This is a genomic window from Clostridium sp. AM25-23AC, assembly GCF_003435125.1.
GTDB classification, from domain to species: domain Bacteria; phylum Bacillota; class Clostridia; order Lachnospirales; family Lachnospiraceae; genus Pilosibacter; species Pilosibacter fragilis.
The window spans coordinates 160,827-276,169 of sequence record NZ_QWGI01000001.1; the positions used below are offsets into that span (position 1 = coordinate 160,827).

Consider the following 115,343-nt stretch of genomic DNA (forward strand, 5'->3'; position numbering starts at 1 on the left):
CGGTGCCATGTATACATCAGCATTCGGGAAGCGCTCTTCGACCTCTTTCTTAAACTCCAGCGCTGCTTCCTCGTTGTCGGTGTGGGCGATTGCCAGATGGCAGTTTCTGCACTCACTGTCGTGAAGCCTCCCGTCCAGCTCTTTCTGGATCGCGTTCATCATCATGGTCTTTGCCTGCTTCATGGTACGGGCTTTCGCGAAGGAATCAAGCTTTTCACCTAAAATGATCAGCACTGGCTTGATTTTTAAAAGTGTGCCGAGAGCCGCTGCAGCCGATGTGATCCGGCCGCCCTTTTTCAGGTATTTTAAGGTATCGACGGTGATGAAGATGACGGAATCAGCCGCAGTCTCCTCCAGACGCTTCTTGATCTGCGTTCCGTCCATCCCCATAGCTGCCAGCATCTGCGCGTCCTTTACAGACTGATACTGGGTCACAGAGATCCGTCGATTGTCAACGACGAACACTTTTCCCTCGTACTCATCCTCTCCCGCCAGCATCATCGCTGTAGAGCAGGATCCGGAAAGTCCGGAGGACATCGGGATATGGATGATCTGGTCATACTCTTTTAAGAGCTTGTCCCACATCTTCAGGATGGAATCTGGTGTGGGCTGGGAGGTAGCGATATCAGCATTGTCCTTTAATCTCTGGTAGAACTGCTCCTGTGTCAGTGTGATATCTTCGTAATATGTTTCTCCATCTATCATAAACGGCATTGGCAGAACCGCAACTCCCATCTCTTTTGCCTGAGCCTGGGTGATTCCGCTGTTGCTGTCTGTTACAACTGCAATTTTCATACAAAACTGCCCCTTTCTGTTTCTCTTTCGTCCGCCCTCTTTCTCTCCATTCCATACGGACAGGACTCGCTCCTATTTTAACCGATTTCCTACCTAAATGGAAGTGCAAAACTGCCCAAACTGTGGACGAAATAGAAAATTTATGATATGCTGAGCAGTAAGTGAGTGAAAAACATGCTCGCATGTTTGGCACGAGCGGCGAAGCGGATTACGGCAGCCGCAAAGCAGCGCTTAGTGTGAAAGCGCAGACCGTAATATGCAATGTATTTTTAATATGGGGGTACAGATTATGCCTTATTGTCCGAAATGCGATATGGAATTTGTCGAGGGAATCAAAGTCTGCAGCGATTGCGGCGGTCCCCTCGTGGAATCAAAAGAAGTGGCGGAAGCCATGAAAAAGAAGGAACAGGAAGAACAGCTTGCCGCCATGGCGCAGGAGATGGATCCGTTTTCCGGTGAAGGGACTGATACGGAGTTCTCCGGGGATAATCCACCCGAGAAGTCTTCCCCGGCCGCTGAGCCGGTCCACGCCTACGTGGATAAGGGCCAGCGCTACGATGACATGAGTTCCTCCGCATCCGCGTTCTTCTTAGTCGGCGGGGTACTTGCCATCGGCGCGGCACTCTGCCTTCTGGGAATTTTCCATCTCCCAATGGCAGGATTCCAGAAATATATGTTTGAGGGCGTTCTCGTTGTTCTCGCCATCGGCAGCTTTGTCGTTGCAGTCTCCTCAAGGAAGCGCGCTGCCGAGTTAAAGGTGGAAGCCGACGATGAAAAACGCCAGACCCAGGAGATCATCGATTGGTTCTTAAAGAATTACTCCGCAAAAGAGCTGGATGAGCAGCTTCTGATGGAAGACCCGGACCTCTCCGGCGAGGAACTGAGTCTCAAGCGCTTCGAGCTGATCCAGGATTTCCTCATCACCGACCGCGACATCCCTGACCAGTCCTATGCGGATTCGCTCTGTGAGACGCTGTATACGAAGCTGTACGATCAGGAATAATTTAAAAGACTGTCTGACCGATGAACCTGATTCATCAGCCGGGCAGTCTTTTTAATTTTCTTATTCAAATTTCACGATTTCCTTCTTCAGCCTCATCATGATCTTCTTCTCCAACCTCGAAATATATGACTGGGAGATCCCCATGAGATCCGCCACCTCTTTCTGCGTCATCTCCGCCCCATCCCGGCGCTTCAGACCATAGCGCAGCTCCACGATTTTTCTCTCCCTCGGGCTTAAGCGGCTCACCGCATTCTTAAGAAGATCTTTTTCCACCTCATCCTCCATGTCTTTATAGATCACATCCTCCTCCGTCCCGAGAATATCCGACAGCAGAAGCTCATTCCCGTCCCAGTCCACGTTTAACGGCTCATCGATGGAAACCTCAAGCTTCATCTTGCTGGTCCTACGAAGATACATCAGGATCTCATTCTCAATGCATCTGGACGCATAGGTCGCCAGCTTGATATTTTTCGTCGGGTTAAAGGTGTTGATGGCCTTGATGAGTCCAATGGTCCCGATGGAGATCAGGTCCTCTACGCCAACGCTGGTATTGTCAAATTTCTTTGCTATGTAGACAACCAGGCGGAGATTGTGCTCGATCAGCTCTGCCTTTGCCTCTTTCTCCTCTTCGGTTCCAAACTTATTTAACGCCTCAGTCTCCTCCTTCAGTGACAGCGGAGCCGGAAGAATATCCGCACCTCCAATATAATGGATCTCCCCCCGCTCCGGACGAATCATCGTGCGGAACCCCATCACTTTTTTGAGGCGGAACCGGTTTGGCATAGAAATTCTCATAATCATACTCATTCTCTCCTTTTTCTAACTGTTAGTCACCTTCACAGTTATTTTTTCATACATCGTCGTTCAGACTTCATGTCAATCCCCTATTGCCACAGGCACATTTTCCCCTGACACCAGACACTCCGGCAGTATCATCGTAAAATCCTTCCCGAAAAACAGAGGTTCCTTCGAAATCGCCACGATCGGACGCTCGATCCAGATACTCCCGCACTCTTCGGACATGACCTCCATCCGGTCAAAGAGAACTCCCGGCAGCATTCCATTTTCCGTTCCGACAGCCCGGTATGGGATCATAAGGACTCCCGCCTTCTCGCCTAAGAACTCTTTCGCATCCGCCGCCGCGATAATGCTCACCGGCTTTCCCGTCACAGGCTCCACGAGCCGATTCCCTGAATCCGCCATCGCCGTGAACTCCTTCGACTTTTCATTTAAGAAAAGACGGACCTGATACCGTGTTTTCCCGATCATCGGCCGCCTCACAAGAGCTACCGCCAAGAAACGAACTCCCATACAGAAAAATCCCATAAACATCAGACTTTTCCAGCCTGTAAGAAAACACCGCTCCCGCAGAATCGCCAGCCCACTCTGCAAAATCCCTGCGGATAAGACCAGGACTCCCAGTTCCTTCCCGCGCCACTTCAAAACTTTCATCCAGGAATCTCCTCTATCTGCAGAAGCATTCCTTTTCTCCTGGCGCATGGTCTGTTTTCCCGGAAAAGCGATCCAGATCATCAAAAATCCTGTCACCAGCAGTTTCCAAACTTCCCATATCCCAGCGAATACCGGCTGTCCGCCTGCAGGACATCTTCCCATAAGTTCCAGATAAACGCTTCCAGTACTGCAGAGTCCCCCGGCGATCCCGGCGCCCAGAAGTCTCAAGGCCTCTGCCCGCCTTCTCATAAGCACCGCCGCCAGCCATAAGATCAAAACATCCCGGTACACCTCCTCCAGAAAAAAGAGATCGGCGTACCAATCATACTCCACCGGACTTCCTCCTTTCCCTGGCATCCCTTTCTGATGTTTTCCCATAGTATACCTGTCTTTCTCTCCAGAATTTGTCAAAGCAGGGACGAGAAATTTGAAAACCCATCGGGTCGTTTTAACAGAATCTCTCCTGTTTTTTCATGAAGATCAGAGATTTCCGCAGACATTTGCGGAATACACGAAAAAAGAAGAACAAAAAGAGAGCAGATCTGGACGATTTTTGTCGCGATCTGCGGTGAAATTTCAGAAATATTTCGCGCGAGTGCGCATCATTGGCACGTTAGTGCCTTTTGTGTAATAGGGAATTCCTCGGAATTTCCTATTACACAAAAAGACCTGGAAAAGATTTCTCTCTTCCAGGTCTCAATATGTTCATAAATTAAATTCCAATACGGCTTGTCCGTCCTCAGAATCTTATCTGCGGTTCTTTAAGAAATCCGGGATATTGATCTGGGTCTCGCCGCGCTGTGCCGGACGGTAAACCGGGGCATTTCCAGTCGGGATGTTGTACTTCGGTGCGGAAGTCTCTGTTGTAGCTGCTGCCTCAGACGGAGTCTTTACGGACGGAGCAGTTCTCTGAACCGGAGCCTGCTGAGCCGGTACCTTTGTCTTGTAGTTTGTGAAATCCTTCATTGCGCGCTCAACCGGTGTGTTTGCACCGTGTGCGTCAAGGCCTGTAGCGATAACTGTGATCGTTACCTCGTCCTCCGCATTCTCATCGTACATAGCGCCGAAGATGATGTTAGCGTCATCGCCTGCAAGCTCCTGAACATAGCCAGCAGCCTCGTTTGCCTCGATCAGGCTGATGTCGCCGGAAATGTTGATGATAACGTGGGAAGCACCCTCGATGGTTGTCTCAAGAAGCGGGCTGGATACAGCCTGCTTAACAGCCTCAAGTGCCTTCTCGTCGCCCTTCGCCTTACCAATACCGATATGAGCGATGCCCTTATCTGTCATAACAGTCTGAACATCAGCGAAGTCAAGGTTGATAAGACCCGGAACATTGATCAGGTCTGTGATTCCCTGTACTGCCTGGAGAAGAACCTCATCGGCTTTCTTTAATGCATCCGGCATGGTTGTCCGTCTGTCAACGATCTCAAGGAGACGGTCGTTTGGGATCACGATCAGAGTATCCACTGCGTTCTTTAAGTTCTCGATTCCCTTTAACGCGTTGTTCATTCTCTGTCTGGCTTCAAAGCGGAACGGCTTTGTTACAACGCCGACTGTAAGAATTCCCATGTCTTTTGCGATCTGAGCGATCACCGGAGCTGCACCGGTACCGGTTCCGCCTCCCATACCACAGGTAACGAATACCATATCTGCGCCCTTAAGTGCCTGGGAGATCTCCTCCTGGCTCTCCTCAGCTGCCTTCTCGCCGATCTCCGGCTTTGCGCCTGCGCCGAGTCCCTTTGTGAGCTTCTCACCGATCTGCATGGCAGTCGGAGCTTTACAGAACTGAAGCGCCTGTTTATCTGTGTTGATACCGATAAACTCAACGCCCATAATATTTTCTTCTACCATGCGGTTTACCGCGTTATTTCCGGCACCGCCGACACCGATCACAAGAATTCTTGCGGCATTCTCTGCCTCGTTTATCTTAATCTCTAACAAGAATGTCTCCTCCTTTAATATCTATCAATCTATTACATCTGTATTAGCATGGTCATAAAAATCCCAAGTTAATCTAACATATATCATATTTGATTTTTTGAAAAATATCAACCTTAAATTTATGGTTTTTTTGAAAAAAACACTGATTTTCCGCTGTCCCCGGCCTAAGCTTTCTTACGGTCAGCGCAGCAAGTGCGCAGACCTAATGAATCGTTACTCTAATTCTTCTTCACAAAACGGTACGTCGGGCTGGAATTCGTCTCGTCATAGGTATCCAGATACAGCGTACCCGAAAGTCCTGTGAGCTCCGTCATGATATCGTGAAGCTCCGCGATCTTTCCGTCAAGGCTATCCGAATTTCCAAGCTCCACCGTGATGTCCCCCATCACAAGCTCCGCCTCATTGTAGCTGTTATAGTTGATCTTGTCCACCTGGATATCGCTGACATTCAGCACCTGGGTCAGGTTTAAGATCTCGCCGAAAATATCCTGATCCGCCACCGGAAGCGGCTGGTGCAGGACGATATGTCCGAACTCGAGACCAGTGATCACCGGAACGCCCGGAAGCTGCTCGGAAGAGCTCTCCACAATGATTCCATCCTTATCGAAGTACATGTAGCTGCTCATGTAGGAGACGCAGCCCACAACGCTCTTCTCAAACACAACGACCTCCACCTTTGTGGGGCTCTTGAAATTGATCTTATATTCCTCGATAAACGGAATGGACTTGTGCTCCTTAAACCGGTTCTGATAATAGCAGAACGCGGAATTTCTGGACCACTTGCCGTCAAATAAGAGCGACTCGATCTGTTCCTTCGTATACTGCTTATTTCCGCTCACTTCCACATCCTTGATCCGTATCGAAAAGACAAGAACGAGAAGAATGACGAGAATCGCCATGATCACTCCAATGATGATCCCCGTCTTTCTTCCTCCTCTCCTGTTGTACATTCCAAATCCGTTGCTGCTTCTTCTCCCGAAATGGAAATTGAAGCCGCGTCTTCCAAATCCAAGACCTCTTCTTCTAAATAACATTTTCTCTTCACCTGTTATCTGATCACTTGTTCTCACGTAACATCATTGGGACCCGCGCACCCGACACACTGATCACCGGAAGACTCTGGTCTGGAGCAAAAAATCCATTGCCACGATCATCACAGCTCATCTTCCTCTATGTCTGCCCCAAGCTTTCTCAAATCTCTTCCGATATCCTCGTACCCGCGCTTTAAATGTCCACTGTCCGAGATCACACTGAGTCCGTCCGCCGCCAGGGCCGCCACTAGAAGCGCCGCCCCGCCGCGAAGATCCGGCGTCTCCGCAATCCCCGGAACAAGAGGATATCTTCCTCTTATTATGGCTGTATCTTTATGGAGCGATACGTCGGCCCCAAAGGCTGCAAGCCGCATCGCCGCCTCAAACCGTGCCTCATACACGGTCTCTTTAAACCGGCTCTCCCCGCTTCCCGCTGCCTCCACGGCGAGAAAGACAGACTGAAGATCCGTCGGAAATCCCGGGTATGGCCCGGTGTCGATCTCGACCCCGGCCGGACGCCGTTCCATCACCATACCGATCCTGGCTTTCGGTCCGGTCGCCCCGGATATCCGGATCCCGGCTCCCATTTTTCGGAGTGCCTTTAACGGTTCTACCAGAACCACCGGATCCACACCGGTGATCTCGATCTCCCCGCCGGCTGCCGCTGCCGCCGCCAGGTATGTCCCCGCACAGATTCTGTCTCCTGCCGTCACATGATCCGTCGGAAAGAGCTTTTCCACCCCATCCACCGTGATAGTCCCGGTGCGCTCCCCGGATATCTTTGCTCCCATAGAACGCAGGAAGCTGCAGAGTTCCACGATCTCCGGCTCCCTGGCACAGTTTAGGAGCTTTGTCGTGCCGGATGCCAGAGCGGCAGCCATCAACGCGTTCTCCGTCGCCCCGACACTGGGATATGGAAAACGGAATGTTGTTCCACAAAGCTTTTTCGCTTTTGCAATCAGCATTCCGCCATCATCAAGTATCTCTGCTCCCATTGCCCGGAGCACATCCAGGTGAAAATCGATCGGACGTTTTCCGATCACACAGCCGCCCGGATACCAGGTCGTCACCTCCCCGGTCCTGGATAACAGCGGTCCCAAAAGCAGGCTGGAAGACCGCATCTTCCCCACCGTCTTCTCGGAGATCACCGTTCCAGAAAGCCCGGAGGCATCGATCTCCAGGACATCGTCCTGAAACATCACCTGACACCCAAGGTCCCTTAAGATCTCCGCCATGAGGAACACGTCCGAAATTCTCGGAACATTCCGTATCTCGGTTCTTCCCTCTGTCAAAAGACTCACCGCCATCATGGGCAGCACCGCGTTTTTTGCACCCTGGACTTTTATTTTTCCATGCAGAGGCTTAAGCCCCTGAACTTTAAACACCTGCAAACCGATTCCCCCGCATATGCCGCTATAAAACAGTATATGCAAGAGTATCAATTATGTTACTGCTGTTCCAGCCTGATCTGGTTGGACACACTTAGTACCATTCCCATCTCAATCATCAAAAACAGCACCGACGTACCCCCGTAACTGATAAACGGAAGCGTGATTCCCGTGTTAGGAATCACATTCGTAACAACGGCAATGTTCAAGACGACCTGGATCGCGATATGTGCCAGAACACCTGTCACCAGCATTGCACCAAATAGATCCGGCGCATTTCCGGCGATGACTAAAAATCTGTACAGCATGAACAGGAACATGAATATCACGGCTACCGCTCCGAAAAGTCCCAGCTCCTCACAGATCACCGCGAAGATCATATCGTTCTGCGGCTCCGGAAGGAAGCTTAACTTCTGGATACTCTGTCCCAGTCCCTTTCCGAGAAGGCCGCCGGAACCGATGGCGTACAGTCCCTGAAGGACCTGATATCCACCGGACTTCGGATACGCCTCCGGGTTTTTCCACACCAGGATTCGGCTCAGCTGGTAGGAATGGAGGATTCCCGCCTTCTCGAGGGCGATGGCCACAGGCGGCGCGAAGACGATGACAGTGATTCCAAGCGCCACCGTCGCAATAAATGGCCATTTTCTCTTGCACGCGATAAACATCATGACGAAAGCGATTCCGCAGATGATGATACCGGAGCTTAAGTTGTTCATGGTGACGAGAAGTGCCAGAGGTCCGATGAGGACCGCGATCATTCCCCACACCCGCCATTCATTGATCTGCTTTCCAAGTCTCGTGATGAGCACGGCCAGAAGCAGGATCACCACGATCTTTACAAGCTCTGCAGGCTGAAAACGCAGGGATCTTGTTCCCAGCCATCTTTTCTTGCCGTTAACCGCGATTCCCAGTGGTGTAAATGTTACAAGGATCTCGCAGATATAGGATACCACTACTGCCGGAACAGTAAACTTCGCCAAGAAGTGATAGTCGATCTTTGAAATGATCAGCATCAGGATGAATCCAGCCACGGCGATCTGTCCCTGACGCACCATGTAGTAGTTGGACGGCTGCCTGCTCACCTGGGCATTGTAGGCGCTGGAACTGTAGATCATGATCAGTCCGAATACCGTAAGGAAGATAATGACCACTAAGAGGTCATAGTCGTAAAAACGGCGTGCTTTCTTTTTCCGTTTTCCCTCTTCCTGTACAGGAGCCCCGTACATCTGCTGCTGCCGCAGCATTTCCTGTCTCTGCTGCATCTCACGGCGCTGCTGCATCAGAAGCTGCTCTCTTCGCTGTCCCTCCTGCTGGCGTTTCGCCCGCTCTCTTTCAATCTGCTGACGCTCCAACTGTTCTCCGGACATCTGCTGTCTCTGCATCTGCTGTCTCTGCATCTGCTGACGATGTACCTGCTGTCTCTGCGCCTGTGCCCTGCCGCCGGCTTTTCGAACTTTCTTTCGAGCCACGCTAAGCCTCCATTACAGCGCGTTGACGCATTCCTTAAAGATCCGTCCGCGCTCCTCAAAGTTCTTGAACATTCCCCAGCTTGCGCATGCCGGAGAGAGCAGCACATAATCGCCTGCATTCGCGTAAGAAGCGCATACCTGAACGGCCTCCTGCATGTCTTCCGCGTACATGATATCCGTGATACCATGTTTCTTTGCGCACTCGGCGATCTTGTCTCTTGTCTGGCCAATGAGGACGAGATAGCGGACTTTTCCGTCAAAATTCTCGATCCACTCGTCATACTCGGAATGCTTGTCATATCCGCCTGCGATTAAAAGTGTCGGTCCCGGCATCGCCTTGATGGCCTGGATCGCCGCATCCGGGTTTGTTCCCTTGGAGTCATTATAATAAGTAACGCCGAAACGCTCTCTTACATACTCGATCCTGTGCTCGACTGCCTTGAACTCCCTGCATGCCTCGCGGATCATATCCATCGGGACGCCTAAATGGATCGCGATGGCAACGGCTGTCATCACGTTCTCGTGGTTATGTCTTCCGATGATGTTTAACTCGTTGACATCGAGAACCTTCTCGTTCTTTCCATCATGACGGTAAACGATGAAATCTCCGTCCATGAAGATGCCCTCGTTGAGCTTCTCCTTGCTGCTGAAGTAGAGGACCTTGCACTTTAAGGTCTTTCCGAATTCTCTGAGGACCGGATCCTCGTAGTTTAATACGCAGGTATCTTCCTCTGTCTGGTTTCTTGTGATCCCCTCTTTGACCTGGATATAGCACTCCATGGTCTTATGGCGGTCCAGATGGTCCGGAGTGATGTTTGTGATCGCGGACACATTCGGATGGAAATCCATGATGGTCTCAAGCTGGAAGCTGGAAACCTCCGCGACGGTAACGGACTCGTCTGTGGTTTCAAGAGCGTGAGCGGTGTACGGATCACCGATGTTTCCTACTACGAATACGCTCTTATAGAACTTTCTCATGATCTCGCCTGTGAGGGCTGTCGTTGTTGTCTTTCCGTTTGTACCTGTGATAGCCGCAAGTTTTCCCTTTGAGCAGTGGTAAGCAAGCTCGATCTCACTCCAGATCGGGATCTTCGCCTCGTCGATCACCGCAACGAACGGTGCCTCAAGCGGAATACCAGGGCTGATGACGCATAACTCCACACCCATAAGGTCTGTCTTCTTCAGTTCACCGAGAACGATCGTCACCTTCGCACCCTCATCAAATTTTGCTTTCAGCTTCTCTTCGGAAAGCTTCTCATTTCCATCATAAAGAACCACTTCGCCGCCCTGGGCAAGCAGAAGCTTTGCGGCAGAAATACCGCTGATTCCCGTTCCTGCAACTAATACTTTCTGTGACATGGTTTCTCCTCCTATATACTCGTAATGAATGACCGCTCAGCCTGCTATTTTCCTGCGCATGTCTGAACATTTACCCTAATTATAATCCCATGTAGGCAACCAGGCAAAGGATCGCCGTAACGATCGAAAATACTGCGACAACTCTCGTCTCGGACCATCCGCAAAGCTCGAAATGGTGGTGGATCGGAGCCATCTTGAAGATTCTCTTCCCGCCAGTCTTTTTAAAGTATGTGACCTGAATGATGACGGAGAGGACCTCCACCAGGTAGATCAGGCCAACGACGGCGATAAAGATCGGCATCTGCATCATGAACGCGCTGGATGCCACGAAACCGCCGAGGGCCAGGGAACCCGTGTCTCCCATGAACACCTTCGCCGGATATACGTTGAACAGTAAAAAGCCTAACAGACTTCCCACAACGGCACCTGTGATCGGGCTGATCCCGCTGTTTTCTCCGATGGCAACCACGGTGAAGAATGTCGCCACAAGGATCGTAACACTTGTGCAGAGACCGTCAAGGCCGTCTGTAAAGTTTACACCGTTGTCGGTTCCGAGAACGATAAAGAATACCGCCGGAATAAACAGCCAGCCGAGATTCAGATAGTATCCATTTTCAAATCCGCCAGTGAAAGGGATCAGCATTCCTGTTCCCACTTCTCCGGAAGTCATCAGATAGTAGGTGAAAATCCCTGTGATGATGAACTGACCGATGAGCTTCTGGATCGGGTTTAAACCTTCCGAACGCTTCATGACGATCTTGATGTAGTCATCCAGAAAACCGATGATTCCGAATCCCACCGTCACGAAGAGGATCGGGATGATCCGCGGATAGCTCTTAATGTAAAATAAGGATGTGATCACGATCGCCGTGAGGATGATGAGTCCTCCCATCGTCGGTGTTCCCTGTTTCTTTAAATGGCTCTGCGGACCGTCATCGCGGACCTGCTGTCCGAATTTCAGCCGGTGAAGAAATGGAATGATCACCGGGCAGAGCGCTGCGCTGATTGCGAAGGCGATAATGATCGCCAGAATTGTCTCATTTACCATGCTGAACCTCATATTTTCCTGCTGCACCTCATACTTCCTATGTAAATTGACATGCCGTCTTCCGACAGCACCATGAAATTCAGCTGTTCCGCGCCTTCGGCGCTCCCACAGCTGCCGCCTGACAACATTTCATAGCGTAAATAGTATACGTCCTTTTTTCCCAATAATCAATCAGAACATTTGATACAAAGACCAAAAGACCTGAATTTCTCCCGCCATCTGTGCTCACATACTCACAAAGCGCAGAGCGGTTCAATATTAATCCGTCTCCGAAACCGACGTGATATCCAGATACGGCAGAATATTCGAAAAAATATCAGCCACCACCGGTGCCGCGATGGTTCCGCCGTAATAGATCCCCACCGGCTCGTCGATAGTGATCAGCGCGATGACCTGGGGATCATCGGCGGGCGCAAATCCTAAAAAAGAAGAAATATATTTCTTTAAGCTTCTCGGCAGCTTCTCCGATGTCGCCGTCTTTCCGCCGACCCGGTAACCTGGAAGCTTCGCCCGCTTTCCGCTTCCTTCCGCCACTACCTGCTCTAAAATATACCGCATGGTCTCGCTGGTAGCTTCCGACACGACTCCCATCCGCTCCGGATAGGAAAACTTCTGGTAATATGTCCCATCCGTGCTCTCCACATTCATCGCAAAGTGGGGCGTGATCCGCCTGCCCCCGTTTATGATGGAGGACGCCGTCGTGATGAGCTGGATCGGCGTGATCTGAAAGGACTGTCCAAAGGAGACGGTGGCTAGCTCCACAAGTCCCATATTTTCCTTCTTGTGCATGATCGTCGCTGCCTCGCCGGGGAGATCGATCCCGGTCTTTCCGAGAAGCCCAAACTGTTCGAAATAATGATAGAACGAATCCACGCCAAGTCTCGCGCCAACGTCGATAAACACCGGGTTACAGGAGTTCATGGCTCCCTGTAAAAATGTCTCTCCTCCATGTCCACCGATCTTATGGCAGCGGATCTTCCGGTCTTCCACGATCCGGAAGCCCGGGCAGGAGAACCTGTCATCCAGATGGACCACTCCCGCCTCCAGCCCTGCTGCGGCTGTGATGATCTTAAATGTGGAGCCGGGCTCGTAGGTATCGTTGATGCAGCGATTCCGCCACATCTTATTTCTCGCGTCCTGGAGCTCCGTCCCAGTGAGTCCGCCGCTTTCCACATTCAGCGTGAACGGGTCGTTCAGATCAAACTCCGGGACATTTACCATAGCGTAGATCTCCCCATTCCGGGGATTCATGACGATCACGGAGACCGCCTTCGCACCTTTTTTCTCCATGACCTGGTACGCCGCCTGCTCCGCGTACTTCTGGATGTTCACATCCAGGCTCACGGTCAGGGTATTTCCGGGCACCGGCTCCACCCGCTCCTCCGCGGCATTCTGGAGTTCCGTGCCCTTCGCGTCGGAGGTCGTCAGTATCAGACCATCCCTGCCCTTTAAGTACCTCTCGTACATGACCTCCAGGCCGATGATCCCCTGATTGTCCGCTCCGGTGAATCCCAGGACCTTTGATGCGAGACTTCCGTAAGGATAATATCTCTTATAATCCTCATCGACCTTCACACCGGAGAGTCCGAGATTCATGATCTGGTCCCCCACCGACTTCTCCACATTTGTCCGGATGATCTCCCTGGAAGACCACTTTTCTACCTTTTTCCGGACCTCCGGCTCCGGAAGCTCCAGGATCCGCACCAGCTCCCGGATCACCTTCTCCGGCTCCGTCACCTGATTGTGGATCACGGACACGGTGCAGACCGTCCGGTTCGCGGCGATCACAGTGCCATTCCGATCCACGATCTCGCCCCGGGCAGCCTTGATGGTCCGCTCCCTCTTGTGGAGCTCATCCGCCATCTTGCTGTAGTGGTCCGACCTCGCGATCATCAGGAATCCCAGCTGGGCGCACAGCCCCACCATCAGAAGCACCGAGATTAAAAAAACGATAAAAAGCTTCTTTCTGTGATGTGTCAGAAATTCCGCCATGTCAAAACCTTCATCTTAAAAGTCTTGGTAATTAATATACGGGACTTCCCGTTTCCTCATGCACGGATTTTATTACATTGCAAGAAATCCAGCCAGCGCCCTCTTCGCCCCGGCCATTCTCTCCTCAAACTGCGGATAGAATTCCTCTTCCTTATTATAAGGAATCAGATAAAACTGTTTCATAAGATAAAGACTCACGGTCTTCGCCGCCTGTCCGGAGGTGTCTTTTCCGATCACCCGCTCCAGATCCTTTAAAAAGTAATGCCAGGTACAGACAAACTCATCATACCGCTTCGGCTCCGGCATATCGATCCATTTTTTAACCTTTACCTTGGTCCTGGTCTCCTTCGCGCACTCGTAAACCTGCAAAAAATACTTAAAACCGCCGTCCCCATAAATTCTTCCAAGCGGAAACAGCCGGCAGATCCCTGGGCGGTACGCATGAATCCTGCAGCGTCCATTCTGGTCTAAAAAGGAACAGGCCTCCTCCTCCCCCGCCATCTTGAGGTTCGGGAGAATGATCCCATCCACCACATTAAGTTCCAGAGGTCCCGCGAGAAGCGCCTCAAAGGTCTTCCCTGTCCCCGCCGTCATGCGGTACGCGTCAAAAGGATCGAGAACCACGGAGGTTCCCATCCCGGTACAGCAGGCATGGCAGCCCTCACACCCTGCGCAGTCCGCCTTCACCATATCATCCAGGCCATAGAGTTTTCCGTCGGAAACCTCCGCCATATCCATCTCTCTGTTCATGATCTTCTCCTATTATTCCCCATATGTAATTGTTCAGTACTCACCGGCATCTTCTTCCAAATGTATGGCAACAGCCACCCTATATACTAATTTGTGCAGGAAAACGCTTATGCAAGCAAGCTTGCAGCACATTTTTCTGCACAAATATAAATCACTACATGGCTAAACTGTCAGCAGATCACTGCGCGGTCTGCGTTGTCTCCTCCGCTCCATTCTTCATGGTCTCAGTCTCCTGAACCGATTCCATACTCTGGGCTTCGCCCGCACTCTCCGCCGCGGATCCCGATCCGTCGGACGGCATATCATCCGGAAGTCCAAGACCGTCATCATACGGAATCACTTCTTCCTCCGGCGCAGGCTCTGTCTGAATCACATTTCCTTCCGCATCCGTCGGTGCCTCAGTCTCCGCCGCGGTCTCGCCGGTTCCAGGCTCCAGTCCACCCTCGTTGTTATTCGTGATCCCCTCATTCTGATCCGCAAGACTTGCGTCCTCCGTCGTCGTATCCGTATCCGGGAATACATTTAAGTATGGAAGTGCTTCCGCCATGATCTTCTGGAAAACCTCTGTGGCGAAAGTGCTGTGCGCCTGCTCTTTGCCCGGAAGATTCGGGGTATCGATGACCACGTACATAAGAAGCTGCGGGTCATCCGCCGGCGCAAATCCACAGAAGGATACGAGATAGTTGTGGGCGGAACGCGGAAGCTTCTCCGCCGTTCCCGTCTTTCCGCCGACCTTGTATCCGGCAACCCGTCCCGCCTTACCGGTTCCTTCCTCATCGTCAACGGTCATAAACAGCGCATGCCTGATAAAGTCGCTGGTGGACTGGGAAACCGTCTCCCGCACCAGATTCGGCTCTATTTTCTTCACAACAGAACCCTGATCATTTAAGATCTGCTTTACCACATGGGGCTCATAGTAGGAACCGCCGTTGATGACAGAGGCGAATGCCGCCGCCATCTGGATCATCGTGCTGTTATAGCTCTGTCCGAAGGAGTTTACCGCAAGGTCTGTCGGGCCCATATTGTCCGCATTGTAGATTAGTCCATATGCCTCTCCCGGAAGATCGATTCCGGTCTTCTGACCCATGCCGAATAATTTCTGATATTTTGCAAACCGCTGTACTCCGAGTTTCGCCGCGATCTGCATCATAGCATCGTTGCAGGATTTCATTAAGGACTGCTCCAACGTCAGGATTCCGTGTCCATAGATATTGGAACATTTGATCCTGTAGCCGCCAACATCCTGTCCGCCGTCGCAGAGAAATGTATCATTCTGACTGATGACGCCTTCCTCAAGCCCCGCCGCAACTGTCATCGGCTTCGCCGGGGAACCCGGCTCGTAAGTATCATTTACACAGAAATTTCTCCACATCTGGTTCCAGGCATCCATCCTGCCCTCATCCGTCATGGCCGTGATCTCTTCCTGAGAATAGGCATAGCTCAGATCTCTCGGATTATTCAGATCAAATCTGCGGTTGGAGGACATGGCAAGGATCTCACCGTTTCTCGGATCCATGGCGATAACAGCCGCCGTCTTGCTTCCGATCCCGCTCATCCATTCGTCGATATACTTTTCCACGATCCTCTGGATATTCACATCGATGGTGGAGACGATGGTATTTCCATTCTCAGCGGATTTAATGACCTTCTCCATGTTGGACTCGTCATCCAGGTATCCATACTCTCTTCCGTTTGTTCCGGTGAGCTGGTCATTGTAATACTGCTCAATTCCGCCACTTCCCTGCTTTCCGTTATCGTAGGAGAATCCCACCACGTTGCAGGCCAGGGTATTATACGGATAAAATCTCCGGTACTCATCCTCAAACCAGACGCCCTTGATCTTCTTTCCACTGTCTTCCTTTGACTTCGCGTAGGCATCGTTCAGCTCTTTCTTTTTTGTCTCAAATTCTTCCTTCTTGTCTGCGGAGATCTGTTTCTCATAAGGCACATAGTAGGAATTTTCATTGGCGGAGATCGTCGCCAGAATATCTGCCCTGTCGTATCCGAATACCTCACAGAGTGCGGACACCGTCGGTTCCAGGTAGTTCTCTTTATCCTGGTTGATCTGGTTCGGATCAAGGATCAGGTTGTAGACCTTCTCACTGGTAGCCAGATATGTTCCGTTCCTGTCCACGATATCGCCGCGGCGGTACGGGATCGTCCGGCTGTCGTAGGAGGAATGCTGGTTCAATACGATCTGGGTGTAGTCCTCGTTTTTATCCTTGATCATCCGGTATAAAACAACGACAAGACCAAACAAAGCCAGCGTCGTTACGAGAACCGTAACCGCCAGCTTTTCTTTCATACTCATGGTAAAAACTTTCTTATTATTACCGTTCCGGGATGTCTTCATACTGTCTTACATACTCGCTTTCCGTCTTATTGTATAAGCGGACCTGGTCCTTATTGGCATAAACCATTCCCAGTTCCTCAGTCGCTACCTTATACACATAATCCAGGTCCACCGACGTGTTGATCCTTGTGAGAAGAGCGTCGTTATCCCCTTTCAGTTTTTCAATACTCTCCTCCAGACTCTCAATATGATTGAGTCTCGCTGTGACGGAAGACTGAAGCTTTAAATAGCTCACACAGATATACAGTGTGCAGATCACCGCCACTGTCAGCAACAATACGGAAAAAAGATTCATCTGAAGCGCTTTTTCCTGATTTCTCCGAACTGTAACGGTATGGGATACATTCCGCTTCTGCTGATGTCCTCTTTCCTGCTCCTCGTACCGGGGAACACGCTCGACTTTACGGACAGTATTTCCCTCTACATATTCTTCGGTCTGCGGGGCTCTTTTCCGTCTCCTTGCTGCCATACCATCACTTCCTTTCTAATATATATGCAACAGTCCAGTGCCGTTCTGCTCATGTTCCCCTGTTGTCGATTTCAGGAACATGCAGATCTGCTGAACATTTACCATAAACTTTCTGCTTTTTCTGTACTTGGGGGCTCTCAGCTTCTCTCGAACACCCTCAGTTTCGAACTCTTTGATCTTCTGTTCTCTTCCAGTTCCTCATCTGATGGAACGATCGGTTTTCTCGTCACAACGCGGCCTTTGCTCTTTCTTCCGCATACGCATACCGGGAAATCCGGAGGGCAGATACACGGATTTTCATTTGTGCGGAATCTCGTCTTCACGATGCGGTCCTCCAGAGAGTGGAACGTAATGATCGATAAACGTCCACCCGGATTTAAGAGGTCGATCATTGTGTCGATGGAATCGTTTAACACATCCAGCTCGTGGTTTAATTCAATGCGGATCGCCTGAAATGTCCGTTTTGCCGGATGTCCGCCCTCAGCACGGATCTTTGCCGGGATCGCGCCGCGGATGATCTCTGCGAGCTGCAGTGTCGTCTCGATTGTGTGGATCTCCCTCTCTCTGACGATGTGCTTCGCGATATTCTTTGCGAAACGATCCTCGCCGTAATCGCGGATAATTCTATACAGCTCCATCTCGCTGTAGCCGTTTACGATATCCGCCGCGGTCTTGTCGTTTCTCTGATCCATTCTCATATCCAGCGGGGCATCCTCTCTGTAAGAGAATCCACGGTCCGCCGTATCCAGCTGGTATGAAGACACACCAAGATCCAGATAAATGCCATCCACCTTTTCAATTCCAAGGTTAAAGAGCACTTCCCGGATATTCTTGTAGTTGCTTCTCACGATCGTTACTTTATCTTTAAATGGGAGAAGACGTTCTGTCGCCGCCGCGATCGCGTCCGCGTCCTGATCGATTCCGATCAGGCGGCCCTTTTCGCCGAGTCGCCGGGATACTTCGTATGCATGTCCGCCTCCGCCTAAAGTCCCGTCCACGTAGATCCCATCCGGTTTTACATTCAGGCTGTCGACGGTTTCCATCAGCAGGACTGATTTATGTTCAAAAATCATATGCCAAGACCTTCCATATTTTCTGCAATTTCTTCCATGTCATCGTAGACATTCTTCTCGTTCCAGACCGCCTTGTTCCAGATCTCAATCCGGCTTCCGACGCCGACTAAGACGACGTCTTTTTCCAGCTTCGCGAATTCTCTTAAAACAGAAGGGATCAGGATCCTTCCCTGCCTGTCCACCTCACAGGCACAGGCACCAGCCAGGAAAAATCTCGAAAACTTTCTGGCATTAGCATTCGTAAGAGGAAGCGCGTGGAGCTTTTCCTCAAAAGATTTCCACTCAGAATTTTCGTACACGAAGAGACACCCATCCAATCCCTTTGTAACAACGAACTCATCGCCCAGCTGCTCACGGAATTTGGAAGGGACAATCAGACGGCCTTTTGCATCGATTGTATGACTGTACTCTCCAATGAACATTACTCACTCCTGTGATTATGTGGTCCATCGTAATCCACTGATCCACCATTTTAAACCACTTTTATCCACTTTCCACCACTTCTAATGTAATCTTAGTACATTTACTTTAAAATAGCAAGGAATTTTTCATTTTTTCATGTACAAAACAAGGGTCACTGTTCACGCCTTGCGCAAACAGTAACTGATTATGCCGATGCTTCGCATTCCGAATCGGCAAAATCCACTACCACCACTGTATTGTACGGAATTTTCAGTTCAGAAAATTCCTACCCGTGTACAGTAACAAACAAGGTGCCATTTTATGGAAATCTTCCTATAAAACGCGAAAAAGCCGCCTTTCAGGCAGCTTTTCCGCATTTTATCTGGAGTATATTCGATTTTTATGTACTGCGGCCCCCCTAGTATCCCGCGTCCATATACTGTTCGATCAGCCGGTCAAGTTCCACACTGTATCGGTAGATCAGATCGTAGGACTCCTTTCCATCAATACTTCCGTTCAATCTTTTTCTCGCCTCCTCGATCTGATTTACCAATTCTTCCCTGCTCTCCATATCAGTTTGCTTCCTTTCCCTGGACGAAAGCCTTTCTCCTGTTGTAAATAAGGATCACAAGAGAGACGGTCGCCAGCACAACAGACAATGCCTGGGATACCGCGATCTGGGTACCCGGTATCAGGAGAGAATCCGTTCTCAATCCTTCGATCCACGCTCTTCCGATTCCATACCCGGCCAGATAGATACAAAGCATTTCCCCTGTGAACGTTTTCCGCTTGCGGAACCAGAGCATGAACATTAGGAGACCGAAGTTCCAGAGGGACTCGTAGAGGAACGTCGGATGGACCTGAATGTACTCGATTCCATTGTCCAGGATCAGATGGTCAAGGAGATTTTGTGAGATCATGCTCTCATTCACAATGCTACGTCTGATCCGCATGGCAAACAGGCAGTCTGTGTAGCGGCCGAAGGCCTCGCAGTTGATAAAGTTACCCCATCGTCCGATCATTTGTCCGGTTATAAGTCCAAGGCATGCGCTGTCTGCCATGGACAAAAAGGAAAGGTGGCGTTTCTTTGTAAAGACAAGCAGCGTCAGGATTCCGGCGATCACTCCGCCGTAGATCGCAAGTCCGCCTTTCCTCAAGTTCACGATCTCCATCAGGTGGTCCTTGTAGTAGGCCCACTGGAAGAAAACATAGTAGATCCGCGCTCCGATGATGGAAAAGATAATTCCGTAAAGTGCGAAATCAAGGTAAATATCTGGATTCTGTCCCCTGCGCTTCGCATCGGACTGGGCAACACAGAGTCCTAAGATCATGCCGATCCCGATGATCAGTCCGTAGTACGCAAAGGATATTCCTCCGATTGAAAAGCTCTTCACCATGTGGGGAATCGAGATCCCCAGGTGAACGAAGCTTACATCTGCTCCTGACATTGATTCTGTTCTCCTTTTTTCTTTGGTGAATTTTATTTTACTCCGAAAAGCGGCAAAAAGCAAACAGATTCGCTTGACAGTCCTCGTGTTTATTCGACATGAACTGCCGTTCACGTCTTGCTCAAACAGGAACCGCCAGGAATCTGTCCTAAAACAAAAGAAAAGCCATGGAATGGTGTTTAACTGATACACTCCATGACTTTTATATTCCTTATTCTATCAGATCTTCCGGAGAAATTATACATTGAACCGGAAAAGAACAACATCTCCGTCCTTCATCACGTAGTCCTTACCTTCCATGCGGACAAGTCCTTTTTCCTTCGCTCCGTTGTAGGAACCGCAGTCTAAGAGATCCTTGTAGTTTACAACCTCTGCCTTGATAAATCCGCGCTCGAAATCGGTGTGGATCTTTCCTGCTGCCTGCGGTGCTTTTGTGCCGACCTTGATGGTCCATGCACGTGTCTCCTTCTCTCCTGCTGTCAGGTAGCTGATAAGACCGAGGAGACGGTAGCTTGCCGCGATCAGCTTGTCAAGTCCGGACTCCTTTAAACCAAGGTCATCTAAGAACATCTTTTTCTCATCGTCATCTAACTCGGAGATCTCCTCCTCGATCTGCGCGCACACAACAAACACTTCGCTGTCGTTCTCAGAAGCGAACTTGCGGACAGCCTGTACATGCGGATTGGAAGCGCCGTCATCGGCAAGATCATCCTCACCGACGTTCGCAGCGAAGATCACCGGTTTCCAGGTAAGGAGATCTAAGGAAGCAACAAATGCCTGCTCCTCATCATCCTCACACTCAAAGCTCTTTGCAAGCTTGCCGTTCTCGAGGTGTTCCTTCACAGCCTTTAAGATATTTAATTCCTTCGCAAGTGCCTTGTTGGAAGCTGCGCCCTTGCCCATCTTCGCGATCCGGCGGTCGATGACCTCGATATCGGAGAAGATCAGCTCTAAGTTGATAGTCTCGATGTCGCGGAGCGGATCAACGCTTCCGTCTACATGGATAACGTTCGGGTCCTCGAAGCAGCGGACAACGTGAACGATAGCATCTACCTCACGGATATTCGCGAGGAACTGGTTTCCAAGTCCCTCACCTTTGGATGCACCCTTTACGAGACCTGCGATATCTACGAACTCGATCACAGCCGGTGTGATCTTCTCGGAGTTGTAAAGATCCGATAAGAGCTTCAAGCGGAAATCCGGTACCGGAACAACGCCCACGTTCGGGTCGATGGTACAGAACGGATAGTTTGCGGATTCAGCGCCCGCCTTTGTCAAAGAGTTGAATAATGTACTTTTACCTACGTTCGGCAGGCCGACAATGCCAAGTTTCATGGTAATTTTCCTTTCTAAACCTTTATACGCAAAAATATGGTTTTTACATAATTTAATGTGATCCCATACGACCACAAGTGTATTTAGCATAGCACAAAACATGCGGAAAAGGAAGGGAATTTCCGCAAAAAAGGAGCCAAAAAGAGTTCATCCGGTCAATTTTTTGTGACCGGATATATCTTTTTGACTCCATCAATGCTTTTTATCTTTGTCTCCGAATCAGTTTTCCTGTCAGAAACATATCTCCATTTTCCGTTGCTCTGTTGATGAACCCAGCCTGGAAACACTATTTTGCTCCCGGCTTAGTCGTCTAAGTCTTCCTCGCTTACGATCTCATCGTACTCCGCTGTATCAAGGAACTCGTCGAAGGCGTCCGCAACGATCTCGTACTCCTCGTCGCTCTCGATATTCTGGATATCCGGGTTGCCATCTGCGTCCTCTGTATAGCGGTATAAGTAGACCTCTCCGTCCTCAGCCTCATTGCCGTCTAACGGGAGAAGCGCAATATATTCCTTATCAGCCGCCTCGAAGATCGTAAGAACCACGCACTCTAAATCTGTTCCATCATCCAGTGTCAGAGTGACAGTCATCTCCTCGTCGTTTGCTGCGTCCTGGTTCATGTTTTTTTCCTTTGCCATAACCTTAATTTCCCTCTCATTTCCGGCAGTGTGCCGTTAATTGACAGCCGTTTTTTCTGCGGCCGCTGTTTTTTATAGAATACCAGTAAACATCCATAAAATCAATAGAAAGAATTACCTAAATCCAGTTACAGTACACGGGCACTCCATGCCCACGCACAGTAACATCAGTATTCTACTCCGCGTCGTGCCATGATTCCCTTGTCAAACGGATGCTTTCTCTTACAGATCTCCGACACATAGTCCGCCGCCCCAAGTAACGACTCCGACGGGTTCCGCCCCGTAAGGACAATTTCCAGCCCATCCGGCTCGCCCTTTTTCGGCCGGTTTTCCAGAAAATCCAGGATGTCCTTTTCCGGTACCATCCCGTAGTTCACCGCCGCCATGATCTCGTCAAAGACCACGAGATCCGCAGTTTTCGCCAGCTCTGCCGCCTCCAAAAACAGATTTCTGTTATAATCCGCGCACTCTTTTTTCGTCTCCTCATCCATGGACCGGACAAAGCCAAAGTTCTTCCGGCACGGGATCAGTGTCACCTCCGGAAGTCTCTTTAAGATCTCCACTTCCCCGGAGTTATCTGTCTTTAAAAAACGCGCGATCACGACACGCCTACCGCTGCCCGCTGCCCGGACCGCAAGCCCTATCGCTGCGCTGGTCTTTCCTTTTCCGTCACCACAATAAATATGGACAAGTCCCATTTGTCTCCTCCATTCTTCAGGCATTCACAGCAGGAAAGAACTGTTCTCTGCTATGGTGCCTTTCCGGCGGCCTAAGCCGCAATGACTCTGGCTCCTCTCTGAATCCTCTACAAACCTGCTTCCCCGATAAACCGCGAAACATCCGTCTTCCTGTGATACCGCTCCCGCACCGCCGCCACATGGAGCCGGTCCTTTGCTCGGGTCAGGGCCACATAAAACAGCCGCCGCTCTTCCTCGATATCCGCCGGGAGTCCCGCCTTGTGATGCGGAACGATCCCCTCATTCACATCCACCACGAACACCACCGGATATTCCAGCCCCTTCGCGCTGTGCATCGTGGACAGTGTCACCCGGTCTCTCGCTTCCCTGGTCTCTTCGAGATTCTGCTTTTTCAACTCTTCCTCGTACCGCACCGCATGTTCCTTCCAGGCCTCGAAGGTCTCAAACTCCGCCGCACTCTCCGCCAGCTTGTCTGCTGTCTCGAAAAGTTCCTCCGGTTTCATTCTCCGGAACTCCGCGTATGACCTGAGATAATCGTCATATCCGATGACTTTGCGGATATAATTCACCGCTGCCACAGGCTTCAGTCTCGACATGGTCCTGAGATCCGCCTCCAGGTCGCATATCCGGTCCTCCATCCAGTCCCTGTCCTGATAAAAGGACTTTAACCGGTCGAAGGACACCGTCGGCGTATCAAAGGCGTCTCTGCTGAAATACCGGTTCGGACGGTTCATGATCCGGTAGAAATCCGACCGTTTCCTGCTGCCCGCCGCGATCTCCATGTAGGCAAAGAGGTCCTTCGCGATCCAGTGACTATAGAGGTTTGGGATCACATCCCGGAGCTGAAAGGGAATATTGTACCCCATAAGCCGCTCCGCCATCAGCCCGGAATTTGCCCCTGTGCGGAACAACACCGCAATCTCGTTCCAGGCATACCCGGCGTCATGATACGCCCGGATGCTTTGTGCCACCGTGTCCATCTCATGTCCCGGATTGTCAAAGACCCTGAAATCCACCGGCCGCCCGGATCCCCGGAACGGCTCCAGTTTCTTCTCAAAGCGAACCTTATTGTGCCCAATAAGCTTCAGCGAAGTCTCCACGATCTCCTTTGTGGACCGGTAGTTTGTTCCAAGAAGAACTCTCTTCGTCCCCGGAAAATCCTTCTCAAATCCCAGCATGATCTCCGGCTTCGCCCCGCGGAACCGATAAATGGACTGGTCATCATCCCCGACGATAAAGAGGTTATTTTCCGGCAGCGCTAACATCCGCACCACCTGGTATTGCAAAAGATTGATGTCCTGGAATTCGTCCACCAGAATATACTTGAATTTTTTCTGCCAGGCAGCCAGGATGTCCTTCCGCTCCGTGAACAGCTCATGGCACATGACGAGCATATCGTCGAAATCGATCTTTCCCGTCTGCTCCAGCATCTCATCGTACCCGTCATAGAGCTTCTTAAACCACTCTTCCGGGCAGTTCTGGGAATAGTAATATTTTAAGTCAAGGCGCTCGCCCTTCACGTAGCTGATCTCGTTGATGATGGAGGAGATAAACTCCGCCTCGTCCTCCACCTCCATCCCGGACTCATCGAGAAACTTTTTAAAATACTGCCGCTTTTCCTCCCCGCTAATCACATTTCCGGCGGGAAAGCGGTACGCCCACTTTAAGATGTGGTAAAAGACGGAATGGAAGGTTCCGAAACTCACACGGCTGCCCGCGGCTTCCAAAGAATTTCCGGCTCCCTGCGCGCGCTGCCTGGCCTCGGCTGCACTCTGTTGGCTTTTTTCCGGCCTGTGCAGACTCCATCCGTTTTTCGGCAGGTGATCATCCTTCTTCCCCGCCTTTCTCCGCTTTTCATCTTCCTCCCGCGCCAGTCTGAGAAACCGCTCCTTCATCTCCGCGGCCGCCGCTTTCGTGAACGTAATGACAAGAATGCCGGAGGGGTCAACGCCCGCCTCCAGCAGTCTCTTGATTCTGTGTGTAATTACTGTTGTCTTTCCAGACCCCGGACCCGCTAAGACCATCATCGGTCCATCCCGGTGCTCCAGAGCTGTCATCTGTGCTTTATTAAAATCCATATTTATCCATTCCGGTCAGGTTTCTGTCTGTTTCTGCCCGGTCCGCCGCTTGATCGTATTGCGGTTTTGAGACTGTTCAGTCCTCTCACCGTTACGCGATTTACAAATTACTCAGCAGCCTCCAACAGCTCAATTCCCTTCCTGATACGTGTCAGGGACTCCTCTTTTCCGATGATCTCCATGATCTCGGTAGCGCCTGCCGGTGTCATCTGTTTTCCAGATACCGCTGTACGGATCGGCCACATAACGAAACCAGTCTTTACGCCCTTATCGGCAACATACTTGGAAAGAGCCTCAAACAGGGCATCATTGCTGAAGTCATCCTGTTCCTCAAGGATCGGAAGAACCTCCTTTAATGTCTCTAAGGAGTTCTCCTTTGTTGTCTTCATCTTCTTATGGATATACATATCCGCACTGTACTCCGGCATCTCCTCGAAGAAGTCGACCTGATCCGCGATATCGCACAGTGTCTCGATTCTCGTCTTCACCATTCCGGCAATCTTCTTTAAGTCTAACGGTTTCTTGATCGCAGCCTCAAGGTACGGCTTTGCAAGCTCGAAGAACTTCCCATCGTCCATCTTCTTGATGTACTCGCCGTTCATCCAGCGAAGCTTTGTCATATCGAAGACAGCCGGGGACTTGCTCATATTGTGGTAGTCGAACGCTTTTACAAGCTCCTCAAGAGTAAAGAACTCCTGGTTGTCTGTCGGGGACCATCCTAAGAGGGCAACGAAGTTTACGATCGCCTCTGTTAAAAAGCCCTGCTCGAGAAGATCCTCGAAGGAGGAATGTCCGCTTCTCTTGCTTAATTTCTTGTGCTCCTCGTTTGTGATGGTTGGGCAGTGTACATATACCGGAACTTTCCAGCCGAATGCGTCGTAGAGACGGTTGTACTTCGGGGAGGAAGAAAGGTACTCGTTTCCGCGGACAACGTGTGTGATCTTCATCAGATGGTCATCCACAACGTTTGCGAAGTTGTAGGTTGGGTATCCGTCGGATTTGATAAGAACCATATCGTCGAGCTCTGCGTTGTCTACCGTGATATCTCCGTAGATCTCATCGTGGAATGTTGTAGTTCCCTCTTTCGGGTTGTTCTGGCGGATAACGAACGGCTTTCCTGCCTTTAAGTTTGCCTCTACCTCTTCTTTGGTAAGATGCAGGCAGTGCTTATCGTATACCATGATCTCCTCACCGTTTACGGTCTTCTTTAATGAATTTAAGCGCTCCTGGGTACAGAAGCAGTAATATGCCTCACCTTTTTCTACAAGCTTTTTCGCGTACTCCATGTAGATTCCGGCTTTCTGGCGCTCACTCTGGACATACGGACCATAGCCGCCGTCCTTATCCGGACCCTCGTCATGGATCAGTCCGGTCTTTTCCAGTGTGCGGTAGATGATTCCCTCAGCACCCTCAACGTGGCGCTCCTGGTCTGTATCCTCAATACGGAGAATGAAATCTCCGCCTTCATGCTTTGCGATCAGGTATGTGTAAAGAGCTGTTCTTAAATTACCTACATGCATCCGGCCGGTCGGGCTCGGCGCAAATCTTGTTCTGATTTTTTCCATAATCCATATCTCCTGTTGATATATATTTATCCGCGGATAGTTCCGCAGACAGACATTCTTTTTTTCTATACCGTCATATCTAATAAATGACAAGCCAGATTAAAGTACACCATCAGACTCACCGCATCCACGATCGTCGTGATCATCGGTGACGCCATGATCGCCGGATCAAGCTTTAAGACCTTCGCCCCGATCGGCAGTGTGCATCCGATCGTCTTCGCAACGATGACCGTACAGAACAGGCTGATCACGACGGTCACGCAGATCATCGTGTTGCCCGGATACTGGATCATCAGACGGATAAAGTTTACCACCGCCAGGACAAATCCAACGATCACGCCGACCCGTACTTCCTTCCACACGACCTTCAGGATATCCGAAGGCTCCACATCGCCGATAGCCATACCACGGATGATCATGGTGCTGCTCTGGCTTCCGGAGTTTCCGCCGGTATCCATAAGCATCGGGATAAAGCTTACAAGAAGCGGGATTGCCGCAAAGGCATTCTCATATTTTACGAGGATTCCGCCGGTGATCGTACTGGAAAGCATTAAGATCAGAAGCCACGGGATCCTGTTTTTTGCCAATGTGAAGACGCCGGTCTTTAGATACGGCTTTTCACTCGGCAGCATCGCCGCCATCTTCTCGAAGTCCTCGGTGGCCTCTTCTTCCATGACTTCCATGACATCGTCAACGGTGATGATTCCCACAAGGCGGTCCTCACTGTCAACTACCGGCATGGAGAGCAGACCGTACTTGTTCATCGTGTCCGCCACCTGCTCCTGGTCATCGGTCGTCTGGGCTTTGATGACGTGGGTGTCCATAATATCGCCCACCAGACGCTCATAGGGCTGAAGGAGAAGATCCTTTACCGTCACAACGCCGTCCAGCATTCGTTTTTCGTCCATCACATAGCAGGTGTAGATCGTCTCGGAATCCACCGCGTGATGACGGATATAGGCGAAACACTGTTCCACCGTCATAGTCTTCTTTAATCCGACGTACTCAGCCGTCATGATACTTCCGGCTGTGTTTTCCGGATAGTTTAAGAACTGGTTGATCAGTTTTCTCGTCTCCGGTTTCGTGTTCTGAAGGACACGGCGGACCACCGTTGCCGGAAGTTCCTCCACCAGGTCTACGGCATCATCCACATAAAGCTCTTCCACGATCTCGGAAAGCTCTTTATCGGTGATGCTGTTGATAATGTGACTCTGCTTGTCCACCGGAAGCTCGGCAAACACTTCGGTCGCCAGCGCCTTCGGCAGCATCCGGAACACGATGACCGTACGCTCGGAATCCAGTTCTTCGATGAACGACGCGATATCCACCTCGTTCAGTTCCACAAGCTCTTCCTTTAACAGGCGGTACTTTTTCTCCTTCGCCAGATCCAGAAGATGCTCCATGTCAAATGTCTCATTTCCATCATTCGGCATTTTCTTTTCCCCCATAATCAGTTGTTTTCACTCAGCATTTTGCTGATCTTTTCACGCGATTATGGAAGCAAAGACACCTGCAGCCGCCGCATTTCCCCTGCGCCGGTCCACAAGCTCCTGTACAGCTAAATTCGGCAATACACATAACAGATCGTCCCTGTCATGCCTATTGCCACTGGTTCAGGGTGTGCGTCTGCTTCCATCGTATGACTTCGACCTTCCATTATGTGTTCACTTCCTTTCTCTGTGCTTTCCATTATAAGAAAATTTTACCCAATTGGCAACCGGTTACGCAATTTTTCGTGAAGAAGATGAATTTTCAGTTCAGAAAATTCCTACCCGTGAACAATGACAAAAAGCCGCCAGGATATGGGCTGGCAGCGTTCATGAACACAGTGTTATTAGTTTGTTACTATTACGTTACTGGTTGTGCGTATTTTACAGCGTTTTATGGAACGAAAACCCCAGGAAACATAAGGTTTCCTGGGGTTATAATACTTCGTGGATTAAGCTCTGGAAAGGTACTCACCAGTACGTGTATCGATCTTAACGCGGTCACCCTGGTTAACGAATAACGGAACGTTGATCTGAGCGCCTGTCTCAAGAGTAGCCGGCTTTGTTGCGCCTGTAGCTGTATCGCCCTTGAAGCCCGGCTCTGTATCTGTGATCTCGAGCTCTACGAATAACGGAGCCTCAACAGAGAATACCTTGCCATTGTAGGAGCAGACTTTAACTGTCTCGTTCTCTTTAACGAACTTTAATGCATCACCTACAACATCTGTGGATAATGCGATCTGCTCGTATGTGTTAACATCCATGAAGTTGTAAAGGTCACCGTCTGCATACAGATACTGCATATCTACGCGGTCGATTCTTGCTGCTGGGAATTTCTCGGTCGGACGGAATGTTCTCTCAACTACACCGCCATTGATAACGTTTTTTAATTTTGTTCTAACGAAAGCAGCACCCTTACCCGGTTTTACGTGCTGGAACTCTAAGATCTGAACAACCTGTCCATCGATTTCAAGTGTAACGCCATTTCTGAAATCACCTGCTGATACCATAAATGATAATCCTCCTTAAAACTGTTTCCAATTATTTCATTTCAAATTTCACGCTTATCGCTGATTCTATCCTATTCTATACTATTCTCCAACGGTTTTCAACTATTTTTTGCAAAAATCCCCGGCTGTCCGCCCCGTTTTTTTCAATCGTTTCCTGTAAAACATGAGAACTACCGCCTCGAGATACCGTTTCAGGACAATCTGGATCTCTTCTTTTGGATTGATGGGCTTTACAAGGATCGAATAGAGGCCTGTCCTGTTTGCGCCCCAGACGTCCGTAAACAGCTGGTCTCCGACAAAAAAAGTGGTATCACGGTCCGTTTTCATCCGCTCCATAGCCCGCTCGTAGCCTTTTCTCGACGGTTTCCCACCCTTAAAAATATAGGGACTTCCCACCTTGTCCGCAAAAGGTGATACACGCGGCTCCTTATTATTGGAAAGGATGCAGGTGGAAAAGCCGATGGCGCGGAGCCGCTCAAAGAGCTCGATCGCCCGCTTGTCCGCCGGTGCCCCGTGGGGAACCAGGGTATTGTCCACATCGAAGATGATTCCCCGGTATCCTCTCTCATAAAGTTTCTCGTACGGGATCTCGTATGCGCTGTCCACATAGTTCCCCGGATAGAATGTTTCAAACATAATATTACCCTTAATTCAGCACTTCAGCCATACCTGCTCCTGTTTTTATCCGGGTGAACAACGTCATTCATTGACCCTTTTGCAGACCGGTGCACAGCCAAACCGCCTCTTTTGCTGTTATTTATTATTTAAGAACTTAGCCAATTCATCCATAAACGCGTTCACATCCTTAAATTCCCTGTAGACAGACGCGAAACGGACGTATGCAACCTCGTCCACCATCTTGAGTTTTTTCATGACAAGCTCGCCGATGGTCACGGACGGGATCTCACGCTCTTCCATGCTGAAGATCTGCTTCTCGATCTCGTCGATCATCTTCGTGATCTGCTCCGAGGAGACCGGACGCTTATGACATGACAAAAGAATTCCGTTTTCGATCTTCGCACGATTGTACGGTTCTCTGGAATCATCTTTCTTGATGATCATAAGCGGCAGTGTCTCTAATTTCTCATATGTCGTAAAGCGCTTTCCGCACTCCTCGCACTGACGTCGGCGTCTGATCGAGCTGTTATCATCAGCCGGACGCGAGTCGATGACCTTTGTATCCTGGGCACCACAAAACGGACATTTCATGGGACTTCCTCCTTTGCTGCCGACCGTACTATTTTTCCGCTCACGGCCACATTTTTATACCATATCTTATCACACTATCCTCTGGTTCCGCAAGTCTTTTGCTCTTTATCCGTAATTCCGATCTCCTGGCTTTTTCCTTACACGCCTTGAATAACTGTCTGTATAAAGCTCTCCCTCGCCTCCTGCTGAGCCTCCAGCTTTCTGATCTTCTCCGTACTCTTCGCGGGCACCCAGGCCTTGTTGGCGTTGTAATAAAAATTGATCTGTTTCCAATACTTTTCCGGATATAAAAACAGGTAATAAAGCACCTGCCGCTCCACTTCCGAGACCGGCAGCACCCGTTCGTAGGACTCCATGACCTGCCTCCCCAGCCGCTCATTCCAGTCATGCTTCTCCATAATCTTCCTGAGGAAATAATACAGGTCCTCCATCTGGACACCCAGGTGCATCTGGTTGAACTCCGTCACCGCCGTGTATCCGTTTCCGATCAGGATATGGTGGTAATCCGGCTCCCCATGGCAGACCGCGTACCCATCTGCGATCTCTTTTCCGTGAATCTCATACAGCCTTTCCATGCCCCGCTCTGCTTCCACGGCCTGGGCCGCGAAAATTTCAAAATTTCCGATCACTCGAAGCTCAAATTCATTTTTCTTCCGCTTTCCGCGGATAAATGTCCTCGCCTTCTTTAACTCCCGGTTATGGCGGCGCATGGCCTCAAAGAGCGGCAGTGAGATCATGGATCTCATATTCCACGTTTCCTGCCGTTTGATCATGCGGAACTGCCGATGCAGAAGCGCCAATGCCCGCACCGCCGACAATACCTCTCTTTCATCCTTCAGGTCACATTCCCGGTCCGCGAACCATTCCTTCACGATATATCTGGTCCCATCCTCCGCCGTCGACAACAGCTCCCCCTCAGAATTTCTCACATATTGGTCCGCCTTCAGAGTCTCCATTCCATCTAAAGACTGCAAAACCGCCTCCTCAAACTCCAGGCGGTTCACACTTCCACGATATTCCTTTAAAAGCCGCAGTCCCAGATCCGTCTCAAGGATCCAGGATCCTCGTCCTCTCCGCAGCACATCCACCCGAAATCCGTACGTCTTCTCCGCCTCTTCCTTCCAGTCGATCACGATTCTATCCCCCCATATCCTGCTCTGACCTTTTCCATCGACAACAATTCCGGCCCTCATCCTGCTGCCGGAATTTCCTTCTGCACAAGATATGAAATGAAAGGGGGGATTATTCCCCTGTTTCCAGAATACGCCTGTACGTTTTTTGCTGCTTTCTGGCTACCCGCCGTTAAATAAAAAAATGTACCTTGGCACATTCTCGCGCCTCGCGCGGCCGCTTGCGACAACCTACATTTTCGCGCGAGTGCGCATCATCGACACGTTAGTGCCTTTTATGTAATAGGGAATTCCTTGGAATTTCCTATTGCACAAAAAAAGACACCTGCAAAATTCTCTGCAGATGTCCCTACTGACATTTTTATTTCTCTTTAAATTGATTGATTTTCTCTAATAATATATCTTTTTTATTTAATTCTGGTTTTTCAAGCACCAGATTCAAAAGGTACATGAGCCCGTCGCCGATCTGCTTTCCTTTTTCCAGACCTTTTGCGAGAAGATCGCCTCCGTTGACCGCCAGCTGCTTCAGGCTCACACAGTCTCCTGCCTCTTTGATCTCCTCAAAAAGCCGCAGGATCCCCGGAACTGTCTCATCTCCGTCCAGCTTCTTTAGCTGCATGGCTCCAAGGAACTGGTACTCCGTCACCCGGCTTAAAAGTCTCCGGATCTCGACCTTATCGACCGCAAGCGGTGCCTGGAATGCCGTGATCATGTTCTTTACGTTTCCAATAGTATCATTGTCAAGCTTTAATCCGCGAAGGATCTTCACCGCCTGCTCCGCTGTCATATGGCGCAGGAAACCGGCCCATCTATGGGATTTGTCCGCCGGAAGCGCAGCGATGCCAGCCCAGCATTCTTTTAACGGATCCATGGAATTTCTGCTCTCCAGTTCCCGTTCAAACACCTCCGTAAATCCTGGCGTCACATACTCCGCGATCCCCGTCGCGTCCACCATCCAGATCTTCTCCGGATGATCCGACAGCAGAAGCTTCGTGAGTTCCACCTGGATCCGCTCCTTGCTCACATGGACGAGGTTCGGCGCGATCTCAGCAATGGCCTTGTACGTCTCATCCTCGATCACGAAGTCCAGCTGTGCCGCAAACCGCACTGCCCTGAGAATCCGCAGCGCGTCCTCCGTAAACCGGTCCTTCGCACAGCCAACGCACCGGATCACCCGGCGCTTCAGGTCTTCCATGCCCTCAAACTCATCCACGATCCCCGTCTCATGGCTGTATGCCATGGCATTGATCGTAAAGTCCCGGCGCTTTAGATCTTCCCTGAGATCCGGCGTAAACTCAACCGTCTCCGGATGTCTTCCGTCCAGATATTCCCCGTCGATCCGGTATGTGGTGACCTCATAGCCGCTTCCATGCTTAATGATCGTCACCGTTCCATGCTTAAGGCCTGTATCCACGGTTTTCCCGAAGATCTCCTTCACCTGCTCCGGCTTTGCGGAGGTTGTAATGTCCCAGTCCCCCGGAATTCTCCCGAGGACTGCGTCCCGGACACAGCCTCCGACGATAAATGCCTCGTATCCATGGCTTCGTATATTGTCAATGATCCATTCCGCCTCATAGGGCATCTCAATTCTCACCGGTCCGGTTTCCTCCTTATAAATTAGTAATCATTTCCCCAGATTCTTAAGAACTGGGATCAGCCGTTTCGCCAAAACTGCCGCCAGAACACATAAAATAAAATCCTCACCGACCGTCAGAAGAAAGCAGTTGACAAACACGACCTTCCATCCGACGCTTACGCCAAGGACAAAATTGCTGCACACATAAAAATAGATCATCCCGCAGCCATAGTCTGCGAGAAGTCCCCAGAATGCAGAAAATAAAAGCCAGGAAAAAGATGTACTTTTCCTGATCTCATATACACGTCCCGTCACATAGGCCGCCGCCGCAAATCCGATCAAAAAGCCGAATGTAGGCTTTAAAAGATACGCCGGACCACCGCCCGTGGCAAAGACCGGGATCCCACACAATCCGATCACCAGATATGTCAGCACGCTGGCAAATGCCCTTTTTGATCCAAGCAAAAGGGCCGCAAGCAGCACAAAGAAAAACTGCAGCGTAAAGTGCATGGGCACTGGCTGCACCGGGATCGTGATCTTAAGAAAAGCTCCGACGCCGATGAGGGCTGTAAACAGCCCTCCGAGCGTCAGATCCCTGATGTTCCATTGCTTCATTAATATGCTTTGCCCCAGTAAACCATCTTGGTTGCCGGTTTGCCGCAGCATACGCAGGTCTCAGCAAGCTTCTCCTGCTTGAACGGCATACATCTGGAGGTAACGCCGACCTGCTCCTTTAACTTGTCCTCGCATTCCTGGCAGCCGCACCACATCGCACGGATGAATCCCGGCTTGTTGTCAGCGATATCCTTCATCTCTTCCATGTTGTGTGCGTCGTAGGTGTGGGCGTCACGGTGTGCTTTCGCGCGCTCGTACATGTCGTGCTGGATGGTCTTTAAGAGCTCATCCACCTTCTCTGCGATCTCGCTTAAAGCAACGGTGATCTTCTCGTGGGTGTCACGGCGTACTAATACAGCCTGACCTGCCTCGATATCCTTCGGTCCTAACTCAACACGGACCGGGATTCCTCTCATCTCGGACTCGGAGAACTTCCAGCCCGGGCTCTTATCGGAATCATCAACTTTTACGCGGAAGTTGGAGAGAACCTCCTCGACCTCTCTTGCCTTCTCAAGAACGCCCTCCTGCTGCTGGCGGATCGGAACGATCACAACCTGAGTCGGAGCTACGTTCGGCGGAAGTACAAGACCCTCGTTGTCACCGTGTACCATGATGATGGCACCGATCATACGGGTCGTCATACCCCAGGAGGTCTGGTGAACATATTTTAACTGGTTGTCCTTATCGGAATACTGGATGCCGAAAGCCTTTGCGAAGCCATCGCCGAAGTTGTGGCTGGTTCCGGACTGGAGTGCCTTTCCGTCATGCATTAAGGACTCGATGGTATAGGTTGCCTCAGCACCTGCGAATTTTTCTTTATCTGTCTTCTGTCCGCGAACGACCGGGATCGCAAGGAAATCCTCGCAGAAATCTGCATAGAGGTTTAACATCTGGATCGTTCTCTCCTGAGCTTCCTCTGCTGTCGCATGTGCGGTGTGGCCTTCCTGCCATAAGAACTCTCTGGAGCGGAGGAACGGTCTTGTCGTCTTCTCCCATCTTACTACGGAACACCACTGGTTGTATACCTTCGGAAGGTCACGGTAGGAGTGGATGTCTTTCTGGTAGAAATCACAGAACAGAGTCTCGGATGTCGGGCGGACGCAGAGACGCTCCTGAAGCGGCTCAAGACCTCCCTGTGTTACCCATGCAACTTCCGGTGCGAAGCCTTCTACATGGTCTTTCTCTTTATCAAGTAAGCTCTCCGGGATGAATAACGGCATGTAAACATTCTTTACGCCTGCTTTTTTGAAGCGCTTGTCCAGTTCATGCTGGATGTTCTCCCATATCGCGTATCCGTCCGGTTTGATGACCATGCAGCCCTTTACGCTTGCATAATCACATAATTCTGCTTTTTTTACAACGTCTGTGTACCACTGCGCGAAATCGTCTTCCATAGAAGTAATGGATTCCACAAGTTTCTTCTCTCTTGCCATTGCTTTTCTCCTTTATATGAATTCTTGGATTGCATACATCTAAAATTTCTGAGGATGCAGGACGCCTGTTCCGTTCCGGGGCACTCCCCGTGGAAACGAAAAAAATGTGCCTTGGCACATTCTCGCGCCTCGCGCGGTCGCTTGCGACAATCTACATCTTCGCGCGAGTGCGCATCTTTGGCACATTAGTGCCTTTTTATGTAACAGGAAATTCCAAGGAATTCCCTGTTACATAAAAAAGGCTGTCGTCCACAAAAGGGACCGACAGCCGGCGTTACCACCCAAATTAGCTCCCGCACTTTACGGGAACTCTCCTCTGATATCCGTTAACGCCGGATCTACGCTGTACTTAGCAATGTAGTCATTCACTGCGGCAATCTGTTTTCACTGCCGTTTTCCACATCTCTCGCACAAAGCTCCGAGGCCGGTTCAACAACGCGCACATGGAAGCTCTCACCGTCTGCTTCCTCTCTGGGATGCCGCCATTCATCTACTTTCCCTCTTCAATGCCTGTCTGATATGCATATATGATGGATTTTAATGGATTTTTCCATGTTTGTCAAGACTCCGGGACGGATTTTGCAGGCCGGCATCACCATCCCGGAGTCTCACACTTTCTGTGTCCATTCTGAACACACGATCTTTAAAATATCAGCTTGATCAACAGCCATCCCGCCGCGATGCATAACAGCACCAATGCAAATGCCGTGGAAATTCCGAATACGATTGCTCCGACAGCGATGGATAAGATAAATCCAAACAAGCTCAGCACCGCGCCGAGAAGTTTTCCACATACGCCAAGCACAAGACCAACGCACTTAAAGATCACGACAAGAAATATGATCGCAAATAAAATTGACATGATTTCGCCTCCCGTCAAACAAAATCTCGAGGATTTCTTCGGCTTATTATATTCCCACTGTCAACATTTGTAAATATAAATCAGCTCCCAATCGCTAAATACCTGATCTGGTGTTACAGTTCATGCTTACATGAACTGTAACCGATTTTGCCGATGCTTCGCATTCCAAATCGGCAAAATCCGCTGCCATAACTGTATTGTACGGGATTTTCAGTTCAGAAAATCCCTATCCATACACGGTAATGAGCCGCCCAGTTCCGTCCTTCTGGTAAACACGGTGGGAGATCGAGATAACAGTACGCCCTTCCGACGCGCTCTTTAATGCCCGGAGCACCATCTCCTCCGTCTCCGCGTCAAGGTTCGCCGTGATCTCATCGAGAAGCAGGATCCCAGGTTTTCCGGCAACGGCTCTCGCGATGGATAAAAGCTGCCACTGACCCTGGGAGAATATCTCCGGTTTACATAATGTGTCATAGCCATCATCCAGGCTCACGATCGTCCCATGGAGTCCCACGAGCTTCGCGGCCGCCTGCACCGCCTCGTCCCCGATCGCCGGGTCAAACAGTGTGATCTGGTCGCGGACCGTGCCCGGAACCATATGAAAGGACTGTTCCACATAGCCGAACTTCTTTCTTTTCTCCTTGTCAGAGAGCCGATATGCCGCCTCGCCCTCAATCAGAGCCTCACCTGAATTCGGGCGATAGAGTCCTAAAAGCAGCTTAAAGATCGTACTCTTTCCGGCGCCGGTACGTCCCGTCAGTGTTACCTGCTCGCCCGGATAGATTGCGAAATTCATGTCATTTAAAACGATGTGGTCGTCGTAGCCGAAGGTGACATCTTTAAACTCCACGCATGGTTCTGTATTTTCGAAAATTCCGCTATCATTTACCTTGGCCGCGTCTAAATCTATACTCGCCGCACTGGTGTCCCCGGAACTATTCTCCGCTCTCCCCTGCGCATTCTCTAATTCCTGTACAGCGCCATTCTTTCCAACTGTATGTCTGGAATCCACAAATGCTCTCTCTTCTACCATCTCCCTCTCCGGCTTCGCCAGAAACTCGTTGATCCGGTAAACACCCGCAACCGCCGACTGGATCGTCTGGATCTCCATGCCGAGATTCTCGATCGGCGAGAATACCTGGGAAATATAGTTGATGACTGCGACAGATTTTCCCACGGACATGCCGAACAATGCCAGGATCTTCGCGTTTCCGGATGCCGCAAGCAGCATGACGATCGCCACCGCCACCGCATTCAGGAACAGGATCAACGGCGAGTAAACAGCGTCGTAAAAGTTCGTCTTCTCGACCGCCGAATAGCTCTCCCCGATATAGTCATCATACCTTTTCTCCATATACGTCTCTTTTCCAAGTGTATGGATCGTTCTAATACACCGGATTGTCTCCGGAACATGATTTGTGACACGGCTCATTGCCGCACGATTCTCTAACTGCGCCGTCAGCATCTGCTTCTGGACGATTCTCGTGAACGCAAAGATCACCGGAATCAATACAACAAGAAGCAGCGCAAGTCCCCGGTTCTGGAACCAGATCACCGCAAAGATACTGATGACTCTGCAGGCATCCGCGAACATGCTGATGATTCCGGAGGTAAACAATGCCTCCACGGTATCTACATCGCCCACAAACCTGGATACCACAGCACCCGGCTCTTCCTTATTTAATGTGTCAGCGCTCAGCCGGACAAGCTTCTTCGAAAGCTCGCTTCGGAACGCATGGGTCATCTTCTGTCCAAACACAGTCAGGAAACTTTCTCTCAAGGACTCCAGCGCCCCCGACAAAAAGATCAGCAGAAAATACTCTGCTGCCATGGAAAATCCCGGGAAATTTCCGCCGGCGATCCGGTCAATGATCTTTCCGAGAACGAGAGGCGGAAGCAGGGAAATGACAACGGCACCCGTCACCGTCAGAATGATTCCGATGGAAAGCCATTTTTCCCGCACGACGGTATTTCCGATAATCGATGCCGCGCTGATACGTCTATTTGCAGTCATGATTTCCATCTCCTCTCCCCAGAATTTTCACGCGGTCTCCCTGATGGATTCCCGCGATTTCCGCTTCTTTTCGTTGTCTATTCAATATCCTCATATTTCTGTGCGCCGTCAGGATGATCCTTTTTCTCACTTGACAGAATATTTTCATCTTTCTCCGAAACCTGCGCCCTGTAAAGCTCCGCGTACTGCGGATTTTCCGCCATCAACCTCTCATGGCTGCTGCATGTTCCCATCTTCTGGTCCATCCAGATCACCTGGTCGAACTCCGGGAACAGGTATAGTCTGTGGGAGATCAGGAACACGATCCTGTCTTTCGAGAGCTCCTTCACATGCTCAAATACCTGTTTTTCTGTATTTCTGTCGAGCGCCGAGAACGGATCATCCAGAACCAGCACCGGCTTTCCATGGCAGAGTGTTCTCGCCAACGCAAGACGCGCCGCCTGCCCTCCTGAGAGACGGACGCCACTGTTTCCCACAACGGTCTTCTCCTTCTCCTCCATCTCCCGGACCTCTTCGTCGAAGCATACAGCCCTAAGCCATGTCCAGACGTTGTCATCATCCCCCAAGAGCACGTTGTTTTCCACGCTGTCTCCCAAAAGCTCCGGATCATGTCCAAGATACCCGATGATCCGGCTCCGCTCATTTTCCGTGTAGGAGGAAAGCTCCCTGCCGCCGTAAGTCAGATGACCCTCATACGGATATTCGCAGAGAAAACTCTTTCCCAGTGTAGATTTTCCGCACGCCACCGGCCCCGTGATGCCGACGATCTGACCTGGTTTCGCAGTGAAGGAAATCTCCTTAAAGATCGGGTCACTGCCCGGATAGGCGAAAGTGAGATGATCAGCTACGGCTACGTTTTCTTTGACGCTGTTCTTTTCTGACTGCTGCCCGGATTTATGCACCGCACTGCCTCCCGGTCCATTCTTCACATCCTTGTCGGAGCTTTCAGCACTGTAGTTTTCATTCTGCGCCGCGATCTCATCTTTCTCCACAGCCTCAGACGCCCGCTCCATGTACGGATGGATCCTCTTCCAGGAAACCTGCGCCTTGTGGACCGCATTGAAGAGCTTCGCCGCCTTCGAGGACTTATCGGAGAGCTTCGCGTAACATGCCAGGAATGTGGTAAATGCCGCCACATCCCATGACGTCCAGCCCATTCCGAGGATATTTTCTGAACCGAAATACAGGATCATCACAGTTCCAGCCATAGCGATCACCTTGTAGACCGGCGGCAGAGCCGCGTTCCAGATATTCGCCTTCACAGCTGCTTGTTCATACTCTTTTAAGTGGACCTCGTAGTTCTCCCCGCGCTCCTTCTCACATCCGAAAACACGGTATGTAATGGCGTTGGTGATCCGGTCCAGGGTCACCGCATTGAGCTTTCCGGTCTGCTTCTTGTAATCTGCTCCCGTTGTCTGGACGATCCGTTTCATCTTCTCTGCTATAATATAGGAAAAAGGGGGAAAGATCATGGAACAGAGCGCCAGTCTCCAGTCGTAATAGAGCAGCATGCACACATATCCGAAAAGTGCCACACCTGTATCAAAGATCTCCGTGGTAAACTTTCTCATACCTTCCACGCAGTCATCCACGTCGGAGATCGCCTTCGTGATGACATTTCCGGCGCCCTCTTTTTCCAGCTCCACACGGGATTTATGTATCAGTGTCCGGTACAGGATCCGCTTCATCCGCCGGTTTACATTGTTGGCGAACCGGCGCACATAGAACCGCTTGATATATCTCGCCAGCTGCACCGTTCCGATCACGATCACATAGGCGGGCGCCAGCCGGAGCATCGCCGGAAAACGCTCCGTCCCTGTCAGGATCTGCATCAGGCAGCCCGCCATCTTTCCCTCAAACCATGGCCCCGCCATGAGGCCCAGGTTATAGATCAATCCCGACACTGTGATCAACGCCAGAACCTTCCATTCTGCCCGGAAATACATCATGATCTTATCTGGGCGAAAATTTTTCTTTTCCATTGCTGTTCTTTCCTGAAGTCTTATAAACTTTTCCGAGTTACCGATTTCTCTCTGAAGCAGCTTCTTCCGGAGTGTCTGTTTTTATTTTTGCTGCAATTTCTTCAAAAATATCTTTTTTCTGCACCAGACCCAGAATTTCTCGTTCTCTTTATTATCACCGCTGCTTTCAAGATCCTAGCTTCAAACAGTTCTATTTTTTACATTTTTTTCATCTGCACCCTCTATATTCTCTTCCTTATGCTTCTCCACTAACTCCGCTACATCCACAAATCCAGCTCTCCGCTCATTCTTCGACCGCCAGTACAGTTTGTCGAGCGTCTCACAAAATGCGTTTTTCTCCTCCTCCGGCAGCTCCGCCAGCAGCCACTCATAAAAGACCGCCTCGATACTCGCCTTCGAATTCTTTAATGCCTCCGCCTTTTTTGTCGCGTAAAGCAGCTGGCTTCTTCCATCCGCCGGATTCGGCTTTCTCTCGAGATACCCTTTTGCCTCCAGGCTTGCCGCCCGCCTCGCCGCAGCGCCCTTATCGATCTTAAGAGTCTCCCGTACCTCCGTCTGGGTGATTCCCGGATTGTGGCGCACGAGATGGATAAAATCGAATTCCGCTGTTCCGATCCCCTCTTCCTTCATGGTCTGCACCGTGAACTTTCCAACCTCACGGGCGATCTTTGTGATCTTTCTTCCAGTCTGGTCCATAAAGTCTCCTCCAAATATCGCTTTACTTTTGCTCCCCCGGCTTCCCGCTATCTGCACATTTTGTTTTTTCCTTGTTCCATGGAATTACAATATCGTGAAGCGCGGCGGACGCCCTCATTCATATCCGTCCTGTCTCACCGCCATGCAAATTTTAACACAATTTTGCTCCAGATAGTTGTATCATCATCTAAATTGGATGATAGTACAACTATCTAATTTTGTCAACCTCATATTTCTGCTTTTTCTTTGAAAATAATGTCTTTACTTTATTTTCTTAAAATTTCAGTATGAAAAACGGCATCCAGTAAAAGAATGATATTATTTTAACAAAGTCTGCCATTTTGTTGTTGATTTTGTCCAAATTTCATGTATAATGGAAGTGAAAGATATCATTATTGCCTGTAAAATTTCCAGGTAATGGTACCTGTTCAACCCTGAACATGTACAAGACGATAGTCCTGCCCCACTGCGGTCGGGACCAAATTTATGAAAAGAGGTTAGATAAGCGATGGCAAAGATTGATTTAAGCAAGTATGGCATCACCGGAACCACAGAGATCGTCTACAACCCGTCTTACGAGATGTTATTCGAGGAGGAAATGAAGCCGGAACTCGAAGGCTACGAAAAAGGACAGGTCAGCGAACTCGGAGCAGTTAATGTTATGACCGGTATCTACACCGGCCGTTCACCGAAAGATAAATTTATCGTTGTGGATGAAAATTCCAAAGATACTGTATGGTGGACTTCTGACGAGTATAAGAACGACAACCATCCGGCTTCCCAGGAAACCTGGAAGGCAGTAAAAGATATCGCATTAAAAGAGCTCTCCAACAAGAGACTTTTCGTTGTCGACGCATTCTGCGGCGCAAACAAAGACACCCGCATGGCGATCCGTTTTATCGTTGAGGTCGCTTGGCAGGCACACTTCGTAAAGAACATGTTCATCAAGCCGACTGCTGAAGAGCTTGAGAACTTCGAGCCGGATTTCGTTGTTTATAACGCATCCAAAGCAAAAGTTGAGAACTACAAGGAACTCGGCTTAAACTCCGAGACAGCTGTTGTCTTCAATATCACAAGCCGCGAGCAGGTTATTATCAACACCTGGTACGGCGGAGAGATGAAGAAAGGTATGTTCTCCATGATGAACTACTACCTTCCGTTAAAGGGCATCGCATCTATGCACTGCTCCGCTAACACAGATATGGAAGGCAAAAACACAGCGATCTTCTTCGGACTTTCCGGAACAGGTAAGACAACTCTTTCCACAGATCCGAAGCGTCTCCTGATCGGTGATGACGAGCACGGCTGGGACGACAACGGAGTATTCAACTTCGAGGGCGGCTGCTACGCTAAAGTTATCAACCTTGATAAAGAATCCGAGCCGGATATCTACAACGCGATCAAGCGCGATGCTCTTCTCGAGAACGTAACACTTGATAAAGACGGTGTGATCGACTTCGCTGACAAGAGCGTAACCGAGAACACCCGTGTATCCTATCCGATCGACCATATTAAAAATATCGTTCGCCCGATCTCCGCAGGTCCGGCAGCTAAGAACGTGATCTTCCTCTCCGCAGATGCATTCGGTGTACTTCCGCCGGTATCCATCCTGACTCCGGAGCAGACAAAGTACTACTTCCTGTCCGGTTTCACAGCAAAGCTTGCTGGTACAGAGCGCGGAATCACAGAGCCGACACCGACCTTCTCCGCTTGCTTCGGTCAGGCATTCCTGGAGCTCCATCCGACAAAATACGCGGAAGAGCTTGTTAAGAAGATGGAAAAGAGCGGCGCTAAGGCATACCTCGTTAACACAGGCTGGAACGGAACCGGCAAGCGTATCTCCATCAAAGATACCCGTGGAATCATCGACGCGATCTTAAACGGCGATATCTTAAACGCACCGACAAAGAAGATCCCGCACTTCAACTTCGAAGTTCCGACTGAGCTTCCGGGCGTTGATTCCAAGATTCTCGACCCGCGTGATACATACGCAAACGTTGCTGACTGGGAAGAGAAAGCAAAAGACCTCGCAGGCAGATTCGTCAAGAACTTTGCAAAATATGAGAGTAACGAAGCTGGTAAAGCCCTCGTTGCCGCTGGCCCGCAGATCTGATCGTCTTACTGATTTAGCTTTATAAGCTGATAAATGTCAGAGGACACTGCATGTAACGTGCAGTGTCCTCTTTTTGCATCTTATCACTATTACGATCCTTAACATTCTGAGCCAGCAGGATCCGCTCCTGCTATAAGCTGGTCTTTCCTGTTCAGCGCTCTCTACTCCGCATGTGCCGCCGTCTTAAGCGCCAGCCGTACCAGATCATCCATGGACTGGGCATGTTCCCGCTCTGGAAGGTCCACAAAGATCTCCTGTCCGTTCTCGTCATAGCGGATTCCTGTTGTGATTCCCACCATCATCAGAGCCCGGCATCCAAACTCTGCTGCCGCCGTATAAAATGCGCAGCCCTCCTGTTCAGAGCACAGCATACCGTACTTCTTCCACATCTTCGACTTATAATTTTCGTCGCGGTAAAGTCTGTCGTTGCAGACCGTTCCGCCCACGTACGTCACGAGATGTTCCTCATCCGCAATGCGTTTCGCGGTGCTCAAAAGCCCGAAATCTGCCACCGGTGAGAAATGTCCGTTGAACATGTTGTCGTTGATTCCGCTGGTGGTGCTGACCGCCTGGGACAGGACGATATCGAAGTTTTTCATATCGTCCTGATAGCCGCCGGAGGTACCTGCACGCACCAGGATCTTACAGCCATAATCCCTGCAGAGCTCCGTGGCGTAGATCAGCATGGACGGTCCGCCCATTCCGACTGCCATCACAGATACCCGTACTCCCTCAAACATTCCCGTATAGCAGTACGCACACCGCACATCATTCACAAGCACCGCATCTTCCAGATAATGTTCCGCGATATACTTCGCCCGGTTCGGATCTCCTACCAGGACGATCCGCTCAGAAATTTCGCCGACTTCGGCATGATTATGCATCGTCATCTGTATTCACGCTCCTTTTTCTTTCATATGTATATCCTACCATAATTTCACCGGATTGTCTGCCGGAAACCATGGTTACTCCACTTTCAGCGCATTCGGATAGATCTTTTTCAGCACCTCATCCCCATAATGCTCATCCATCACCTGCTGCCAAGCGGAATCCGCTGGGATTCCCTTTTCCCTCTCACTGCTTCGCACAAGGGCCAGCCCGGAGACCGCCATGTCCACGCAGAAAAATATCAGGAGAAGCCATGTCGCTGCCTTTCCGAAGTTTATCGGAATCTTCTCGATCCAGGCGGACATTACCGGGTAGATACCCTTGATCCATGCCACAGCCGCAATTCCCCAGAAAAAGCAATACAAAAGATTGATCCGCCCGCCAAGGTTAAACGGAATCTTACTGTAGTCCCAGAAAACTTTTCCAAAGAGCATTTCTGTCAAAACGCTGCAGGTATACTCATAGGCACCGCCGAGGAATGTTCCCATAAAGAACAGGAACCGGTCGGAATACTTCCGGTAGCGGTACAGCAGCATCGTCGCCGCAGCCAGGGCCACGCCCCAGACGATGCTGAACGGTCCCCAGACAAAGCTGCTGCGGCTCATCCACACGCCCGCCGTCACCCGGCAGAAGATCGTCTCCACGATATCTCCGAGGAACGCGCCGACTACCAGAAGCAGCGCGATCTTGTAAAAACAAAGGCCGTAGGCGAATATCGTCTTTCTCTGCTCAGCCTCCGCCTGGAGCTCCTCCCGGTATACCGCCTCCGGGTAGGCGTTCTGGATACGGCGGTCCACCCAGCCATAGATCTTCCGCTCAAGCCTTGAGCTCACACCTGTGAGCCAGGAATCCACGCCTTCCCACTGGCGGATCCTGCGGCTTCTGCCGGATAAGATACATAAGGTCGCCGTGACATCCATCGCCAGCACAGCCGCCAGAATCCACACGATCAGATGCCCCGGAGTCCGCGGGAGCATCCGGAATACCCGCACCAGGACCGGTGCGCCCCACCGCATCGTAGCGGCGCCAAGAACGCCCCATACGATAGACACCGGCACACAGATATATCCGTCCAGGTTCCATTTCATGTGGGAATAATCCCACCACCGCTCATGGTACATCCTCTCGAGCACATGGCCAGCGATCCACTCCGCCAGAGTCGAAAAGATCATACTGCCGAGAAACAGCCAGATTCCATGCAGTTCCCGGCAGACAACAAGCATCGCGGTTCCCGTAATACCGTAAAGCACGCAGAACGGCCCATTCACGAGCCCTCTGTTTACAAACCGTCTCTGCCGCACTGCCGCTGTCACCGTCTCGAGGACCCAGCCGAAAAAGCTGAACGCAAAGAACAGCCACAGTCGCTCAAATCCTGTATACCCCATATTTTGTACCTATCCTCTCCTGATTTTTCTTTTGTTTTCCCGGAAGCATTGCCTCATTTTTGCATCTGTTCCCCGGAATACTGTCCTCCGCTTTTTCATTCCCTTATTTTCCATCCTGCTTCTATAAAAAGCAGAGCATGTATCCAGATATTTTACCACATTTCTTCTTCATATAGAATATGTTTCTTTTATTTCGTTTTTTCAAAGTTTTCCTATTTAAATAAGGACATCTGTTTTCCATTCATGTTCCCAAACCGCTGCCCCAATCCCTCGTCCGTTTCATTTTTCTCTCCTCTTTCCCCCTTCTTTAGAAAACATTTTCAACCTGACCTTTTTCTGCATTTTTATGGATTTCTACCAAATTTTCTTAATTGATTTCCAATTTTTTTCTCATAATAAATTGTTCATATTTCCATAATTATATGTTATACTAAATAAGTTCGTGTTACGCGGACAAATACAATTTTATATCAAAGGAAGGTTTCTTATGGAAAACACCAAGAAAATCGACTGGTACACCCTGGCCTTCATGGCATTCTCCACGGTTTGGGGATTCGGAAACGTGCTGAATGGCTTCGTTTACTTCAACGGAGTACAGGTAATCTTCAGCTGGGTTCTGATGTTCGCTCTCTATTTCGTGCCTTATGCCCTGATGGTAGGTGAGCTCGGCTCCGCTTTCAAGCAGTCCGGCGGCGGCGTCAGCTCCTGGATCCACGAAACGATCGGCCCGAAATGCGCTTATTACGCTGGCTGGACTTACTGGGCTTGCCATGTAACTTACATCGCAAGTAAAGGAAGCGGCGGATTAAAGGCATTAAGCTGGATGGTATTCCAGAATGGCTCCACTTACGACACATTCCCGACGATCGCTGTACAGATGGCAACACTCGCTGTCTTCCTGTTCTTCTGCTGGGTTGCAAGCCGCGGCTTAAACCCGTTAAAGAAATTAGCAACGATCGCTGGTTCCAGTATGTTCGTAATGTCCATCCTGTTCATCTTAATGATGTTCGCAGCTCCGGCAATCAACCCGAACGGCGGTTTCGTTTCTGCTGATTACACAGTAAAAGGTCTGATTCCGCAGTTCAACGTGAACTACTTCACATCCCTCTCCATCCTTGTATTCGCAGTCGGCGGATGCGAGAAGATCTCCCCTTATGTAAATAAGGTAAAAGATCCGTCCAAGGGATTCCCGAAGGGTATGATCATGTTAGCCGTTATGGTTATGGTCTGCGCGATCCTCGGAAGTATCGCGATGGGCATGATGTTTGATCCGGCTGTCATCAACGAGAGCACAGACAGCTTCAAGTCCTACGTTTCCAACGGCGCTTACTGGTCCTTCCAGAAGCTCGGTGAGTACTATCATGTTGGCAACCTCCTGCTCGTTATCTACGCAGCATGCAACGCCATCGGTCAGTTCTCCACACTTGTATTAAGTATCGACGCTCCGCTTCGTATACTTCTTGACAACGAGGATGCAAGACAGTTCGTTCCGTCCGGCCTCTTAAAGAAGAATGAGCATGGCGCATACATCAACGGTATCAAGATGGTTATCTGCTTATCCGGCAGCATCATCCTGATCCAGTCCTTCGTACCGGGTGCTGCATCCGTTCTGACTCAGTTAAACAAACTGAATTCTGTAACCATGCCGCTTCGTTACTTGTGGGTATTCGCAGCATACATTGCTCTCAGAAAATCCCTCAACAAGTTCAACCCGGAGTACAAATTTACAAAGAACCAGACAATTGCCCTTGTTGCAGGCGGCTGGTGCTTCTTCGTAACCGCAGCTTGCTGTCTCCTCGGAATGTATGTTGAAGGCGATATCGCTTCCACAGCATTAAATGTAATCACACCGGTAGTGCTCACAGCACTTGGTCTGATCTTACCGGAGATCAAAAAGCGGGAAGTTGCAAAGGCAAAATAATTTATTTCAATGACAAAAAGACTCTGGAGTATTCTGATCAAAAATATCAGAATTCCAGAGTTTTTTTCAGTTCATTTCAATTTACACTTCCTCGATCCGATGCAACTCCCACACTCTCACATTCACCGGTTCCACGGCGCCGCCGCAGTATGGGCAGACGCGATCGCCAAGACCGGCAATCGGTGCGCCGCAGTGGGGACAATTGACACCAATAGCAGTCTCGCCAGCGCGTATCTTTGTGATATCCTGGATGTAGACCAGCTCCATATTGAAGCGGTGCTGTTCTTTTTCCTGCTCCACATTTTTCTTTTTATCCGGCGTCTTTAATGTGTGCAGGTACTCCACCGCGGACTGGATCCGGATCCGGCATTTTCCCGGATCTTTGTCGTATCTGGAGATCTCCGTCTGATGGACATGGATCGCGTCAAATTCTTCCCGGATCTCCTTCTCCTCCATCTCCTCGATCTTCAGCCGCACCTGATCCTTTAAGGACACAGACACCTTTCCGAGATAAGAGAGATCCTGGTGTTCCAGTGCCTCCAGATAGCCCTTTAACTGATTCTCACACCTCTGTTTCCACTCCGGCCAGTGAAATTCCGGGAAATCCTTCTCAATCCGCGGAAGTTCCACCCTCGTCATTCCGGACACCGACTTCGGTGTATCGTCCTCCAGCGCTTCCTGACGTTTCAGCCCTTCGATCAGACTCGAGGTTCCGAAAAATTCCCGCGAAATCTGCCGGATCTTAAACATCACAAAAAAGAGAGCTCCGATCAGACCCAGCCCAGTCACGATCGCGACGATGAGGATCGCGTTTCCTGCTGTCATATCGTTTCCTCCTGCTGTAAGGAATCCTCCAAACGGACCCCTTTCGTTATCGTGGTTTCACCATGTATTTTCAACTGCTGACCACATAGACAAAACAGGGCGACCAGCCGGAGTTCTACTCCAACCGCCGCCCCAGGATCATCCATTATTTATTTAAATAATCGATCGCAGTCTGTGCTAACAGGGAAGAACCTCTCCAGAGGATATCCTCGTCCACATCGAAACGGCTGTTATGCAGCGGCCATACCGGATCCTGCTCCGGTTTTGCGGTGCCGAGCCATACAAATGCGCCCTTCTTCTCTTTCAGATAGAAGGAGAAGTCCTCCGCCGGCATTGCCGGGAGTTTTACATCCACAACATCATCTTTGCCGAAAAGCTTGATTGCTGTATTGCGGATCAGCTCAGCGTCCTCCTCATGATTTACAAGTGCCGGATAGCCATGACCATAGTTGATATCAGCAGTTGCGCCGGACTGTAAGCAGAGACCATCGAGAGTCTTTCTCATGGAATCCTCGATCATCGCGCGGGTGTCCTCATTTAATGTACGAACGGTTCCGTCCAGTGTACAGTCACCTGCGATAATGTTGTATCTTGTTCCTGCGTTAAAAATACCGAATGTCACAACAGCATTGTCAAGCGGATCAACTTTTCTGCTGACGATGGTCTGTGCGGCCATAACGAACTGGGAACCGAGAACAACAGCGTCAATACCCTGATTCGGTTTTGCGCCATGGGCAGTCTTACCATGGATATTGATCGTAAAGTGGTCTGTTGCAGCCATTAACGGGCCTGCCTTCACCCCGATCTTGCCGTGCGGAAGATCCGGCCATACATGAAGACCGAATACAGCTTCCACATCATCCATATATCCGGAATGGAGCATTCCTCTGGATCCGCCAACCGGAGACATCTCCTCCGCAGGCTGGAAGATCAGTTTCACCGTTCCGGCGATCTCTTCTCTTCTCTCGCAGAGAAGCATTGCAGCACCAAGAAGACCCGTCATGTGGTTGTCATGTCCGCAGGCATGCATAACACCGTCATTCTGGGACTTATAAGGAACCTCATTCATCTCCTGGATCTGTAATGCGTCCATATCCGCACGGAGAGCAACGACTTTACCCGGTTTCTTTCCCTTGATAACTCCGACTACACCGTATCCGCCGACATTTTCATATACTTCGTCGCATCCCATCTCCTTCAGATACTCTGCTACCTTCTTTCCGGTTCTTTCCTCATGCTGGGAAACCTCCGGGTGCATGTGAAAATCTCTTCTGATTTCAGATAATTTCGGCATGAAAGCCTTTGCTGACTCCGTAATTGTGCCCATTTTTATGTCCTCCTTATTTTTGAAGTCTTAATGAAAAGAACCCGGCGACAGTCCGTCTCCGGGTTCTTCTGAGTTCTCTGAATTATAAACCAAGAGCCTCTTTAACTTTAGCAACGATATGAACACCGATGTCCTTAGAAGCATCTACAGACTGAGCGCCGATGTGCGGGGATACGATGAAGTTATCGCACTCGAACAGCGGGCTTGCGAATGTATCATTACCTGTTAAGCCGCTGCCTGCAAGCTCGTTCTCCATAACGTCTGCTGCGTAGCCGCCGATTCTGCCCTCTTTCAGAGCTTCATACATATCAGCCTCGTTTACGATACCGCCACGGCTCATGTTAAGAACAACAGCGCCGTCTTTCATCTCAGCGATGGATTTCTTATTGAAGAGATTCTTTGTCTCCGGTGTCAGCGGTACATGGATGGAGATGAAATCAGCAACCTTGATCAGCTCGTCGATAGAAGCCTTTGTTGCGCACTGCTGCTTAAATACGTCGTCCGGAAGGAACGGATCGTAAGCAACGATGTTCATCTTGAATGCACGGCCAAGCTCGCCTACACGCTGACCGATACGGCCGAATCCCATGATACCAAGAGTCTTTCCTCTTAACTCACGGCCTTCGAATTTGTACTTATCCCACTCATGGTTATATTTTACATCGTAGTTTGCTGTAAAGGTTCCACGGGAGATATCTAACATCTTGGAGATTGTTAACTCTGCTACTGCGTTTGCATTTAAGCCCGGTGCGTTGAATACCTGAATTCCTTTGGATTTCGCATATTCCATATCGATATGGTTTAAACCAACGGAGCAAACGCCGATAACCTTTAAGTTCTTAGCTGCGTCGAGGATCTCTTTGTCGATCTTCGGGTCCACACGCATGATCAGGACATCAACATCACCGATCTCTGCGATAAGCTGCTCTTTGCTGGACGGAAGATTGTCAGCTGTTTTAACATTCATGCATTTGCTGAGTTCCTCAGCGATACCACCCCATACTTTGTCAATGATAAGGCAATTCATAATAAAAGTTCTCCTTTCAAGAAATGAAATTATTCCCCAAACCCTCAGTGAACAGGGATTTCCCTGCTCTCATTATATTTTACAAAACCAAACTAATTTTGTAAAGTATTTTCGCGAATATGATTTATTTTCTTAATAGCCGTCATGCCGTCAACGCCCTCTCGCAGACGCCAACAACTTAAAAGGGATGCCGTCGGACACACTCCCCGACAGCATCCCCAATATTCAGAACCTAATGCTCTTTATGCAGTTTTCGCAAATCGGAAGCTGTCATATTTGAGGCTCGCTTCAAACTACCAAGCGATACCCTGAGCCATCATAGCATCTGCAACCTTCTGGAAGCCAACCATGTTAGCACCTGCAACCAGGTTGTAGCCAAGACCATATCTCTCAGCACACTCAGCAGAACCATCGTGGATCTCTGTCATGATGTGATGAAGTTTAGAATCAACTTCTTCAGCTGTCCAGGAGATTCTCTCGCTGTTCTGGCTCATCTCAAGAGCGGATACAAGAACACCACCAGCGTTAACAGCCTTAGACGGAGCAACAACCATGTTCTTCTGATCCATTAAGAATCTAAGAGCTTCGTTTGTTGTCGGCATGTTAGCAACTTCGATGTAGTACTTGATGTTGTTAGCAACGATTCTCTTAGCCTGTGTAAGGTCTACATCGTTCTGTGTAGCACACGGCATGATGATATCAACTTTCTCGCCCCACGGCTTGTCTCCAGCTACGAACTTGCAACCGAACTTATCAGCGTAGTCCTGAACTTTGTTACGTCCAGAAGCTCTCATCTCAAGCATGAAGTCGAATTTCTCTTTTGTTGTAATTCCATCCGGATCGTAGATGTATCCATCCGGGCCAGAAAGTGTAACAGCCTTAGCACCTAACTCAGCTAATTTCTGTACAACGCCCCAAGCTACGTTACCGAAACCAGCAACTGCAACTGTCTTGCCCTGTAATGTATCATGCTCATGTTTCATAACAGCGTCAAGGTAGTAAACAGCACCGAAACCAGTAGCTTCCGGACGAATTAAGGAACCACCGAAGGAACGAGCCTTACCTGTTAATACGCCGTTCTCGTAAGCACCTCTGAGTTTTCTGTACTGACCGAACAGATAACCGATCTCACGTCCGCCAACACCAAGGTCACCAGCCGGAACATCGACATCCGGACCGATGTGACGATATAACTCTGTCATGAAGGACTGGCAGAATCTCATAACTTCTCTATCGCTCTTGCCGTTCGGATCAAAGTCGGAACCACCCTTAGCGCCGCCGATCGGAAGTGTTGTTAAGCTGTCTTTGAATGTCTGCTCGAAACCTAAGAATTTCATGATGGAAAGGTTTACGCTCGGTGCGAATCTTAAACCTCCCTTGTACGGTCCAATTGCTCCGTTGAACTGTACACGGTAACCTGTATTTACATGAATGTTTCCGTTGTCATCCTCCCACGGAACACGGAACTCGATAACTCTCTCCGGGATTACCATTCTCTCAAGAAGGGCAACCTTCTCATACTCCGGATGTGCATCTACAACCGGACCTAAGGAAGATAATACTTCTTCTACAGTCTGGCAGAACTCCGGCTCGTTAGCATATTTAGTCTTTACGTCCTCAATTACCCTCTCAACATACTTGCTCATCTCGCAAATACCTCCTTAAATGTTGGTTCTTAAACCCCTGTGCCATTTTGCACCAATAAAAGACTTTTCCTGCTCATGAATCCCAAATCAAGTCCTTAATTGGATCTCCGAGAAAGCTTTTGTATCTTTTGTATATATAGTTTAAATATCATATATAATACGTTGTTTTTCACTATGTATACAGGATTTCTCGCTGTATCTCGCGATTTGGAAGCTTTCGCATTTCCCTCAATACAAATCTTACAAATCTCTTGATCTATTTGGGACTCATTTTGCTTACGTCCTTTATTTGTCTTTATTCTAACATACCCTTTTGACTTTGTCAACAATCTGTGGTACGATTCTTATAAAAGCTGATTTATCGACATGCCTGTCATTAATAGCATGTCCTTATATAAAAAAAGGGAGGTTCGGCCATGATCAGCATCAGTATCATAAGTCCTTTAAAATCAATGGCTGTCATCGATAAAGCGATCGAACACAACGACTTTGGATGTGTATTTCACAGGTACGTTTACGAAAATCTGGAAGAAATTAAAGACATATACGAACAGTGTAAGGACATCTCCGATGTGCTGTTTTTCTCCGGGGAACTTGGTTACTCCTATATTCTGACCCATGTGGATGATCTGAAGGTCCCATGTACCTTTATCTCCTATACTGAAAAGACTCTGCTGTCCATCCTGTTAAATTTTGTAATCCATTACCCGGATGTTCCGCTAAACAGACTCTATATTGATTTTCTGACTCCGGTAAATGATTTTATGAATTTAAAGAAATATCTGGATCCGGAACATATGCCTTACTGCTTTGAAAATCCTGTCTATAACTATGAAACCTTAAAAGAGCGGGCTGTGGAGCTCTGGGAAAGTAAAAAGATCGACATGATGTTCACGCGGACCACAAACCAGCTGGAGGTTCTCAACAAGCTTCAGATCCCCTATATCCACTTTCTCCCCACGGAGGAGATGGTCCGCGATTCCATCCGGCACGCAATCAATTCTATCCGCTTAAAACAGAAGAACCAGCTCAACAAGCTCGTGATCCTCATAAAGCTCGTCTATCCGGATAATATCTCCTCACAGGACCGGGAATATCTGGAGATCACCCTTCACAAATATCTTCTTGATTTCCGAAAAGAGTACGCGTACGATTTCTCACTTCACGCAGTCTCCAACCGGTTTGAGCTGGATCTCGACAGTGATCTCTACAAGAGCAGCTTCAGCCGTATCCAGGATCTCATCGCTTTTCTGGATCAGAAAGGCGATCTGGAATTCCGTCTCGGCGCCGGATTCGGAAAATCTCTCGGTGAGAGTCATTATCAGGCAGATCTTGCCCTGCAGGAGGCTGTCAAATACGGAAAGAATGACGGTTTTGTCATCTCCGGCGAGGACAATGCCCTCACCGGCCCGCTCTCTCTTACGAGATCCTTAAATTACAGCTATTCCAACACAAAAGCGCTGGACTATTCCCAGAGCAATGGGATCAATGAGAGCAATCTCTTAAAGATCGTCGGTCTCTTTCAGATGGATAAGGACACGATCATGACAGCCGCCTCCCTGTCCCAGTGGCTCAACATCACGAGCCGCAGCTGCAACCGTATTTTACAGCAGCTTCTGGATTCCAATTTAATAGAAGAGATCGAATCCCAGAAGCAGGAAGGCAAAGGACGGCCGACGAGACAGTACCGGTTCTGCAAGAACAACTTTATACGGACATTCTTCTAGGCTATTATAAAAGACCACGCTCCGCCACATTTCATGCGGGGTGCGGTCTTTTGTATCACCTGTAAGAGTATGTCAAAGTACATTTTTGCGCTGAAGTGGTCACTCGTGATGATCAGCAGCTTCTTTCAGACATATAGCACCATAAAAAACGCCGCCGGGACTGCATCCTTTCCCGGCGGCATCTTTTATGTTTATGTCAGAACATTCTTATTTAAATAGTAACTATTCAGTACCTTCATAGTTACATGCAAAAATCCATTCCAGATCAGCTTCGCTGATGGGATTTTTGCCCTCCAGCCTATGTTTTCTTACGGTCAGCGCAGCAAGTGCGCAGACCTACTGAACAGTTACTTTAAATATATCTTATGCTAATGCAGCAAGCTCTTTTCCAAGTGCCTTGCAGTTCTCAAGAGCCTCATCATCCGGAGTTTCCTGGCAGATAACACCCTCGCCGCCTACAACCGTAGCGCCAGCAGCTTTCATTCTGTCTTCCCAGTCTCTCATCCACTGACCGTCTCCCCAGCCGTAGGAACCGAACAGACCGATCTTCTTGCCGGATGCAAATGCCTCAACCTCAGTTACAAACGGCTCCATCTCGCCTTCCTCAAGAACCTCAGCTCCCATTGCCGGGCATCCAAGTGCGAATGCGGATGCTGCCTGTAAATCATCCATAGATACGGAAGAGATGTCTGTAACAACAGCTTCCTTACCTGCTTCTGTGATTCCCTCGCCGATGGCTGCAGCCATAGCAGCTGTATTTCCTGTCTGAGACCAGTATGCAACAATAACCTTATCCATTTTTTTATTTCCTCCTGAAATTTGTTTTGCGGTAATCCGGACCTCGCCGTCCACCGCTTTTTTATTATTGGAACCGGCGGTACTTAGGATGCCGCCAGGATATCCCTGATTTCGTTTCCGTTTCCGGTCATGGAGATCACATAATCTCTCGCCCGGTCATATGCCTCAAATGTCTTTAACGCATCTTCCAGGTTTCCATACACTTTCCAATATCCGGAATATAGAAAATCTCTGCCGCCCTTCTTAATGAATCCCTCTACATCCACTGGCGGATACCCGAGAACAAGACCGATCTCATGGGGGAATCCCAGTTTTCCGTCCATGTGCTCCTGATAACCTTCCGCGATGCGGTCCAAAGTTTCCTCAAGACCTAGGTCCTCATATCCGAAGGACGCCATTAACCGTTTTACATCCTCCCGTTCCAGGTATGCCCTGAGCATTCCCGGACGGTAAAGCAGGATCGACAATCTGCCGCGGAATTCATAGAGAACCCGGCAGCATACCGGTGATCCTTCAAAAAGTTTGAACACTTCTTCTTTCTGATCTGCACGCACATTTAAAAGATTCGATAATTTGATGCCTGTGAGAAGCGGTGCACACTGTAAAACTACCTGCTTCTTCGTTCCATTGACCGGGAGCTTCTGTACTACCCCGAAGATCTCTTCGCTCATACGTCATACCGCCTTTCCATCATAATGATTCCGTGCCTTCCGGCCTGTGCTTTCTTACTGTCATCACAGTAAATGTGCAGGTCTGCCGGATTATTGCCTGTTTTCTCATCACATTATCCCACCGGCAGTTCCGGTTTATGCACTGTGCTTTTCAAGAATCTCAGCAAGCGCTGTGCCGCTGCTTGTATGACAGCGGACGATATCAGTACGGTTCTCATCCACCTCATCTAATACGCAGCGCACCATCTTGTGGGATACGGTGTTGGTAAACAGAATCAGAAGATCCGGTCTTCCGATCAGTTTATCAAGCCCTGTCTTCATCTGGGTAAAAACTTTCGCTTTATATTTATGATTTTCACAAATTTCTTTATACTGTCTGACCATACGGTCATGTCCGCCAATAATAACAACGCTCATGAATTTTTCCTCCTTTGCTCAAGGGTTAGATCCGCCTAACTGATGCTACTAGGTTAGCATAAACTAACTTCATTGTCAATATCTGTAATTGAGAGTTTTTCCCATTATATTAGTTGCAGCTAATTATTTTGTATAAGAATAACTCTCACCCCATTTACTGTTATTTTTTCTCAAAAGGAAGAATAGACTTTGACTCATTTCACGGATTATGCTATACTAAAATGAAGAATAACAAGGTTCCGTTTAACTGATAATGATCACGGACAATGTTATAACTTTCCGGCGTTTACAGGCTTGTGCTGAACTTATTGCACGGCTGTGTTTTTTTTATGACGGCTTTTCGTACATCAATGCGCTGAAAAGTTTCTAACCACGTTACACGATATATGGGGGTAATTACTTGAAAATCCAGGAATCTGCTGAAAACTATCTTGAGACTATTTTAATGTTAAGCGAAAAACAGCCGTATGTGCGTTCTATCGATATCGCAACTGAGCTCGGCTTCTCCAAACCCAGCGTCAGCGTCGCAATGAAGAATCTCCGGGTCAACAACCTGATCTTGGTAAATGACGAGGGACATATCACACTGACCGATGAAGGCCGCCGGATCGCGGAAACGATCTACGAGCGCCACACAGCCCTCTCCAAATGGCTGATGGACCTCGGTGTCAGCGAGCAGACCGCTCTCGACGACGCATGCCGGATCGAACACGATATCAGTGCGGAGAGCTTCGCTGCAATCAAAGAACATATCAAAAAATATTCTTCCGAAGAGAAAAATTAATGCATCTGGAACGATCTGCCAACAGTTTCAGCGTTATTATGATGATCCCTTGAAAATGTTGGGAACACATCTTTTGTGTTTCCAGCATTATTTTTATGTGCAGATCAGGCTGAATGTGCTGCATTTTTGGGAGACTCACGAAAGTCACCCGAACAGGGCTTTTCATGCAAATATCCTTTCAGCACCTGCCGTGCACGGTCTTCTCTATGCCAGAAAAAAGCGCAGAGACCATGTACTATCTTTGTCCATGATCCTGCACTTTTCACATTTCAGATTTTGATTTCCGATCAATCTTTATAAGCAAATCCCACAAAGGACAGCTCACATCCACCTGCCACACGGCGGAAAATATTCACAACGGTACTCATCACGTCGGCAAACACATTGTCCTTCGTCTCAACTCTGACCTTGCCATCGACGATCTCTGCATCTTTAATCTCCGGGAGTTCCAGCACTTCCCGCATGATCTCTGATACTTCCTGTTCCGAAATTTTCTTTGAAAGCTGATAAAATCTTCCCATGATTCTGCTCCATTTCCCTCCCGGAGGAGTATTATTAAAGCGGCTGCATTCTTTTTCGTGACCGCATGTTAGTTATTTCTAACTGCTTTCATCATACTCTCTTTATAAGAAAATGGAATATCTTTATTGAGAATCTTTCCTATTAAGTAAAATTATTTTTCGTCCAACAAACAGAAAATATCAGTTCCTCGGGACCTCTATTTATTTCACCCACACACCACTGGCGTTCACCTTATATCCGTCCGGTGTCGTCGTGTTCGTCAGCATATACCCATCGGCGCCCATATAGTACCAGAGTCCGCTCACCGGCGACTGGAACCAGGCGTTTGTGAGGTATCCGCCGGACTTCTTGTCCACCCACCAGCCTTTGGAATTGCTCTTCCACTGGTAGAACGTGCCTTTGCTGTAGAGATACATATTGGAGAGAACGCCCGATGCGCAGACATTGTTGATCACGAATCTCTGTCTCCAGGTCTTTCCGTCGGAATCCTTCGCCTGGATCTCAAAAACGCCTGCCTGTCCGGTGTAGGAAGACTTTCCTTCGGATTTTCTCGCGTTCCAGTCCAGTGTATACTGAAGTGTTCCACCTTTTTTTATCGTTCCAAGAGACGCATTAAAATCCCTGATCGGATTTCCCATTCCGTCATATGCCTTCACGGTATATGTCGCGCTGGCAGCCGCCTCTGTAAACGTCACCACCGCGCCCTTCCGCACGATCGGCGCGTCTTCCGCCTCTTTCTTTCCCGATGTATTCGTCACAGTCACATTCGTCGTCCCCACGTAGGAGCTGTCCGCGCTCTCAACTCTCCAGGAAAATCCGGCAAAAGCCGTAATCTGGAAAGCCACCGCGAAGACGCATGCGAAAATAGCTGTCTTGATTGATTTTTTCATAGTGATTCACCTCTATACGATCCTTTTGTTTCCATTTTGTACTGACTTCTTTTTAAGCAGCACAGCTTCTGACCTCCATGGGTTCTTTTCCTTTCGAACACATTTTTCCTTTTTACGCATACATCTCATTATATCCTATCTTGTCCCGAAATGCAACGAATCCTCTCTTACACTTCTCTTATGAAAAAGCGGCAAAACACTGGCAAAATACATGGACATCCACACCTTTCCACATTGACATCCCCTCTCAGTATGCGATATAATTCTTATTAACTATCTTCAAAGATTTTAAAGGGCAAAATCATCATTTTTTTGCCCCCAGACATCTTTTAAACGCTTACTTGAGGGGGTATTTTAAGTTATTATGAATGGTGCAGAAGCTATGGTCAAATGCCTCGAGGAGGAGGGCGTAACCAGGATCTTCGGATATCCGGGTGTTGCGATTTCCCCATTCTATGAGGCCTTATATAATGCCGGAACCATCGAGCATGTCCTTGTCCGTCAGGAGCAGGCGGCCGGACACGCCGCAAGCGGCTATGCCCGCATCTCCAGAAAGGCCGCAGTCTGCGTCACATCTTCCGGTCCTGGCGCGACAAATCTGATCACGGCGCTGGCAACGGCCTACGCCGACAGTATTCCGTTAATCGCAATCACCGGGCAGGTAAACTCCAATCTCTTAGGACGTGACGTATTTCAGGAAGCAGATATGCGTGGTTCCACCGAATCCTTCGTAAAATACAGCTATCTTGTAAAGAGCGCCGACGATATTCCGCGCATCTTTAAGGAAGCTTTCTACATCGCTTCCACAGGAAGAAAAGGACCGGTCCTCATCGATATCCCGTGTGATGTCCAGATCGACCTCTTAAAGAAGTCCTTCGACTACACGTCCGAGGTCAATATCCGCGGATACAAGCCAAACACAAAGGGAAACAATCCGCAGATGCATAAAGTAGTTGCTGCGATCAATAAAGCGAAAAAGCCTCTGATCTGTGCCGGCGGCGGTGTGATCCTCGGAAACGGTGAGGAGTGTGTCCGCCAGTTCTGTGAGAAGAACAATATCCCGCTTGTAACAACGATGATGGGCATCGGCGTTATGCCGAAAAACCACCCGCTGTACTTCGGAATGCTGGGAAATAACGGAAAACCCTATGCAAACCGTGCCGTGGCAAACAGTGACCTTCTGATCATTGCCGGCGCGAGGATCGCCGACCGTGCCGTTCCCAAGCCGGAAAATCTGGAACAGCAGGTCAATATCATCCACATCGATATCGATACCGCCGAGATCGGCAAAAACCTCGGACCTACGATCCCGCTTGTCGGTGATATCAAGAGTATCTTCGACCGCCTGCTACAGGAGAATATTTCCATCGATACCACAAACTGGATCGAGACACTTCAGGATATCAAAAAAAGTACGGTAGACCACCGTGTCTTCAGTGATAAACTCGTAAATCCGATGCTTTTAGTCCAGCATCTCTCCGAGAAGATGGACGATGACGCGATCTATGTTGCAGATGTCGGACAGAACCAGCTCTGGTCTGCCGACAACTATGTGATGAAGAACGGCCGTTTCCTCACAAGCGGCGGTATGGGAACCATGGGCTACTCCATCCCGGCCGGAATCGGAGCGAAGATGTGTACGCCGGACAATCAGGTCGTTGTTGTCTGCGGTGACGGTTCCTTCCAGATGTCCATGTACGAACTTGGAACCATCGCAGTAAACAAGGTTCCGATAAAGATCCTTGTCATGAGAAACCACTATCTCGGTCTCGTCCGCGAGCATCAGGAAAAGACTTACGAGGAACATTATTTCGGTGTCCAGCTCTACGATTATCCGAAATATGCCAAAATCGCCGCTGCCTACGATATGGACTACTTCCACTGCGACAGCAACGAGACTCTCGACGCGGAACTCGACCGTTTCCTTGCCTGCGATAACGCCTGCATCATGGTCTGCGAAGTCGACAGCCACAACAACACAAAATAAGGAGAACGCAAGATGAAAGGTATTTTTTCTGTACTTGTAGAAAATAAAGACGGTGTTCTCTCCCAGATATCCGGTCTTTTCGCGAGAAGAGGCTTCAACATCGACAGTCTGGCCGTGGGCGAGACGGAACGCCATGATATTTCCAGCATGACCATCGTCTCCACCGGCGACCAACGTACCGTCGATCAGATTGAGAAACACTTAAACAAGAAGCTGGACGTGATCAAAGTCCGCCGCCTTGAAGAAACCCGCAGTGTACTTCACGAGCTGATGCTCATCAAGGTCTCCTACTCCGCAACGAACCGCAGCTCCCTGATCGAGCTCTGCAGCGTCATGGGCGCCAAGATCGTCCACGTCTCCCCGAAGAGTATGGTCATTGAGTTCCATGCCGCACCGGATGTTCTCACAGACTTTATTGAACTGGTAAGAAGCTTTGGTATTCTGGAGCTCCAGAGAACAGGTACGATCTGTATGGCGAAAGACTGATCTCATAAAAAAGAATGTGCCTTGGCACATTCTCGCGCCTCGCGCGGTCGCTTGCGACAATCTACATCTTCGCGCGAGTGCGCATCTTTGGCACGTTAGTGCCTGTTAAAAATGTCATGGAACCGCGCCTCAAAAAGGGATCTCCGGTTTCCATGACATTTTTTGTTTTCCTTATTTCCCGTATTCTTTCAACGTCTCAACGAGCAATTCCCAGAAACGATTCTTATCAAATTCCATCGCCATCTCGACATTCGGCTCTTTTCCGTCCGCATCCACCTGCTTTTCGTGGGAGAGATCCTCTTTCGGGTCCTCGCCCATATACTTTCTCCAGTCGCAGACGGTCATTCCGCGGGTGAATTCGCCCTTTGTCTCCACATCGATATGGACCATCAGGCTCTTTTTCACCACTGCCGGATCGATAAGCCAGCTCACGGTGCTGGCATCGCAGAGTTCAGAGTGACCATACATCTTTGCCGCAAAGGAAAGAAGGTCCGCACACACATCAGCAACCTTATTTCCGACGGCTCCCTGATCGATGACTATGAACTCCCTCAGACGTACCCACCGATCTCCGCGATTCCGGTGCCGCACACCGAATGCGGACGTCATGCTCTCACTTCCCTCGTAAAGATCGTAGAAGCGAAAGGAGGAAAAACCAAGCCTTTCACCGCACTCCCGGTTCTCACTGGTCTTTCCTCTGTAGGTGTGCCTTATCTGTTCAGTTCCCAGAAAGTAATCGTCGTTGGCAGTACAAATATGGACCGGTATCTGAACTTTGACCAACTGCCGCACACCGGAAAAGCAGTCCGCACCGCAAGTTCTGCCACCTATCCAGGCGGAAAATGCTTAAACCAGTCCGTGGGACTCTCACGGCTCGGTCATTTCTCCGTACCGATCAGCTGCATGGGGGACGATGTGGACGCGGATACGATCTTCGATTATCTTCACGGCTATACAATGGACAAGACCGGCTTAAAACGTTGCCGGAATGAGCAGACCGGACAGGCGTATATCTTCGTACAACAGGACGGAAACTCCATGATCTCCATCATGTCCGGTGCAAACAACGCCCTGACTCCACAGATCATTGCCCTCAATGAGGAACTTTTCGCGAATGCCCGCTGCTGCCTGATGCAGACGGAAGTCCCGACAGAAACACTTCTCACAGCATGCGAGATCTGTAAAGCTAAACACATCCGGACCGTTTTAAAGCCGAGCGCCTGTTCCGTGCTGCCGGATAAGCTTCTCTCCATGATCGACATGATCATTCCAAACCACAGCGAATTATTTGAGATCGTGCCGGATGCCGCAGATATCAACGAAGCCGTTGACCGTCTTCTTGATTCCGGAATCGGAACCGTGATCGTGACACTGGGGGCTGACGGTTCTTACATCAAGAGCCGGGAATTTGGCTGTGAATGCCGGATCCCTGCCAGGGACATTATCTCCATCGACAGTTCCGGTGCCTGCGACGCCTTTATCAGCGCCCTGGTCTCCTACATGATGTACGGATATGACCTCGTCACCTCCGCAAAGATCGCCACCTGCTCCGCTGCATTGGAGGTCACCCGTCAGGGAACTACATCCTCTCTGCCGGACAGACATACGCTGGAAGCTTATATTCATCAGGTGGAGCCGGAACTCCTCAACAAGCCTATAAGTTAAGATGTAAAAAATGCCCAGATATCCTTTCCAGGCAAAACTATCGACATTTTGCAGGAAAAATATCCGGGCATTTTTATTTTACAGACGCATATGCTCAAAAAGACCCCTGGGAAAATTTCCCAGGGGTCTCCTATGATCTTACGATCTCATTATATCCTATTTGTAACCTTTCTCATGAAGAGCAGCCTGTGCAGCAGCAAGTCTTGCGATCGGTACACGGAACGGTGAGCAGCTTACGTAGTTTAAGCCAACCTTGTGGCAGAACTCTACGGAAGACGGATCTCCACCGTGCTCGCCACAGATACCGCACTTCAACTCCGGACGTGTTGCGCGTCCTTCCTTAACTGCGAGCTCTACGAGACGGCCAACACCAGTCTGGTCAAGTCTTGCGAACGGATCAGACTCGTAGATCTTTGCTTTGTAGTAGGAATCAAGGAACTTGCCGGCATCATCACGGGAGAAGCCGAATGTCATCTGAGTCAGGTCGTTTGTACCGAAGGAGAAGAACTCAGCTTCCTCAGCGATCTGACCTGCAGTAAGAGCTGCACGCGGGATCTCGATCATTGTACCAATGTGGTACTGCATATCGGAGCCTTTCTCTTTCTTAACCTGCTCAGCAACTTCAACAACGATATCTTTCACGAATTTGAGCTCTTTCTTCTCGCCAACGAGCGGGATCATGATCTCCGGAATGATATCATATCCATCTTCTTCTTTTACTTCGATCGCAGCTTCCATGATCGCACGTGTCTGCATCTTTGCAAGCTCCGGATAGGTAACTGCAAGACGGCATCCACGATGACCCATCATCGGGTTGAACTCATGAAGCTCATCGCATTTCTTCTTGATCTCGTCAACAGTCTTGCCCATATCTTTTGCAAGCTCTGCCATCTCTTCCTCTGTCTTAGGAGTGAACTCATGCAGCGGCGGATCTAAGTAGCGGACTGTCATTGGTCTGCCCTCGAGTGCCTTGTACATAGCCTTGAAGTCGCCCTTCTGGTACGGAAGGAGTTTGCTTAATGCTTCCTCTCTTGCCTCTACTGTATCAGAAACGATCATTCTTCTTAAGTTGTGGATTCTCTCCGGATCGAAGAACATATGCTCAGTACGGCAAAGGCCGATGCCCTCTGCGCCAAGCTTAACTGCGTTCTTTGTATCAGCCGGTGTATCAGCGTTTGTGCGGACACCAAGTTTTCTGAAGGAGTCAGCCCAATCCATGATTCTCTTGAAGTTTCCGCCTACGGATGCTTCCTGAGTCTTGATATCACCGTTGTAGATCTTACCTGTTGTACCGTCTAAGGAGATGTAATCGCCCTCGTGGAAGGTATGTCCGCCGAGTGTGAATTCCTTCTTCTCCTCGTTGATCTTGATCTCACCGCAGCCGGATACACAGCAGGTACCCATACCACGTGCAACTACTGCTGCGTGGGATGTCATACCACCGCGGACTGTTAAGATACCCTGTGCAGCGTGCATTCCCTCGATATCCTCCGGGGATGTCTCAAGACGAACCAGGATCACTCTCTCGCCCTTGCCGCCGATACCAGCTGCCTTAGCGTCATCTGCTGTGAAGCAAACCTTACCAGCTGCAGCACCCGGGGAAGCCGGAAGAGCCTGTCCGATAACCTCGCCTGCCTTTAATGCAGCCGGATCAAAGGTCGGATGTAATAACTGATCGAGGGATTTCGCTTCGATTCTGCAAACTGCTTCCTCAGGAGTGATCTGTCCCTCATCAACTAAATCGCATGCGATCTGGATCGCAGCCGGAGCGGTTCTCTTACCATTACGTGTCTGTAAGAAGTAGAGCTTACCCTCCTCGATCGTGAACTCCATATCCTGCATGTCGTGGAAATGATTCTCAAGTTTCATAGCCAGTTCCATGAACTGCTTGTAGCACTCCGGAAGGTCTTTCTCAAGCTGGGAGATCGGCTGCGGTGTACGAACACCGGCAACAACGTCCTCGCCCTGTGCGTTGATCAGGTACTCACCAAAGATACCCTTCTCACCTGTGGATGGGTTACGTGTAAACGCAACACCTGTACCGGATGTCTCACCCTTGTTACCAAATACCATTGTCTGTACGTTTACTGCGGTACCCCAGTCGCCCGGAATATCGTTCATACGACGGTAAACGATCGCACGCGGGTTGTCCCAGGAACGGAATACAGCTTTCACAGCTCCCATTAACTGTTCCTTCGGATCCTGCGGGAACTCTTCGCCCTTCATAGCCTCTTTGTATACAGCTTTGAACTTCTCAGCAAGCTCCTTTAAATCGTTAGCGTCTAACTCTGTATCATAGTGAACGCCTTTTGCTTCCTTCATTTCGTCGATGATCTTCTCGAAGTAGGACTTCGGAACTTCCATAACGACGTCGGAATACATCTGGATGAATCTTCTGTAGGAGTCATATGCGAAACGCGGATTACCTGTCTTCTTTGCGAAACCTTCTACTGCTACATCATTTAAACCGAGGTTTAAGATGGTATCCATCATACCTGGCATAGATGCACGTGCACCGGAACGTACAGATACAAGTAACGGATCCTCGGTATCACCGAATTTCTTTCCGTTTACACCCTCGAGCCATGCTAAAGCTTCAAAAATCTGATCCTGGATCTCTTTTGTGATCTGTTTTCCGCTGTTGTAGTAGTCTGTGCAGGCTTCTGTTGTTACTGTGAATCCCTGCGGGATCGGCATGCCAAGATTTGTCATCTCCGCAAGGTTGCAGCCTTTGCCGCCGAGAAGATTTCTCATTGCCGCGCTGCCTTCTTCAAACTTATAAACCCACTTTGCCATAAGTTGTTATTCCTCCTAGAATTTAGTTTAGACTAAGATGTCTATATTGCCCTCATCTCTTTGCTCCCCTGCAATACTTCCGCTCCCCCATCACGTAACTCCGGTTTGGAAATATCGCACAAAAAAATCGAGTGTCGGAAAAAAGGCCTGTACATATTATAAGGGATGTTGCCAAAAATTGCAACATCCCTTTATAAAAGTTTCGTGATTTTTTCACATATTTCTGTAAATTTCCGTCGTTTTTCTTGGTCAAAATTGTACACAATTTTCTTTTAATTTAGTACAATTTACCAGTGAGCACTGCCAGGAGGATACCAAGAACCGCTCCCGCAACTACCTGTAGCGGCGTATGTCCCACATATTCTTTCAGTTTTTCCTGGAGAAAAACTCCGTCTAAATTCAGGATATTCTCAAAGAAAACGCTGTTCAACAGTTTTGCCTGTTTTCCGGTCTCCCGCCTTACGCCCATCGCGTCGTACATTACGATCATCGAGAGAACAAAGCTGATGGCAAATTCAAAGCTTCCCACTCCGTACTTCATTCCGGATGCCGTCGTAAGCGCACAGACCGTCGCTGAATGGGAACTCGGCATTCCTCCGGAGCCGAAGATCCGCTCCGGATTAAAAGACTTATTAATCACCATATCGATCACGGTCTTTAAAAACTGCGCCACTGTCCATCCGAGCACTGCACTGATCAGTATCTGGTTTCCCAGAAATTCATTCCACATTGTCATGTTTTCCTCTTTTATGTCAGTATTTCCAAGTCATTTTAGTATCCGATCAGCCAGTCATATAATTCCTGATACTTTCCGGCAGACGTCTTCCAGGAGAAGTCCACAGCCATCGCCCGGTCAACGATCTTATTCCATTCCCGCTTCTTATCGTAGTAAATATGCTTCGCATAGCGGATAATATTCAACATCTCGTGGGCATTGTAGTTCGCGAAGGAGAATCCTGTTCCTGTTCCCTCGAACTCATTGTACGGCCATACCGTATCCTTTAAGCCGCCTGTCTCGCGGACGATCGGCACCGTTCCGTAGCGGAGCGCCATGAGCTGGCTCAAACCGCACGGCTCAAATAAGGACGGCATCAGGAACGCGTCGCAGGCCGCGTAGATCTTGTGGGACAGCGGCTCGGAGTAGTATATCTGCGCTGATACGCGGTCATGATATTTCCAGTCGTAATGGCGGAACATATTCTCATAGTTCTCGTCTCCGGTTCCAAGAACGACCAGCTGCACATCATCCGTACAGATCTCGTCCATCACGCACTGGATCAGGTCCAGACCTTTCTGGTTCGTGAGTCTTGAGACGATACCGATCATGAACTTCTTATCGTCCTTCGCGAGACCAAGCTCTTCCTGAAGCGCGCGTTTATTTTTCACTTTCTCTTTTCTGAAATTTTTCGCGTTGTAATTCTGAACGATATCCGGATCCGTCTCCGGGTTGAAGACATCATAGTCGATACCGTTTACAATCCCACGGAGATCGCCGGATCTCGCCCGCATAAGTCCGTCAAGCCCTTCTCCGTAGAACGGGGTCTTGATCTCCTCCGCGTAGGTGTTGCTGACCGTCGTGATCGCGTCGGCATACACAAGACCGCCCTTCAACATATTTCCGTCTTTGTATGCCTCTAACTTATCCGGTGTAAAGAAGTAGTCCGGGAGTCCCGAGAATCTCTGGATCGTCTTTACATCCCACACGCCTTGGAATTTCAGGTTGTGGATCGTCATGACGGACTTGATTCCGCGGAAAAACTCTCCCTCTCCGAATCTTCCCTTTAAATATACAGGGATCAGTCCAGTCTGCCAGTCATGGCAGTGGATCACATCCGGTCTCCATCCGATCACAGGAAGTGCGGATAACGCTGCCTGTGAGAAAAATGAAAATTTTTCCAGGTCATAATACCAATCACCATATGGCTTATCGCCCCAGAAATAACTCTCATTATCGATAAAATAGAAGGTGATCCCTTCATATACATATTCAAGAATTCCGACATAACGGCTCTGTCCCAGGTAATCCATATAAAAATGATTTACATAAGTAAGATTGCTCAAAAATTTATCCTTGATACAGAGATACTTCGGGATCATGACCCGCACATCAAAATATTCTTTATCAAAACATTTCGGTAAGGATCCCACAACATCGGCAAGTCCGCCGGTCTTGATAAAAGGTACAGCCTCGGAAGCGACAAACAATATTTTCTTCATGATAACCCATCCTTCCACTTTTTGCTCCATGGCAGGGAAAATCCGCAAAAATGCCATGCCCCGCTATTAGATTCAGTATAACACATCCCTCGGAAATTAGAAAGTGGGTCTTTTTGCTTTTTCAGATTTTTCAGATTTTTCAGATACGTTTATAATCCAGTCGAATTTTGTCTGCAATCAGCGCAATAAATTCAGAATTTGTCGGTTTCCCCTTGCCGCCGTTCACCGTGTATCCAAAGAGGCTGTTCAGGGTATCAAGCTCTCCTCTGCCCCAAGCAACCTCAATGGCATGGCGGATGGCGCGCTCCACGCGGCTCGGTGTCGTCTTGTGGGTCTTCGCGATGGTCGGATAAAGGATCTTCGTGACAGAGGACAGCATCTCCGTATCCCGGACGGACATGATGATGGCATCTCTCAGATACTGGTATCCTTTAATATGGGCCGGAATTCCGATTTCATGCAGCATCTGGGTCACATCCGTCTCGAGATTCTGTTCTATATAGGTCTCTTTATCAAGATACGGCTGTACCTTCTTCACATCCGTATGTACCGCACCTGCCGCTTTTATCCGACCGCGACAGACTCTGTGGATCTTATCCAGAATAATATCCCTGTTGAAGGGCTTCATAATATAATAATTAGCTCCGAGCCGGAACGCGTCCTCTGTCACATCCTGGCTGCTGGCCGCCGTCACCATGATGAAGGACGGGTGGTTCTTCATCTGCGTGTTGTTTTTTACTTTTTCCATGACGGAAATTCCGTCCAGTCTCGGCATGATCACATCCATGAGAACAATATCCGGATTCGTGCGGACGATCATGTTGTACGCGTCCTCGCCATTATCCGCCTTCCCAACTACATGGATCCCATCTTCTTTTTCCAGAATTTCGCCAAGTAAATTCAAAGTCTGTCTGTTGTCATCTGCAATCGCAATGGATAATTCTGCCATAATGCTCCTCCTGTAACACATAAAGTTTCTTTTTCGGTCATTTTCCCCGTTCCGGCCGGGCGTCTGACATGATATTTTTCTTTTTGAGCATCCCCGGTAGGAATATAGACATTATAGTATTGCCCCCTTGTCGAATCCAATCCGAAATAGGTGTACAATTTCAAAATCATTCGTGATTTTTCGTTATTTTACGAGCTTTGTATCTATTTTTATCACTATATCTTCTTTTCTTAACATTCTTTAACAGCAGACATGTTAAAAAGAATGTGCCTTGGCACATTCTCGCGCCTCGCGCGGTCGCTTGCGACGATCTACATCTTCGCGCGAGTATGCATCTTTGGCACGTCAGTGCCTTTTTATGTAACGGGGAATTCCTCGGAATTTCCCGTTACATAAAAAAGACCCGACATGTTTCCATACCGGGTCTTCTCGTATTCTGTCGTTTTTATTTGATCGTGAGCAGGTAATTCGCAAACTGCTGCGCTGTACGGCCGGAAAGTCCGCCACCGCGCATCTCGAAACGGTTCGCCTCGTAGCAGATCTCCTCATCAGTCATAACCTCCGGAGTGATGCCCGCGCGTCTCGCGAGAGCCACTGCCATCTCGTTGAACCCTTCCTTGTTCGGCTTCGCGTAGAAGATAGAAAGGCCAAACCGGTTGACCAGGGAGAGCTTCTCCTCCATGGTGTCGGAGCGGTGCAGATCCTCGCTGTGTTCCATGTCCTCTCTGTCCTTCCACGTCTCCTTGATGAGGTGACGGCGGTTGGATGTGGCGTAGATCAGCACGTTGTCCGGCTTTGTCTCGACTCCGCCCTCGATAACAGCCTTTAAGAACTTGTACTCGATCTCAAACTCCTCGAAGGAGAGATCATCCATGTAGATGATGAACTTGTAGTTGCGGTTCTTGATCTGGGCGATGATCGTGGAAAGATCCTTAAACTGATGCTTGTAGATCTCGATCATGCGCAGGCCCTGGGGGTAGAACTGGTTGACGATGGCCTTGATGCTGGTGGATTTACCGGTACCGCTGTCGCCGAATAACAGCACGTTGTTCGCCGCTTTTCCGTCACAGAATGCCTGGGTGTTCTCCACGAGTTTCTTCTTTTGGAGCTCGTAGCCGATGAGGTCATCCAGCATAACGGTATCCATGTTGTTGATCGGCAGGAAGCGGATGGATCCGTCCTTGTTCTCAGCAATGCGGAATGCCTTGTTGAGTCCGAACATGCCGACACCGTAATCTTTGTAGAACTCCGTCACATACTGGAAGAAATCTGCGCCTGACTCGGCCGTCTCAAGCTTCTCGCTTAAGTTTCTCACTTTCTCGCTGACATTTTTATTGTACATCAGCTCTTTTTTGCGGATTGCCTGGTAGTGGGTCAGCTGTGTGAAGCAATCGATGGAGAGTTCTTTCTCCAGCCAGGAAAAATCGTAATCGAACAGTTCCTTGAACATGTCGAAATCGTGGGTCACAAAGTTGTTGACCGTTCCTTCCTGAGCCCCCATCTTCTCACAGACGAGGCTGAACGGATTCTCATTCGTGATCAGGAGGAATGTCAGGTAGTTGTGCCATAAGTTCTTGTCAAAAGCGTAGTCTGTGGCAACCGTCAGAAGATTCTTCACCTGGTGGAAAACGCGGCCTCTGAGCGCCGCCTTCGTCTCTGTTCCATCTTTCAGTTTCTCACAGATATCCGCAAGCTGCCAGAGGATCGAGTCTTCCGGCAGGCTGCCGTATACGAGCAGGTTTGATACGATCTCGTTCATATAGTTTCCTCTCTTTCCGGGGATTTTTCCGAAACCTGGCAGCCTTCAGAAACTGCCGTATGGCATTTTCCGTCAGGTACCTGGTAAAAAGGCGGCGCAGCTTCCAAAATAAGCCCGCCGCCTTTTATATATCATGCGATACCAGGGTTCCAAGATCAAAAAGCCTTTTGCAAACAAGCTTGCCAAAGGCCTTCCGACCTTTTGACCCTAGGTATCAAATTACTCTACGATAGCACCCTTATCCGCAGAGGATACGTTCTTCGCATAGCGTTTTAAGTATCCTGTCAGCTTCTTCGGCTCGCGGATCTTCATGGTCTTTTTTCTCTCTTCCATCTCTTCATCGGAAACAAGCAGCTTTAAGCTGTAGTTCGGGATGTCAATAGCGATCTTGTCGCCGTCTTTGATGTAAGCGATCGGGCCGCCTGCGGCTGCCTCCGGGGAGATATGTCCGATAGCTGCACCGCAGGATGCTCCTGAGAAACGTCCGTCTGTAAGAAGAGCAACGGTTGTGTCAAGCTTCATACCAACGATCGCGGATGTCGGAGAAAGCATCTCTCTCATTCCCGGACCGCCTGCCGGACCCTCGTAACGGATGACAACGATGTCGCCCGGAACGATCTTTCCAGCGTAGATTGCTGCGATCGCCTCTTCCTCGGAATCAAAGCACTTTGCGGTACCGGTGTTGACTAACATCTCCGGTTTTACAGCGGAACGTTTTACGATCGCACCGTTCGGAGCCAGGTTTCCGAAAAGAACAGCAAGTCCGCCGGTCTTTGTGTACGGGTTGTCTAACGGACGGATAACTTCCGGATTGCGGTTTTCAGCACGGGCAACATTCTCAGCAACCGTCTTTCCTGTTACAGTCTTGCAGTCTCCGTGGATCATTCCTGCGTCGAGAAGTTCTTTTAATACTGCGGAGATTCCGCCTGCTTCCAGGAGATCCTGCATGTGGTGATGTCCAGCCGGTGCGAGGTGGCACAGGTTCGGAGTCTTCTCACTGATCTCGTTGATCATGTGAAGATCAAGAGAGATATCAGCCTCATGGGCGATTGCAAGAAGGTGGAGTGCAGAGTTGGTGGAGCATCCGAGGGCCATATCGGTTGTCAGAGCGTTCTCGAATGCAGCCGGTGTGATGATGTCGCGCGGACGAACATCGTCAGCTAAAAGCTTCATAACCTGCATACCTGCAGTCTTTGCGAGACGGACACGCTCAGCGTATACAGCCGGGATCGTACCATTTCCCGGAAGACCGAGGCCAAGAACCTCTGTTAAGCAGTTCATGGAGTTTGCCGTGAACATACCGGAACAGGAACCGCAGCCCGGGCAGGAGCTTCCCTCGATCTCAGCGAGTTCTTCGTCGTTGATCAGATTTGCCTTTCTGGCACCAACTGCCTCGAATACAGTATTTAAATCTCTCTGGTTGATGGAGAGCATCGGACCGCCGGATACGAAGATACACGGAAGGTTCAGACGCATTGCTGCCATTAACATACCCGGAACGATCTTATCACAGTTCGGGATGAATACGAGTGCGTCGAAGCAGTGTGCCTTTACCATACATTCGATGGTATCTGCGATCAGCTCACGGGAGCTTAAAGAGAAATGCATTCCATCATGGCCCATGGCGATACCATCGCAGACACCGATGGTATTGAACTCCATCGGTGTTCCACCTGCTGCAAGGACGCCGTCCTTTACGGCACGGGCGATAGTCTGTAAGTGCATATGTCCCGGTGCTACTTCATTGAAAGAGTTTACAACGCCGATAAACGGGCGGCGCATCTGCTCATCGTTATATCCGTCTGCCTTTAAAAGGGAACGATGCGGCGCATGCTCTACACCGGCTTTTACTTTATCTGAATTCATGATTTTTCTCCTTATGAAATCCAGAGCCAGGCGGTGATGCCTGGCCCTGAAGATTTTTTTAGGGTTTCGCTGCCCCGCAGTGCCACACTCGCGGACTTGCGTCCGCGAGTGCGCGGGCATTCGCCCTATGAATCCGCCGGCAAAGATTCACTTATGTGCAAGCACAACAGGAATCTTTCCTCGTCGGATTCGCTGCCCCGCAGTGCCACACTCGCGGACTTGTGTCCGCTCGTGCGCGGGCATTCGCCCTATGAATCCGCCGGCAAAGATTCACTTATGTGCGAGCACAACGGGAATCTTTCCTCGTCGGATTCGCACTGCTCATTGCTATCGCGACTATTTAGCCTCGTCAAGATCCTGTGTCTGCTTCCAGCCCATCTTTGCTCTTAACTCGCGGCCTGTCTTAGCTGCAAGTGTATCAGCGTGTGCTGCTCTTGCTGCGTTGAACATGGTTCTGCCAACCTGGTTCTCAAGGATCCAGTTCTTAGCGAATGTGCCATCCTGGATCTCTGTTAATACCTGCTTCATAGCCTTCTTCGCTTCGTCGCCGATGATTCTCTTACCGCTTACGTAATCACCATACTCAGCTGTATCAGAGATGGAGTATCTCATTCCCTCGAAACCAGCGTTGAAGATCAGGTCTACGATCAGTTTCATCTCGTGGATGCACTCGAAGTATGCGTTCTCCGGCTTGTAACCAGCTTCTACAAGTGTGTTGAAACCAGCTTCCATTAATGCGCAAACGCCGCCGCAGAGAACTGCCTGCTCACCGAAGAGGTCTGTCTCTGTCTCTTCCTTGAATGTTGTCTCAAGGATACCGCCTCTTGCTCCGCCGATGCCTGCAGCGTATGCCTTAGCAACTTCCATGGAGTTTCCGCTCGGATCCTGCTCAACAGCTACGAGGCACGGAACGCCCTTGCCGCCAACATACTGGGAACGAACGGTGTGGCCCGGTCCTTTCGGAGCGATCATGATAACATTAACGTCTGCCGGCGGAACGATCTGTTTGAAGTGGATATTGAAGCCGTGAGCGAATGCAAGTGTCTTGCCTGCTGTAAGGTTGTCCTTGATATCTTTCTTGTAGAGAGCTGCCTGCTTCTCATCGTTTACAAGGATCATGATGATATCTGCTACCTTTACAGCGTCTGCTGTGAGCATAACTGTGAAGCCGTCTTCTTTTGCCTTTGCTGCGGACTTGGAGCCCTCGTAAAGACCTACTACTACATCCACACCGGAATCTCTTAAGTTCAGAGCGTGTGCATGACCCTGGGAACCGTAGCCGATAACAGCTACTTTCTTTCCGTCAAGAAGTGATAAGTTACAATCTCTCTCATAATACATGGTTGCCATAGTTTTTCTTCTCCTTATTCTTCATTGTGATCGACACGTAATGTGTTGTCTATTCCTAAACCGATCGCGATCTCTCCCGACCGGCTAAGTTCTAATATACCAAAACCTCTGACTTTTTCAATAAACGATTCAACTTTTTTGCTGTCTCCGGTAATCTCGGCTGTCAGATGCTCTTCACCGAAGTCTACGACTTTTCCGCCGTACTCGTTGATCAGATCCAGTACCTGATGTTTGCTGGAACCTCTGTGGGTTCCTGTCAGGTGCATTTTGATGTACATATGCTGGGCAAATACGGTGTTTTCCGGTTCCAAAAGTGTTACGGCACGGACATCGATGAGTTTTTCCAGCTGACGGACCACCTGGTCCTTCATATATTCATCTCCTGTGGAGACGATGGTGATCCGCGTATAATTCGGATCATCCAGCGTACCTGCGGAGATATTATCGATATTATAGCAGCGCTTTGCGTAAAGACCGGCGATGCGGTTTAAAACGCCGAAGCGGTTGTTTACGATCATGGCGACCGCAAACTTCTCAACTTTGTTTTCCATGGTCACCTTATCCTTCCACAATCATGTCTTTGATGGATCGTCCCGGCGGGATCATCGGCAGGACTTTCTCATCCATATCAATGTGACAGTCGATCAGCACCGGTCCCTGGGATTTGTCGGCTACGTCGAGAGCTTTCTTTAGATCCTCCATCGTGTAGACCGCGTATCCGTCAGCGCCGAATGCTTTCGCCAGAGCCGGAAAGTCCGTCTTTCTGTCCAGAATCGTCTGGGAATAGTGACAGTCGTAGAAAATTGTCTGCCACTGTCTTACCATTCCGAGGACATCATTGTCGAAAATGACAATGGTGATCGGAAGCTCCTGGCTTACCGCCGTTGCCATCTCGTTTAAGTTCATTCCGAAGCTTCCGTCTCCGGTGAAGAGAACGGTTCTTCTGCCTCTCGCTGCGATGCATCCGCCGATGGCTGCACCGAGACCGTATCCCATGGTTCCGAGACCGCCGGAAGTGAGAAGCGTATGCGGCTTTTCAAACGGATAGAACTGCATGGTCCACATCTGGTGCTGTCCCACGTCGGTAGCGACCACTGTGTCCTCGGTGCAGTGCTTGTGGACTTCCTCGATGATGGCTTCCGGTCCGTAAGGTTTCGGTGCCGGGAGGATCATCTCGTTCTTGTAGCCCTCAAGCTCGTTCACCCACTCCGGATGCCTTTCCTCTGGGAGTTCTTCCAGGATCTTATCGAGGATCTCCTTCACATCGCCCCAGAGGCTCACGTCAGGACTGACGTTCTTTCCGATCTCCGCACGGTCGATATCGATATGGACCGTCATACATTTCTTTGTATACTCGTTTAAGTCACCTGTTGCGCGGTCGGAGAATCTTACGCCGACTGCTAAAAGCAGGTCACATTCGGACTGTGCCTTGATAGACGGATATTTTCCGTGCATGCCGCACATTCCAAGGTTTAACGGGTAGGATGCCGGAACTGATGTGATTCCCATCATGGAAAGACCGATGGCCGCATCCACTCTCCTGGAGAGTTCCAGAACTTCTTTCTGGGCTCCTGCTGCCACAACACCGCCACCCGCGTAGATAAACGGCTTTTTCGCCTTTTTGATCATCTCTACGACCTCGTCGATGCTGCTGCACTCGGACCTTCTCGGCTTTTTCACAACGCTCGGAACCTTTAAGTCCTCAAAATATTCATATTCCGCGGACTGGACGTTCTTAGGGATATCGATGAGAACCGGTCCCTTACGTCCGGAGTTTGCGATCTCGAAGGCCTCGATGATCGTTCTCTGAAGATCCTTGATGTCGCGGACCATGAAGTTGTGTTTTACTACCGGCTGTGTAATTCCGACGATATCCACCTCCTGGAAAGAATCCTTTCCGAGACTGTTTACCGCGACGTTTCCTGTGATCGCGACCATCGGTACGGAATCGAGGTAGGCATTCGCGATCCCTGTCACAAGATTGGTAGCACCGGGACCGCTTGTCGCCAGGACCACGCCGGTCTTTCCGCTTGCTCTCGCATATCCGTCAGCGGCATGGGCAGCTCCCTGCTCGTGGGCCGTTAAGACATGTCCGATGCGGTCAGACGCAAGATAGAGTTCATTGTAGATATCAAGTACTGCTCCCCCCGGATATCCGAAGATCACTCTCACGCCCTGATGGATCAGCTCTTCCACCAGGATCCGCGCTCCGTTCATTTTCATAGCTGTTTTCCCCTCATCTTATTTCTCACAGGAATGTCCGGCTCTGTCAGACATTCCCGCCTTTTTCTTTTCTGGCACGGACAAATGTCCGTATTAAAATTCAGGTATAAAAAAGCCTTACAGCGTTACACTGTAAGGCTTTGCTTTCTTTCGTAACTTGTTCTTTCAAGTTTCTATCAGGCAATCCCGGATTCAGTATAACGCAAATAAGCATTCCCGTCCACGACGATAATGCTGACGATAATTCGAATCACGACTGCGAGTAGAATAAGATTCGTCATATCTTTGCGTCTCCTTTCCAGTTGCCTTTCAGCAATGTTGCTATGTTTTATTATAAGCACTTTGTCAGAAATTGCAAGTAGTTTCTTTTTATAGCTTGTATGAACCAGAGTTATGTAACATCGCTGGCTCGTCAGTGCCTTTTTGTTTAACTGGGAATTCATCGGAGTTCCCAGTTAAAAGAAAAAGCTCTGCAGGCACCGGGATTTCCCCGGTCTGCAGAGCTGCTCCTATTTCAAATTATTTTTTTACAGTTTTGAGTATCCATACGGATTGATCAGCGCATCCAGTTTCTTTCCTTCCTTACATAACGGGCAGTTTCTGTAATCGCTGTACTGGTAATCCGGAACATCTTTTAATCCGAATACCGACTTGATCGGAATTCCGTTGACATTCTCAAGCGCGCTGAATACTGCGGAGATCCCCTGAATAATTCCTCCATAGTACTGGACACCCTCGATCGCCTTGTTGATCGTCAGACCTGTTGTCACGGTCGCGGTGAGGATCAGCACATTCTTTCCGTTGATCATTGCGCGGTAATTGTCCTTAAACACGATCTGGCTATTGCTGTTGAACTCCGGTTTGATAACGTAGATCGTCTTGTGGGCGTTCTTCGACATGAAACCGCCTTTTGTCAGCTCCTGCGCAAGAAGTGTTCCGATCACTTCGGTCCCTTCCATGCATACGATTGTATCGACGATCATATCGTACAGATACATATGTACGAGTGCCTGGGCAATTCCTCCCGCCTCACTCAGACGGCTCTTTACCGTCGTCAGGTCAAAATAGTAATTCGTGTGGGCATGATTCGTTGCAAAATGTCCCTTTACGATTTTTAACGGGGTATCTGTACCGGTCGTCTGAATTTTGTCATACTTTAACTCCATACACGATCCTCCTTATTCAAATCTCACGTTTACTGTTATTTGACTATATTATACCGAATTTTCAGATACTATTCAAGGAATTTTCCTGTTTTTCATCAGGTTTTTCGTCACTGTTTACGCCTTGCGCAAACAGTAACGTTTTTTCTCCCTGTTTTTCTACCACGCAAGGACCTCATGTCCGGTCTCTGTCACGAGTACCATGATCTCCCTCTGGGCAGACGGAAGCCTGTCATCGGTATAGATCGTCCAGCCGTTGCTGTCATCCACAAAGATATCCGGACGGCCCATATTGATCATCGGCTCGATGGTGAAGATCATCCCCGGTGCCATAAGCATCTCCTCGCCCCGTCTTGTCACATAGCTTACAAACGGATCTTCATGGAACTCAAGACCGACACCGTGGCCGCCGACTTCCTCGACAATGGTGTATCCGTTCTTCTTCGCATAGTCATGGACTGCCTGCCCCATATCTCCTAAGAATCCCCACGGTTTTACCTGTTCAAAACCTTTTTCCACAGCTTCGTTCGTGACACGGACAAGTTTTTCCTTTTCCGGATCCACGTTGCCGATCAGGAACATTCTGGACGAATCAGAGAAATATCCGTGAAGGATCGTGGAGACATCCACGTTGATGATATCGCCGTCTTTTAAGACAACATCCCCGGACGGGATTCCGTGGCACACCTGATCATTGATGGAGGTGCACACGCTCTTCGGGAATCCCTCATAATTTAACGGTGCCGGAATCCCGCCGTGCTTTGTCGTAAAGTCGTATACCCACTGGTCGATCTCCTCCGTGGTAATTCCCGCTCTGATGTGCTCCGCCACATAGTCAAGGACTGCTACATTCAGTTTTCCGCTCTCACGGATCCCCTCGATCTGTGCCGGTGTCTTGATGATCTTATGGGACGGAACCTCGTGGCCTGCAAAGCGGGCACGACTGATCTTCTGGTCAAATGCCATATGGCACTCACAATATGGCTTCCCGCTTCCACACCAGCATGGATCATTTTTTCCGATTCTGCGAAACATAATTTTTCCTCTTTTCTATCTGTTTTTACATTTCTGTACTGTACGGGATTTTCCCTAAAAAAGAATATGCCTGACACATTCTCGCGCCTCACGCGGTCGTGTGCGGCAATCTACATCTTTTCGTGTTTGCACATTAGAAAATCCCTGTCCGTGTACAGGAATTGCGTTTGCGAATTCTTTTATTTTCCTGTATAATATCCTTATCTATCATAACGTCGGAGACTCTGTTTGTCAAATAAGTCTCCTGAGAAAATATGCCGTTAATATCACGGCGTGGATTTTCCGGACTGAAAATCCCCCGCGTTGCAGAGGCGGCTGTAAAGAAAGTGAGGAATTTACATGAACGTACTGATCACCGGGTTCGACCCCTTCGGCGGAGAGCCGATCAATCCGGCATGGGAAGCCGTAAAAGCCATGAAAGACGAGATTGCCGGAGCAAAGATCACGAAGCTGCAGATCCCGACCGTTGTCAATAAATCCATTGCGAAAGTCCATGAAAAGATGATGGAACTCCACCCGGATATCGTCATCAGCATCGGTCAGGCCGGCGGACGGTTCGGCGTGACTCCGGAGCGTGTTGCGATCAATGTAACAGATGCAAGGATCCCGGATAACGAAGGAAACCAGCCCATCGATGAACCGATCTTTGCAGATGGAGATGCCGCTTATTTCTCCAATCTTCCGGTGAAGGCGATGGTTCAGGAGATCCGAAATGCCGGTTATCCTTCTACCCTCTCCAACACCGCAGGAACCTATATCTGCAACCATGTCATGTACGGAATTTTATACTATATCCAAAAGGAATCTCCAAATGTACGCGGCGGCTTTATCCACGTTCCGTATGCCGTTTCCCAGGTTGTCAATAAACCGGCGACCCCGTCTATGGCCATTGCGGATATTACGGCTGCATTGGAAGCGGCGGTGAAGGCGGCTGTTGAATATGAGCAGGATATCAAAGTGATTGGAGGAGAAACACACTAAAAAATCATTTCTGTCGCATAAAATAGAATCCTGCTTTGCAGGATTCTCCGCCTGCGGCGGGTCGCGTTAGCGACATCATTCCATTCCGCCGCAGTGCGATCCCCCCGGAGGGATTTTTTGCTCTATAGGAATCACTGCTTTCACGCTTTAATGTAACGTACTCTTTCCTATAGAGCAAAAAAACTTCATCTTCGGAAGTTTTTCAGGCTGTGATATCAGTCTGAACAACTCCAAGGATGAAGTTTTTCTTTTATCCGGGTTCCGGACTGCCTTTCGAGGCACCCGCCCGGAATCCGGTTTTCTGATTATTCTTTTGTTCCTCTCTCCGCAGACGCGTTGAGCTTTCCGTCGACCACGTCGATCCTGATCGTATCTCCGGTATGGACGCCATCCGACAGGATCAAGCGGGCTGCCAGAGTCTCTACATTCTTCTGCAGATATCTCTTAAGCGGTCTTGCGCCGTATACCGGATCATAACCGTTGTCTACGATAAACTGCTTTGCAGTATCGGAAAGTGCAACCACAAGCTCTTTATCCGCCAGACGCTTGTTGATATCGGCAACAAGCAGATCGATGATGCTTCCGATGTTGTTCTTTGTAAGCGGCTTGAAGAGGATCGTCTCATCAAGACGGTTTAAGAACTCCGGACGGAAGTGGGCACGCAGATCGTTCATGACCTCAGCCTTTGCCTCCGGCTTAATATCACCGTTCTCATCGATACCGTCAAGCAGATACTGGGAACCGATATTGGAGGTCAGGATAATGATCGTATTCTTGAAATCAACGGTCTTGCCCATGGAATCTGTGATACGTCCATCATCGAGGACCTGAAGCAGAACATTGAATACATCCGGATGTGCCTTCTCGATCTCATCGAACAAAACGACACAATACGGTTTTCTGCGGACTGCCTCTGTCAGCTGACCGCCCTCATCGTATCCGACATATCCTGGCGGCGCTCCGATCAGACGGGATACGGAGTATTTCTCCATGTATTCACTCATATCGATCCGGACCATGTTGTTCTCATCATCGAACAGACTTGCCGCAAGTGTCTTTGCAAGCTCTGTCTTGCCGACACCGGTAGGTCCCAGGAACAGGAAGGAACCGATCGGCTTTGTCGGATCCTTGATCCCGGCTTTGGAACGGATGATCGCGTCTGTAACCTTCTCAACTGCCTCATCCTGACCGACAACACGTTTGTGGAGCTCATCGTCCAGATGAAGGGTCTTGTTTCTCTCACTTTCCGTGAGTTTTGCAACCGGGATACCGGTCCAGCGGGAGATGATCCTTGCGATCTCGTCCTCGGTCACGCTCTCGTGAACAAGGCTCAGATCTGTATTCTTGACCTTCTCCTCCTCTTCCTTCAGCTCTTTTTCAAGCTGCGGGAGTTTGCCGTATTGGAGTTCTGCTGCCTTATTCAGGTCGTACTTCTGCTGTGCATCCTGGATCTGACGATGGACTGCCTCGATCTCCTCACGGATGGAGGAAAGCTTATCAACCGTCGCCTTTTCGTTCTGCCACTGGGCCTTCTGAGTCGCGAACTGGTCATGGAGCTCCGCCAGCTCCTTCTGAAGATCCGCAAGGCGTTCCTGGCTTAAATGGTCTGTCTCTTTCTTAAGAGCCGCCTCCTCGATCTCCAGCTGCATGATCTTTCTGGAGAGTTCATCCAGCTCCGTCGGCATGGAATCGAGCTCCGTCTTGATCATTGCGCACGCTTCATCCACGAGGTCGATAGCCTTATCCGGAAGGAAACGATCGCTGATATAACGGTTGGAAAGGGTTGCCGCCGCTACAAGCGCGGAATCGGTGATCTTTACGCCATGATAAACCTCATAACGGTCCTTCAGTCCACGAAGGATCGAAATCGTATCCTCGACTGTCGGCTCATCGACCATAACCGGCTGGAAACGACGTTCCAGAGCCGGATCCTTCTCAATATATTTCCGGTACTCATCCAGCGTCGTCGCACCGATACAGTGCAGCTCACCACGGGCAAGCATCGGCTTTAACATATTGCCGGCATCCATGGAGCCTTCCGTCTTTCCGGCTCCGACGATGGTGTGAAGCTCATCAATGAACAAAATAATCTGTCCCTCGCTCTTTCTCACCTCATCGAGAACGGCTTTTAAACGTTCCTCAAACTCACCACGGTATTTCGCTCCCGCAACAAGGGCACCCATATCCAGTGAGAATAATTTCTTGTCTTTTAAGCCCTCCGGCACATCGCCGCGGACGATACGCTGTGCAAGACCTTCTACAACGGCGGTCTTACCAACACCGGGTTCACCGATGAGGACCGGGTTGTTTTTCGTTTTTCTGGAAAGGATCCGGATCACGTTTCGGATCTCGGCGTCACGGCCGATCACCGGGTCCATCTTCTGGTCTCTTGCCTTTTCTACAAGGTCAGAACCGTATTTATTTAAGGTATCGTAGGTTGCCTCCGGATTATCACTGGTAACTCTCTGGTTGCCGCGGACCGTGGACAGAGCCTGTAAGAATTTATTCCGGTCGATCCCATAAGTACGGAACAGTTCCTTCATAGCCTTGTTCGGCTGTTTTAACAGGCATAAGAACAAATGCTCGACGGAAACATATTCGTCTCCCATCGCCTTTGCCTCGTCCTCGGCGTCGATCAGGACTTTATTGAGGTCCTGAGTCAGATAAACCTGTCCGCCTCCGGATACCTTCGGCAGCTTCTTAAGTGCTGCTTCCGCCTCATCCGCAAACTGCTCACCGGAGATTCCCATTTTTGTGATCAGTTTTAAGATCAGGCTGTCATCTAACTTTAACAGACTCACCAGGAGATGTTCCTGGTCGATCTGCTGATTTCCATATTCATAAGCCAGCTTCTCGCAGTTCTGGACTGCTTCCACTGATTTCTGTGTAAATTTGCTGATATTCATGATCGCAAGCCTCCCTTCAATTCTGAAGTACTTGTTGTGTTTGTTGTCAGTAATACCGCCCAGTGAAATTCTCATCCGCCGGGCGGCTTAATCTTTCAGATACGTGGCAGCTCCGCATACATTTCTGTATCGTTACCGCTCAGGGCTGTCAGATCACCCCTCGATGGAAATGTGCTTCGGACCTTCAACCTTCTTCTCTTCCTCTTTCGGAATCGATACGCTCAGGATACCGTTTTCGAATTTTGCCTTAATCTCCTCTTCCCGGATCTCCTCGCCAAGATAGAAGGTTCTGCTCAGAGCACCTGCATAACGTTCCTTGCGGATGTATTTGCCTTTCTTATCTTCCTCGTCCTTATCAAGACCTTTCTCGGCACTGACGGTCAGATAACCATCCTTCAGTTCGATCTGGATCTCATCTTTCTTAAATCCCGGAAGATCGATATCAAGCTCATACGTCTTTTCTGTCTCTCTGACATCTGTCTTCATCAGTCTGGATACATTCTTACCATACAGCGGATCCTTCTTTTCTGTAAAGAACTTCTCATCAAACGGGAACATATTATCAAATAAACTTTCTCCAAAAATACTCGGCATATACATAAATCATTCCTCCAATCAGAATTCCTGTTTTCTTGTTTGTCATCTATCTGAAAGAACTTCAGAAGATTTTCCAATCTTGGGAACTCCTTGAGATCCTTTGATTTTTTCTCTCTTCCTTTGTTCTGCATGTAATATAACACATATTATTAGCACTGTCAAGAGGCGAGTGCTAATTTTTTTGTGAATTAATTGTGTATTTCATTGACACATTGTAACTTTTCAGGCGCATCGTAGAACGCATTCTATAGGTAGTCGCCAAGCATCTCTCCCACACACCTCTCGATCTCATCAATAATTTCCATACACCGGTTCTTCTTCATTCCAGCCGTAATGCCAACAGCTAATAATTCTTTTCTTCCCGGATCTTTTCCATTTCCGTCAACGGTCGTTGTGTGTTCCCCATAGTACGTATTACTATAAGTAAGATCGTATGCAGGGCTCAGTCTCCACTGATCTTTTTCTTCATCATACAAATAGGTGAAATTTTTTGAGTGGTCATCTCTGTTATGCGCAAAAACATTAAAACACATTCTTCGAAACATACTTTCCACATCCGCATAATGATCCTTCGTCAATATCTTCGTAAGTTTCATCAGACTGTGGTAATCAAGACTCGGCTGTTCAAAGTCCAGTTCGAGAAGCGCTGCAGCTGTCAGCATATGGACTCGCTTTATTCCATTTTGATCAGGGACTCTGTCAAACCGCCTGGTTCCAAAATAGCCTTTACAGATTCCAGATGGGAACAACTTTGTCTCACTCATCGTAATTTCACATTTCCGGGCACAGCATGAATAATCATACTCCATTTTTCCTGCATCTTTTCCATCTACATGGGCCGGAAATTTTATGATCCACTCTTCATTTCCGATTGAAGTCATGATCTTCGGCCTTGCTCCTCCGCTCGTTCCTCCAAGCCGGTACAATTCGTCAAGTTTGTCTGTATATTCTGTGTTCAATATTTTCTGACACTCCCGCGCCAGTTCATCCAGGTCAGGATTATCCTGCTGCTCTGGAAATTTTCTTTCCGGATAATACGTCAACGCACCCATTCCCGATTTTCCAACGATTGCCAGGCGGTCTAAAACCGTTAGTTTATCCGGATTCTGTTTATGCTCACGAAGCAGACGATTTAGCAGCAATCTTCCCCAATTATCCGGAAGACTGTCCGCAAACACGCCATAAAGGCCGCCAAAATAATCCTTTGTGGGCACAAACACCTGCTTTTTTAACGGCAGAGAAAACGGGTTGATCGAAAATCCATGTTCCAGCCATTCATCGCTGTACTGAAATGCTGCTTTTCGATTTGCTGTCATGGCCAACGTCCCCACAAGCCTTTCATCATAATACACCTGCAGCGTATTATCTTGTTTCATTTATGACCTCCTTTATGTCTCTGTATGGTACCTGCGAAAAAATATTCCTAAGTTCATCTGCAATATCCAGTGCCATTGCGACCTTCGTCAGAGACAACAAGGATATCTGACCGGTAGACTCGAATCTTTTAACAGAACCATAACTCACACCGCTCATCGACGCCAGCTTCTCCTGCGAGATTGAACGCCGTTTTCTAATATTGCGGACCCTCTGCGCCAGCTTCAAATCCAGTTCTTCCGCTGTCTCCCATATAAAACCTTCCATAGTCTTTCCCACTTTCGATTCCGTTTTTTTATGCTTTTAATAGACAATATTTTATCTATTATTATATGATTATATTCAAAATATATAATATATTATCTACTATTATTTTACCATCAGTCAATAAACAAATCAATAAAAATGTAACACGATCTATTCTCACTATGATCTCTGCAATCTCCATTTACCTACAGACACATATCAATCGCTCATAATATCTTTTAACAGCCCAAAATTCCATCAAAATTTTCATTAAAAAAGACCACCATTTCCACAAATTTCTCTGTGAAAACAGTAGTCTTTTCCTGAATGGTCAATGCTCCCCATTTGTCTCATATACATACAGAGAGAATCGATCCCCATTTATGATCTGAATTCCCGCATACAATGGCTCATTCTCCTGATCGTATGCTGTACTTCTAACGAACATCAGATAATCGCCCTTTCGGACTTCGAGTAATTTTGCTTCCTCCTGTGTTGCTCTGCAAAGCTCAATCAGTTTTTCCGAGCTTGTAACCTGCATTCCTGCTTTCTCTTTTAAATAATCAAAAAGGGAATTATCCTCAAACTGAGCTTCTAACAGGAACGCATATTTTAACGGAAAATAGTTTTTTTCAATTACAACCGGTTCTGAATCCGCGAATCTCAGACGTGATATAAAGATCACTTTACTGCCCGTCTCAATTCCAAGCCTTGCCGCAATCTTTTCATCTGCATCCACAATCTTATTTTCCAGCATATGTGCCCCCGGCACGACTCCCATCTGCTCACACATCTCGCTGAAGCTCTGAAGACGTTTGATATTTCTGGAAAACTTTGGCTTTGTTACGAAGGTTCCCTTTCCCTGTTTCCGAACAACAAGTCCTTTTTCCATGAGGGAACCGATTGCTTTTCTCACGGTGATCAGACTGACACCATATGTCTTTGCCATCTCTGATTCCGTCATGATCTTATCTCCCGGTTTATATCTTCCGCTTTTGATATCCTTTTCCACTGTATCCATAAGCTGAACATATAACGGAGTCATCGCATCCTGCTTTAACATTCATTTTCCCCCACTGTCTAAATTCTTTTCAATACTATTTTAATAACAGCTCAGACAAATAGCAAGGACAATTTTCTTTCCAGAGCAGGTTCCCCGTTCGATCCACAGATTTTTACAGGCAGTCACCAGGCTCCGGATCCTCAAACGGAACGCCGTATCCAAAAGCGCCTCTCACCGTACATGTCTTTGCAGCGAATTCAGCTCCCTTTTCCATTGCTGTCTCGATTCCTTTTCCATCTAAAAGCGAGAGTAAAAAGGCAGTTGTAAATGAATCTCCGGCTCCCAATGTATCGATTGCATCAACAGCCTTCGGGATCTGTCTGTAATACTTCTTTCCGTCAAAAGCGAGGGATCCGCGTTTTCCCATGGTTGCTACTGCAATTTTACAGCCTTCCGATACAAAGCGCTTACATGCTGCCTTTGCGGTCTCCTCATCAATTTCTCCGCAGGAGAAAAATGCGTAATCAACAACAGGCGCGATCTCTTTTAAATAATATTCCTCATTCCAGTGACCGGAAAAATCATAAGAAACCGGAATTCCAGTTTCTCTTACTTTTTTTAACTGTGAATCAAAGTGACCATTATTACTGGTATGAACAAGGGAAAATTCCCTGATATAGGAAATATCCTCCGTCTTTAGATCCAACGGATGCTCATTTACGATCCCTCCGCGGTTGCTCATGATAAACTGTCTGTCACCATTTTCAAGCCGGACTTTTGCGTATCCATTCTCGCCGGCATATTGCCTGCATCTGGAATGATCGACCCCGATCTCATCAAGAACAGAAATAATGTGTTCTGCCACTCTGTCATTTCCAAAAACGCCGAGGTACGCAGACTGCGCCCCCAGCATTTTTGCATATACAGAAAAGTTCATAGCCTGACCACCCGGATACATGATCTTTGCAGGATAATACTGATCACATACATTATCTCCGATGCCAATTACCTTTATCATTAATACTCAACCTTCCACATATATCTTCTTTCATCCATTGAATGACCTGTTTTTTCTGCCAGCTGAGATACATAATACCGCTCAATCGGGATCATGACAACCGGATTGAAGAATTCTGCAACCGAAGGATCGATTTTTCCTCCATTCAGCTTTTCAAAATCAATGATAATAAAGTTCTCAGCATATGTATTCAGGAACTTCAGGCATCTCTCATCGAGCGCTCTTGTACGTCCCTCACTCATTAACAGGATCATCGGGAGCTTCTTATCGGTTGTCTCAAACGGTCCATGGAAGTACTCACCTGTGTGCAGGCATACCGCATGTCTCCACTGCATCTCCATAAAGTGACAGCAGCACATGGAATAAGCAACTCCATAGTTCGGACCGGATGCAAGGACATAGAAGACCGGCTCATGTTCGACTTTTTCTGCCCATGCCTGTGCAGCCGGAAGACAATTTTTCTTTCCCTCTGAAACGATCTCATCAATATACTGATACGCTTCCATTGCTTTGTCATATTTATCCCAGTTTTCAAACTGATGGAGAACCTCAAAGCCGATGCGGAGCGCATTCGCCTGATTGGAGTCGCTGTAATCCTGATGATCTCCGTTTGAATATGTCACAACATACTGACCGACCTTTGCCATACCGGTCTGCATATTTCCCGTCATGGCAATCGTGATTGCTCCCGCTGCATTTGCTGTTTCAACAGCTTTTACAGTCTCCGGTGTAGCCTTAAGAGAACAGATGACTGCGATACATCTCTCATCTAATTCTTTCGGGGTCGCATGTACGAACTCATTGCTGGTATATGTTGTCGCACTGAAATTTTTTGCTTCCGACTGGATCAGGTAGAGTCCCGGGAAAATAGCTGCCTTTGATCCACCGCAGGCAACAAAATACATATGCTTTAATCCACCTCTCTGATCCATCTTTTCCTTAATTTCCGCAATGATCTGTTTTACTTCCATCGTTGAATTCCTCCTCTGCGCATTTTTCGCATGTTATATTTTTACAATGTTTACTGATACAGAAAGCAGGCAACGCTTCTCTTTGTTCCATCGTCTCCCGTGATCTCTGTTAATTCCGGACGACTTTGTCTGCATTTCTCTGTCGCCATCGGACATCTTGTACTGAACAGACAGCCTGCCGGCGGATTTAACGGGCTCGGCAATTCTCCCTGGAGGATCACCTCATCCCGCTTCGCGTGGATATCCGGAACCGGAATCGCTGACAGCAATGCTTTTGTATACGGGTGAAGAGGTTTCCCATAGAGCTCCCTCTTTCCTGCATATTCCATGATGCGCCCCAAATACATGACCGCTACCTTGTCGCAAAGATACTCCACCACGCTCAAGTCATGAGAAATAAAAATGTACGTTAGATTTCTTTCCTTATGAAGGTCCTTTAACAGATTCAGCACCTGTGATCGAACTGACACATCCAGCGCTGATACCGGCTCATCACAAATGACAAGCTCCGGATCGTTGATCAGGGCTCTTGCGATCACGACTCTCTGTCTCTGTCCACCGGACATTTCATGCGGATATTTTTCAAGATATTTATCACTGAGACCGACCTCCCGGAGGATCTTCCTGACCTTTTCCAGTTTTTCTTCTTTCGTATATTTTCCCGCCACATCCAGCGGTGCCATAACGGATTGAACAATTTTTTTCTTTGGATTTAAGGACGCATACGGATCCTGAAAAATAATCTGAATTTTTTCCCTCAGCGGACGCATCTGGCGTTCGTTATAATTTGTAATATCTTCTCCATGGAACAGGATCTGTCCTCCGGTTATCTCATGAAGCTTTAAAATGGACTTTCCTAACGTTGATTTTCCACAGCCCGATTCGCCTACAAGGCCTACGATTTCTCCCTGATTGATCTTCAGGTTAATGGAATCCACCGCTTTTACTGTAATTTCCTTTCCATGTACTTTTTTTACCGGAAAATATTTTTTTACATCCCGGATTTCCAATAAAGGGGTCTCCATTATTCCACCTCCCTGCTATCCTGTATCTCGGGATCCATAAACCGGAAGCATCGTACAAAATGTCCTGCTTCTCCCTGCATTCCCGGGTCTTCTTTTTTGCACTGCTCCGTTGCATATGGACATCGCGTAGAAAATCTGCAGCCGGCCGGCATCTCATCCAACCCCGGAACCGTTCCCTCGATCGTAAACAGATGATCTTCCTGACCACTTCCAAGCTTTGGAATTGATTTCAGCAATCCCACCGTATATGGATGCATCGGATGATCAAAGATATCTTCTGCGGTTCCATATTCCACTGATTTTCCTGCATACATGACCATGACATGATCTGCCATTTCTGCCACCACACCCATATCATGTGTGATCAAAATCACCGATGTGTCTGACTCCTCCGCAAGCTTCTTTAGAATTCTGAGGATCTGGGCCTGAATCGTCACATCCAAGGCCGTTGTCGGTTCATCTGCGATCAAAAGCTTTGGCTGGCAGAGCAATGCCATTGCGATCATTACCCTCTGTCTCATGCCACCGGACATTTGATGTGGAAATTCCCTGATCCGCTGCTCCGGAGAAGGAATCCCCACTCTGGCAAGCATTTCAATACACTGTTTTAATGCTTCCTTTTTCGGTATCTCACGATGATGGGTCCTGATCATCTCTAACATCTGATCTCCGATCCTGTATACCGGATTCAGAGACGACATCGGTTCCTGAAAGATCATGGAGATCTCATTTCCCCGCACCTTTCTCATTCTGGCTTCTGATGCCTTTGACAGATCTTCCCCTTCAAACAGGATCTGGCTGTTTTCATCAATTTCGCAGACAGAAGGAGATACCAGACGCATAATCGAAGTGGCCGTGACGCTTTTTCCACATCCTGACTCTCCAACAATCCCGATCACCTTTCCCCGGTCCAGTGAAAAAGTAACATTATCCACTGCTGTCAGCTTCTTTTTTCCAATTTTAAAGGAAACCTTCAGATTTTTAACTTCCAGCAAATGTTCATCCATCTGCTCCCCTCCTGTCATCATCCTTCTAAATTTGTGACAAACCCGTCACCGGTTTCTGATCATTCTTTTACAGACCATTTCCAGACAGCCTGGTTATTGACTCCGCCTTCAAATGCGTTATATCCCTGGAATCTCTCCGACTGAACTCCGAAAATATATCCGTTGTAGAGCATTACCAACGGCATCTCATCCCAAAGAAGCTGCTGATATTCGTTTACCAGTTCTTTTTTCTTTGCTTCGTCTGTTTCAGCAGCAATCTTATCCTGAAGCTCTGCGTATGCGGTATCTGTGATCTGGCAGTATGTCGCATTCTTATTGTCATAATATCCGGACATCCAGAGCGGATAGGACATTGCTGTTGAGCCGCAAATTCCAAGATCATAAGTTCCGTCCTGAAGCCCTGAGAACATCGTTGCAAGCTCAACTGTCTGAACATCGATCGTAATTCCCGCCTCTGCAAGATTCTGCTGAATGATCGCTGCCATGCTCTCTCTTGCGGAGGTTACTGCCATTTTAAGTTTCCTTGATGAATCCCATCCGGCCTCTGCGAGAAGCTCTTTCGCCTTATCTACATCTCTGGACCAGGTGAGTCCGCAATCATATTCCGATCCCGGGATCACACAGGTTGCCGGTGCAACGCCTTTCCCCTGCAGATTCTGCTCGATCAGAAGCTCTTTATCGATTGCATAGCTCATTGCCTGACGGATACGCTTATCTGATACATTCTGGTTATTGATCAGGAATACGCCTACAAAGGTCGGTTCACTTGATTCTGTCACCGTAAGTCCCATATCCTTTGCCGCAAGTGCATCATCAGTCGTTGGCTGCTGATAAAATCCATCCATCTCTCCTGCTGCAATGGATGTGATCGTATTCGTGGAAGCGATCACTTTCAGAATCAGTTTGCCAAACTGCGGCGCACCAAGCTGATAATCCGCAAAAGATCCCAGCTCCAGCTGGCTTCCGGAAAGCTCAGAGATAAAGGTGCAGGGACCGGAACCGATCGGTGCTTTCCAGAACTCATCATCTTTCATTTTTTCAGGTGCGATATCACCAAGAAGATGTTCCGGAAGTACATAGAAATACTTGTTATGAAGGATCAGCCAATCCTCGACCGGGGTAACATTCTTAAAAGAAATCTTCAATGTATAATCATCAACAGCCTCAACTCCGACGGATTTTTCAGCCGTTTCAAGACCATTCTCATCGGTTCCTGCCCATGTGTTGAACTCACTTCTGAGTCCGTAATCAAATTTCGGATTTGTGATCAGCTGTGCGGTAAATACCCAGTCCTTTGCGGTTACCGGCTGACCGTCATGCCATTTTGCATTTTCATCTAAGTGAAAGATCGCAGCTTTTCCATCATCTGCAGATTCCCATGATTTGGCCGCTCTCGGTGATACCCCGGAACCAGCTTCCTCAATAAATGCAAGGCGGTCGTACAGCTTGTCGCAGACCAGATTCTGATAGATCGATCCAGATGTAGATCCGTAAGGATTAACGGTATCCCATGCAGTCGTCAAACCGTATGTAATGACCTTATCGGAATAATCTCCCGTCTTATCCGTCGCCGTTGACGCTGCTGTTGTTCCTTCCGCTGCAGATGCAGCCGCTGTTGTCTCATTTCCGGAGCTGCCTCCGCAGCCGGCGAGAAGTCCTGTTGCCATGGCTGCCGCAAGCATCCATGCTGCAATTTTTTTACCTGATCTCATAATGATCCTCCTTTAAATTTTTTGATATATACTGCCCTATTTTGTTTTTGGATCAAGGGCATCTCGTACACCTTCTCCGATAAAATTAAATCCTACAACAACGAGAATGATGCAGATTCCCGGTGGGAACCACACCCACGGACGTGCCGTCAATACAAGAAGATTCTGCGCTGCAAATATGATATTTCCCCAGGATGCCTGTGGTGTCTGGACACCCATTCCGAGAAAGCTTAACGAGGATTCTGTTAAAATTGCGCCTGCTACCCGGAATGAAATATTTGCCCATACCGGAGGGATCGCATTTGGCAGTACCTCTGAAAGCAGAATCTTTGGAGTACTCATTCCAATCGCTTTTGTCGCCTGAATATATTCACGTTCCCGGATCGATAACACATTTCCGTAAATCAGCTTTGCGATTGCAGTCCAGCCCAATACTCCGATCACCACCGTGACCGTAAGGATCGACGGTCCAAACACCGCAACGAGAACAAGGATCAGGACCATCGTCGGGAATGACATAAATGCATCTGCGACACGCATGATGACAGTTTCTGCAATTCCTCTGAAATAACCGGCGATCAGTCCTAACGGAATTCCGATCAAAACTGAAATGATCGTAGACATGATCCCGACAAACAGTGAGATTCTTCCTCCATATAAAAGCCTTGCGAACAGATCTCTTCCCACATCATCCGTGCCCAGAGGGTGACCGGAACATGGGGCTTTGTTAAATCCTACCGCCCGGTCAGTCGTATATGGGTCGAGCTTCATGAATATCGGGATCAGGATGACTGCCAAAACAAGAAAGCAGACAATGATAAGACCTAAAACAGCTTTCCGGTTATGCATAAATTTTTTTACTGCTTGATTACTTAATATTTTTTTCATGCCCTGATGCCCTCCTATTTAAATTTAATTCGCGGATCCAACGCAGCATAGATCAGATCCAGAATCAGATTTACAACGAGAACAACGACACAGATCAAAACAGCGACTCCCATGATCACCGGATAATCACGACTTGTGATCGCAGTGATCATCAGGCTTCCGATCCCCGGCCAGGCAAATATCTGTTCTGTCACAACAGCACCTCCGATCAGAAACGGGACGGAAAGGCTTAAGGTTGTAACGATCGGAATCAGTGAATTGCGAAATGCATGTTTGATCACAATGACGACATTTCTAAGTCCTTTTGATCTTGCTGTTTTTATGTACTCCTCATTCAAAACCTCAAGAACACTCGATTTTGTCTGTTTGATATAATTTCCGATTGGCTGGATTCCACACACGAACGCCGGAAGTGCCAAATGGTAGAGAAGATCCTTCCAATCACCACCAGTTCCTGCCGAATACATGCCGCTCGTCGGGAACAATTTCATTTTTACAGCCAATACATAGATCAGAAGAAGACTTAAAAAGAAGTTTGGCACCGATGCTCCGATAAAAGCAACAAATGTACTGATATGATCCCATATCGAGTTCGGTTTACAGGCTGAAACCACTCCAAGCGGAATTCCTATGATGATTGCACCAATAATACCGGTTCCCGTGAGCAGTAATGATGGGATGATACGCTGTCCGATCATCATGCTGACATCCTGAGAGGTACGGTATGATGTTCCAAGATTTCCATGCAGCAGGTCTGCCAGCCACAGAAAATACCGGACAAGAACCGGCTTATCAAGTCCCAGTGAAGCTTTCAACGCCTCCAGATCGCTGAGTGACATTTCTCCGGATGCAGCCAAAATTGAAAGCGGTCCTCCGGGAGCAAGATTGATCAGCAAATACACCGTAAATGTAATTCCAAGAAACACCGGTATTGCATAAAAAAGTCTTTTTATAACATATTTTATCAATCAGATTCTCTCCCTTCGGCTTATTGTTTATTTAACATATCGTTTAGAATTGCCAGATGGAGCTTTACACATGGTTCAACGGATCCGATATATCCGTACTCTTTCTCACTATGATCATTCGCTCCATGCGGTCCCATTCCATCCATAACGATCGCTTTTCCACATCTGGAAAGATGGTTCGCGTCAGAGAGTCCTCCGCGGTCTTTTTCCTCAAATGGAATCCCATGTTCTTCAGCAATTTTTCTGACCCGTTCGATATACTTTTTCGCTTCCTCTGTTTTTATAAACGGCGGAGTTTCCTTCTGCATTGTGATCGTTGTTTTTACTCCGGGAACAAACGGTTGTCCTTCTGTTATTTTATTTACATATTCTTTCAAGCGGATTCTTTCGCTGTCATCCCTAAATCTCATTTCAACACTGATTTTTGCATGATCTGCAACTACATTTCTGGCTGTACCGCCATTTGCGATCCCGACATTTACCGTCGTATCTTTTTCTCTGTCCGCCAGACTCATTAATTCTACAATGTAATGTCCCATCTCAAGAACCGCAGACGCATTTTCTACTTCAAACATAAAGCCCGCATGGGCCGCCTGACCTTGAAACTCAATATCATACGTCAGGGAACCTTTTCTCGCAAAGCAATGGCGGGTTCCATTTTTTCCAGCAGATTCCATGACAAAAATGTGATCTGCCTGACATCCGATTCGATCTGTGATCTCTTTTGAGTAGATCGACCCGATCTCTTCATCCGGATTATAGACCATTGCGATATTCAGGCATTTCTTCTCAGTTTCCGGTAAATTTGCCGCGATATGAAACATTGCAAGATCACCGTTTTTCATATCACCAACACCCGGACCGTAGTAATTTTCTCCTTCGATCCGAAATGGTCTTTTCTCTGCCGTCCCGTCCGGAAATACCGTATCCATATGACCGATATACATCGCATCATAATGTTCGGATACATGATTTGTAATAAGAAGGACCTGACGACCTCCATCGGCAGGAATTCGTTCTACGTTCCAGCCGATCTCCTGATACCAGCCAGCCAATTTATCTGCCACCCGGTTGATTCCGGCTACATTTTCAGAGCCGCTGTCAATGTTGACCAGCTCTTTCATCTGCTCCAAGTACAATTCCAGATTCATGTTTCCCCTCCCTTTCGCCTTCAAAATCTATTTCAAAATTCACATCTCTCATCTGAAATTCATTATATATCATATTATAACCATTTGTCAATATGCATCATTATATATTGTATTATAATCAAGTTTTGTGTATTATGTTCATTCCGGATCCGGAAAGGGAATTTTGTATCTATCCGCGCAGATAAATGCTATAATATAATACTAAGATCATGCGGTCCGAAGTCCGACGCGGGCTTGTCTGTAGGAATACTTTTGCCCCTGGGCCCACCAAAGACATGATTCAAGTCGGAGACCTGACTCCCACCGAGACAAATTTGCTGTTACTCACCACTAAAAAATGTGGAAGTCTTCTCGACTGAGATAAAAGAATCAATAAAAAAAGAAAGTGATGGATAAAAAATGCAGACGTATACTTATGTTTCCAAGGGAAAATTTGAATTAATGGAAAAACCGAAGCCGGTTCTTATAGATGAACGGGATGCCATTGTAAAGGTAACACTTGCCAGCATCTGCTCAAGTGACCTGCACATTAAACACGGAAGTGTCCCCCGCGCTGTGCCGGGTATAACTGTCGGACATGAAATGGTCGGTATCGTTGAAGATATCGGCAGCGCTGTAACGAATGTGAAGCCCGGTGACAGAGTCACGGTAAACGTGGAAACCTTCTGCGGGGAATGTTTTTTCTGCAGGCATGGTTATGTAAACAACTGCACCGATCAGAATGGCGGCTGGGCTCTCGGATGCCGGATCGATGGCGGACAGGCAGAATATGTTCGCGTGCCGTTTGCAGACCAGGGGTTAAATAAAATCCCGGATCATGTTACAGACCGTCAGGCTTTGCTGGTCGGAGATGTTCTTGCCACCGGTTTCTGGGCAGCCCGTATTTCTGAGATCAAAGAGGAGGATACGGTATTGATCATCGGAGCCGGACCTACGGGCATCTGTACGCTGCTCTGTGTCATGCTGAAGAATCCGAAACGTATCATCGTCTGTGAAAAAGACAAAGGCCGTATCCGCTTTATCCATGAGCACTATCCGGAAATCCTTACTGTATCACCCGAAGCTTGTGCAGATTATGTTCGTGCCAACAGTGACCATGGCGGAGCAGATGTCGTTCTTGAAGTCGCAGGCGCCGAATCCACGTTTCGCCTTGCATGGGAATGTGCAAGACCAAATGCGGTCGTGACGGTCGTTGCTCTTTATGACAAGGCTCAGACACTGCCGCTGCCGGATATGTACGGCAAGAACCTCACGTTCAAGACCGGCGGTGTAGACGGCTGCAATTGTGAGGAAATACTGCGGCTGATCGCAGAGGGCAGACTGAATACGGAACCGCTCATCACACATACATACCCGTTAGACAGGATCGAAGAAGCTTACACACTCTTTGAAAATAAGATGGATGGCGTGATCAAGGTAGCCATCGAGTGTTAATATGCTTCCAATCCGGTTTCCTGCACACTGTATTTAAATTGTCTTCCCGGCAACCGATTCCGTTTCTCTATAATAACACAGTCCACTGCATCCATACGGAAACAACGTTCGTTTCAGGTTCCTGATATATTCCTCTTCCGTATCCACATGCTCAAGGATATCCAGAGCTGTCTTCAGGTTCCGGATATCCTTTTCCATAAAATCCACATAATTTCCGCGCCCCACAAGCTTCAAATGGGTGATTCCGATCTTTTGCAGCCGATACAGGGCGCAGAGCCCACAGCCTGTCGCACCGCAGAGATAGCCGTCAGGATCATACATCCGTTCCTCATCATCTTCGTTCGGTTTATCTGTGCTCTGCTCATCATTCGCATCTTTCACTGTGCTCTCCGTCCGTAAAATCAGCCTCTCTGTTTCCTCATATTCTTCTTTTTTCTCTCTCTTTCCTTTAACTTTTCCTATCTTATACGGGACCCGGCACAGATGCCCCATCTCATCGCAGTGCAGGGAATTGCAGAACGCCCCCGAAAACTGACAGAGCTCGTTCAGTGCAAATGCCTCAAATTCATATACGCCCCTGCTGCCCTTTTCCCTCTCATGCCGGATCACCGACTCCATGTCTGCGAAGCTGTTCTTCCTGTGAAAGATAAGCCGACTGACATCCAAGCGGTCAAATACATCTATCATCCGGCTGTTTACCTCTGCCGTCTCCCCACTCAGATGGATCTCACAGCGGATCCCATTATTTTTCAGGTAGATCAGCAGCGCCGGATCCGCGATAATAAAGCTTGAAAATCCAAGCTTCGTACACCGGTGAATGACATCCGCGATCTCCGGGTACTGCTCCGGTGTATAATAAAGCGAATTAAATGTCAGATGTACCGGCTTCCCATATTTTCTCACCAGCGCCGCCAGAATCCTCAGCTCACTCTCCGCCCCGATCTGCACGTTGATGCCAAGAACCTCGCGGCGGTTTAGCGGCAGCACTGTCCCGTATTTTTTATTCCATTCATAAGGTACGTATCCGCAGAAAAACTCATCTGCCCCGGCCTCGACGTACCGCACATATTCATCGATGGATCCAAGTCCCGCCGTGATCTTCATTGTATTTCTCCTTAAACTCAGCTTCTCAACTTCTGAAAGTTCGCACCTGCCACATTTCGTTTGATTTTTCGCGAGTACAATTCTGACTATCTGCTATTTTTAATTGCATATTAGTTACAGCAAATTTACTACAATTCTATCAATTCTTTTCTCTTTCCAACCTTCCGTATCCTCCATTCCGGAAACTGTACTCTCATCCAGCGCAAAGAGCGAATTATACCGCCCCACCATCTTCAAATGCTTTGGATACAGAAAGACTTTCTCCCTGCAATATCCCGGACACGATTCCGGCAGTTCCTGCTTTCCACGTTCTCCATTTTTACACGCAGCATACAGTGTACAATACTGGGAGGTATTCGTCTGATAAAACGGAACGTGGATGCTGTTCTTTCCTTCCGGAAATTGCTGCCTGTATCCGCAGGACTCCCACTCGTACCGCCGGATCCCGAACGTGTCCCTCAGATATGTCCGGTAAAATTCCGCATTCAGGCTGTTCTCCCGAAAATATCCTGTCTCTCCCTGCTTGTATCCCATCCGTGGATCTTTTTTCCTTTTATTTAACAGAATCCCCATACACGGCACAAGAACTTCTTTTTCTTCCTTCCATTCCTTCCGCTCTCTCAAAAGCTCCAGCAGACCCCAGTCGTTTGCCGCGATCTCCAGAAATGTCTCCCGGTTTCTGCACCATTCTTCCAGCTCATCCAACAGTTTTTCCACCGGTTTCAGCATAAATTCCCGCAGATATGAAAATGTAACTGTCACAGCCAGACCTTCCGACTCTGCCTTTTTAAAGATCTCAAACAACTGCCGCTTTTCAGGAAACAACAGATGGCAGAAGGCATTTCCCACATAGATCCTGTCCGGAACCGGCATTCGTTTTCCCAGCTCTTTTGCCCCATTCACGTTCCAGTACCAGTCCATAAAATCGCGGAATTTCATAGATAAATACCGCTCATAAAGCTCCGGACAATCCAATTCCACAGCAACTTCGATATTCTTCCATGCCGTTTCTTTATGTCCTTTGCGTTCAAAATCTCCTGCTGCTATGCAAGTTTCCCTTATTCCCGACTGATTTTCTATTCGCTTTTCTACTGTCATTCTATCTTCAAAGTCATTCCTTTTTGATTCCGTAAAATCACCGCAGCAATAGCTTCCTGTATTCCGCTTTTCCAGCCTCACCCTGTCTTCTCCTTCACCGAACCACTCTTTTTTCTGTTCAATGAAATTCTCCGCAAACTGTTCATCCTTTTTTGCCGGATACCCGGTAAGCGCCATTGCAAGTTCCCCGTCCTCGCACTCCAACTTCAGCCGCACAAATCTATCATACCAAAGGATCAGTTTTCCAGCGCATTCCCGGTATTTCTCCTGCTCCACAAACACCGAATACTCATATACCGGAATCCCCAATCCATCTTCCACACGCACTTCCATCTCAAACGAATGAATCTCAACTTCCGTATACGGATCACTGCTTTTCTTCTCCTGATCTCCCGTCTTCATCCCGTTGAACCCATCATAAAAACAGATCCGGAATCTCTTCACTTCGCGGATCTCATCCAATGTCCGAAAACAAAATCCATGTTCCGCAAGCTCCGTGATCCGGATCTCCTGCCCGTCTGCAAATCCAGCTACCAGTCCGAATGGGATCATAAAAACTCCGTTTATTTCTCTCTTCCCTGACACTTTTCGTTCCTCAATTCAAATCTTTTTAAAGCACCATAGCTCACACCGCTCATAAATGCCAGCTTTTTATCTATTACCATTCTATCATAAATGGATGCATAAACCAATAACGTGCAGCTGTACCTTTTATATAAAAGAATTTGCCTTGGCACATTCTCCCGCCTCGCGCGGGCGCTTGCGACAATCTGCATCTTCGCGCGAGTGCGCATTTTGGGCACGTCAGTGTCTTTTTATGTAACAGGAACTTCCTATGAATTTCCTGTTACATAAAAAAGGACCGCTGCCCCACAGATCTCTCTGCAAAGGCAACGGTCCTTTTCAGCTACAGGTTATTTTCATTGATACCATACACCGCAGGCAGCTTTCACTGTCTGCCACGCTTCCTTAACCTTCGATCGCAATACGCTTAGAAGTTTCAACCTTCTTCTGCTCAACCGGTTTCGGAACGGACAGGCTTAAGATACCATTTTCAAATTTAGCCTTGATATCTTCCTGCTTTACATCTTCGCCAACATAGAAGGTTCTGCTCATTGCTCCGGAATAACGCTCCTGACGGATATAGTGACCTTTCTTATCTTCCTCATCCTTATCAAGACCCTTAGCAGCGCTGACGGTCAGATAACCATCCTTCAATTCTGCAGTGATCTCATCTTTCTTGAATCCCGGAAGATCGATGTCCAGTTCATAGGAACCTTCATTCTCCTTGATATCAGTTTTCATAACTCTCGAAGCATTCTTTCCATACAGCGGATTCTTCTTAGAAGTAAAGAAGCTGTCATCAAACGGGAACATATCATCAAATAAACTCTCTCCAAAAATACTCGGCATATACATAAATCATTCCTCCAATCAGAATATCTGAAATCTATTGTCTGGGAGATTCTGAAAATCTCCAGGACTTTTTGCATCCCTTTGATTTCTTTCTCTCTCCCTTTGTTCTGCATGTACTATAACACATATTATTAGCACTGTCAAGAGGTGAGTGCTAATTTTTTTGTGAATTAATTGTGAACTTATTTTCCTGTTCAAATATTCCTTATTTTCAAAATCCGCTGGAACAGTTAGAAACTATCTGGCATCCGATTGCCAATGCAAGACAATATCCGTAACCCCTGATATCTTAGCAGTTTAAAAAGAACTCTGATACTTTTCATCTTTGACAAACGTACCATACAGAGTTCTTTTTCTTATCTGTCTGTACTCCCAGCTTCTTATTTCTCTCACACTCCTCGTGCATAATCATGATCATACATGCATTGGTTTTCTGCAGTAGCACAATGTGATGTGCAATGGCAGGAAAATTTAAAGGACATAAATTAAGAACATCTTGAATTATTTTTCCAAACGCCTATAATATTGATATGTTATCCATTTTGATGACAAATCGTAACTGTTCAGTAGGTCTGCGCATTTACTGCGCTGACCGTAAGAAAACTTAGACTATATGGCAAAAATCCTATCGGCACAGCCGATTTGGAATGGATTTTTGCGCGTAACAGTGAGAGTAATGAACAGTTACGACAAATCTTTACTATCAACCGTAACGCCTCTGGATAGTTTATTCCATCCTCTAACAGTTACCCCCACAATCTGACAGATATTGTTTATTCCGGATATTTGTCAGCTCACAACAAGAAAGAACAAGAAAGGCAGAAGCAAATGAGTTACAGTGTATATCTTCCTAATTACTCCATCGGTGAAAATTGTTACAAGGAACTTCCATACGTCGCAAGAAACTATGGAAAAAAGGCAGTCGTGATCGGCGGTAAAACAGCCATGGAAAAAACAAAAGATGCACTCTTGGAAGGCATCAAGGGCTCCGATCTTGAGATCACGGATTTCATCTGGTACGGCGGTGATTCCAGCTACGAGAACGGCAATGCATTGATCGCGAATCCGGCTGTCCGCAACGCAGATATCATCTTTGGTGTCGGTGGAGGAAGAGCCTGCGACACCGCAAAATATGTAGCAAACGAACTTGACAAACCACTATTTACCTTCCCGACCGTTGCCAGCAACTGCGCGGCCGTGACTGCCATCTGTGTCATCTACAATGCCAACGGCACCTTCCGGGAATATTATTATCCGAAGCTTGCGGATCATACCTTCATCAATACCGCCGTGATTGCGGATTCTCCTTACGACCTCCTCTGGGCCGGAATCGGCGACGCACTCTCCAAAGAATGTGAGGCTGTTTTTTCCAGCAAAGGTAAGCACTTAAGCCATACTCCGTTAATGGGTGTCCAGCTCAGTAAAGTCTGCACACAACCGCTCCTGGATTATGGAAAAGAGGCACTCGCATCCTTAAAGGCGCACAAAGTCAGCGATGCCCTCATGCAGGTCACTCTGGATATCATCGTCTCCACCGGTATCGTTTCCAATATGACGACTCATATTCCGGATTATTACTACAATTCCTCCCTCGCGCACTGTGTCTATAACGGCTCCACGATCACGCGTCATGGTCACGAACACCTGCACGGCGAAGTCGTATCCCTCGGTGTTCTCTGCCTGCTCACCTATGAAGGCGCGAACGCTCTCCGTGATACGATCATGAAATTCAATGCCAGTATCGGTCTTCCGGTATGCTTCGATGATATCGATATCACTGAAGATGAATTTGATCTCATGGCAGATAGAATTCTCACTTCCACCGAATGGCAGTACCGCCCGCAAGATGTGACCCGTGAGAAATTTATTGCATGCATGAAAGAACAGAATAAGATCGGACAGGAATTTAAAAAACAGACTATGCTCTTATAAATGTACCGTGGAATATCTACATGCTATTCCGTCAGGAAAGTCATTAGAAGCTTTGCACAAGGCATTCATGAAGACGAACATATTTGCAGAATTTCGTAAACTCAGAGGCAAAATTAATGAAAAAGTTAGGATTAATTGGTGGAATAGGGCCAGAATCCACCATTGAATATTATCGCAGCATAGAATATGGCGTACAGAAAAAAAGTGGTCAAAATTTCTTTCCCAATATCACCATAGAAAGTCTTAATGTATTTGACGTACTCAATTTATGCAAAAATCAGGATTATGATGGGTTGACAGATTATCTTCTCAACGGTATCAATCAACTTTCTGCAGCAGGAGTACAATACGCTGCTCTAACCGGAATCACAACACATATTGTTTTTGATGCATTATCGAAAGTATCTCCTGTACCGCTTGTTAGTATGGTAGATACCGCAAGTGAATTTGCCAAAGCACACAGATATAGAAAAGTTTGCCTGTTAGGAACTCTTCCAACCATGAACGGAACCTTTTTTCAGCAATCTTTCGAATCTAAAGGTATCGAAGTCATTACACCGGATGCGGCAGAGAAAGAGTATATTGGTAGAAAAATTGAAACAGAACTGGAACTTGGAAAAGTTGTATCTGATACTCAAAACAACTTTCGAACAATTGCAGAACGAATCATTCAAGATGAGAACGTTGACACAATCATACTTGGATGCACAGAACTCCCATTGATTTTCAAAGGAATTGATTTATCAGTTCCATGCCTTAATGTGATGCAAGTTCACATTGATTCACTCATTGATTTAATTATGTCGGAATAAATACTTTCACCTATACCGCTGTTATTGTGGATTCGCCTTACGACCTCCTCGCGCGAGTGCGCATCTTTAGCACGTCAGTGCCTTTTAATGTAACAGGGAATTCTTCGGAATTTCCTGTTACATTAAAAATAGGCTTCGCCTATTCAACTCATTACAACCACCAGCGCGTTTCCCTCGAAGAAATGTACGAAAATGCAATGTCCAAGTTTCGCGAAAAGCGGGTGTTTTTCAATTCAAGAAAGCGCCACAGGCGGTCTTGCCTATGTTATCTGAATGCGCCTCAAAAAACAGTTTTTACATCTGTATTGTAATTCCAGCAAGAAAAGATTCCTCACCGGGAACAAGATCGAGATCACCGCCATGGCTTTCAATGATTTTTCGGACAGAGGAAAGTCCGATTCCATGATCATCAGATGTACCCTTTCGGGAGAGGAATGTTTTTCCCTCCTGCAAGACCAGACCGTCGTAAGTGTTTTCAATCTTCAAAAAGTACATATTGCCTCTGGTTTCGCCTGCAATGAAAACGCGGCGCACCCCTTGCTTTTGGCGGCTGCACGCCTCAACGGCATTGTCCAAAAGATTGCCCAGCACCGTACACAGTTCCACATCGGTAAGCGGCATCTGATCGGGAAGATCGAGCCGCACCTGAAATTCTGTCCCTTGTGTCTGCGCCATGCCGTAGTAGTATTCAATCAGCGCATTTACAACGGGATTTTTGCAGAACTGGGTAGGGGAGTGGCCCGATGACGCCGCAACCTGTTCCTCAACCTGTAACAGGAAGGAGCAGATCTCTGTCTGCCCATGTTCAGAGGCCATGCGGTCTATGGTACGCAGATGGTGTTTGATGTCGTGGATCAGCCTTCTGTTTTCTGCCGCTGCCTCAGAAACCTGACGGCTGTATTCGGTCTGCATAGAAAGCTGACGGATGACCTGCTTGCGTTCTTCCTGAAAAATCAGGCTGTTTCCATATCCTTCTATCACATCGCGCCAGAGGGAATAACCGATGGCTGCTGCTATGAAAAAGCTGCCCCATTCCAAAAACCAACCGCCGATAACCGGCTCATAAACCGGCAGAAGGCGATCCCATATAAAGGCGCAGGTTGCGGCTGCCGCAGCATAGAAGATCGGCCTGCTCCGTTTTTCTCCCCTGTGAATGGCAAGCACAGCGATGATAAGCAGATAGAGCGCAGATGCCGCCTTATAACAAAAGACCGATGCAGAGAAGAAACGAATAGCTCCAAGGGAGAGATGGGAAGCCATCATGCCATACAAAAACGCATATACCAGGAAGGCAGCGCCCACCCCATTACTGATGGCCGCAGGCAGGAAGCCCGGCCTGCATATCCGGTTTTGCAGAACTACGATCAGCCAGGTAACCAGATAGATACAGAACAGTTCAATCGTGTACCAGGGGAATACGGGAACAGCAGCCAGCATATGAAGCACAGGATAGGATGACAGGCCGCACATGGCAAAGCAGATCAGTCCGAACAGGAATGTATTTTTCTGTTTCATCCGGCGGCTGAAATAAAAGGACAGCAGCGCACAGACAAAGGTAACTGTACAGCCAAACAGGCAGAATGCAAACCGGATTCCTCTGGTTGTATTGACCGCCAACATCGTTCCGAAAGCAGGCGGATAGACAATCCCTCCGTAAAAGTGGTCATAGTTGCTGACCGCTATGGTGAGTGTCACCGGTTTTCCGCCATGAAAAGTGACCATGCGGTTTTGAACCAATGGTGTCCCCTGTGCAGGTTCCCCCATTTGCAGGATCAGGTCATGATCCAGATAAAGGTTGTAAGCAGAAAACACTTCCGGGATTTCCAGCGCATATGTTTCCTTCCGTTCCGGCAGAAAGAATGTCATCTGATAAGTCCCGCAGCCATAGGGAGAAGGGTTTGCAGGGCTGGAGAAATTGGTCTGCTCTCCAATGGAAAGGTAGCGCATATAATGGCTTTCATCTTGTATTTCTTCCGGGGTCAAAAGCGCGTCAGGATAAAATGCCCAGCCGGATACCAGAAAGCGCACCGGTGACTTTTGAAGTTCTTCCTCAGAAAGCGCCAGAATCCCATTTGCCGCTTGGATTGTGTTCTGGCTATATTTATTATTGAACTGATACAGGCCAAGAAAAAACAGGGATGAGCACAGGCAGACCATACATAAGGCAGCATATTTTTTTACCGCAGAAGATACCATCTTATTTTCGCCTCCTCCTTAGGAAAAACACACCGGCAGACAGAAGAACCAGACAGGCCGGAATCAAAAGGAGTATGGGCGACCGGCTATGCTCTGTGTCGGCGGCCTGTGCCAGGGAAACGGCATCCTCCTTTCCCACAATGGTGTATGCCCCTGTATGGCTGATCTGAAAGGAAGCGGCTTTCGCCGTATCGTCATAACCGGTCATGGGAATTTCCACGCCGCTTTCATCACAGAGGAACAATGTGCCGGCTGCCGAGTCATTTGGACAGGGCAGCATGACAGAAACATCCGGCAGGGAGCTGAGCGCAGTTCCATTGATGGAAAACGAAAAAGAAAAACCGCCGTCCGTATCCTTTTGGATGATGACTTCAATCTGATCTTCGTTTTGGATGCCCTCCGGCAAGGCATCTTTGGGTATGCTGATGGTGATTCCCTGTTTGGAAAAGACGGCTCTTTGCGCCCCTGTTTGCAGCATCATCAAAAAGCGCGTGCCGGAAATCCGGTCAGTGGTTTCATCGAAGAACTCTGAAAAAGCAGAGTTTTGGGAATCTGCGACTTCCTGGGGAACGGTCATAGCGCTTTGCACCGGCTCTTTCCTGTTTTCCGAAAGCTTCCAGGCAGGATCGGGTACGGTAAGCTCCGAAGCGCCGGCAATCGTCTGCACTTCAGGGGGCTGCTGTAAAGCGGTATTTTCCTCTGTATCACCGTTTGCCTGTTCCGATGGGAATTCTTCTTTATTCATGGAATCGTCTTTTCCATCCCAAGATGGCTCGGAAGGCTTGTGGGATGGTTCATGATCCGCAGGATCATTTTCTTCACTGACAGGTGGTGTTTTTTCAGAATCGTTGGAATCCACTCTGCCGCCATTTGTTACAGGCGGTTTTGGAGGCTTTGTGGAGGGCCTGTCTGCGAAATCGTCATCCTGATCGTCGGTATGTTCAGGAGGCGGCTGAATGATGGTATCGGGTGGATTTCCGCCTGCATCTCCTCCATCCCGGTCGCCTTCATGATACCCTTCAAGGACAATTTCATCTGCGTAGGTAAAGGACAGGATGCCGGTTTGCCCGCCGTCATAATCGACCTGAAGGCGGTAACTGCTGCCCGGCGTCAGCAGACGGGTGGCAATCGAGAGCATTTCCTGACCCACATAAACGCCACTTTTCAGGCGGTTCCATGAACCGTTGTTTTCGGACAGCCATACGCTGATCTCATCCAATTCCCCCGGCGGTGTGACCCAGGGAAAATGAAGGTTTCCTCTGGCGGACAGAAAGCAGTTAATGTCCGGTCTGCCCGGAGCCTGAACAGAAACAGGAATTGAGATTTCAGGGAAAGCAATTCCCTCTGCAAACGCAGTATTTGCTGGTGCGGTCAGCTTTCCAATGGCATGGTACAGTCCCACAGTGTTCAAATCAATACCGGAAAAATCCCATTCCACCACAGCGGCGTAGCTGGTTCCATTGTCCGCATAGCAATCCAGATAGTAAGGGGAAAAGGCAAACAAATTTTCCAACGCTTCGGTTTGGCTGCCCTGTTGAACTGCAAACGCATCCGTATAAGGATACCATTGCTCTATGGAGGTAATGACAGCAGGCGGCATTTCTTCCACCCGGACGGAAATCTGAAGCTCCTGCAATACAGCTTCACCAAAGGAATACCCCTCTGGCAGCTCAATCCGGCCTGCTGCGGTATATTCGCCTGGAGTGGTCTGGTCAATGGCCGAAAAATCCCATGCGACAGAAAATGTTTCCTGCCGGATTTCTTCCCCTGCTGTTACAGTGGCGCAGACGGTTTGATACTGAAGGGCCAGCTGATAAATTTCCTCCAGGTCATCATCAGACGGTGTGGTTCTAAGGGGCAGGGTAAAAGCAGGCAGGGAGAGCAGTTCACCTTCATTTTGTATTTCTGTGACAAGGACGAGGGATGCTTCTTCCGATGCTTCCGGGGTTTTGCTATCCAGTGTCCCAGGAACCTCGCTTTCTAAACTCGGCGGATTCTCCCTTCTTTCATCGGCATTGGCTGGGGTTGCAGTTTTAGCGGCAAATGCGGGGATACTGCCGGTGAAGCAGAGGAGGCAGGCCAGACAGCCCCCCAGAATACGCCTGTGCATTTGCTTCATTCTCATACGATACCCCCCATTCCAGAGAAAACATATTGACGGTAGGCTTCCCGCAGCTGTTTTCCATTGCGGAGAGCAATCGGAAGCTCCTCCCCGTTTATCAAATGGAAGGTCTGACTGTCAACCTGGCTGATATGATCCATGTTGATCAAAACGCCCCGGTAGCAGGGCAAAAAACGCTTGTCCTTCTGCAATGCGGCAGTGACCTCCTGAAAGCCTCCGCTTACCGGTATCACGCGTTCCGCCGTATGAATCCGTGTCATACGGTTTTGATAATCTATGTACAGAATCTTCTCTGTGGGAAGTTCCAGCTTTTGACGGTCAGCCATCACCGAAAGTGTCATCACTTCATAGGGCGGTTTTAGCTGGCACAGCTCCATCGCTTCTTCAAAATCTGCCTGATGGAGCGAAAGCGGCTTCAGCAGATAATAACTGGCGGACAGGCTGTACCCCATCCGGGCATAATCTTCTGTAATGGTCAGAAAAACGATCTTACAGAGCCTGTTTTTCTGGCGCAGCCTTCTGGCGGCCTCCATTCCATCCATGTTCTCCATATAGATGTCCATAAAGACAAGCTGAAAATTGACCTGGGCGGCAGCTTTCAGAAAATTCTCTCCGTCCTCAAATTCTGTCAGCGTATAGTCCAGCTGATGCTTTTTCATATAATTTTCCAGGCAGGCAGACAGATCTTCTCTGTCCTCTGCCCTGTCATCCACAATCGCAATCTGCATCGTGCCATCTCCTTTGCACAATAATCCAATAATAGTATAACATAAAACCGCAGGAAAAAACTTGCGTCTTAAACAGGAAACCTGCGTCTTAAACAAAGTCGGTTGCATTTCTCTTGACAAGATGCTACCCTAATTATACTACCAGACTTTCCGATGAGAAGGTCTGGTTTTTTTGTTTTTCTTTTCAGGAAAGGAGGCTCAGCATGAAAATCGCACTTTGTACGGAGCTGAGAAATGTGGAATGGTTTGAAAGCAGGCTGCGCTCCCTTTTTGATGGGGATGGGCAGCTTGCGATTGACGAATTGTGGAATGAGAACCAGCTTGCCCAGGCACTCCGGCGAAGCCGGTACCATGCGGTTGTCATCGCCATGACCGGAGCAAAGGGACTGGAGGCGGCCATACAGGCGAAGCGGCTGGCACCGGAGACACCGCTTGTCTGGTGGAGCGATGATAAAAACTTCGCCCTGATTGCGTATCACCTGCGTATCCCTGCGTTCCTTCCGGCAGACTGCTCCGATCAGGAGTTATATGAGGCGATAAAATCCATCACAAAATGGAGGTGTGAAAATGCGAATTGCGCTGTGCAGTTATAGCCAGAAAGAAAAAGAAACCGCTTTGCTGATGAAGCTGGGCAAAGTAGACCGATTTGATAACGGCGTATTTTGTACCTATGCCATGCAGCGGGATGGGCCTTATGATGCTGTGGTGGTCATGGAGGACGGAGCCAGGGGGATGAATTTCTGCATGAGCATACGAGGGTACAGCAAGGATGTCCCTCTCCTGTGGATCAGCGATCAGGCAGAGTTTGAACCCCAAAGCCGCAGGATGCAGACGGACACCTTTTTGGTGAAGCCTGTGACGGAATATCAGCTGCGGGAGGCGGTATCCCAGCTGCTTCAGAAAACAACGAGAAGGAACGAACAACGTGAGGAGGATGAATAAAATGATGTGGAAATGGAAACGGCCGGCCGCATTTTTACTGGCGGCGGCAATGATTTTTACGATGCCGGGCGTTCCGACATTTGCGGTGGAAGCGGGTGCGTCCGCCGTCCATACGGGCTTGTGTGAGCATCACCCGGAACATACAGAAGACTGCGGATATACGGAAGGAACCGAAGGGGCAGCCTGTGAACATGAGCATAAGGTGAATGGCGGCGAAGCCGACAGAGAAGATCCCCTGGGGGATACTGAGGATTGCTACACCCTTGTGAAGAAGTGTGTCCATGAGCATGACGAAAGCTGTTACCCTGTTTTGGAAGGCAGCGTATCAGAAAATACGGCGACCCCATCTGAAGCAGAGGAGGCCCAGCCGACCGCGTGTACCCATGAATGCAGCAAGGAAAGCGGCTGTATCAAAAAAGAATTAAGCTGCCCTCATGAACGCGGCGAGCATGACGATAGCTGCGGCTACATCCCGGCCACAGAGGGGACGCCCTGCGGGTATACCTGCGAGCAGTGCAATTCTCAGGACAGCGGGCTTGTTCCTGGCGTGTCCGAGAATGCTCCGGCGGAGTGCATCTGCGAAACCCGCTGTGAGAAAGAGGCGGTCAATTCCGACTGTCCGGTCTGCTCTGCGGAAGATGCAGACCTGACAGCCTGCAAAGGCACAGCGGAAGCCGCCTGCATCTGTGAGAAATTATGCGGCGCTGATGCTGTGAACCCTGACTGCACCGTCTGCTCTGCTAAGGGTGCAGACCTCTCCGCCTGCCTTGGAAAAGAGGAGGCGGTGCTGGCTGCGTTTGCGCTGCCGCAGGCCGATCATACCCACTGCGTCTGCGGCGGGAATGGAGATGTCAACGGGCACGAACATGACACTGCTGGCACAGAGTGGACAGAATGGACAAAAACCGATTCCCTGCCTAATTCTGCTGGCAACTATTATCTGACGCAGTCTGTGTCGGGGAGCTGGACTGTGCCAACGGGCGAGGTCAACCTCTGCCTGAACGGGCAGACGATCAACGACAAAATCACCGTCGGCAGCGGCGCGACGCTGACGCTGACCGACTGCACCGACAGCGGCAGGGTTCAAGGCGAAGTGACCGTCAATGGCGGCAAATTGGAGCTGTACAGCGGCACGATCACCGGCGGCGTGCAGGTCGGTAAAAAGGGCGGCACCTATCAGACCGGCTCGTCCTTTACCATGTATGGTGGAGCGATTACCGGTAATGAAGACTACGGCGGTGTGTTCCTTGTCGGCACGATGAATCATATCGCCCCGCCGAGCTTCACCATGCATGGCGGAACCATTTCCGATAACACCGCGGGTGCGTCCGACGGCGGTGGCGGCGGCGTATATGTGGGTGAGAAGTGCAGCTTCACCATGGACGGCGGCACCATCACCGGCAACACGGCAACCGCCGGCAACGGCGGCGGCATCTATATCCACTTTAACGCCGGCAATGTTTCGATCTCCAACGCCACGATCACCGGCAACAAGGCGACCGCCACGGGGAATACAAGTTATGGCCACGGGGGCGGCATTTATTCGGAGAGAGGGGTAACCGTCAAGGGTGTGACGATCACCGGAAACAACAGCACCTTCGAGGGCGGCGGCATCTATGGAAAGGGCGCTATTACCCTCACCGATGCTACCGTTACCGACAACAATCGATATGACGTTTACTACGGTGGAAAGGAAAGCAACACTCCTGAGCTCACTATTTCCGGCTTGGTGAAGGCCGGTTATTACGCCAATGATGCGTGGAAGCTGCCCATTCTTGTATCAGGCGCATTGAGTGAGGATTCGGTCATCCGTGTGGGCGTGCGTGAAGGCATAAAGCCCGGTTACGGCAAATCACTGGCCATCGCCGAACCGGCAAGCGGCGTGACGCTCAGCGCCGAGAACTTCAAGGCGGACGCCGCCGACAGCGTGACCAGCCTGGGCAAGGACGGCAAGGTCTATCTCTCCCTCTGCGAACATGAAATGGACGATACCGGCTACACCTGCAAAAAGTGCCATACGCAGTTCGATGCACGTATAGGCGAGAGCGCCTATTATCAGACGCTTGCAGAGGCGTTTCAGAATGCGTGGGGTGGCAGCACGATAACACTGATGCGGGATGTGAACCTTAATAAAAGTTGCTCCGCCTCCGATATTATAACGCTGGATCTGCATGGAAAGACGATCACCAGCGGGGATAAGTTCTTCAATGTCAACAACAAACTGACAGTCAAGGATTCCAGCGAGGGCGGCGGAACGCAGGCGCTCAATGTCAAGTTCCGCGTTTCCTCCAACGGAACGCTGGCGGTCGACAACTCCTACACCAGCGAGATTTCGCGCGTGGAGCTGCAGGCCGGCGGCGCGCTGGAAGCTTACACCGGTACGATTCAGGAACTGCTCCTGGGAAATGGTAATGGAACCGGTTATAGCGTGAAGCTGTGGAAGGGCAACACAAGTGCCTGCATCATCGGCAAGATCACGGACAGCACGACGAGCAAGGGCCTCACCGTTAAAGACCTGCTGAAAACCAACCATGCAAAGTGTGAATTGTACGGCGAAAAGGACGGTGCATGGAGCATCGTTCCCAAGACGAAAAAAATCTCCGAACTGACCGGCTATACAGCGTACAAGGTGCAGTTCGCAGAGTGCGTCCATCAGTGTGACAATGATACGGTAGAAAAGCCTGTGTGCTCCAAATGCGGCAAGGTGCTGGTCGTTAAGATAACAGCCACTGCTTCCGATGACAAAATAAAAACGGCCTGGTTCCCGGTGGACAGCGCCATCGAAAACGGGGACGGCTATGTAGAGGCCATCCAGACCTTGAACGGCTGGAGCGCCGAAGGGTACACTGATGCGACCCTGATGCCGCTCTGTGATGCACACAATGGCACCGGCGGTATCGGCATTGCTAATGTCACCCTGACCGGAAAGCTTGCTGTGGACGGCGGAAAGCATCGCATCCATTCGACGACCATCGCCTCCGGTGCAGATGTGACCTTCAAAACCGGTCAATTCTATCATATCACCGTCAACGGCAAGGCGTCTTTCGTGGGCGGCACCTACCTGGGCAGCGTGACTGCTTCCTCCGGCGCAGAGGCGGTCTTCAGCGGCGGTGCGTATCAATACCTGTATGTCAAGGACGGCGGTACGGCAGTGGTGAAGAACTCAGCTGAGTTTGGTGAAGATGTTGAGGTGACTAAAGGTACGCTGACTGTGGAAGGCGGCAGCTTTAAAGCTGCGGTTGTCGTCGAGGGCGACGGAACAATGAATGTGAACGGCGGCAGCTTTACCGGAACCGGGATTGATAAAGTGAAATATGACAACGGTGCGAATGGGACGGTCTCCGGCGGCTCCTTTGCCGAACTTTACTTATATGGGAGCGGCACAGCTTGGCTTGCCGGAGGCAGCTTCACTAAGCTGAGCACAGCCTCTTCCGACGTGCTCAGCAGCTTGCTGGCGGACGGTGCGGCTTACTACGATCAGAGCGGTAACGCCATATCGAACAGCGGAGTTTCAGAACTTAACAATGTGACTGTGAAGACCCATACCCACACTGTGGATGAGCAAACCGGCATTTGCAGTGTCTGCCAGAAGCAGATGGCGGCCTCCCTGACTGCCGGCAATGAAACAAGCTGGTATTTGACCCTTGACGCGGCCATCGAGGCGGCCAATGAGGGAACCGGTGAAAAGACGCTCAAGCTGTATCAGGATGTTAGGACAAATGTTCCGTCCTATGAATTGACCCATGGGCCGGTAGCGCTTGATGTGAATGGCAAAACGGCCTCTGGTATGATAATCACTGTAAAAGACATCCAGCTGACGGTCACCGGCACAGGTACGATCTGGGGTGTGACGGCCAGTGGCAGCAGCGCTGTGGTGAAAAATTCCACGGTCAAGATTAACTATATCACTGCCGAGAACGGCGGCAGACTGGAGCTGGGCGGCGGCTCATACATGGGTCTGACCGTAAAAAACGATGGCAGCAGCGCCAGTCTGAGCGGCGGCACATATAAAAAGATTGAATGGGGTAAATTTTATGTTCCGGCGAATGAATATCTGGCGGATGGATATGGCTATAAAACAAGCGACGGCACATGGGAGGATGGCACTGCCAGCGTAGACAATGTAACTGTCACGCCAGCGCCCATCAAAAGCACAAAGGTCTATCCGAACAGAGAGACGGGCTACTCCGGCAGTACCTTCGACGCAAAGGACAGCACCTCTGTGACGCTGACAGTGTCGGTCACATCCGAGGAGAGTGCAGGCCTGACCTATATCTGGTGCAGATCCATCAATGATGAGTGGCGTTGGCTTACGAATTCTTCTATTACGCAAGACTTGACTGAGAAATATACCGGTGCCGACAGCAAGACGCTCTCCATTACCGAATTGCCCGCAGGCCAGACATTTTCGTATAAAGTCCAGATTGCAACGGGCGACGGCTATAAGTGCTACAGCGAGCCGTTCACCGTGACCCGGCATCAGCATAGCTGGACGTACACGGCAAGCGGCGCGACCATCACTGCGAAGTGTAAGGAAGATGGCTGCTATCTGGCCGATAAGCTCGGCGGGACCTTCACGATTTCCGCGCCCGCTGCGAATACGCTGACCTATGACGGCAACGCCAAGGAAGCGACAGCAAAGCTTGACGCGGCCAGCGGCGTTACCAGTCTGCCCACCGTGGGCGACATCACCTACGCGCAGAATGGCGCGGCGCTGTCCTCCGCACCCGTCAACGCGGGCGAGTACACCGCCAGCATCACGGTGGGCGAGGGTGAAAATGCTGCCACCGCCAGCGTGAAGTATACCATTGCCCAGGCCGAGCTGACCATCGACAGTGTGACAGTTGCGTCCAAGACTTACAACGGCAGTGCTGACGCTGAGATCACTAATGTGACCTTCACTGGCTTGAAAAATAGCGAAGCGTTGACCAAAGGTACGGACTATGAGGTCAGCGGGACGTTCAACAGCGCCAATGTCAACGAGGCGAACAAAGTCACTGGTACTGTTACGCTGAAGGACACTTCCAAAGTGAAGAACTATAAGTTGCCCATTACGACCTATGACGTATCAGCAACCATCGCGCAGGCTGCCACTCCCGCAGCTCCCACCGGTCTGACCGGCGTGAAGGATCAGCTGCTCTCCACCGTGTCCTTGGCCGCTCACCCCGGCTGGAGCTGGGCGGACGGTGCTGTCTCAATGAGCACCGCTGGTTCTCAGAACTTCAATGCGAACTATCACGATAGCAACGGCAACTATGCCAATGGCACCAATGTGGCTGTGAACGTTAATGTGGTGAACAAGGCTGACACCGGCGTGACCATCACCGGCCTGCCCGGAACCGTAAGCTACGGTCAGAAGTTCACCCTGGCGGCATCGCAGACCGGTGACACGACCGGCGCGAACAAAAAGTGGACTTGGGATTACGACCGAGGATACTTCAAGCTGGTAGGACCCAATGCAAATACCGAAACAATCACGCTTCAGGCTATCAAGGCCGGTACGCCCACCAAGGGTATCACCGCGACCTACGAGAGCGGCACCCATAAGGGCAGCGCGACCGTGAACGCCGTCGTGGAGAAAAAGGAAGTCACCGTCACCGCCGGCAGCTACAAGGTGAGCAAGACCTATGACGGCACGACCAACGCAGGCACCGCCACCGGCGAATTGAACGTCACCGGCATCCTCTCCGCCGACAGCGGCGTGACGGTCAAGGTTACGCCCGTTGCCTACACCAGCGCCAATGTGGGCGGCCAGACCAGCATGAATGTCAGCATTGCGCTGGACGGCACCGGAAAGGATAACTACAAGATCAAGAACGGTGCAACTACTGTTTCTGTTCCCTGTGAGGTCACCAAGGCAATGCTGACCGTGGAAGGGACCGGCACTGCTTCCGGTACTTACGGAGACAAGCTGAGCGGGCTCACCGTCTCCGGCCTGACCGCGAAGCGGAACGGCACGGTGGTACCGGGTACATGGCGTCTCACCGGCGACACGGTCCCCAACGTGGGCGACAAGGGAACATACACCGCGACCTTTACCCCAGAAAGCGGTGCGGACAACTATGAGGCGCTGACGAAGGATGGGGTCACACTGAATATCACCAAGGCAACTTACGGCAACATGTCCGTCTCCGGCTCCGCCAAGTACGGCACGACCGGTTCCGTGGATCTGATCCGCTATCTGGCCGCGGGCGGCAGTTTTGGAACAATCACCACAGCAGATAGCGAAAAAGTCCTCAGCGGCGATCCCGTCATGGAGGGCAACTCCCTGAAGTTCACCTTTGTGAACGACGCGAGCAAGGCCAATAAAATGGCCACCATCACAGTTCCTGTAACCGGCGCGACCAACTATGAGAGCTATACAATCATCGTAACGGTTACCGTGAACGACAAGACTACCCCTGTGGTCACCGCTCCTACGGCCAAGACCAGACTGGTCTACAACGGCGCAGATCAGGTGCTGATTGATGCTGGCTCTGCCACTGGTGGTACCTTGCAGTACAGCCTGGCCTCTGGCAGCGGCTACAGCACGGAGCTTCCCAAGGTCAAGAACGCCGGTACTTACACTGTGTACTACAAGGTCATCGGCAACGATGGCTATGCGGATGTACCGGAGAACAGCGTCAGCGTCTCCGTCGCAAAGCGCGCGATCAGCGTCAAGGCAGACAACAAGAGCATGACCGCGAACGGAACACTCCCCACCTTCACCGTGACCTACGGCAACTTTGCCTCCGGTGACAGCGAAGCTACTGTGATCGAAACGAAAGCAACTGCTTTCTGCACGGCGGACGGCACAAGCACCGGCTCTTTCCCCATCACTGTGAGTGGGACGACTGCACTGAAATCCGGCATGGATACCAATTATGAAGTCGGAACACCTGAAAGCGGTACCCTGACCGTCAACCCTCGCTCCTCCAGTGGTGGCGGCGGCTCCAGCAGCTCCGGCGGCGGTTCTTCCTCCGGTGGTTCGGGCAGCAGTGGAGGTTCCTCCTCCGGCGATTCTGACGATTCCGACAACAATGATAACACCAACCAGCCGGAGGACAAGCCTCAAGCCCCTGTCACCGGTGAAACCAAACCCATACAGCCGGATAAAAACGGCAATGCGGCAGTGGACAACAGCTCTGTCCAGTCCGCCATCGACAAGGCCAAACAGGATGCGAAAAAGAACGGCACCACAGAGAACGGGATTGCCGTTACCGTTCCCATCACCTCGGCGGCAGGCCAGACCTCTTTTAACGTGACCATCAAGGCACAGACATTGGATCTGATGGTTAAAGAAAACGTCCGGCAGTTTACCGTTGCAACAGATCATCTGGTTTCGGTTAATATCGGGCTGGACACTCTGAAGCAGCTGGATAGCGTCTCCGCTGGTGGGGACATCATTCTCCGGGCAGATAAGGTGGATGCCCTGCGCTCCACCGAGGCCAAAGCCGCTATCGGCACAAGACCGGCCTACGATCTGTCGCTGGTGTATCTCTCCGGCGGCAAAGAAACACCGATTGCCAACTTAAATGGTCACACTATATCGGTGCGTTTGCCCTACACACCGGCAAAGGGTGAGCAGACAGGTAATCTCTATGCAGTCTATGTGGACGACGCGGGAAAGGTGGAATGGATCACCAAATCCAGCTACGATGCCAGCCAGAAAGCGGTTGTCTTTGAAACCGGTCATTTCAGCATCTACGGCATCGGCTACAAGAACCCTGCCCCGGCTTTCACCGACATTACCGGCCATTGGGCTGCGGACAACATCCTCTTTGTTGCCAGCCGAGGACTGCTCTCCGGCACAAGTGACACTACCTTTAGTCCGGGCATCGGCATGACCAGAGGAATGTTCGTCACCGCCCTGGGGCGGCTGGCAGGCATCAACCCGGACAGCTACAAGACCGGGAAATTCACCGATGTGAAAGCCGACGCTTACTATGCGCCTTATGTCAACTGGGCGGCGCAGACCGGCATTGTGGAGGGCGTTACTGCCATCACCTTTGCGCCGGATACCAACATCAACCGGGAACAGATGGCAGTCATCATGGCAAATTACGCCAAAAAGCTGGGCTGCGACCTTCCGAAAACCCTCCAGGCTGTGACTTTTGCGGACAACGCACAGATCAGTAGCTGGGCGAAGGATGCGGTTAAGGTCATGCAGCAGGCGGGCATCCTGGCCGGGAAGAATGGAAATAAGTTTGACCCCAAGGGAACCGCTACCCGCGCCGAGGTTGCCACCGTACTGCGGCGGTTTGTGGAGATCGTCATTGACTCGCAGACCGCAAACGGCTGGCAGCAGAATGACAGCGGCCAGTGGAGCTATTACAGAAATGGGAAGCCAGTGAAGGGCTGGCTCTCCGACGACCAGAAGTGGTACTGGCTGGTCAAGGCTACCGGAATGATGTTTGCCGGCGGCTGGAAGCAGATTGACGGAAAGTGGTACTACTTCTACCCAGACGGGACGATGGCGGTGAATACCACCATTGACGGATATACCATCGGCTCGGATGGCGCAAGAAAGTAATCTACAATAAAAAACAATTTGCCCGTATATCAGCGGACAAAGATAAACGCGGTCGGGTATCAAGAAACCCCACCGCGTTTATTTTTTCTCTTGTTTTTCTCTGGTGTCCAGCATTTTATCATAAAATCGGCAGAATCCCCCCCATCCCTCTTAGGTGGCGGGATGAATACCGCTATAATGATACATAGACAGATGTAAAATGGTAAGCAATTACAATTCTTTCCATTCCCTTTTGTGAAATCATGTGCTATAATTGATGCAGAACGTATGTTCTGTTTCGATTAGGAAAGGAGGACCTGTTTTGTATTTGACCGTATGCCAGCAGCTAAAGCATCTGTCCAAAGATGAATTCCTCATTCTACGGGAATTATGCCGCACAGCAAAAAACCTGACCAACCAGGCCATCTACCAGATACGGCAGCATTACTTTGAACATAGCCAGTATCTCCCATATGA

92 protein-coding genes and 1 other annotated feature (2 of these 93 cut by a window edge) are annotated in these 115,343 nt (G+C 49.1%); of the genes, 16 read left to right on the plus strand and 76 right to left on the minus strand.

Annotation, left to right across the window (positions count from 1 at the left end):
• Nucleotides 1-795 carry the 5' portion of a DegV family protein gene (locus DW677_RS00740; RefSeq protein WP_117566298.1) on the minus strand. The gene continues 90 nt to the left of window position 1, outside the view, so 795 of the gene's 885 nt are visible here — the first part of the coding sequence; its start codon is at nt 793-795; its stop codon lies beyond the left edge, outside the window.
• Nucleotides 796-1,084: 289 nt separating this feature from the next.
• On the opposite strand from DW677_RS00740, the gene DW677_RS00745 reads away from it, so the two are divergent.
• Nucleotides 1,085-1,798 (plus strand): hypothetical protein, encoded by a 714-nt coding sequence (locus tag DW677_RS00745; RefSeq protein ID WP_117566299.1) that lies wholly within the window; start codon nt 1,085-1,087, stop codon nt 1,796-1,798.
• 60 nt (nt 1,799-1,858) lie between these two features.
• Here DW677_RS00745 and sigE read toward each other — a convergent pair whose 3' ends face one another.
• The 33 genes from sigE to DW677_RS00910 all read right to left on the minus strand — a co-directional run bounded on the left by sigE (nt 1,859) and on the right by DW677_RS00910 (nt 40,307).
• Nucleotides 1,859-2,599 (minus strand): RNA polymerase sporulation sigma factor SigE, encoded by a 741-nt coding sequence (sigE, locus tag DW677_RS00750; protein ID WP_117470930.1) that lies wholly within the window; start codon nt 2,597-2,599, stop codon nt 1,859-1,861.
• A 75-nt stretch (nt 2,600-2,674) separates the two neighbouring features.
• Nucleotides 2,675-3,583, minus strand: a complete 909-nt coding sequence (locus DW677_RS00755) for a sigma-E processing peptidase SpoIIGA (RefSeq protein ID WP_181968276.1) — start codon at nt 3,581-3,583, stop codon at nt 2,675-2,677.
• 414 nt (nt 3,584-3,997) lie between these two features.
• Complete coding sequence (gene ftsZ, locus DW677_RS00760; RefSeq protein WP_117470932.1) at nt 3,998-5,194, minus strand: cell division protein FtsZ; 1,197 nt, start codon at nt 5,192-5,194, stop codon at nt 3,998-4,000.
• A 218-nt stretch (nt 5,195-5,412) separates the two neighbouring features.
• Nucleotides 5,413-6,228, minus strand: a complete 816-nt coding sequence (locus DW677_RS00765; RefSeq protein WP_347473007.1) for a cell division protein FtsQ — start codon at nt 6,226-6,228, stop codon at nt 5,413-5,415.
• 119 nt (nt 6,229-6,347) lie between these two features.
• Nucleotides 6,348-7,610 carry a UDP-N-acetylglucosamine 1-carboxyvinyltransferase gene (murA, locus tag DW677_RS00770; RefSeq protein WP_242992087.1) on the minus strand — a complete coding sequence of 421 codons (1,263 nt, stop codon included), beginning with the start codon at nt 7,608-7,610 and terminating at the stop codon, nt 6,348-6,350.
• Nucleotides 7,611-7,672: 62 nt separating this feature from the next.
• Nucleotides 7,673-9,085, minus strand: a complete 1,413-nt coding sequence (locus tag DW677_RS00775; RefSeq protein ID WP_343220844.1) for a putative peptidoglycan glycosyltransferase FtsW — start codon at nt 9,083-9,085, stop codon at nt 7,673-7,675.
• Nucleotides 9,086-9,097: 12 nt separating this feature from the next.
• Entirely contained in the window at nt 9,098-10,444 is a 1,347-nt protein-coding gene (murD, locus tag DW677_RS00780) for a UDP-N-acetylmuramoyl-L-alanine--D-glutamate ligase (RefSeq protein ID WP_117566302.1), read from the minus strand.
• 79 nt (nt 10,445-10,523) lie between these two features.
• The gene (gene mraY / locus DW677_RS00785) at nt 10,524-11,492 is read right to left on the minus strand and encodes a phospho-N-acetylmuramoyl-pentapeptide-transferase (RefSeq protein ID WP_117470952.1); all 969 of its coding nucleotides are present in this window, start codon (nt 11,490-11,492) and stop codon (nt 10,524-10,526) included.
• Between the two features lie 258 nt (nt 11,493-11,750).
• Entirely contained in the window at nt 11,751-13,484 is a 1,734-nt protein-coding gene (locus DW677_RS00790) for a penicillin-binding transpeptidase domain-containing protein (protein ID WP_117484199.1), read from the minus strand.
• 72 nt (nt 13,485-13,556) lie between these two features.
• Nucleotides 13,557-14,234, minus strand: a complete 678-nt coding sequence (locus DW677_RS00795) for a YkgJ family cysteine cluster protein (protein WP_117512794.1) — start codon at nt 14,232-14,234, stop codon at nt 13,557-13,559.
• 178 nt (nt 14,235-14,412) lie between these two features.
• Nucleotides 14,413-16,587, minus strand: coding sequence for a penicillin-binding transpeptidase domain-containing protein (locus DW677_RS00800; RefSeq protein ID WP_117470937.1), 2,175 nt, complete (start codon nt 16,585-16,587; stop codon nt 14,413-14,415).
• Nucleotides 16,565-17,056: a septum formation initiator family protein gene (locus DW677_RS00805; protein WP_117470938.1), complete on the minus strand. Its 492-nt coding sequence runs from the start codon at nt 17,054-17,056 to the stop codon at nt 16,565-16,567. The genes DW677_RS00800 and DW677_RS00805 overlap by 23 nt, the downstream gene beginning before the upstream one ends.
• 137 nt (nt 17,057-17,193) lie before the next feature.
• The gene (gene rsmH / locus DW677_RS00810; RefSeq protein ID WP_117470939.1) at nt 17,194-18,129 is read right to left on the minus strand and encodes a 16S rRNA (cytosine(1402)-N(4))-methyltransferase RsmH; all 936 of its coding nucleotides are present in this window, start codon (nt 18,127-18,129) and stop codon (nt 17,194-17,196) included.
• Nucleotides 18,126-18,551, minus strand: coding sequence for a division/cell wall cluster transcriptional repressor MraZ (gene mraZ, locus DW677_RS00815; RefSeq protein WP_015555057.1), 426 nt, complete (start codon nt 18,549-18,551; stop codon nt 18,126-18,128). Before mraZ ends, rsmH begins: the two co-directional genes overlap by 4 nt.
• Nucleotides 18,552-18,949: 398 nt before the next feature.
• Nucleotides 18,950-19,102 (minus strand): aspartyl-phosphate phosphatase Spo0E family protein, encoded by a 153-nt coding sequence (locus DW677_RS00820; protein WP_015555058.1) that lies wholly within the window; start codon nt 19,100-19,102, stop codon nt 18,950-18,952.
• Nucleotide 19,103: 1 nt separating this feature from the next.
• Nucleotides 19,104-19,979: a prolipoprotein diacylglyceryl transferase gene (lgt, locus tag DW677_RS00825; RefSeq protein ID WP_117470940.1), complete on the minus strand. Its 876-nt coding sequence runs from the start codon at nt 19,977-19,979 to the stop codon at nt 19,104-19,106.
• Nucleotides 19,980-20,216: 237 nt separating this feature from the next.
• Nucleotides 20,217-21,314 (minus strand): redox-regulated ATPase YchF, encoded by a 1,098-nt coding sequence (gene ychF, locus DW677_RS00830; RefSeq protein ID WP_117512800.1) that lies wholly within the window; start codon nt 21,312-21,314, stop codon nt 20,217-20,219.
• Nucleotides 21,315-21,616: 302 nt separating this feature from the next.
• Nucleotides 21,617-21,952 (minus strand): DUF1292 domain-containing protein, encoded by a 336-nt coding sequence (locus DW677_RS00835; RefSeq protein WP_015555061.1) that lies wholly within the window; start codon nt 21,950-21,952, stop codon nt 21,617-21,619.
• 167 nt (nt 21,953-22,119) lie between these two features.
• Nucleotides 22,120-22,650 carry a cob(I)yrinic acid a,c-diamide adenosyltransferase gene (locus DW677_RS00840; protein WP_117470941.1) on the minus strand — a complete coding sequence of 177 codons (531 nt, stop codon included), beginning with the start codon at nt 22,648-22,650 and terminating at the stop codon, nt 22,120-22,122.
• 107 nt (nt 22,651-22,757) lie between these two features.
• On the minus strand, nt 22,758-24,728 hold the full coding sequence (locus tag DW677_RS00845) for an ATP-dependent helicase (protein WP_117505450.1): 1,971 nt from the start codon (nt 24,726-24,728) through the stop codon (nt 22,758-22,760).
• A 107-nt stretch (nt 24,729-24,835) separates the two neighbouring features.
• Complete coding sequence (gltX, locus tag DW677_RS00850; protein WP_117484204.1) at nt 24,836-26,293, minus strand: glutamate--tRNA ligase; 1,458 nt, start codon at nt 26,291-26,293, stop codon at nt 24,836-24,838.
• Nucleotides 26,294-26,358: 65 nt separating this feature from the next.
• Complete coding sequence (mgtE, locus tag DW677_RS00855) at nt 26,359-27,726, minus strand: magnesium transporter (RefSeq protein ID WP_117470944.1); 1,368 nt, start codon at nt 27,724-27,726, stop codon at nt 26,359-26,361.
• 506 nt (nt 27,727-28,232) lie between these two features.
• Complete coding sequence (efp, locus tag DW677_RS00860; protein ID WP_015555065.1) at nt 28,233-28,790, minus strand: elongation factor P; 558 nt, start codon at nt 28,788-28,790, stop codon at nt 28,233-28,235.
• 102 nt (nt 28,791-28,892) lie between these two features.
• A complete protein-coding gene (locus DW677_RS00865) occupies nt 28,893-29,426 on the minus strand; it encodes a YqeG family HAD IIIA-type phosphatase (protein ID WP_117505451.1) in 534 nt (177 codons plus the stop codon).
• Nucleotides 29,427-29,543: 117 nt separating this feature from the next.
• Nucleotides 29,544-29,999 carry a transcriptional regulator NrdR gene (nrdR, locus tag DW677_RS00870; protein WP_021905903.1) on the minus strand — a complete coding sequence of 152 codons (456 nt, stop codon included), beginning with the start codon at nt 29,997-29,999 and terminating at the stop codon, nt 29,544-29,546.
• 137 nt (nt 30,000-30,136) lie between these two features.
• Nucleotides 30,137-31,192, minus strand: a complete 1,056-nt coding sequence (locus DW677_RS00875) for a spore coat protein CotS (RefSeq protein ID WP_242992085.1) — start codon at nt 31,190-31,192, stop codon at nt 30,137-30,139.
• Between the two features lie 298 nt (nt 31,193-31,490).
• Nucleotides 31,491-32,723 carry a CCA tRNA nucleotidyltransferase gene (locus DW677_RS00880; RefSeq protein ID WP_117566303.1) on the minus strand — a complete coding sequence of 411 codons (1,233 nt, stop codon included), beginning with the start codon at nt 32,721-32,723 and terminating at the stop codon, nt 31,491-31,493.
• 30 nt (nt 32,724-32,753) lie between these two features.
• Nucleotides 32,754-33,320, minus strand: coding sequence for a biotin transporter BioY (locus DW677_RS00885; protein WP_021905906.1), 567 nt, complete (start codon nt 33,318-33,320; stop codon nt 32,754-32,756).
• Nucleotides 33,320-34,753: a proline--tRNA ligase gene (proS, locus tag DW677_RS00890; protein ID WP_015555070.1), complete on the minus strand. Its 1,434-nt coding sequence runs from the start codon at nt 34,751-34,753 to the stop codon at nt 33,320-33,322. The genes DW677_RS00885 and proS overlap by 1 nt, the downstream gene beginning before the upstream one ends.
• Nucleotides 34,754-35,006: 253 nt before the next feature.
• Nucleotides 35,007-35,269, minus strand: a binding site (T-box leader).
• 127 nt (nt 35,270-35,396) lie between these two features.
• The gene (locus DW677_RS00895) at nt 35,397-35,615 is read right to left on the minus strand and encodes a hypothetical protein (protein WP_021905908.1); all 219 of its coding nucleotides are present in this window, start codon (nt 35,613-35,615) and stop codon (nt 35,397-35,399) included.
• Nucleotides 35,616-35,841: 226 nt separating this feature from the next.
• The gene (locus tag DW677_RS00900; RefSeq protein ID WP_117566304.1) at nt 35,842-37,629 is read right to left on the minus strand and encodes an ABC transporter ATP-binding protein; all 1,788 of its coding nucleotides are present in this window, start codon (nt 37,627-37,629) and stop codon (nt 35,842-35,844) included.
• A 77-nt stretch (nt 37,630-37,706) separates the two neighbouring features.
• A complete protein-coding gene (locus DW677_RS00905) occupies nt 37,707-39,611 on the minus strand; it encodes an ABC transporter ATP-binding protein (RefSeq protein ID WP_117566305.1) in 1,905 nt (634 codons plus the stop codon).
• A 180-nt stretch (nt 39,612-39,791) separates the two neighbouring features.
• Nucleotides 39,792-40,307 carry a MarR family transcriptional regulator gene (locus DW677_RS00910; protein WP_117505222.1) on the minus strand — a complete coding sequence of 172 codons (516 nt, stop codon included), beginning with the start codon at nt 40,305-40,307 and terminating at the stop codon, nt 39,792-39,794.
• 508 nt (nt 40,308-40,815) lie between these two features.
• Between DW677_RS00910 and pckA the strand changes: the two genes are divergently transcribed.
• A complete protein-coding gene (gene pckA / locus DW677_RS00915; RefSeq protein ID WP_117471072.1) occupies nt 40,816-42,420 on the plus strand; it encodes a phosphoenolpyruvate carboxykinase (ATP) in 1,605 nt (534 codons plus the stop codon).
• A gap of 161 nt (nt 42,421-42,581) precedes the next feature.
• On the opposite strand, the gene DW677_RS00920 is transcribed toward pckA, so the two are convergent.
• Together DW677_RS00920 and DW677_RS00925 are read right to left on the minus strand one after the other, a co-directional pair.
• A complete protein-coding gene (locus DW677_RS00920) occupies nt 42,582-43,310 on the minus strand; it encodes a purine-nucleoside phosphorylase (RefSeq protein ID WP_117471071.1) in 729 nt (242 codons plus the stop codon).
• A gap of 75 nt (nt 43,311-43,385) precedes the next feature.
• Nucleotides 43,386-44,693, minus strand: coding sequence for a putative ABC transporter permease (locus DW677_RS00925; RefSeq protein ID WP_117485800.1), 1,308 nt, complete (start codon nt 44,691-44,693; stop codon nt 43,386-43,388).
• Nucleotides 44,694-45,180: 487 nt separating this feature from the next.
• Between DW677_RS00925 and DW677_RS00930 the strand changes: the two genes are divergently transcribed.
• Nucleotides 45,181-46,614, plus strand: coding sequence for an amino acid permease (locus tag DW677_RS00930; RefSeq protein ID WP_117471069.1), 1,434 nt, complete (start codon nt 45,181-45,183; stop codon nt 46,612-46,614).
• 81 nt (nt 46,615-46,695) lie between these two features.
• On the opposite strand, the gene DW677_RS00935 is transcribed toward DW677_RS00930, so the two are convergent.
• The 4 genes from DW677_RS00935 to gdhA form a co-directional block, all read right to left on the minus strand.
• Nucleotides 46,696-47,439, minus strand: a complete 744-nt coding sequence (locus DW677_RS00935) for a zinc ribbon domain-containing protein (protein ID WP_117471068.1) — start codon at nt 47,437-47,439, stop codon at nt 46,696-46,698.
• Between the two features lie 145 nt (nt 47,440-47,584).
• A complete protein-coding gene (locus DW677_RS00940; RefSeq protein ID WP_117485802.1) occupies nt 47,585-48,766 on the minus strand; it encodes an amidohydrolase in 1,182 nt (393 codons plus the stop codon).
• 82 nt (nt 48,767-48,848) lie between these two features.
• On the minus strand, nt 48,849-49,793 hold the full coding sequence (locus DW677_RS00945; RefSeq protein WP_015555082.1) for a D-2-hydroxyacid dehydrogenase: 945 nt from the start codon (nt 49,791-49,793) through the stop codon (nt 48,849-48,851).
• Nucleotides 49,794-50,086: 293 nt separating this feature from the next.
• On the minus strand, nt 50,087-51,439 hold the full coding sequence (gene gdhA, locus DW677_RS00950; RefSeq protein ID WP_117471066.1) for an NADP-specific glutamate dehydrogenase: 1,353 nt from the start codon (nt 51,437-51,439) through the stop codon (nt 50,087-50,089).
• Nucleotides 51,440-51,855: 416 nt separating this feature from the next.
• Here gdhA and DW677_RS00955 point away from each other — a divergent pair, with 416 nt between their 5' ends.
• Nucleotides 51,856-53,166: a hypothetical protein gene (locus tag DW677_RS00955; protein ID WP_117471065.1), complete on the plus strand. Its 1,311-nt coding sequence runs from the start codon at nt 51,856-51,858 to the stop codon at nt 53,164-53,166.
• A 363-nt stretch (nt 53,167-53,529) separates the two neighbouring features.
• On the opposite strand, the gene DW677_RS00960 is transcribed toward DW677_RS00955, so the two are convergent.
• The 3 genes from DW677_RS00960 to DW677_RS00970 all read right to left on the minus strand — a co-directional run bounded on the left by DW677_RS00960 (nt 53,530) and on the right by DW677_RS00970 (nt 55,052).
• Nucleotides 53,530-53,964 (minus strand): flavodoxin, encoded by a 435-nt coding sequence (locus tag DW677_RS00960; protein ID WP_015555085.1) that lies wholly within the window; start codon nt 53,962-53,964, stop codon nt 53,530-53,532.
• Between the two features lie 83 nt (nt 53,965-54,047).
• Nucleotides 54,048-54,635, minus strand: coding sequence for a DUF3793 family protein (locus DW677_RS00965; protein WP_117471064.1), 588 nt, complete (start codon nt 54,633-54,635; stop codon nt 54,048-54,050).
• A gap of 135 nt (nt 54,636-54,770) precedes the next feature.
• Nucleotides 54,771-55,052 (minus strand): DUF2325 domain-containing protein, encoded by a 282-nt coding sequence (locus DW677_RS00970; RefSeq protein WP_015555087.1) that lies wholly within the window; start codon nt 55,050-55,052, stop codon nt 54,771-54,773.
• Nucleotides 55,053-55,452: 400 nt separating this feature from the next.
• Here DW677_RS00970 and DW677_RS00975 point away from each other — a divergent pair, with 400 nt between their 5' ends.
• Entirely contained in the window at nt 55,453-55,836 is a 384-nt protein-coding gene (locus DW677_RS00975) for a metal-dependent transcriptional regulator (protein WP_117471063.1), read from the plus strand.
• Nucleotides 55,837-56,123: 287 nt separating this feature from the next.
• Here the strand turns inward: DW677_RS00975 and DW677_RS00980 are convergent, their stop codons facing one another.
• Together DW677_RS00980 and DW677_RS00985 are read right to left on the minus strand one after the other, a co-directional pair.
• The gene (locus tag DW677_RS00980) at nt 56,124-56,357 is read right to left on the minus strand and encodes a hypothetical protein (protein WP_117471062.1); all 234 of its coding nucleotides are present in this window, start codon (nt 56,355-56,357) and stop codon (nt 56,124-56,126) included.
• Between the two features lie 201 nt (nt 56,358-56,558).
• On the minus strand, nt 56,559-57,248 hold the full coding sequence (locus DW677_RS00985) for a hypothetical protein (RefSeq protein WP_117566306.1): 690 nt from the start codon (nt 57,246-57,248) through the stop codon (nt 56,559-56,561).
• 364 nt (nt 57,249-57,612) lie between these two features.
• Here DW677_RS00985 and ilvB (DW677_RS00990) point away from each other — a divergent pair, with 364 nt between their 5' ends.
• On the plus strand, nt 57,613-59,235 hold the full coding sequence (gene ilvB / locus DW677_RS00990; RefSeq protein WP_117566307.1) for a biosynthetic-type acetolactate synthase large subunit: 1,623 nt from the start codon (nt 57,613-57,615) through the stop codon (nt 59,233-59,235).
• Nucleotides 59,236-59,247: 12 nt separating this feature from the next.
• Nucleotides 59,248-59,721, plus strand: coding sequence for an acetolactate synthase small subunit (ilvN, locus tag DW677_RS00995; RefSeq protein ID WP_015555091.1), 474 nt, complete (start codon nt 59,248-59,250; stop codon nt 59,719-59,721).
• A gap of 171 nt (nt 59,722-59,892) precedes the next feature.
• Here ilvN (DW677_RS00995) and DW677_RS18600 read toward each other — a convergent pair whose 3' ends face one another.
• Nucleotides 59,893-60,189 carry a nucleoside hydrolase gene (locus DW677_RS18600; protein WP_242990591.1) on the minus strand — a complete coding sequence of 99 codons (297 nt, stop codon included), beginning with the start codon at nt 60,187-60,189 and terminating at the stop codon, nt 59,893-59,895.
• On the opposite strand from DW677_RS18600, the gene DW677_RS01005 reads away from it, so the two are divergent.
• On the plus strand, nt 60,178-61,386 hold the full coding sequence (locus DW677_RS01005; protein WP_242992086.1) for a ribokinase: 1,209 nt from the start codon (nt 60,178-60,180) through the stop codon (nt 61,384-61,386). The genes DW677_RS18600 and DW677_RS01005 overlap by 12 nt on opposite strands.
• 156 nt (nt 61,387-61,542) lie before the next feature.
• Here DW677_RS01005 and ppdK read toward each other — a convergent pair whose 3' ends face one another.
• The 11 genes from ppdK to DW677_RS01065 all read right to left on the minus strand — a co-directional run bounded on the left by ppdK (nt 61,543) and on the right by DW677_RS01065 (nt 76,744).
• Nucleotides 61,543-64,182 carry a pyruvate, phosphate dikinase gene (gene ppdK, locus DW677_RS01010; RefSeq protein WP_117566310.1) on the minus strand — a complete coding sequence of 880 codons (2,640 nt, stop codon included), beginning with the start codon at nt 64,180-64,182 and terminating at the stop codon, nt 61,543-61,545.
• 277 nt (nt 64,183-64,459) lie between these two features.
• Complete coding sequence (locus tag DW677_RS01015; RefSeq protein WP_117471056.1) at nt 64,460-64,918, minus strand: divergent PAP2 family protein; 459 nt, start codon at nt 64,916-64,918, stop codon at nt 64,460-64,462.
• A 35-nt stretch (nt 64,919-64,953) separates the two neighbouring features.
• Nucleotides 64,954-66,399, minus strand: a complete 1,446-nt coding sequence (gene glgA, locus DW677_RS01020; RefSeq protein ID WP_117484912.1) for a glycogen synthase GlgA — start codon at nt 66,397-66,399, stop codon at nt 64,954-64,956.
• Between the two features lie 139 nt (nt 66,400-66,538).
• Nucleotides 66,539-67,348, minus strand: coding sequence for a sporulation transcription factor Spo0A (spo0A, locus tag DW677_RS01025; protein ID WP_015555104.1), 810 nt, complete (start codon nt 67,346-67,348; stop codon nt 66,539-66,541).
• A gap of 445 nt (nt 67,349-67,793) precedes the next feature.
• Nucleotides 67,794-69,107 carry an ATP-binding protein gene (locus tag DW677_RS01030; RefSeq protein WP_117505161.1) on the minus strand — a complete coding sequence of 438 codons (1,314 nt, stop codon included), beginning with the start codon at nt 69,105-69,107 and terminating at the stop codon, nt 67,794-67,796.
• 219 nt (nt 69,108-69,326) lie between these two features.
• Entirely contained in the window at nt 69,327-70,973 is a 1,647-nt protein-coding gene (gene ilvD / locus DW677_RS01035; protein WP_117566311.1) for a dihydroxy-acid dehydratase, read from the minus strand.
• Nucleotides 70,974-71,309: 336 nt separating this feature from the next.
• Nucleotides 71,310-72,323: a ketol-acid reductoisomerase gene (gene ilvC / locus DW677_RS01040; protein ID WP_117566312.1), complete on the minus strand. Its 1,014-nt coding sequence runs from the start codon at nt 72,321-72,323 to the stop codon at nt 71,310-71,312.
• 14 nt (nt 72,324-72,337) lie between these two features.
• A complete protein-coding gene (gene ilvN, locus DW677_RS01045; protein WP_117566313.1) occupies nt 72,338-72,874 on the minus strand; it encodes an acetolactate synthase small subunit in 537 nt (178 codons plus the stop codon).
• Nucleotides 72,875-72,881: 7 nt separating this feature from the next.
• Nucleotides 72,882-74,546, minus strand: coding sequence for a biosynthetic-type acetolactate synthase large subunit (ilvB, locus tag DW677_RS01050; protein WP_117566314.1), 1,665 nt, complete (start codon nt 74,544-74,546; stop codon nt 72,882-72,884).
• 527 nt (nt 74,547-75,073) lie between these two features.
• A complete protein-coding gene (locus DW677_RS01060; RefSeq protein ID WP_015555111.1) occupies nt 75,074-75,712 on the minus strand; it encodes a hypothetical protein in 639 nt (212 codons plus the stop codon).
• Between the two features lie 156 nt (nt 75,713-75,868).
• Nucleotides 75,869-76,744: a methionyl aminopeptidase gene (locus tag DW677_RS01065; protein WP_117566315.1), complete on the minus strand. Its 876-nt coding sequence runs from the start codon at nt 76,742-76,744 to the stop codon at nt 75,869-75,871.
• A 339-nt stretch (nt 76,745-77,083) separates the two neighbouring features.
• Between DW677_RS01065 and pcp the strand changes: the two genes are divergently transcribed.
• Nucleotides 77,084-77,725 (plus strand): pyroglutamyl-peptidase I, encoded by a 642-nt coding sequence (gene pcp / locus DW677_RS01070; protein ID WP_117566316.1) that lies wholly within the window; start codon nt 77,084-77,086, stop codon nt 77,723-77,725.
• 305 nt (nt 77,726-78,030) lie between these two features.
• Here pcp and clpB read toward each other — a convergent pair whose 3' ends face one another.
• The 13 genes from clpB to DW677_RS01135 all read right to left on the minus strand — a co-directional run bounded on the left by clpB (nt 78,031) and on the right by DW677_RS01135 (nt 92,591).
• Complete coding sequence (gene clpB / locus DW677_RS01075; protein ID WP_117566317.1) at nt 78,031-80,631, minus strand: ATP-dependent chaperone ClpB; 2,601 nt, start codon at nt 80,629-80,631, stop codon at nt 78,031-78,033.
• 153 nt (nt 80,632-80,784) lie between these two features.
• Nucleotides 80,785-81,231: an Hsp20/alpha crystallin family protein gene (locus DW677_RS01080; protein WP_015555115.1), complete on the minus strand. Its 447-nt coding sequence runs from the start codon at nt 81,229-81,231 to the stop codon at nt 80,785-80,787.
• Nucleotides 81,232-81,473: 242 nt separating this feature from the next.
• On the minus strand, nt 81,474-82,604 hold the full coding sequence (locus tag DW677_RS01085; RefSeq protein WP_117566318.1) for a type II toxin-antitoxin system HipA family toxin: 1,131 nt from the start codon (nt 82,602-82,604) through the stop codon (nt 81,474-81,476).
• Entirely contained in the window at nt 82,591-82,869 is a 279-nt protein-coding gene (locus DW677_RS01090) for a helix-turn-helix domain-containing protein (protein WP_015555130.1), read from the minus strand. The genes DW677_RS01085 and DW677_RS01090 overlap by 14 nt, the downstream gene beginning before the upstream one ends.
• 310 nt (nt 82,870-83,179) lie before the next feature.
• Nucleotides 83,180-83,911 carry a GntR family transcriptional regulator gene (locus DW677_RS01095; protein ID WP_015555131.1) on the minus strand — a complete coding sequence of 244 codons (732 nt, stop codon included), beginning with the start codon at nt 83,909-83,911 and terminating at the stop codon, nt 83,180-83,182.
• A gap of 112 nt (nt 83,912-84,023) precedes the next feature.
• Nucleotides 84,024-84,869 (minus strand): fructoselysine 6-kinase, encoded by an 846-nt coding sequence (locus DW677_RS01100; RefSeq protein WP_117566319.1) that lies wholly within the window; start codon nt 84,867-84,869, stop codon nt 84,024-84,026.
• Nucleotides 84,869-85,840 carry an SIS domain-containing protein gene (locus tag DW677_RS01105; RefSeq protein ID WP_117566320.1) on the minus strand — a complete coding sequence of 324 codons (972 nt, stop codon included), beginning with the start codon at nt 85,838-85,840 and terminating at the stop codon, nt 84,869-84,871. The genes DW677_RS01100 and DW677_RS01105 overlap by 1 nt, the downstream gene beginning before the upstream one ends.
• Before the next feature lie 50 nt (nt 85,841-85,890).
• Nucleotides 85,891-86,868 (minus strand): oligopeptide/dipeptide ABC transporter ATP-binding protein, encoded by a 978-nt coding sequence (locus tag DW677_RS01110; protein WP_347473010.1) that lies wholly within the window; start codon nt 86,866-86,868, stop codon nt 85,891-85,893.
• A complete protein-coding gene (locus DW677_RS01115) occupies nt 86,865-87,872 on the minus strand; it encodes an ABC transporter ATP-binding protein (RefSeq protein ID WP_117566322.1) in 1,008 nt (335 codons plus the stop codon). Before DW677_RS01115 ends, DW677_RS01110 begins: the two co-directional genes overlap by 4 nt.
• 59 nt (nt 87,873-87,931) lie before the next feature.
• Nucleotides 87,932-89,584 carry an ABC transporter substrate-binding protein gene (locus DW677_RS01120; RefSeq protein WP_117566323.1) on the minus strand — a complete coding sequence of 551 codons (1,653 nt, stop codon included), beginning with the start codon at nt 89,582-89,584 and terminating at the stop codon, nt 87,932-87,934.
• A 36-nt stretch (nt 89,585-89,620) separates the two neighbouring features.
• On the minus strand, nt 89,621-90,472 hold the full coding sequence (locus DW677_RS01125; protein WP_015555137.1) for an ABC transporter permease: 852 nt from the start codon (nt 90,470-90,472) through the stop codon (nt 89,621-89,623).
• 14 nt (nt 90,473-90,486) lie between these two features.
• Nucleotides 90,487-91,440 carry an ABC transporter permease gene (locus tag DW677_RS01130; protein WP_117566324.1) on the minus strand — a complete coding sequence of 318 codons (954 nt, stop codon included), beginning with the start codon at nt 91,438-91,440 and terminating at the stop codon, nt 90,487-90,489.
• Between the two features lie 20 nt (nt 91,441-91,460).
• Entirely contained in the window at nt 91,461-92,591 is a 1,131-nt protein-coding gene (locus DW677_RS01135; RefSeq protein WP_117566325.1) for a M20 family metallopeptidase, read from the minus strand.
• A 399-nt stretch (nt 92,592-92,990) separates the two neighbouring features.
• On the opposite strand from DW677_RS01135, the gene DW677_RS01140 reads away from it, so the two are divergent.
• On the plus strand, nt 92,991-94,025 hold the full coding sequence (locus DW677_RS01140; protein ID WP_117566326.1) for an alcohol dehydrogenase: 1,035 nt from the start codon (nt 92,991-92,993) through the stop codon (nt 94,023-94,025).
• A 33-nt stretch (nt 94,026-94,058) separates the two neighbouring features.
• Here the strand turns inward: DW677_RS01140 and DW677_RS01145 are convergent, their stop codons facing one another.
• The 3 genes from DW677_RS01145 to DW677_RS01160 form a co-directional block, all read right to left on the minus strand.
• Nucleotides 94,059-95,129 (minus strand): U32 family peptidase, encoded by a 1,071-nt coding sequence (locus DW677_RS01145; protein ID WP_117566327.1) that lies wholly within the window; start codon nt 95,127-95,129, stop codon nt 94,059-94,061.
• 114 nt (nt 95,130-95,243) lie between these two features.
• A complete protein-coding gene (locus tag DW677_RS01150) occupies nt 95,244-96,779 on the minus strand; it encodes a hypothetical protein (protein WP_117566328.1) in 1,536 nt (511 codons plus the stop codon).
• 417 nt (nt 96,780-97,196) lie between these two features.
• Complete coding sequence (locus DW677_RS01160) at nt 97,197-97,646, minus strand: Hsp20/alpha crystallin family protein (protein WP_117553222.1); 450 nt, start codon at nt 97,644-97,646, stop codon at nt 97,197-97,199.
• 825 nt (nt 97,647-98,471) lie between these two features.
• Between DW677_RS01160 and DW677_RS01165 the strand changes: the two genes are divergently transcribed.
• Both DW677_RS01165 and DW677_RS01170 read left to right on the plus strand, forming a co-directional pair.
• The gene (locus DW677_RS01165; RefSeq protein ID WP_117566330.1) at nt 98,472-99,575 is read left to right on the plus strand and encodes an iron-containing alcohol dehydrogenase family protein; all 1,104 of its coding nucleotides are present in this window, start codon (nt 98,472-98,474) and stop codon (nt 99,573-99,575) included.
• A 116-nt stretch (nt 99,576-99,691) separates the two neighbouring features.
• Entirely contained in the window at nt 99,692-100,387 is a 696-nt protein-coding gene (locus DW677_RS01170) for an amino acid racemase (protein ID WP_117471276.1), read from the plus strand.
• Nucleotides 100,388-100,681: 294 nt separating this feature from the next.
• Here DW677_RS01170 and DW677_RS01175 read toward each other — a convergent pair whose 3' ends face one another.
• The 3 genes from DW677_RS01175 to DW677_RS01185 are packed head-to-tail and all read right to left on the minus strand — an operon-like array spanning nt 100,682 to nt 105,433.
• Nucleotides 100,682-102,583, minus strand: a complete 1,902-nt coding sequence (locus tag DW677_RS01175; protein ID WP_117566331.1) for an ATP-binding protein — start codon at nt 102,581-102,583, stop codon at nt 100,682-100,684.
• Between the two features lies 1 nt (nt 102,584).
• Nucleotides 102,585-104,708, minus strand: coding sequence for a hypothetical protein (locus DW677_RS01180; protein ID WP_117566332.1), 2,124 nt, complete (start codon nt 104,706-104,708; stop codon nt 102,585-102,587).
• Nucleotides 104,705-105,433: a LytTR family DNA-binding domain-containing protein gene (locus DW677_RS01185; protein ID WP_165860023.1), complete on the minus strand. Its 729-nt coding sequence runs from the start codon at nt 105,431-105,433 to the stop codon at nt 104,705-104,707. The genes DW677_RS01180 and DW677_RS01185 overlap by 4 nt, the downstream gene beginning before the upstream one ends.
• Before the next feature lie 203 nt (nt 105,434-105,636).
• Between DW677_RS01185 and DW677_RS01190 the strand changes: the two genes are divergently transcribed.
• The 4 genes from DW677_RS01190 to DW677_RS01205 all read left to right on the plus strand — a co-directional run.
• Entirely contained in the window at nt 105,637-106,026 is a 390-nt protein-coding gene (locus tag DW677_RS01190; protein ID WP_117566334.1) for a response regulator transcription factor, read from the plus strand.
• Nucleotides 106,001-106,375 (plus strand): hypothetical protein, encoded by a 375-nt coding sequence (locus DW677_RS01195; protein WP_117566335.1) that lies wholly within the window; start codon nt 106,001-106,003, stop codon nt 106,373-106,375. The genes DW677_RS01190 and DW677_RS01195 overlap by 26 nt, the downstream gene beginning before the upstream one ends.
• Before the next feature lies 1 nt (nt 106,376).
• The gene (locus DW677_RS18605; RefSeq protein WP_181968277.1) at nt 106,377-114,887 is read left to right on the plus strand and encodes an S-layer homology domain-containing protein; all 8,511 of its coding nucleotides are present in this window, start codon (nt 106,377-106,379) and stop codon (nt 114,885-114,887) included.
• A 301-nt stretch (nt 114,888-115,188) separates the two neighbouring features.
• Nucleotides 115,189-115,343, plus strand: partial view of a hypothetical protein gene (locus DW677_RS01205; RefSeq protein ID WP_347473008.1) — the 5' portion only. The gene runs 166 nt beyond the window's last position; the window shows 155 of its 321 coding nt (coding positions 1-155); the start codon lies at nt 115,189-115,191; its stop codon lies off the right edge, out of view.

Excerpts from the sequence above, each read along its gene's own strand:
- DW677_RS00960 (WP_015555085.1), bottom strand. The coding sequence starts at position 53,964 with ATGGATAAGGTTATTGTTGCATACTGGTCTCAGACAGGAAATACAGCT.
- DW677_RS00840 (WP_117470941.1), bottom strand. The coding sequence starts at position 22,650 with ATGGGACTTGTCCATATTTATTGTGGTGACGGAAAAGGAAAGACCAGC.
- clpB (WP_117566317.1), bottom strand. The coding sequence starts at position 80,631 with ATGAATATCAGCAAATTTACACAGAAATCAGTGGAAGCAGTCCAGAAC.
- DW677_RS00940 (WP_117485802.1), bottom strand. The coding sequence starts at position 48,766 with ATGGGCACAATTACGGAGTCAGCAAAGGCTTTCATGCCGAAATTATCT.
- DW677_RS00900 (WP_117566304.1), bottom strand. The coding sequence starts at position 37,629 with ATGACTGCAAATAGACGTATCAGCGCGGCATCGATTATCGGAAATACC.
- ilvB (WP_117566314.1), bottom strand. The coding sequence starts at position 74,546 with ATGAAAATGAACGGAGCGCGGATCCTGGTGGAAGAGCTGATCCATCAG.
- DW677_RS18600 (WP_242990591.1), bottom strand. The coding sequence starts at position 60,189 with ATGTATGGTCACTCTGAACTCTGCGATGCCAGCACCGTGAGCTGGCTT.
- DW677_RS00765 (WP_347473007.1), bottom strand. The coding sequence starts at position 6,228 with ATGTTATTTAGAAGAAGAGGTCTTGGATTTGGAAGACGCGGCTTCAAT.
- DW677_RS01080 (WP_015555115.1), bottom strand. The coding sequence starts at position 81,231 with ATGTATATGCCGAGTATTTTTGGAGAAAGTTTATTTGATAATATGTTC.
- DW677_RS00945 (WP_015555082.1), bottom strand. The coding sequence starts at position 49,793 with ATGAATTGCCTTATCATTGACAAAGTATGGGGTGGTATCGCTGAGGAA.
- ychF (WP_117512800.1), bottom strand. The coding sequence starts at position 21,314 with ATGAAACTTGGCATTGTCGGCCTGCCGAACGTAGGTAAAAGTACATTA.
- ilvC (WP_117566312.1), bottom strand. The coding sequence starts at position 72,323 with ATGGCAACCATGTATTATGAGAGAGATTGTAACTTATCACTTCTTGAC.
- DW677_RS00905 (WP_117566305.1), bottom strand. The coding sequence starts at position 39,611 with ATGGAAAAGAAAAATTTTCGCCCAGATAAGATCATGATGTATTTCCGG.
- efp (WP_015555065.1), bottom strand. The coding sequence starts at position 28,790 with ATGGTATCAGCAGGTGATTTCAGAAATGGCGTTACACTTGAAATCGAT.
- DW677_RS01140 (WP_117566326.1), top strand. The coding sequence starts at position 92,991 with ATGCAGACGTATACTTATGTTTCCAAGGGAAAATTTGAATTAATGGAA.
- DW677_RS01100 (WP_117566319.1), bottom strand. The coding sequence starts at position 84,869 with ATGATAAAGGTAATTGGCATCGGAGATAATGTATGTGATCAGTATTAT.
- DW677_RS00875 (WP_242992085.1), bottom strand. The coding sequence starts at position 31,192 with ATGAGGGCCGGAATTGTTGTCGATGGAAAAGGTCAGAGCAGGATATGG.
- pckA (WP_117471072.1), top strand. The coding sequence starts at position 40,816 with ATGGCAAAGATTGATTTAAGCAAGTATGGCATCACCGGAACCACAGAG.
- nrdR (WP_021905903.1), bottom strand. The coding sequence starts at position 29,999 with ATGAAATGTCCGTTTTGTGGTGCCCAGGATACAAAGGTCATCGACTCG.
- DW677_RS01150 (WP_117566328.1), bottom strand. The coding sequence starts at position 96,779 with ATGATCCCATTCGGACTGGTAGCTGGATTTGCAGACGGGCAGGAGATC.
- pcp (WP_117566316.1), top strand. The coding sequence starts at position 77,084 with ATGAACGTACTGATCACCGGGTTCGACCCCTTCGGCGGAGAGCCGATC.
- ilvN (WP_015555091.1), top strand. The coding sequence starts at position 59,248 with ATGAAAGGTATTTTTTCTGTACTTGTAGAAAATAAAGACGGTGTTCTC.
- mraY (WP_117470952.1), bottom strand. The coding sequence starts at position 11,492 with ATGGTAAATGAGACAATTCTGGCGATCATTATCGCCTTCGCAATCAGC.
- DW677_RS01105 (WP_117566320.1), bottom strand. The coding sequence starts at position 85,840 with ATGGAAGTAAAACAGATCATTGCGGAAATTAAGGAAAAGATGGATCAG.
- DW677_RS01015 (WP_117471056.1), bottom strand. The coding sequence starts at position 64,918 with ATGACAATGTGGAATGAATTTCTGGGAAACCAGATACTGATCAGTGCA.
- DW677_RS00925 (WP_117485800.1), bottom strand. The coding sequence starts at position 44,693 with ATGGGGTATACAGGATTTGAGCGACTGTGGCTGTTCTTTGCGTTCAGC.
- DW677_RS01125 (WP_015555137.1), bottom strand. The coding sequence starts at position 90,472 with ATGAAAAAAATATTAAGTAATCAAGCAGTAAAAAAATTTATGCATAAC.
- DW677_RS00930 (WP_117471069.1), top strand. The coding sequence starts at position 45,181 with ATGGAAAACACCAAGAAAATCGACTGGTACACCCTGGCCTTCATGGCA.
- DW677_RS00955 (WP_117471065.1), top strand. The coding sequence starts at position 51,856 with ATGATCAGCATCAGTATCATAAGTCCTTTAAAATCAATGGCTGTCATC.
- DW677_RS00885 (WP_021905906.1), bottom strand. The coding sequence starts at position 33,320 with ATGAAGCAATGGAACATCAGGGATCTGACGCTCGGAGGGCTGTTTACA.
- DW677_RS00865 (WP_117505451.1), bottom strand. The coding sequence starts at position 29,426 with ATGTTTGAAACATTCTATCCGGGGAACTATGTGGACAGCGCATACGAG.
- DW677_RS00935 (WP_117471068.1), bottom strand. The coding sequence starts at position 47,439 with ATGACAGCAGGAAACGCGATCCTCATCGTCGCGATCGTGACTGGGCTG.
- DW677_RS00820 (WP_015555058.1), bottom strand. The coding sequence starts at position 19,102 with ATGGAGAGCAGGGAAGAATTGGTAAATCAGATCGAGGAGGCGAGAAAA.
- lgt (WP_117470940.1), bottom strand. The coding sequence starts at position 19,979 with ATGTCAGGAGCAGATGTAAGCTTCGTTCACCTGGGGATCTCGATTCCC.
- ilvD (WP_117566311.1), bottom strand. The coding sequence starts at position 70,973 with ATGAATTCAGATAAAGTAAAAGCCGGTGTAGAGCATGCGCCGCATCGT.
- DW677_RS00800 (WP_117470937.1), bottom strand. The coding sequence starts at position 16,587 with ATGAAGACATCCCGGAACGGTAATAATAAGAAAGTTTTTACCATGAGT.
- mgtE (WP_117470944.1), bottom strand. The coding sequence starts at position 27,726 with ATGCCGAATGATGGAAATGAGACATTTGACATGGAGCATCTTCTGGAT.
- DW677_RS00910 (WP_117505222.1), bottom strand. The coding sequence starts at position 40,307 with ATGGACCAGACTGGAAGAAAGATCACAAAGATCGCCCGTGAGGTTGGA.
- DW677_RS00805 (WP_117470938.1), bottom strand. The coding sequence starts at position 17,056 with ATGGCAGCAAGGAGACGGAAAAGAGCCCCGCAGACCGAAGAATATGTA.
- DW677_RS00795 (WP_117512794.1), bottom strand. The coding sequence starts at position 14,234 with ATGAACAGAGAGATGGATATGGCGGAGGTTTCCGACGGAAAACTCTAT.
- rsmH (WP_117470939.1), bottom strand. The coding sequence starts at position 18,129 with ATGATTTTTGAACATAAATCAGTCCTGCTGATGGAAACCGTCGACAGC.
- DW677_RS00985 (WP_117566306.1), bottom strand. The coding sequence starts at position 57,248 with ATGAAAAAATCAATCAAGACAGCTATTTTCGCATGCGTCTTCGCGGTG.
- DW677_RS01120 (WP_117566323.1), bottom strand. The coding sequence starts at position 89,584 with ATGAGATCAGGTAAAAAAATTGCAGCATGGATGCTTGCGGCAGCCATG.
- DW677_RS01030 (WP_117505161.1), bottom strand. The coding sequence starts at position 69,107 with ATGAACGAGATCGTATCAAACCTGCTCGTATACGGCAGCCTGCCGGAA.
- DW677_RS01185 (WP_165860023.1), bottom strand. The coding sequence starts at position 105,433 with ATGCAGATTGCGATTGTGGATGACAGGGCAGAGGACAGAGAAGATCTG.
- DW677_RS00920 (WP_117471071.1), bottom strand. The coding sequence starts at position 43,310 with ATGACGATGCATAATCATGCCGAAGTCGGCGAAATTTCTGAGCGGATC.
- DW677_RS00845 (WP_117505450.1), bottom strand. The coding sequence starts at position 24,728 with ATGGATTTTAATAAAGCACAGATGACAGCTCTGGAGCACCGGGATGGA.
- DW677_RS01190 (WP_117566334.1), top strand. The coding sequence starts at position 105,637 with ATGAAAATCGCACTTTGTACGGAGCTGAGAAATGTGGAATGGTTTGAA.
- DW677_RS01065 (WP_117566315.1), bottom strand. The coding sequence starts at position 76,744 with ATGTTTCGCAGAATCGGAAAAAATGATCCATGCTGGTGTGGAAGCGGG.
- DW677_RS00980 (WP_117471062.1), bottom strand. The coding sequence starts at position 56,357 with ATGGGAAGATTTTATCAGCTTTCAAAGAAAATTTCGGAACAGGAAGTA.
- proS (WP_015555070.1), bottom strand. The coding sequence starts at position 34,753 with ATGGCAAGAGAGAAGAAACTTGTGGAATCCATTACTTCTATGGAAGAC.
- gdhA (WP_117471066.1), bottom strand. The coding sequence starts at position 51,439 with ATGAGCAAGTATGTTGAGAGGGTAATTGAGGACGTAAAGACTAAATAT.
- DW677_RS00835 (WP_015555061.1), bottom strand. The coding sequence starts at position 21,952 with ATGGCAAAGGAAAAAAACATGAACCAGGACGCAGCAAACGACGAGGAG.
- glgA (WP_117484912.1), bottom strand. The coding sequence starts at position 66,399 with ATGAAGAAAATATTGTTTGTCGCTTCCGAGGCTGTACCTTTTATCAAG.
- DW677_RS01145 (WP_117566327.1), bottom strand. The coding sequence starts at position 95,129 with ATGAAGATCACGGCGGGACTTGGATCCATCGATGAATATGTGCGGTAC.
- DW677_RS01160 (WP_117553222.1), bottom strand. The coding sequence starts at position 97,646 with ATGTATATGCCGAGTATTTTTGGAGAGAGTTTATTTGATGATATGTTC.
- ilvB (WP_117566307.1), top strand. The coding sequence starts at position 57,613 with ATGAATGGTGCAGAAGCTATGGTCAAATGCCTCGAGGAGGAGGGCGTA.
- gltX (WP_117484204.1), bottom strand. The coding sequence starts at position 26,293 with ATGGAAAAAATCAGAACAAGATTTGCGCCGAGCCCGACCGGCCGGATG.
- DW677_RS01085 (WP_117566318.1), bottom strand. The coding sequence starts at position 82,604 with ATGAAACAAGATAATACGCTGCAGGTGTATTATGATGAAAGGCTTGTG.
- DW677_RS00970 (WP_015555087.1), bottom strand. The coding sequence starts at position 55,052 with ATGAGCGTTGTTATTATTGGCGGACATGACCGTATGGTCAGACAGTAT.
- DW677_RS01135 (WP_117566325.1), bottom strand. The coding sequence starts at position 92,591 with ATGAATCTGGAATTGTACTTGGAGCAGATGAAAGAGCTGGTCAACATT.
- spo0A (WP_015555104.1), bottom strand. The coding sequence starts at position 67,348 with ATGGCAGAATTATCCATTGCGATTGCAGATGACAACAGACAGACTTTG.
- DW677_RS01165 (WP_117566330.1), top strand. The coding sequence starts at position 98,472 with ATGAGTTACAGTGTATATCTTCCTAATTACTCCATCGGTGAAAATTGT.
- DW677_RS18605 (WP_181968277.1), top strand. The coding sequence starts at position 106,377 with ATGATGTGGAAATGGAAACGGCCGGCCGCATTTTTACTGGCGGCGGCA.
- DW677_RS01115 (WP_117566322.1), bottom strand. The coding sequence starts at position 87,872 with ATGGATGAACATTTGCTGGAAGTTAAAAATCTGAAGGTTTCCTTTAAA.
- sigE (WP_117470930.1), bottom strand. The coding sequence starts at position 2,599 with ATGATTATGAGAATTTCTATGCCAAACCGGTTCCGCCTCAAAAAAGTG.
- DW677_RS01195 (WP_117566335.1), top strand. The coding sequence starts at position 106,001 with ATGCGAATTGCGCTGTGCAGTTATAGCCAGAAAGAAAAAGAAACCGCT.
- DW677_RS00965 (WP_117471064.1), bottom strand. The coding sequence starts at position 54,635 with ATGAGCGAAGAGATCTTCGGGGTAGTACAGAAGCTCCCGGTCAATGGA.
- DW677_RS01060 (WP_015555111.1), bottom strand. The coding sequence starts at position 75,712 with ATGGAGTTAAAGTATGACAAAATTCAGACGACCGGTACAGATACCCCG.
- DW677_RS01095 (WP_015555131.1), bottom strand. The coding sequence starts at position 83,911 with ATGTTAAAGCAGGATGCGATGACTCCGTTATATGTTCAGCTTATGGAT.
- DW677_RS01170 (WP_117471276.1), top strand. The coding sequence starts at position 99,692 with ATGAAAAAGTTAGGATTAATTGGTGGAATAGGGCCAGAATCCACCATT.
- ilvN (WP_117566313.1), bottom strand. The coding sequence starts at position 72,874 with ATGGAAAACAAAGTTGAGAAGTTTGCGGTCGCCATGATCGTAAACAAC.
- DW677_RS01180 (WP_117566332.1), bottom strand. The coding sequence starts at position 104,708 with ATGAGAATGAAGCAAATGCACAGGCGTATTCTGGGGGGCTGTCTGGCC.
- ppdK (WP_117566310.1), bottom strand. The coding sequence starts at position 64,182 with ATGGCAAAGTGGGTTTATAAGTTTGAAGAAGGCAGCGCGGCAATGAGA.
- DW677_RS01175 (WP_117566331.1), bottom strand. The coding sequence starts at position 102,583 with ATGGTATCTTCTGCGGTAAAAAAATATGCTGCCTTATGTATGGTCTGC.
- DW677_RS00895 (WP_021905908.1), bottom strand. The coding sequence starts at position 35,615 with ATGTCAATTTTATTTGCGATCATATTTCTTGTCGTGATCTTTAAGTGC.
- murD (WP_117566302.1), bottom strand. The coding sequence starts at position 10,444 with ATGTCACAGAAAGTATTAGTTGCAGGAACGGGAATCAGCGGTATTTCT.
- mraZ (WP_015555057.1), bottom strand. The coding sequence starts at position 18,551 with ATGTTCATTGGAGAGTACAGTCATACAATCGATGCAAAAGGCCGTCTG.
- DW677_RS00790 (WP_117484199.1), bottom strand. The coding sequence starts at position 13,484 with ATGGCGGAATTTCTGACACATCACAGAAAGAAGCTTTTTATCGTTTTT.
- DW677_RS01090 (WP_015555130.1), bottom strand. The coding sequence starts at position 82,869 with ATGGAAGGTTTTATATGGGAGACAGCGGAAGAACTGGATTTGAAGCTG.
- DW677_RS00745 (WP_117566299.1), top strand. The coding sequence starts at position 1,085 with ATGCCTTATTGTCCGAAATGCGATATGGAATTTGTCGAGGGAATCAAA.